Source organism: Microbacterium sp. Leaf288 (assembly GCF_001422925.1).
Taxonomy (GTDB): Bacteria; Actinomycetota; Actinomycetes; order Actinomycetales; family Microbacteriaceae; genus Microbacterium.
The window spans coordinates 569154-681161 of sequence record NZ_LMNI01000011.1; the positions used below are offsets into that span (position 1 = coordinate 569154).

A 112008-nucleotide genomic window follows, 5' to 3' on the forward strand; every position below is an offset into this window, starting at 1 on the left:
ACCAGATCGGCGACCTTCGAGGTCGTGCGGGCGCCGGCGACGATGTCGCCAGGGGCGACGCCGCGATCGAGGAGCGCGTCGATGACGAGGTGGCCGAGCTGTCCGCCGGCGGCGGTCACGAGGATGGTCATGGGTGTCCTTTCGGTGGGGAGGCGCCTTGCGCACTCACCCCACGGCAACGCCCGCGGCGACCAGTGACATTCCAGACGGAGGGTACCCACTTTGAGGTAAGGTACCCACGTGGTGGTGAGTTTTGCGGAAATCCGGACAGAGATTCCCGGCGTCTTCGACGAGGCGTGCCCGACGCGGGTCGTCCTCGACCACGTCATGAGCAAGTGGGGCGTGCTCGTGCTCATGGCCCTCACCGAGGGCACCATCCGGTGGGGCGAGCTGCGTCGCACCGTCGAGGGCATCAGCGAGAAGATGCTCGCCTCGACGCTGCGCACCCTCGAGAAGGACGGCTTCGTCGCGCGCACGTCGTATCCCGAGGTGCCGCCGCGCGTGGAGTACTCGCTGACGCCGCTCGGCGACGAGCTGATGGAGCGCATGATGCCGCTCATGGCGTGGATCGGCGTGCACGCGGGCGACATCGTCGAGCGCTGAGACGCCCTGGGCGGTCCGCCTGCCAGGATGACGGCATGGCGACCGTCCTCTTCTGCCCCGTGACGTTCAACCTCGCCGAGGTGACGCGCATGATCGAGGTGGCGCGGGCGCTCGATCCCGCACATCGGGCCGTGTTCCTGGGGTACGAGCCGGACTTCGCGCATCTGATCACCGACGCGGGCTTCGACTACCGCTCGACCGAGCCTTCGATGAGCGCCGCGCAGCGGGAGCAGCTGATGCGGTTCGACCAGGGCAAGACGCTGCGCAGTCCGCTCACCGACCAGCTGGTGTCCGCACGGGTGGACGCCGAGCGCGCGCTGATCCGGCGGACGGAAGCCGCAGCCGTCGTGATCGGGTCGAACGTGACGTCGATGATCTCGGCGCGGGCAGAGAAGGTGCCGTTGTTCTATGCGGTGCCGTTCGCGCTGACTCGCCCGCAGGTCGCCCAGACCGTGCGGCTCGGGATGGTGCGGGGGAGAGGCCGGATCGCCCACGCGCTCGACCGCGTGGCGACGAGCGCGCTGCGCCTGGCCTACAACCGGCTGCCGCTCGCGCCCCGGGCGTTCGGCCGGGTTGCGAAGGCGAACGGTGTTCCGCCTCTCACGACCGTGGTGTCGCTGCTCGAGGCCGACCACAACCTCCTCACCGTGATGCCCTGGGAGCTCGAGGGCTACACGCTTCCTGCCGCCTACCAGCGGGTCGGACCGATCTTCGCCCACATCGACGTGCCGATGCCGCCCATCGTGGCCGAGCTCGCGGAGCGCTCCGAGCCGCTCGTCTACCTCGGGCTCGGCTCGTCGGCGAACCGGGAGATGGTGCTCGCGGCCGCGTCGCAGCTCGGCACGCTTCCCGTGAATGTGATCGCGCCGGTGCAGCACTACCTGCGGGACGACGACGCTCTTCCTCCGAACGTCCACGTGACCGGGCTCCTGCCGGCGCACCGCCTCGGCGGGCTCGTCGACGCGGCGGTGCTCCACGGCGGGCAGGGAACGGTGCAGACGGCCTGCGCTGCCGGCATCCCGTTCGTGGGCATGGGGCTCCAGCCCGAGCAGGTCTGGAACGTCGACCAGTGCGTCCGGCAGGGCAACGCTCTCGCGCTGACGCCGAAGCAGGCGGGCACGCCCGCGCTCGCGGACGCCGTGCGGCGGCTGCTGGCGGACGAGGGGATGCGCACCGCGGCCGAGCGCGTGCGCGCCGCGTATGCCGGCGAGGACGGGGCCGCGGCATCGGCCCGCGTCATCGAGAAGAGCATCGCGACGCGGGCCTGACCGCCCGCCGGGGGCGACAAGGGGGCTGTCGGGCTGTCGGCGCCTCGGGCTAGCGTGGGGCGCGACCGTACGTCCCCCATCCGGAGGTTCGCTTGTCCGCCGTCGTCGCAACGATGTCGCTCTCGCTCGACGGGATCGGCCCGTATCGGCTCGAGCAGATCTCGGGCCGCACGACTTCGCTGGTCACGCATGTGCGGTACCGCGTGCTTCCCGAGGGAGCGGCGGACTCCGCGTGACGGCGCATCAGCTCACGCGGGATCAGGCGCGGCGCATCGTGGTGCGCGCGCAGCTGCTCGACGCCGAGCGCCCCGGTGACGTCGTCGAGGTGGCCGAGCAGCTCGGCTACATCAAGATCGACCCGACCGCGACGATCGCGCCGTGCGAGCACACCGTGCTGTGGTCGAGGATCGGCTGGTCGTACGAACCGGGTCAGCTGCGCAAGGTTGTCGAGGACGACCGGCTGCTCTTCGAGTTCGACGGCACGTTCCGGCCGATGAGCCTGTTGCCGCTGATGCTTCCGGCGATGCGCCGGTGGCCTCAGCGCGAGAGCAGCCGGCAGTGGCTGGAGGCGAACGCGGGGTTCCGCGCCGACGTGCTCGCACGGCTGCGCGCCGAGGGTCCACTCCTCGCGAGCGACATCCCCGACACGGCGCAGGTGAGCCGCGCGCCCGACGGCTGGTCGGGATCGAACCAGGTGCCCCACATGCTGGACTTCCTGCTGCGCCAGGGCGAGGTCGCGGTCACCGGCCGTGAGGGTCGGCACCGCGTCTGGGACCTCGCCGCGCGCGTGTACCCGCAGGACCTGCCCGAGTACGCGGACGACGAGGCCGCTGCACTGCTGGCGGCGCGCCGACTCCAGTCGGCGGGACTCACGAAACCCCACTGGTACTGGAGCGGCGTCGCGAAGGACACCGGCGAACCCGCCGTCGTCGAGGGGAGCACCACGAAGTATCGCGTCGACCCCGAAGCGCTCGCCGCGCTCGACGAGGAGGACTCCGGCGGTCGTGTGGCCTTCCTGAACCCGTACGACAGCCTGCTCTTCGACCGCAAGCGGCTCGAGGAGGTCTTCGAGTTCACCTACGTGCTGGAGCAGTTCAAGCCGAAGGCCCAGCGGCGATACGGCTTCTTCGCGCACCCGATCCTGATGGGCGACCGATTCGTCGGGATGCTCGACGCCGAGGTCGACCGCGAGCGCGAGGTGCTCAAGATCAACGCGCTGCACGAGTTCCTGCCGTTCGAGCCCGAGGAATCCGAGATGGTGCGTGCCGAGATCGCCGAACTCGCAGAATGGCTCGGCGTCTCGGTCACGGGACTGCCCTGAACGGGGCCAGGCGGCGGGGCACCGGAGGCCGAGTGTCAGGGCACGCGGTTCGAGACGGTCAGCAGCACGACCGAGTCCTCGAGCGCAGCAAGGCTGTGGCGCTGCGGCGGCACCGTGAGGTGATCGCCGGATGCTCCGTCCCACGCCTCGTCGCCGGCGAGGAGTCGCACCCGCCCGCGCAGCACCTGCAACGTGGCTTCGTGCGGGCTCTCGTGCTCGGCGAGCTCGTGACCGGCGCACAGCGCGATGACGGTCTCGCGCAGGGCGTGCTCATGGCCGCCGCGGATGGTGCGCGCGGCGCGCCCGCTCGACGCATCGCGCGCCTTCGCGGTCAGGTCGTCGATCAGATCGGCCAGATCCGTGCTGTCCATCCGCGTCGCCTCCATCGCCTCGACAGGCCGGAGTCTACCCGCGCGGCCGCCGACTGAGACAGGCCCTGCGGCCGCCGGCATCGGGAATCCCTTCGCCCCGTGCGCGGTTGCGTGGATCATTGCACTGAAGGGAGACCGCGCATGAACGGACTCGAAGTCACCGTGCTCGTCGGGATCACTGTGCTCACCGGCGCGATCCTCGCGCCCCGGCTCCGGGTGGCGGTTCCGCTGCTGTTGGTGGTCGCGGGGCTGGCGCTCGGATTCATCCCCGAGGTTCGCGAGATCGAACTGCCGCCTGAGACCGTGCTGCTGCTGTTCCTTCCCGTGCTGCTGTTCTGGGAGAGCCTCACCACCTCACTGCGGTCGATCCGCCGCGACTTCCGCGGCATCTTCTTGATGAGCACGGCGCTGGTGGTCGCCAGTGCGTTCGCCGTCGCCGGCATCGCGTACCTGCTCGGCCTGCCGTGGGACGCCGCCCTCATCCTGGGGGCGGCGGTCGCCCCGACGGATGCGACCGCGGTGGCGGCGCTCGGCCGCATGCTGCCGCGTCGCAACTTCATGAACCTCAAAGCCGAGAGCCTCACCAACGACGGCACGGCGCTCGTCATCTACGGGGTGGCCGTGGGAGTGGCGGTCGGCGGCACGTACACCCCGCTGGACGTCACCGGCCTCGTAGCGCTGTCGTACGTCGGCGGGGCGGCCGCGGGTATCGTCGTCGCGGGTCTCGCCTACCTGGTGATGCGACGCACCCGCAACACGCTGAACCTCAATATCGCTCTGCTGCTGGTGCCGTTCACGGCGTTTCTGGTGGCCGAGCTCATCCACGCGTCGGGCGTGCTCGCCGTTGTGGTCGCGGGCCTCATCATCGCCTACATCCAACCGCGCATCAGTACCGCCGCCTCGCGCCGGCAGGCCGCATGGACCTGGCCCCTCGGCTCCTTTCTGCTCAACGGCTCGCTGTTCGTGCTGATCGGGTTCGAGGTGCAAGCCGTCGCTCATGAGATCCCCGGCCGCGAGATCGGCTGGCTGGCGGTGATGACCGTCGCGGTGTGGCTCGTGCTGCTCGTCGCGCGGTTCGTCTTCCAGACGACGTCCGTCATGATCATCCGCCTGCTCGATCGCCGGCCCTCGCAGCGTCTGCGCCGCACGACCTATCGGGCGCGGATCGTGAGCGCCGTCGCCGGGTTCCGCGGTGCGGTGTCGCTCGCGATCGCCCTGTCGGTGCCGCTGACCACCGCCTCGGGGGAGGCACTGCCCGGCCGCGACGAGATCATCTTCGTGACGGCCGGCGTCATCCTCCTGACGCTGCTCGTGCAGGGACCTCTGCTGCCCACGGTCGTCCGGTGGGCGCGCCTGCCCGACGACATGGCGATGCAGAAGGAGCTCGAACTCGCCGAGCGCGCGATCACGGGTGCCGCTCTCACCGCGGTCAAGGAGATCGCGCTCGACCATGGCATCAGCGAGGAGACGCGAGATCGGCTGACTCGCGATTACTACGAGTTCCTCGAGCGCAACAACGAGCGCGCGCAAGCGCGAGAGCAGGCGGAGGTCGACCGCCAGATCGCCGACCTCGACCGCAGGATAGGGGAGACGGGTGACGCCGTGCCGGATCCGGCGACGGCTGCCGGCTTGTCCCGAGCGGGCGCAGAGCGGCCGGAGGCGGCGGCGGAAGAGGCATCCGCCACGGCCACGGCTCTCCTGGAGGCGCCCGCCCCGCTGCCCTCGCCCCGTGAGCGCGACGAGGAGTACTCGCGGCTGCGCATCGCGGTGCTCGATCGCAAGCGCGAGGTGCTCTATCGCCTGCGCCGCGAAGGCGCGGTGGATGATGCCGTCGTGACGCAGATCCAGACGCGTCTCGACGTCGAGGAGCTGCGGATCACCGGCATCGAGACGCTCGACTGACGCCCGTCGGCGGGTTCACACCGCAGTGTCGCGCAGGCCGGCCGAGATCAGGTCCGCGAGGGCGGGCAGGTCCGCCGACTCCGCGGAGTCGATGGGCATCTCCTCCTCACCCGTGATCGGCTCCTCCTCGCCGAGGCGGTCGAGGAGCGTCGGCGTCGTGATGATCGCCACCCAGGCCGCCGCCGCGGTGCGCACCCGGCGCGCGGCGATCGGGTGGAGGATGCTCGCGCCGAGCACACGCTCGACGAGCGCCTGCAGCTGACTGCGGTAGTCGTGGAGCTTCTCGCGCACCTCCGGGTGCGTGCGGTGTTCGCGCCAGACGATGACCCGCTGCACCGCCGACTCTGCCTGCAGTTCACGCAATCGGTCCGTCACGTTCAGCAGGGTCTGTGCCGGATCCCCGCGCGCGATGAGTCCGGAGGTGTCGATCGGATCCAGGTCCAGGCGCTCACCCACCAGGGCGCGGAGCAGATCGGTCTTGGTGGGGAAGTAGTAGAACAGCAGCCCTTTGGGCACACCGGCGAGGTCGGCGATCGCCGTCGTAGGGGTGGCATCGAAGCCGCGCTCTGCGAAGAGGCGCTCGGCGGCGTCGAGGATCAGCGTGCGGCTCTCGCGACTGCGGGTCATGTCGAGTCCTGGAAAAGGTCGGCGGGGGCGTCGGTCTGATCCGGCGCCCCCGTCTCGGCTCGCACCTCAGTGCGGGAGGGCCTGGTCGTGCATGTGCATGGCGGGTCTCACGGCGAGCGCGGCGACGATCACCGCGACCGCTCCACCGATCCAGCTGACCCAGGCGGCGCCGGACTGCATGTCGGCGTATCCGCCCAGCCAAGGAGCCACGAACAGCAGCGCGCCGAGCGCGAGCTGCACGTACTCCATCGCCACCATCCCCGGCATGGCGAGGTTGGCGACGCCTGCGGCGATCAGCAGGACGCCGACGATCAGCATCCACGGCATCGACGCGCCCATCTGCGGCAGGGCGAACGCGCACACCACGGCGATGAGGCCGACACCGGCTGCGACCCAGTCCTCCCAGCGAGTCCACTTCTTCATTCGGATCTCCTCCTTTCGAGATCAGATGGCTCCCGATCGGGGGTCGATTCGAACGGTACGCCTGACTGACCGACCGGTCAAGAACCCGCCCGCGCGACGATGAGGGGTTCCGCGGCGCCTCGAGGAGAGAGGAAATCCGGTCAGACGCGCGTGGACTGCCAGCCGAGCGCTGGTGCGACGTACTTGGCGAACGACTCGACGACGCGCAGGTTGAACTCGACGCCCAGCTGACTCGGGATCGTGAGCATCAGCGTGTCGGCCGATGCGATCGCGGCGTCCTCCTTGAGCTGCTCGACGAGCTCGTCGGGCTCCGCCGCGTAGGTCTTGCCGAAGGTCGAGCGGATGCCGTCGATCACGCCGATCTGGTCGCCGTCCTGACGACCGCCGAAGTACATCCGCTCCTCGGCGGTGGTGATGGGGAAGATCGACCGGCTCACCGACACCCGCGGCTCTCCGGCGTGCCCGGCTTCGCGCCACGCGGCGCGGAACGCGTCGATCTGCTGCGCCTGCAGCAGGTCGAACGGGGTGCCGTCGGCCTCGGTGAGGAGGGTCGACGACATGAGGTTCACGCCCGTCCGGCCGGCCCATTCCGCGGAGTCGCGGTTGCCGGCGCCCCACCACACGCGGGAGCGCAGGCCGGGGGAGTGCGGCTCGATGCGCTGCAGCCCGGTGGTGCCGGTGCCGAAGGGGGACGAGGCATCCCGTTCCGCCAGCCCTTCGCCGTCGATCGCTCGCAGGAAGAGGTCGAAGTGCTCGCGCGCGAGGTCCGCGCCCCGCGGGTCCTCCGAGCCGGTGTAGCCGAACGTCTCGTAGCCGCGGACGACGGTCTCGGGTGAGCCGCGGCTCACCCCGAGCGCCAGCCTGCCGCCCGAGATGAGATCGACGGATGCCGCCTCCTCAGCCAGGTAGAGGGGGTTCTCGTAGCGCATGTCGATGACGCCGGTGCCGACTTCGATGTTCTCGGTGCGTGCGGCGATGGCGGCCAGGAGCGGCATGGGGGAGGACTGCTGGCGCGCGAAGTGGTGCACGCGGAAGTACGCGCCGTTCACCCCCAGCTCGTCCATGCCCTGGGCGAGGTCGATCGCCTGCAGCATCGAGTCGGCGGCGGTGAGCTGTCGCCCGCCGCCGAGCGGGCCATAGTGTCCGAACGAGAGGGTTCCGAAACGCTGCATGTCGTCTGCAACCGTACGCGCGCAGCATCCATTCCGGTGAATGCACTCGCGCTGCGGCCGATGCCGCGGCCGGTCGCGAGGCGTCATGGCGCGTCATCGGGGAAGCGATCGGCGCACCCCGTGGTTGCCTCGAAGCATGACCTTCATCGGAACCAGCTCCCTCGACGTCCTTCCCCTCTCGCTCGGCGGCAACGTGTTCGGCTGGACGGCCGACCGCGACGCGTCGTTCGCGATCCTCGACGCGTTCCACGCCGGCGGCGGCAACTTCATCGACACCGCGGACTCGTACAGCGCGTGGGTCGACGGCAACTCCGGCGGCGAGAGCGAGACGATCATCGGCGAGTGGCTGGCGGCGCGGAGGCCCGAGAACGTCGTCGTCGCGACGAAGGTCAGCCAGCACCCAGGATTCAAGGGGCTGTCGGCGAAGAACGTGCGGGCTGCTGCCGAAGCGTCGCTGAAGCGCCTCGGCGTCGACGCGATCGATCTCTACTACGCCCACTTCGACGACGAGACGGTTCCCCTGGAGGAGACCGTCGCCGCCTTCGGCGAGCTCGTCACCGACGGACTTGTGCGCTACACCGCGGTCTCGAACTACAGCGCCGACCGCATCCGCGAGTGGGTCGGTCTCGCGCAGGCCGCCGGAAGTGCGCTGCCCGTGGCCGTCCAGCCGCACTACAACCTCGTGCACCGCAATGACGTCGAGGAGCACATCATCCCGCTCGCGCAGGAGTTCGACCTGAGCCTGGTGCCCTACTTCTCGCTCGCGAAGGGCTTCCTCACCGGGAAGTACCGGTCGACGGATGCTGCGGGCCAGTCCTCCCCGCGCGCCGGCGCCGCGTCGCAGTACGCCACCGCCCAGGGGCTCGAGATCCTCGACGCGCTCGAGGGCATCGGCCGCGCCCACGGCGTCTCGATCGCGGCAACGGCCCTGGCGTGGCTGCGCGCGCAGCCCACGGTGGCCGCCCCGATCGCGAGCGCATCGCGCGTGGAGCAGGTCGCCGATCTGCTCGACGGCGCCCGCGTGGAGCTCACGGCCGATGAGGTCGAGGCGCTCACCCGCGTGTCGGAGTGGACGCCCGCGGCCGTCTGATCACCCTGCAGTGCGGCGACGACGAGCACGGTGCACGTCATCGTCGTCCGACCCGGCCCTCGAGAACGCACCGCGCGCGCACCCCCTGTCCCGGGTGCGCGCGCGGTGCCTACGATGGCCGAGAGAAGACGGCGCCGACGGATGCCGCGAGCCGAGGGGGTGCGCAATGGTCCAGGTCCGGGTGGCCGGTGTGGCGCTCGACGCGTCGGGGCAGCACGTGCTGCTGCTCAAGCCCGTCGACCAGATCCCCGGCGACGGCTTCGTCCTGCCGATCTGGATCGGTCAGCTCGAAGCCACCTCGATCCTGGTCGCCGTCGAGAACGCCGAGGTGCCGCGACCGCTCGCGCACGATCTGATGGGGCTCATCCTCACCGCGCTGGATGCGGTGGCCGTCAAGGTCGAGGTGACCCGCATCGAGGACGGCACGTTCTACGCCGAGATCACACTGTCGACGGCGCTGGGCGAGCGGATCGTCGACGCGCGTCCGTCGGATGCCGTGGCCCTCGCGTGTCGCGTCGGTGCGCCGATCTGGGTTGCCGACGCGGTGCTGGCCGAGGCGGGCGTGCCCGACGTGCTGACCGAGACCGATGCGGCAGAGCGGCTGGACGAGTTCAAGCGGTTCCTCGACGAGGTCGAGCCGGAGGACTTCGAGAGCTGAGCCGGATTCGCGCCGCCGTGTATCTGGGGCGGCGGAGCCCGCTCTTTCGTGGGGTGGCCGCCGCGTGTGGCGCGGCCACACGGACGGAGCCCGTCGTGATGCTCCGTTGCGCTCCTTCACCGAAAGGCATCTCCATGTCCCTCAACGACCTCGCCCTCGACGTGCCCCACGCCGCCGTGGCCGCAGCCGCGGCCGAGCTGCGCGCCGCTCTCGGTGACCGCGCCCTGCTGCGCGGCGACGCCGGGTACGACGCCGCCCGGACGCCATGGAATCTCGCCGTGGCGCAGCATCCGTTCGCCGTCGTGATCCCGGAGTCCCCGCAGGACGTCGTCGACGTCGTGCGTGCAGCGACGCTCTCGGGGCTGCGCATCGCGCCGCAGTCGACCGGCCACGGTGCGGGCGCGCTCAGCGACACCGACCTCGCACATACCGTGCTGGTCTCGCTGCGGGCGCTGCGCGGCGTGACGGTCGACCCGAAGACGCGCACCGCGCGCGTGCTCGGCGGCTCCCTCTGGAACGACGTGCTCGAGGCGGCCGCCCCGCACGGACTGACGGCCCTCCACGGCAGCGCCGGCGACGTGTCGGTCGTCGGGTATTCGCTCAGCGGCGGGCTGTCGTTCTATGCCCGTGCGCACGGCCTCGCCGTGAACGCTGTGCGTGCCGTGGAGGTCGTGACGGCCGACGGCTCGCTGGTGCGCGCGACCGCCGACGAGCACCCGGAGCTGTTCTGGGCGCTGCGCGGCGGATCGGGCTCGTTCGGCGTCGTCGTCGCGATCGAGATCGAGCTGCTCCCGCTCGCGGAGGTCTTCGCAGGCATGCTGCTGTGGGACGCGTCGCGCGCTTCGGAGGTCTCGCACGCGTGGGCGCAGTGGACACAGTCCGCGCCCGAGACCGCGACCACCACCCTGCGCATCCTCCACATCCCGCCGATGCCCGAGCTGCCGCCGTTCCTGTCGGGTCGGTCGGTCGTCGTGATCGACGGGGCGATCGAAGAGACGGATGCCGCGGCATCCGCTCTGCTCGAACCGCTCCGTGCGCTGCAGCCCGAGGTCGACACGTTCGCCCGCATCCCCGCGCCCGCGCTCGTCGGCGTGCACATGGACCCGCCCGAGCCTTCGCCGTCGGTGACGTGGCACGCGGTGCTGAGGGAGCTGCCGGCACGTGCCGTCGACGCCTTCGTCGAGGCGGCTCAGACCCCGGGGATCTTCGTCCAGGAGCTGCGTCACCTCGGCGGCGCCGTGAATCGGCGGCCGGAGGGCGGCGGCGCGATCGCCTCGCTCGACGGGGAGTATCTCGTGCACTCGATCGCGATGGTGCCCGCGCCCGAGGCCGTGGCCCCTGCGACGGCTGCGGTGCGCGCGGGTGTCGCGGCCATGGTGGCGTGGCGGGTCGATGCGCTCGCCCTGACCTTCGTCGACGCTCCCGGCGCCGATCGCTCGGTGGCGTTCGGTGCGGCGTGGGCGCGGCTGCGTCAGCTCAAGCTCGACTACGACCCGGCGAACCTCTTCGCCGCCGCACGGCCGGTCTGAGTCGACGCGTCCACCGTCTCGGCGATCGGCGGTGGGTGTCGCGGTGGATGCGGCTCAGGCCGCACCCACCCGAACGGCTGCCGCGACGTCGGCGGGCGATCCCTTCCAGGGTGCGCCGTGACCGGGGAGCACCCACGAGGCCTGCAGCCCGGCGAGGTGTTCGAGCGATGCCAGAGCCTCGGCGGGGTCGTCGGTGAACGGCGCGGGCTGCATTCCCTCGCGGCCGGTGAGCACATGGCGCGTCGTGAGCGCGTCGCCCACGAACACGGCGTCGGCGACGGGGATGTGCACCGCGATGCTGCCCGGCGAGTGGCCGGGCATGCCGATGATCACGGGGGAGCCGGGCAGATCCAGCACATCGCCGTCGTGCACCTCGACGACCTCCGACACGTAGGTCGTCGGCATCGCGCGCTTGCGCAGCGCGTATGCGAAGAACCCGAGCGTCGGCCCGAGCTTCATCGGCCCCGTCGACACCTTCGGCTTCTCGCCGGTCCGGGCGCGCTCGGCATCGTCCTCGTGCACGTAGACGGGCACGCCATGGTCTCGGCGCAGGCGCTCGGCGAAGCCGATGTGGTCACTGTCTCCGTGGGTGAGCACGACGCCCTTGACGTCGGCGGGGGAGAGGCCGAGTCCCTCGAGCTCGCGCACGAGGTCTTTCCAGTGGCCGGGAAGGCCGGCGTCGACGACGGTGACGCCGTCGTCCGTCACGACGAGGTAGGCGGCGACGATGTCGTTGCCGATGCGGTGCAGGTGGGATGCGAGCTTCATGGGGGATCCTTCGCGGGAGCCGCCGGTGTTTCCGGGTTGGCATGGCTACGATACGTAGCTATCATGGCTACTGTCAATAGCCATCGAGGGAGGCTCGCATGCCGACGCCGGAACGCACGTCGTACGCCGAGATCGTCGCGGCGGGACGCGACATCCTGGAGGAGTCCGGCCCGACGGGCCTGACGATGCAGAGCGTCGCGCAGCGCGTGGGAGTGCGGGCGCCGTCGCTCTACAAGCGCGTGCGGGATCGCGATGCCCTGCTCGAGGCCGTCGCCGCCGCGACCGTCGACGACCTGACCGGCCGGCTCGAGGCATCCGATCGCTCTCTCGAAGGTCTCGCCCGTGCCTACCGGGCGCTCGCGCACGAGCGCCCGGAGGGATTCCGGCTGATGTTCGCGGCCGCCGCTCCTCAGGAGCTGCTCGATCGCGCGGGGATGACGATCGTCGACAGCGCCGCGGTCATCGCCGGTGAGAAGCACGCCCTCGACGCCGCGCGCCTCGTGACCGCGTGGGCGACGGGGTTCATCCACATGGAACTCGCCGGAGCCTTCCGGCTCGGCGGCGACGTCGACGGCGCGTTCGACTACGGTCTCGCCGCACTGCGCCGCGGCCTCGGCGCCTGAACCGGCTGCGTCACGCCGCGCGGCCGGGGATGCGGAGCATCGTGAGGCTCGCATGCCACGTCATCTCCGAGGACACGAGTTCGAGGGCGTGAGCGTGGGCGCCGGGTGAGGTGGATTCGATACAGCGATCGCTGTACTATTGCGGCCATGACATCGGCGACCGCCACTGTGTCCCACACCGCCGCCGTCGCGCGGCTCGGCTACGCGCTCGCCGACCCCACGCGCAGCGCCGTCCTGCTGGCGCTTCGAACGGGCCCCGCGTACCCGTCCGATCTCGCCGACGCCGTGGGCGTGTCGCGTCAGGTGATGTCGAACCAGCTCGCGTGCCTGCGCGGCTGCGGTCTGGTCGTGGCGACTCCCGAGGGCCGACGCGCGTCGTACCGGCTCGCGGATCCTCACCTCGCGCCGGCGCTCGACGAGCTGCTGCAGGTCGTCCTGTCGGTCGATCCCGCGTGCTGCACCGGCGAGACCTGCGGGTGCGTATGAGCGCCGGCATCCTCACCCGCGAGCGACGGAAGAGCCTCGAGCGTCGCATCCGCTGGATCGTCGCGGCAACGATCGCCTACAACGTGGTCGAGGCGATCGTCGCGATCACCGCCGGCACCATCGCGTCGTCGGGCGCGCTCATCGCCTTCGGGCTGGACTCGACGATCGAGGTGCTGTCGGCGGCGGCTGTCGCCTGGCAGTTCACACGTCGCGATCCCGAGCGCTGGGAGCGGCCCACGCTTCGGGTGATCGCGGTCGCGTTCTTCGCGCTCGCCGCGTACGTGACCGCGACGTCGGCACTCACTCTGATCCTGTGGGTCGACGTCGAGCACAGCCCGGCCGGCATCGTGATCACCGCGCTCAGCGTCGTGATCATGCCCTTCCTCTCGCTGGCAGAGCGGCGCGCAGGCCGCGAGCTCGGGTCGGCGACGGCGGTCGCCGATTCGAAGCAGACGCTGATCTGCACGTATCTGTCGGCGTCGGTTCTGCTCGGACTCGTGCTCAACAGCATGTTCGGCTGGTGGTGGGCCGATGCGGTGGCGGGACTCGTGATCGCGGTCTTCGCCGTCCGTGAGGGACGGGAGGCCTGGCGCGGCGACGCGTGCGCAACGTCTGTCGGCATGCTGCTCGAAGACGCCGACGACCACCATCGCGGGTGACAGGGTGGGGCCTCGTCGACCATCGAGCGTCGATAGAATCCCATCTATGAATGGCGCGGCCCAGCGCGGACTCACAGTCCTCGCCGACCCGACCCGTGCCCGCATCCTTCGCTTGATCCGTGACGCGGACGGCGGGCACGCGCTGGTCGGAAAGCTCGCCGACGCGCTGCGCCTCCGGCAGCCCACCGTGAGCCACCACATGAAGGCGCTGCTGTCCGAAGGCGTCGTCGTGAGGGAGCGCGACGGACGACGCGTCTGGTATTCGATCGCGCCGGATCAGATCGATCGGGTGAACGCGCTCGTCGGCGCCGATGACTCGGCGTCGTCGGAGCCCGATCTCGACCGGATCGTGGACGATCTCTCGCTGCGGTTCCGCGGTACGTTCAGTGCCGAGACCGTGAGGGCGAGCGTTCAGAACAGCTACGACCTCCTCGCCACCGGATCGACCTCGCCGCTCCTCGCGTCGAGGACCGCCGCCTTCGCGGCGACGCGACTCGAAGCGCTCAGCCGCGCCCAGGGTGATCTGCCCGCCCGACCCGAGGTGCTGTTCGTCTGCGTGCAGAACTCGGGGCGGTCCCAGCTCGCCGCGGGAATCCTCCGGCACCTCGCGGGCGATCGTGTGGGGGTGCGCAGCGCCGGCTCGGCGCCCGGGCCGGAACTGCGCACGTCGGTCGTCCAGGCGCTCGACGAGATCGGCGTGTCCGTCGGCGGGGAGTTCCCGAAGCCGCTCACCGACGACGTCGTCCGCGCGGCCGACGTCGTCGTGACGATGGGATGCGGCGATACCTGCCCGGTCTACCCGGGCCGGCGGTATCTCGACTGGCCGCTCGAAGACCCCGTGGGCAAGCCGATGGTCACGGTTCGCAGCATCCGTGACGACATCGAAGGCCGTGTGCGCGCGCTGCTGGACGAGATCCTCGCGTACTGACGCGGCGTGTCGTCAGCTCCGGGTGGTCCGGATGGTCGCCCCCGCGACCAGGAACAGCACGGCGGCGACGGGCTGCGCGGCGGTCCAGACGGGCCCGTCGAACGCGAAGGGGAAGATCGGGTTCCACAGGACGGCGATCGCCGCGAACACCGGGATCCACCACCAGTGCCGTGCCTGGAATGCGAACCACGCGACGATCACGGCCAGGATCGCGACGATGAACCGGATCAGCAGGAACCACTCGCCGCCGATCAGCAAGGGCGCCAGGAAGAGCGCGATCGCCGCGATCAGGCTGGGCGCGAAGGCGTTGCGCTGATACGTCGCGGCGGTCCGGTCCTTGTTCGCCATGCTCCGACTCTCTCACCGTTCCCGGCGCGGCGAGAATCCGCGCTCGCTGAGCGGCGACCTACTGGTCGTCGGACACCCGCGACGCCCGACGGCGCTCGAGTCGCCAGTGGATCTCGTGCGTCTCGGGGTGGCGCCACTCGTGCATCCGGTACTCGAATCCCGGCAGCAGCACGATCGGGATCGGATCCGGGGATGCGGGGGCCACGGCGCCGACCACGATCTTGGCGTCGGCCGGAATGAACGGCGACTGCGCAGGAACGGGAGCGGTGATGATCTCGACGGGGTCTCCGTAGGGGCGCGCCATGCGGGCACCTTAGCACGGCCAGGGAACATGCTGAGAGTCACCTTGAGGCTCCTATACGCCACGCATAGGGCAGTTATAGAGTCTCCATAGAAGACGGAGCGTTCGTGGCATCGAGGCCGACCCGAAGGCCTCGGTCCTTGCCGGTGTGTGGGGCTGGCGAGCCGACGGCGCTACCCGCCGTCTTCTAGCCGGTGCTGGTTTGGGGGCGTACTCGTTACGCGGGGGAACCCGGCCCACAGCACTGCGGCGGCTCGCCCCTGGATGCACGGCGTCCAGGGGCGGGTCGCCCCGGCCCTTGTACGACGAAAGGAATCCCCATGTGCGACTCGGCACCCGCAGCGGCGAAGGCCGGGTGGTATCCCACCCCCGTGCACGGGAGGGAGCGCTACTGGGACGGGGTCCGCTGGACCGAGATGTTCCGCCAGGCTCAGGCCGGTGCGCCGAGACCGATCGGTGAGGGCGTCACCTCCGCAGCCTCCACCTGGGCGTCGTCGCGGGGGCTCGGCAGCGGGCCGGTGAGCGACTAGCACGACCGGCGATCGGGCACAATCCCTGCGCGTGAGTCGGCGTCCGTCCGTACGGTCGGCCTCATGGCCACAACGACGAAGAACTCCACCACGTCCGCCACACGCAACAAGCGGCGCGCTCCCCGCGGCGCCCAGCTCACCAAGGAACAGAACGCCGAGAGCGGGTTCACCGCCTCGGCCGCGCTGAGCGACAACCTTCAGAAGGTGCTCGTCGATCTCATCGAGCTGGCCTCCCAGGGCAAGCAGGCCCACTGGAACGTCGTGGGCAAGAACTTCCGCGACACGCACCGACAGCTGGACGAGATCATCGAGTCGGCTCGCGAGTTCAGCGATGCCGTCGCCGAGCGGATGCGGGCGCTCCACGCCCTTCCCGACGGGCGCAGCGACACTGTCGCCGAAACCACCAGCCTTCCCGAGTTCCCGCAGGGCGAGATCGCCACCGCCGACGTGATCGACCTCATCACGGAACGACTCGAGAACACGGTCGCCACCTGCCGGGACGTGCACGACGCGGTCGACGAGGAGGATCCCACCAGCGCGGATCTGCTCCATCAGATCATCGAGAAGCTCGAGCAGTACGCATGGATGGTCAGCGCGGAGAACCGGGTGCCGAAGCAGGGCTGACCCTGAGCCCCGAGAAACGGGGTGCAGCCGTAAGGCTGCACCCCGTTTTGTCATAGCGGGAGGATGGCAGCTCTCCGATCAGCGATAGAAGCCGCCGTAGTAGGTGTCGAGCTGGCCACGGTACCCGTCATCCTGACCCGTCGTGGACTGATCCCACTCCGGAGAGTTCTTGATCTGGTCCTTGGTCAGGTCGACGTAGACCTTCTCGTTTTCGTCGTCGACACGCTCGACGGTCCCCGCCGGAAGGATCACCTTCCGCCCGAAGATCCAAGGCCCGGTATCCACGACCAGCCGGCTGCTGCCGGCGTCGTTGCTCGCCTCGTCGATCTTTCCGATGTCGCCATCCGTGGCGTGCACGTGGTAGCCCACCAGGTCGCGGGAACCGGCCCCGCGGTCGACCGACTGACGGTAGTCCCAGGCGTCCCAACTCGAGGACATGAGTGCTCCTTGTCTTCATGCGAGGGATGGATTCGGAAGTCGACCGGGGTGGTCGCTCCGGTTTCCACGTTAGGAAGTGGTCGGGAGATCGGGGACCCCCTGGCGCATCCGGCGCAGGAGGCGTAATGGCCCCGACCTGCGCGCGCGGACTCTGGAGGGATGTCGTCGGTCGGTGCCACCATGATCAGAACAAATGTTCGATCGAGGGGGCTGTATGCGAGGCGAGGCGACCGTGCTGCACGCGGATCTGGACGCCTTCTACGCCTCGGTCGAGCAGCGCGATGCCCCCGCGCTGCGTGGCCGGCCCGTCATCGTCGGCGGCGGCGTCGTGCTGGCGGCCAGCTACGAGGCGAAGGCTCGCGGGGTGCGTACGGCGATGGGCGGCCGACAGGCGCGTGACCTCTGCCCGGAAGCGGTGGTCGTGCCGCCGCGGATGGAGGCGTACTCGGCGGCCAGTAAGGCGGTCTTCGCGATCTTCCGGGATACGACGCCCCTCGTCGAGGGGCTCTCCATCGACGAGGCGTTCCTCGAGGTCGGAGGGCTCCGGCGCATCGTGGGCACCCCCGAGCAGGTCGCCATGCGCCTCCGGGAGCGGGTTCGTGCGGAGGTCGGGTTGCCCATCTCCGTCGGGATCGCCCGAACCAAGTTCCTCGCCAAGGTCGCCAGCGCCGTCAGCAAGCCCGACGGGCTGCTGGTGGTCGAGCCCGACAGGGAGCAGGAGTTCTTGCTCCCGCTGCCGGTGGAGCGTCTGTGGGGTGTGGGCGCCGTGACCGCCGGGAAGCTGCACGGGCTCGGCATCCATACCGTCGGTCAGCTTGCGGAGCTCGAGGCGGCGACCGCCGAGAGGCTGCTGGGGAAGGCGGCCGGCGCGCACCTGCACGCACTCGCCCGGCTGCGGGATCCGCGGCCGGTCGACACGACGCGTCGCCGCGGGTCCATCGGTTCGCAGCGTGCCCTCGGCGCCCGTCCCCGGACGCCCGAAGAGCTGGAGGTCATTCTCACGCAGATCGTCGATCGGCTCGCACGTCGGCTGCGCGACCGCGACCGCGTCTGCCGCACCGTCGTGCTGCGGCTCCGTTACGGCGACTACGCGAAGGCCACCCGGTCCCGCTCGTTCCGCTCACCGACCGACCGCACCGCACTGATCCTCGCCGTCGCGCAAGGACTGCTCGCCGCCGCGCAGCCGCAGATCGCAGAACGCGGCATCACCCTCATCGGCGTCTCGCTGTCGCAGCTCGGCCGTCTCGACAGCGTCCCGCCGGAGCTTCCGATCGATTGGGACGACGGCGTGCGCCTCGACACCGTGCTCGACGCGGTCCGCGATCGCTTCGGCGCGGCATCCGTCTCGCGGGCCGCTCAGCTCGGCCGCGATCCGGGCTGGTCGACGCCGCTGCTTCCGGAGCACGAATGAACCGGTCGCGTGCCGGGCGACCCCGCGAGACGGCGTGTCCGTCGTGCGACCTCAGAGGGGACGCGACTTGAGCAACGGCGAGTGCCGCCAGGCGCCTGTGGTTCGGAGTCTCCTTCAGCGTCGAGCGACCGTGTGCTCGGGTGCCACTTGCGGGAACAGCAGCAGGACCGCTGCATATCCCAGCGCCGCGCCGAGCAGCTGCGCTCCGATGAAGGGCAACACGGAGGCCGGAGCGATTCCGGCGAACGTGTCGCTGAACATTCGGCCGACGGTGATCGCCGGGTTCGCGAAGCTCGTCGACGACGTGAAGAAGTAGGCCGCACCGATGTACGCGCCGACGGCGGGCGCGGCAAGATGTGAACGGCCGGTCCGCACCAGGGCGAAGATCAGGAGGATGAGCCCGGCGGTCGCGACGACCTCGGACAGTAGCAGCGGCAACGCCGAGCGGTCGGTGGTGCTCCACGCGACCGGGGGAACGTCGAACATCACGTTGGCAAGCACCGCGCCGGCGATGCACCCGAGCACCTGGACGGGCAGGTACACCGCCGCGGTCGACCACCTCCGGCGGTGCAGAGTGATGTCGACCAGCGTGACGACGGGGTTGAAATGGGATCCCGAGACCGTCGCGAAGGCGAGGATCAGTACGGCGAGGCCGAGGGCGGTGGCGAAGGCGTTCTCGAACAGCTGCAGTCCGACATCACCGGGGGAGAGGCGCTGGGCGGCGATGCCGGACCCGATGACGACAGCGGCGAGTCCTGCACTGCCGAGGAACTCACCGGCGGCGGCGCGTGCGGCGTGCGTCACGAGGCGACGAGGAGCTGCGAAACGCGGTCCAGCGCACCCGGCACGAGCTTGAAGTAGGCCCAGGTGCCGCGTTTGCTGCGGGAGAGGAATCCCGCAGTGGTGAGAATCTTCAAGTGGTGGGAAACCGTGGGCTGACTGAGTCCGACGGGCTCGATCAGGTCGCAGACGCACGCCTCGGAGTCCTCTGACGCAGCGACGATGGACAGCAGTCGGAGCCGGGTCGGATCGGCGAGCGCTTTCATCGTGAGGGCGAGCTGCTCCGCCTCCTCGGCCGTCAGCGGCTCGCGAACGAGGGGTGTGCAGCACACGCCGGCCGTGACATCCGTCACGTCGAGCATCGTGGTCATATATCGAGGTTAGTCGATATTGACAGGTGTCGATAGATGGGTCCAGAATCGGGGTATCGAAGTTCATCAATATCTATGGGAGGACGTTGTGACCCTGCTCGACCTGAGCCCCCGAGTCGTTGAATCCAGCCCGCTGTCGACTCTGCCCGTCGCGATCATCGGTGCGGGGCCGATCGGGCTCGCCGCCGCTGCGAACCTCGTCGAACGCGGCATCGATTTCGTGGTCTTCGAGGCTGGCGGCGAGGTCGCCGCCAGTGTGCGCTCGTGGGGTCACACCCGTCTGTTCTCCCCGTGGAAGCACCTCGTGGATCCGGCGTCGCGCCGCCTTCTGGTGGACGGAGGGTGGGAGATGCCCGACCCCGAGCGGGCGCCGTCGGGGACGGAACTCGTCGAGAAGTACGTCGCGCCGCTGGCTGCTCTTGAGGAGATCGCACCGCGCATCCGTCTCGGTGTCGAGGTGATCGGCGTGACGCGCGAGGGGATGGACCGCACCCGCACGGCCCGCCGCGCTACGACGCCGTTCGCGTTACGGATCCGAACTGCGGACGGCGAGGTCGAAGACGTCGCCGCGCGCGCCGTGATCGACGCGTCGGGCACCTACCTCTCTCCGAACTCGCTTTCCTCCAGTGGACTCGAGCTGCTGGGGTTGGCCGATATCGCTGACCGTGTCACTCCCGCGCTTCCCGATGTGCTCGGCCGAGATCGTGCCGAGTTCGCGGGCCGGAGCGTGACAGTCGTCGGGGCCGGTCACTCTGCGGCCAATACGCTGCTCGCCCTCGTGCAGCTCGCCCGCGAGGAGGCCGGCACCACGGCTACCTGGCTGATCCGCAATGCCAGGGCCGCGCGGGTCTCGTCCTCGCCCGACGATGAGCTGATCGGTCGTGCGAGCCTCGGGAGTCGCGTCGACCGGGCCGTGGAGCGTGGCGACATCGCCCTCGTCGACAGCTTCGAGATCATCCGCGCCCGCCGCGCGGGCGATGCCGTCGAGCTGGTGGGGCACCGCGGCGGAGAGGTCGTGACCCACGAGGCCGACATCGTCGTGAATGCCACCGGCTTCCGGCCGAACCTCGACATCCTCCGCGAGATCCGCCTCGAGCTCGACGAGATCGTCGAAGCGCCCAAGCGCCTCGCGCCGCTCATCGACCCGAACGTTCACTCCTGCGGCAACGTCGAGCCGCACGGCTTCCGCGAGCTGACGCACCCGGAGCAGGGATTCTTCATCGTGGGGATGAAGTCCTACGGGCGGGCGCCGACCTTCCTTCTCGCCACCGGCTACGAGCAGGTGCGTTCGGTGGCGGCGTGGCTCGCTGGGGATGTCGCGTCGGCGTCGAACGTCGAACTCCAGCTTCCCGCGACGGGTGTCTGCTCGACCGATGCCGGCAACGGCGGTGGATGCTGCTGATGACGGAAGTGCGCGAGATGACGCCGGCCGATTGGCCGGCGGTCGAGGAGATCTACGCACAAGGGATCGAGGACGGGGAGGCGACCTTCGAGGTCGCCACTCCGACCTGGCAGACGTTCGACGCCGGCAAGCTGCCGGAGCTGCGTTTCGTTGCCGCCGACGAGCGTGGCGCTCTCGTCGGCTGGATCGCCGCCTCGCCCGTGTCCTCGCGTCCGGCCTATTGCGGTGTCGTCGAACACTCCGTCTACATCAGCCGAGACGCGCGCGGGCAAGGCATCGGCCGACGCCTGCTTGAAGTGTTCATCACCGCTGCCGAGGGTGCGGGAATCTGGACCATCCAATCGAGCATCTTCCCTGAGAACGCCGCGAGCCTCCGACTCCATGAGGCTGCGGGATTCCGTGTGGTGGGCCGGCGTGAGCGCATCGCCCGGGCAGGTGTCGGCCCCCACGCGGGCGCGTGGCGCGACACGCTCCTCATCGAGCGACGCAGCACGACGGTGCACGCCGTCTGAGCATGCACGACGCGATCGGCCGACCGCGGCTTCGAGAATATAGATAGACCACGGTCTATGCTTCCTAGAGAGTGAGAGAAAGCGAGCCCGCCATGAGTGACAAGCCCACCGTTCTGTTCGTCTGCGTGCACAACGCCGGCCGTTCGCAGATGGCTGCCGGGTACCTCCGTGCGCTCGCGGGCGACGATGTCGAGGTGCTCTCCGCGGGGTCGGCGCCCAAAGAGGTCATCAATCCGGTCGCAGTCGAGGCGATGGCAGAAGAAGGCATCGACATCGCGGGCCACACGCCGAAGGTGCTGACAGTCGATGCTGTCAAGGAGTCGGACGTCGTCATCACGATGGGCTGCGGCGACGCGTGCCCGATCTTCCCCGGCAAGCGTTATGAGGACTGGGAGCTCGACGACCCCGCCGGGCAGGGGATCGAGGCTGTGCGACCGATCCGTGACGAGATCCGCCGGCGCATCGAGGCGCTGATCCACGACCTGTTCCCTGAGCGGGTCGCGTAGCCAGAACGGGACACTCTTTCTCCCACGCTTCTGCTGTTGTCTTTTGGGCGTAGCCTCTGACTGGATCGGGACGTCGTCTCAGATCGTGAGGTGCGCCTATGGCTCGGTGGACCAGGAGTCGTCTTGTCCGCAGCAGTGCGCGCTCACCTGCCGGGCGATTCGTGTTGCGAGTCGCCCGCGATCTCGCTGATCTGGGCCTTATCGATCGCGGCATGACCCTCGCGGCGCATACATTCACGTCGGTGCTGCCCATATTGATCGTCGTGGGCGCTGTGCAGTCCAGACTCGACACTCGCACTGCCGCGATCTTCGCGGAGCACATGGGATTCGATGCGGCCACGGCCGAGACTCTGGAGAAGTCGCTGCCGGGCGGAGCTCAGGAGCTTCGCGCGACAGGTGTCATCGGGGTGATCCTCCTCGTCATCGCCGCAACCTCGTTCGCGCGGGCCCTGGAACGGAGCCTTCGCAGGATCTGGCGCACGCCCGCCGTCAGCCTGAAGTTCGCCTGGCGGTGGCTGGCGGCGGTTGCCGCTGTCGTCATCGGAATCGCGGTGGTCGTCGCGACGCGCGTCATCATTCGCGACGACGGACCGTTGCCGGTGATCGAGTTCATCGCCGAGGTTGCGCTGTGGGGTGCGCTCTGGTGGGTCGCTTCGTGGATCGTCGTCAATCGCGGGGTCAGCCTTCGAGAACTGCTGCCCGGCTCCGTCCTTGCGGGAATCGGATTCGCGGTGGCCGGAAGGTTTGGCAGAGTATTCCTGCCACCGCTGCTCGCGGACTCGGCGCTGCGATTCGGCGTCTTGGGCATGGCGTTCACCTATATCGGATGGCTGCTCGTGCTGGCCTGCGTCCTCCTCATCGCGGCGACCGCCGGTCGAGTCGTGTATCTCACCTACTCGGGCCGAGCATGGCGTCACTCCGTTTCGAGGTTCCGCGTCGGGGCTCGAGTTGGTGGGGTGTAGGAGAGGGAACCTTCGCCCTTCCCTGAAGCACGCCGCTGAAGATCCGGTGCAGCTACTGGCGCTCGTCCCGAGAGGTCAAAGCGAAATCGCCGAGCCCTCACGGCCAGCCATGTCACCGCACGCAGGCCGGTCTGCCCGCGGGCCTCGCGCAGCACAGTCGGATGCGCGGCCACCCACGGGACGGCCCTCCGGGCGAATGACACAGTCGTTGGCGGAACGCCATCAACCGCCGCTCGTGGTGGAGACACCTGGCTGGCCTTTGAGACGGTTGGTCTCAAAGGGATCCGCCGAATAGTGTGGTGACGCCGGGCCCGCGCTGCTAGAGCGTCACAACGATGTCCCCAGCGTCGAGCCTGTCCCCAGCGGGCGCGTGACGCACGCGGGCAAGGCAAAGGTCCCTCGGACGCCACAAGCTCTAGTTGCGGCGTCCGAGGGACCGTCTCATGCGCAGGTAGTTGCGCACAGGGAGTCAGTGGCCCCAGCCGCAGAGATCCCCAGATTGGTGTCGCACGGGGGCCAAATCCCAGGGTCCCCGCGAGCTCACGTCGCCCACCCTACCGTGTCCCCCGTTCGGGGGACAGCATCGATTCGCTTGACGGCGCTCGGAGGGGCGAACGCATACTCGATGGGCGGAACCCGGCCCCATCGACCCCTGCGCGGTCGACGTCGAAGATGACTCGCCCGAGACCATCCACCTCGTCGTCGCTGGGCGGCTGCGGGTCGGGAGCGAGGTCGTCGACGTCCCGGGCGCGCTGACCACTCGTTCGCCCACCGGGTCGGTGGGCGTGCGAATCAGGTCGATAAGCCGTCAGCAGCGCGAGGTACACCGCGAACGCGACGAGGACGATGCTGCGGCTGCGGTGCGAGGAATGGCTGGCAGAGGTGGTCACAGGGCATCTTCTCCCAGAACCCTCTGAGCCGCCGAGCCCAGTCGATCGATGATCCGGCGGCGGCGCTGCCACTTCGGGAACTCAATGGGGCAACGGGCCGTGCCCGCTACGGTTTGAATCCTTCCCGACGGCGCATGTGGGCCGGATCCATTCCGAAGCGAGTGATGCGGCCAGAGATCCTCGAGGCGGCGAACAACTCGTCCCGTGAACTCGAAGACGGCGAGTGGGTGCCGTGGACTCCTCGAACAAGTGCCGTCTGGGTGCGGCCGAGCACGTTCGTACGCCGGTCCGCGAACGGGCGACCTGAGACGGTCTGCTGAGCGCTCAGGAACCAGTAGCGCTCGTTCGATCGTGTCTTCGCGTCCGCGGGCACCATCGCCTGGCTCGCCGACTGATGTTAGCTCTCGAGCAGCGCTGCGAGCGCGGCCAGGTCGTGCTCAAGGCTGTGCTGAACTTCGTCGGACATTTCCCTTGCCAGTTGCGCTTCGCCTGGCCCGTCGAGCCATGCAGACAGTGTGACCTCGGTGCCGTCGAGCCCTTCGACGGCTTCGTGGTGCACGGTCAACTCCGCCCCATCGAGTTCGGTGGTGTCGGCATAGACGAAGCCCGGCCCCACCGTGGTGATGCGGAACGGCGACTCTTGACCACCGACCGCTTTCAGGACTCCGCGGGCGCCCACGCCGAAGGGCTCTGACAGCTTGAAGTACTCCATGCTCGGCGCCCACTCGGGGTGTGTTTCGATAGCGCACCAGCGCTCGAAGAACAGCGAGGCCGAGGCACTGGACGTGCGGCGGGTTCGGGCAATCTCGATCACGAATCGACGCTAGCGCCAATCCCCGACAGTGAAGAGGCCGAGCTCTTTGGCCGCTCTGATCCGGTCGTTGGTGTCGGTTGACGGTCGATCAGCGGGCGTTTTCGGGCACCAGGAGATCCCACCGCGTCGGCCATTGCATACCGCCGGCCGTGGCTTGCTCGCGTTTCAGTGAGGAGTGAGCATGAGCGCGACGAGCATTGCGACGATTGCCGAAATCACCGGTGCAACCCGAATGAGGAGCTGTCGCCCGTCGCTGTCTAGCGTCGAGAACCACCAACGACGGAATGGCCCGCGCCGAGCGCGCGCTTGTGCGCGCGGATCGTTGTCTCGCAGGGTCATTCGTCAAAAAAGGAGCGCAGCGCAGCCTCTACCGCGCGTTCAGTGGTCGCTCAGCGGGCGACCCGAGCGAGCAGTGGGCGGAGGCAGGGGCGTCAAGGTCGCCGGACGCTACGCGTCTGCTTCTCTTCCAAGGAGTCGCGACCCTTGAAAACACTGGGATCACAGTGGCGGAGGATGGGGGATTCGAACCCCCGAGGGCTTGCACCCAACACGCTTTCCAAGCGTGCGCCATAGGCCACTAGGCGAATCCTCCAGGAGGCCCCGGAGGGCCGCCGACCATCCTACCCTGCTCCGCTACCGTGCCCGAACCGGGGCCGTCCCGGCGTACACGCTGCCGGGCCTGATGACGAGCGAACGCGGCGCCAGCAGCGCGAGAATGCGGCGCGAAGGCGGCACGGATGCGAGTAGCGATGTGCGGACGGATGCTGCGGCATCGGCCGCCGCGTCGCCCATCCAGTACGAGCGGGTGCCGGCGCGCGAGTAGCTGGCGCGTTCGATCGCGAGCAGGACCGTGTTCATCTCGGATGCGGCGACCCCGTGCTCGGCGACGAGCCTGCCGGCGAACGCGCGCGGCGTCTCACTGGCGGGCACGGGGATGCCGACGTCGATCGCCGCCTCCTGGACCGACTGCCACGCGGCCGCCGCATCACCGCCCCGGGCGGCGGCATCCTGCTGTCGGCGGCGCAGCTCCCGGATGAGGAAGGGGAGTGCGAGGAGCACGATCATGGCCGCGACCACACCGAGGATCGGCAGCGGGTCGAGGGCGTCCTCCGACGTGCCGTCGGAGGCGTTCTGCCGCTGCTCCTCGAGGTCGATCTGCGCCTGGTCGCCCCGCGCCGTCGGGGTCGGGTTCGTCTCAGAAGTCGTGGCATTGGGGTCGGCGGGCTGGCCCGGAATCGTGAGCTCCGACGAGAAGGTCGTGGGAACCCCGAGTCCGGAGGTGGGCTCGAACGGGATCCAGCCGATGCCCTCGAAGTACACTTCCGGCCAGGCGTGAAGCTGCGAGCTCGACACCGAGAAGACCGGCTGATCGTCGATGGTGTCCGTGGTCGGAGTGCCCGGCAGGTAGCCGACCACGATGCGCGACGGCATGTGGAGCGTGCGTGCCATGAGCGCGAACGCCGATGCGAAGTGGATGCAGTAGCCCTCGCGAACCTCCAGGAACCGCGCCACCGCCTCTGCGCCGCTGCCATCGAACCCGTCCTCGACGGGCGACTCGAGCGAGTAGCGGAAGTCGGTGCCGCGGAACCATCGCTGCAGCGCTGTCAGTCGGTCGTAGTCGGTGGTGGCATCGGCCGTCATCTGCACCGCCAGTTCACCGATGATCGGCGGGACGTCGTCGGGCAGCTGCGTCGTCTCGTCGCGCACCTGCGAGCCCACTGACACCGCCGCCCGGACCTGCTCCAGCGACGGCCGGGGGACGTCGTACGCCACCTCGTACGACTGGCCCTGTGTCGAGCCGCCGGTCGTGGCCACCGTGTGGTTGTAGGGCACCGCGCCCCACGTGCCGCCGCCGAGACCGCTGATACCCACGGCCGGATATGGCACCGGCGCCCATGGGGAGTCGAGGTTCACGATGTCGATCTTCGCCGTGTACTCGCCGATGCGGATGTCGTCGCCGGAGTCCACGACACCGAACGCGCGCTCGCTCTGGAGCGACACGGTCTGCGAGCGATCGGGCTCCCAAAGCCCGCCGTCGAATCGAGAGAGCGTCGTCGCACGCAGATAGGGCACGGACGGCGCGTTCGTGCGAACCCGGATGACCTCCACCTCCTGGGGACGGCGCAGGTCGTCGCCGAGCTGCAGTGTCGCGTCGATCCCCGGTCCAGGGCCGAGACCCGAACCGGCCCGCGCTCCGGGCTGCGGCAGCACCGGCGTCGCGACGACGGCGACGACGATCGCGATCGCGCCGATGCCGAGTGCCGTCGCGGGGACGCCTGCGGTGCGCTCCGCCTCGCGCTCGACCGGCTTCTCGCGCGAGCGCGTCTCGGAGCGCAGGAGGAACAGGACCGTGACCGCGAGGAAGACGAATCCGATGACGTCGACCTTGCTCGGCGCGGCGATCGCCGGGATGAGCGACACCGCGACGACGCCGACGGACGCCAGCAGCGGCATCCGTGCGGTCACCACGACGTGATCGACGATGATCGTGAGGAGTCCCATCGACCCGACCACGACGAAGGCGAGCGACAGCGTCGGCTCGAGCGGCGCCGCGCCGACTGCGATCTCCTCCATCGCGGCCCGCACCAGCATCGGCGCGACGCGGAAGGTGTCGAGCGTCGGGATCACCCACAGCAGGGCGGTGTCACGCAGGAAGATCAACGTCATGAACACGACCCACACCGCGACCTCGATGAGGGTCACCGCGACCGCGGGGAGACGGTAGAGGCGGGCGGTGTAGCCGGCGGCGAGCACCAGGGCCGACAGCACGAGGGCCGCGACGAGCCACCACCCGGGCTCGATGACCCGGACGACAGGCAGCAGCGCCGCGAGCAGTGCCGCGAGGATCGCGAAAGTCAGCAGTCGTTCCCCGCCGTGCGCACGTACCTGGCGCCCCGTCTCAGCTGAAGACATGGTGCACCCCCCGTCCGATCGCGTTCGCCCACGCGTGACCCAGGTCGCGGTCGGGACCGATCGCCGCCACGTGCCAGCCGTGATCCGCGGCGATGTCGAGCGCGTCGCCGATCGGCGACGCGGACAGCAGCAGGGGGAGCGTGCTGTGGTGCGAGACCGGCCCGATGGCCACTGCATCGGCCGGGTCGAGCCGTCCCACGATGAGCACGATCGGACCCGTCGACGCCCCCGCGAACAGCCGCGACAGGCGCGGGAGGGCGTCGTCGCGATGGGCGGTGATGGTCGCGAAGTGGACCAGCATCGCGTCGACTTCGGTCATGTCGCCGCCGTCGATCCGGTCGGCCAGCACCGTTCCCTCCGTGTCGAGGACCTCGACGGCGTAGCCGTCGTGCACGAGGCGCGCGACCGCGGAGACGCACGCCGAGATGCCGGCTTCGAAGCCGGGGTCGGCGCCGGGCGCGCGCAGAGCCTCGGGAGACCAGCGCAGCGCGGCGCGGTCGATCACGACCGTGGCCTCGGGTGTGGACTCCTGCTCCTCCTGGCGCACCATGAGCGCATCGCGGTGGGCGGTCGCCCGCCAGTGGATGCGCCGCATGGAGTCGCCCGGGGCGTAGGGCCGCGCGACGAGGTTGTCGGCGCCCTGGCCGAGCTGGTCGGTCGTCGTGTGCAGCATCCCGCCGGTGGCGCCGGCGTAATCCACGAGCGGCGGCAGCTCGACGACCGGCGGCGCCACCGTGACCGGCGTGCGCTGGCTGAACACGACCGTGCGTCGTGCGAGCCCGAACGGATCCGACGATCGCACCGTGAGCGGTCCGAGCGAGTGGACTCCGCGCCGCACGCCGGTGACGATGTACACCAGGTCGATGCTGCGGGCACCGCCGCGCTCGCCGCCGCGCAGCCCCGAGCCGAGTGCGGGGAAGGCACCCTCCGATTTGCCGCGCAGCCCCTTGGGCAGGGCATCGCGCCAGGTTCCGGGCGCCGTGGGCAGCGCCGTGCGCACCTCGACGCGCACCGATACGCGTGCGTCGCCTCCGACCGAGACGACATCCGGGGCGAGTGCCCGGGTGACCGCGTCGGAGCGGCGCCCGACGTACAGCGAGGCGATGCTCGCGACGACGACCGCGAGCAGCAGGATGCCGAAGTACATCAGCTCGACGATGCTCGCCTCGTTCGCCACGATGAAGCACGCGATCGCGAGGACCAGCGCTCCGGTGCCCCGGACTGTCAGCGGCCACACGCTTCTCATCGCTCTGTCACTGACGTGCGGCGATCGGCACCCGCACGCTCGCGGCGATGCGCTCGAGGATCGTCGCGATCGCATCTGCGGCGCTCGACCCCCGGGCGCCGCCGGCGGCCCGGGTCGGGATGAGCCGGTGCGCGAACACCGGGGCGAGGAGCGCCGTGATGTCGTCTGGGATGACGAAGGCGCGACCGTCGAGCGCGGCCCACACCTTGGCCGCGCGCACCAGCTGCAGCGTCGCGCGGGGGCTGGCGCCCAGGCGCAGATCGCTGTGGGTGCGGGTCGCCTGCGCGAGGGCCACGGCGTAGTCCTCGATCGCGGGTGCGACATGCACCGCCCGCGCCCACGCGACGAGGCTCGCGACCTCCGCGGCCGAGACGACCGGCGTGAGCTCGTCGAGCGGGTTGACCGTGTCGCGCTGACGCAGCATGAGGGCCTCCGACCGCGCGTCGGGGTAGCCCATCGAGATGCGGATCATGAAACGGTCGCGCTGCGCCTCGGGGAGGGCGTAGGTGCCCTCCATCTCGAGCGGGTTCTGCGTCGCGACGACGAGGAACGGCTCGGGTACGAAGTGGGTGCGGCCGTCGACGGTGACCTGGCGCTCCTCCATGGCCTCCAGGAGCGCGGACTGCGTCTTGGGGGAGGAGCGGTTGATCTCGTCGGCGATGACGATGTTCGCGAAGATCGCGCCCGGCTTGAACTCGAACTCGCGCTCGACCGGGTTGAACACGCTCACGCCGGTGACGTCACCGGGCAGCAGATCGGGCGTGAACTGGATGCGGCGGACCGTGGCATCCACGCTGGTCGCGAGTGCCCGCGCGAGCATGGTCTTGCCGACGCCGGGCACGTCCTCGATGAGGAGGTGTCCCTCGGCGAGGAAGCACACCAAGGCGGTGCGCACCGCGTCCGGCTTGCCGTCGATGACGCTGCCGACCGCATCGAGGATCGCGTCGGTGACGCGGGCGAATCCCTCGGCCGTCGTGGCCCCGAGCGCACCCGAACCTTTCGATGCAGCATCCGTCATCGCGGTATCGACCATCGCCGGCTCCTGTTCCGCCCTCGAACGAGCGGGTCGCGGGTGGGGCGCGGGCTCCCTCGCCCACGGGACCGATCCTAATCGCGCCGTTATCGGATCGGTATCGATCGCGCTGGGAGAACCCTGGACGACCCCACGTGCGGCGCGAGCGGTCCGCCCGCGCCCGTCGGTCGGGTTAGACTTGACCCAGCTCTCCGCGAGGCGGCATCCAGGCCAACTCCCCCAGGACGGAAACGTAGCAAGGGTAACCAGGCTCTGCCGGGTTCGCGGAGAGTCTTAATTTTCCCGGGCGAAGGGGCCCTCCAGCACGGACCACTGCAGCAGCATGATGGTCTTCGCATCCTGGATCCGCCCGTCGCGGACCATCGCGAGCGCCTCCTCGATGCCGAGGTCGAGCAGCTCGATGTGCTCGCCCTCATCCTCGAGGCCACCGCGCTCGCCGACGCCGGCGGCACCGTCGTAGGGCGCCGCGAAGAAGTGCAGCCGCTCGGTGACCGATCCGGGACTCATGTAGACGTCCCACACGTGTTCGAGCTCGCCGATGTCGACGCCGGTCTCCTCCACGGCCTCTCGCCGGATCGCCGTCGAGGGGTCGTCCTGGTCGAGCAGTCCCGCGGCGGTCTCGATCAGCATCCCGTCGGGGTGGTCGTTGACGTACACCGGGTAGCGGAACTGGCGCGTGAGCAGCACCGTTCGCCGCGCCGCGTCGTACAGCAGCACCGTCGCGCCGTTGCCGCGGTCGTACGTCTCGCGCTGCTGCGTCTCCCACTGGCCGGACGGCCCGCGGTACTCGAGTGTCGTGCGTCGCAGCACGTGCCATGCCGACGCCAGCACCTCGACATCCGTCACCCGCACGCCGGGGTTGCGGTCCAGGTCGCGTCCGGTGAGATCGAGGCCGGTCCGGCCGCGGTGATCGGGGACGTCGATTCCGGGACGAGGTTCGTGCATGCCGTCGAGGCTATCCGCGGGCGGCCACCGACGTGGCCCCGGGCGGTCGTGCTGCTTTTGATCCGGTGGCACGCCTGGCCGCGGCATCCGTCCCGCCCATAGGCTGGTCGCGTGGCGCAGAGCATCTACATCACGTCGGCAGAGGGCCATTCGGGGAAGTCAACGGTCGCGCTCGGGGTGCTCGATGCGCTCAGCCACGCGACGCCGCGGGTGGGAGTGTTCCGTGCGATCGCCAGGTCGACCGTCGAGCGCGACTACGTGCTCGAGATGCTGCTCGATCACGACGGCGTCGATCTTCCCTACGACGACTGCATCGGCGTCACTTACGACGACGTGCGGCATGATCCGGATGCTGCGCTCGCGACGATCGTCGAGCGCTACAAGGCCGTCGAGGCCCAGTGCGACGCGGTCGTCATCGTCGGCAGCGACTACACGGATGTGGGGAGCCCCGCCGAACTCGCCTACAACGCCCGCATCGCGGCGAACCTCGGCGCTCCGGTGCTGCTGGTGCTCGGCGGCCGCTCGGCGCAGAACCAGACGCAGCCCGAGCAGCTCGGCTCGTCGCTCGCGCGCACGCCCGCCGAGATGGGGCAGATCGCCGACCTCGCGCTCGCCGAGCTCGCCCACGGCCGCGCGAAGCTGTTCGCCGTCGTCGCGAACCGCGCCGACGCGGAGGGGGCCGACGAGACCCTCGAGGCCATCCGCCGTTCGATTCACGCCCATCAAGGCGCCGGGCCCGCAGCGCCCGTGCCGGTCTGGGCGATCCCGGAGGACCGGTTCCTCGTGGCGCCGTCGATCCGCGGCATCATGCGTTCGGTCGACGGCGAGCTGCTCGCGGGCGACCCCGGCCGCCTCACGCGCGAGGCGCTCGCGGTGGTGGTCGCGGGCATGTCGATGGTGAACGTGCTGCCGCGCCTGCTGGAGGGCGCCGTCGTGATCATCCCCGCGGACCGCTCCGAGGTGCTGCTGGCGACGCTGCTCGCGAACGCCTCGGGCACGTTCCCCTCGATCTCGGGCATCGTGCTCAACGGCGGCTTCGAACTGCCCGAGCCGGTGACACGCCTCATCGACGGCCTCGGCTCGAGCGTGCCGATCATCACGACCGAGCTCGGAACCTACGAGACCGCGGTGCGCATCATGGGCACCCGGGGTCGCCTCGCCGCCGACTCGCAACGCCGGTACGACACGGCGCTCGCCCTCTTCGAGCAGAGCGTCGACACCGATGAGCTCCTCGTCGCCTTCGGCCTGGCGCGCGCCACCGTCGTCACGCCCCTCATGTTCGAGTTCCAGCTCATCGAGCGGGCGCGCGCGCAGCGCAAGCGCATCGTGCTCCCCGAGGGCGACGACGACCGCGTGCTGCGGGCCGCGGCGACGGTGCTCAAGCGCGGCATCGCGGACCTCGTGATCCTGGGCGAGCCCTTCGAGGTGCGCGCCCGCGCGATCGAGCTGGGCATCGACATCCAGGGTGCCGAGGTGCTCTCGCCGCTGGACGCCGTCCACGTGCACAAGTTCGCCGAGGAGTACGCGCGGCTGCGTGCCCACAAGGGCGTCACGATGGGGCAGGCGGCCGACACCGTCACGGATGTCTCGTACTTCGGCACGATGATGGTGCACCTGGGTCTCGCCGACGGCATGGTGTCGGGCGCCGCGCACACGACGGCGCACACGATCCGCCCCGCGTTCGAGATCATCAAGACCAAGCCGGGGGTCTCGGTCGTCTCCAGCGTCTTCCTGATGGCGCTCGCCGACCGCGTGCTCGTGTACGGCGACTGCGCTGTGATCCCCGACCCCACCAGCGAGCAGCTCGCCGACATCGCGATCTCGTCGGCCGCGACCGCCGCGCAGTTCGGCATCGAGCCGCGCGTGGCGATGCTGTCGTACTCGACGGGGGAGTCGGGGTCGGGTGCCGAGGTCGAGAAGGTGAGGGATGCCACGGCCCTCGTCCGCTCGCGAGCCCCCGAGCTTCTCGTGGAAGGGCCGATCCAGTACGACGCGGCGGCCGATGCCGCGGTCGCCGCCGCCAAGATGCCCGGCTCGGCGGTCGCGGGACGCGCGACGGTGTTCGTCTTCCCCGACCTCAACACCGGCAACAACACCTATAAAGCGGTGCAGCGCTCGGCCGGGGCCGTCGCGATCGGACCGGTGCTGCAGGGCCTCAACAAGCCGATCAACGACCTGTCGCGCGGTGCGCTGGTGGACGACATCGTCAACACGATCGCGATCACCGCGATCCAGGCGCAGGGAGAGTGACGCGATGACCCCGGTGCTCGTGATCAACAGCGGCTCGTCGTCGTTCAAGTACCAGCTCCTCGACATGGACTCCGAGCGCACGCTCGCCTCCGGACTCGTCGAGCGCATCGGCGACCCGATGGGCGTCGCCCGCCACACCGTGTACGCGACACCCACGGACGGACCTTCGGCGGCCTTCCTCGACGCCACGCGCACGCGGGAGCTCCCGATCCCCGACCACACCGCCGGGTTCGCGGTCATGCTCGAGGCTTTCGCGTCGGACGGCCCGTCGCTCGCCGAGACGCCGCCCGTGGCCGTGGGACACCGCGTCGTGCACGGCGGCGCGCGCTTCTTCGAGCCGACGCTGATCACGCCGCTCGTCGAGATCAACATCGACGAACTGTCGGTGCTCGCGCCTCTGCACAACCCCGCGAACCTGGCCGGAATCGTCGCCGCCCGCGCGGCCTTCCCCGACGTGCCGCACGTTGCCGTCTTCGACACCGCCTTCCACCAGACCCTGGCGCCCGCGGCCTACACCTACGCGATCGACGCCGAGGTCGCGGCATCCCATCGCATCCGCCGCTACGGATTCCACGGCACGTCGCACAAGTTCGTCAGCGAAGCGGCGGCGGCGTTCGTCGGGCGCCCGCTGGCCGAACTCACGCAGATCGTGTTCCACCTCGGCAACGGCGCGTCGGTCACCGCGATCGACGGCGGCCGCTCGGTCGACACCTCGATGGGGTTCACCCCGCTCGAGGGGCTCGTCATGGGCACGCGCTCGGGCGACCTCGACCCGGCCGTGCTGTTCCAGCTCGAACGGCGGGCGGGTATGACCGTCGACGACCTCGACGAGCTGCTCAACAAGCGCAGCGGTCTGCTCGGGCTCGCGGGCTCCAACGACCTGCGCGACATCCGCGCGGCCATCGAACGAGGAGAGGAACGCGCGATCCTGGCGTTCGAGGTCTACGTGCACCGGCTGCGCGCCTACGCCGGTGCCTACCTCGCGCAGCTCGGCGGCGCCGACGTCATCTCGTTCACCGCGGGAGTGGGCGAGAACGCCCCGCACGTGCGCGCCGGTGCCCTCGAGACCCTCGGTTTCGCGGGCGTCGAGATCGATCCCGAGCGCAACGACAGCCGTGAGCGCGGCATCCGGATCATCTCGACGGATGCCTCGGCCGTGACCGTCCTCGTCGTCCCGACCGACGAGGAGCTCGAGATCGCGCGCCAGACCCTGAGTGTCGCCCGCACGTAACCGTCACGGGGTGCGACCCGACACCCGCCCGCATTACGCTGGCTGGACGGCGCGATGCAGTGCCGAAGCACCCGCACCCGCTCTCGGAGGTTCTGTGGCTGACGACGCCCTGCCCGATCTGACCGCCTACGACGCCGTGCTGTTCGATCTGGACGGCGTCCTCACGCCCACAGCCGAAGTGCACATGCATGCGTGGCAGACGATGTTCGAGGAGCTCTTCGCGGCGTGGGACATCACCCCGCCGTACACCGAGCGCGACTACTTCGACCACCTCGACGGCAAGAAGCGCTACGACGGCGTCGCGAGCCTGCTGCGCTCGCGCGATGTCGAGGTGCCGTGGGGCCACCCGTCCGACGCGGTGACCGCCGACACGGTGTGCGGCATCGGCAACCGCAAGAACGCCGTCTTCGAGCGCGTCCTCCGCGCCGAGGGGATCGCCCCGTACCCGGGGTCGATGCGCCTCCTCGACGTGCTCGCGGAAGCGGGCACGCCCGTCGCCGTGGTGTCGAGCTCCAAGAACGCGGAGGAGGTGCTGGCGGCAGCCGGCATCCGTGATCGCTTCACCGTCGTGATGGACGGCGTCATCGCCGAACGCGACCACCTCGCCTCCAAGCCCGCACCGGACGTGTTCGTCGAAGCGGCACGGATGCTGGAGGTCGAGCCTGCGCGGAGCGCCGCGGTCGAAGACGCCATCAGCGGCGTGCGCTCCGCTGCCGCCGGCGGCTTCGGGCTTGTGGTGGGTGTCGACCGGGGCGTCGGCGTGCAGGACCTCGTCGACGCCGGTGCGCACGTCGTGGTGAAGGATCTGGAGGAGTTCGCACGATGATCGATCGCGATCGGTTCCCCGTCGACCCGTGGCGTCTGGTCGAGACGTCGTTCGAGCTCGACGACGCCGGCGTCACCGAGACGCTGTTCGCCGTGGGCAACGGATACCTGGGCCTGCGCGGCAATCAGCCCGAGGGGCGTCACGCGCACGAGCACGGCACGTTCATCAACGGGTTCCACGAGACGTTCCCGATCCGTCACGCCGAGCAGGCCTATGGATTCGCCGAGGTCGGTCAGACGATCATCAACGCCCCTGACGCGAAGGTCATGCGCGTCTACGTCGACGACGAGCCGCTGTCGCTCGATGTCGCCGACGTGCGCGAGTACGAGCGGACTCTCGACATGCGCGACGGCGTGCAGCGCCGGCACATCCTGTGGGTCACGCCGTCGGGCAAGGAAGTGCGGATCGACTACGAGCGGCTGGTGTCGTTCGAGGAGAAGCACCTCGCGGTCATGACGGTGGACGTCACCGTGCTGAACGCCGACGCGCCGGTCACCGTGAGCTGCCAGATCCTCAACCGGCAGGACGGCGAGGACGTCTACGGCGGCACGCCGCTGGCGCCGCGCAAGGCCGGGTTCGACCCGCGCAAGACCGAGAAGCTCGAGGAGCGCGTCCTGCAGCCGCAGGAGTACTGGCAGGACAAGCTGCGCTCCGCCCTGTCGTACCGCGTCACGGACTCGGGCATGACGATCGCCGTCGTCGCCGACCATCTGGTCGAGACGGCGAACGAGTACACCTCGCGCACGCTCATCGAGCCCGACATCGCGAAGAACGTGTTCCGCGTGAACGCGAAGGCCGCAGTGCCGATCCGCGTCACGAAGCTCGTGAGCTACCACACCTCCCGCGGCGTGCCCGCGCGCGAGCTCGTCGACCGCTGCCGCCGCACCCTCGACCGCGCCCTCGGCCAGAGCGTCGACGCGATCCGCGCGCAGCAGCGCGAGTGGCTCGACGCGTTCTGGGAGCGCTCGGACGTGCGCATCGGCGGCCACGACGACCTGCAGCAGGCGACCCGCTGGTGCCTGTTCCAGCTCGCGCAGGCCTCGGCGCGCGCCGACGGACAGGGCGTTCCGGCGAAGGGCATGACGGGCTCGGGGTACTCCGGACACTACTTCTGGGACACCGAGATCTACGTGCTCCCGTTCCTCGCGTACACGACGCCGCTGTGGGCCCGCAACGCGCTGCGCATGCGGTACCTGATGCTGCCCGCCGCGCGTAAGCGCGCGTTCCAGCTCAACGAGGCCGGCGCGCTCTTCCCGTGGCGCACGATCAACGGCGAGGAGGCTTCCGCCTACTACGCCGCCGGCACCGCGCAGTACCACATCAACGCCGACGTCAGCTTCGCGCTCGCGAAGTACGTGCGGGCGACCGGCGACAACGACTTCCTCTTCCGCGAGGGCGTCGACATCGCCGTCGAGACGGCGCGGCTGTGGGCGACCCTCGGCTTCTGGCGTTCGAACGACGGCGTGGTCGACGGCGAGGGCGACACGTTCCACATCCACGGCGTCACCGGGCCCGACGAGTACACCACCGTCGTCAACGACAACCTCTTCACGAACGTCATGGCGCGGTTCAACCTCCGCTTCGCCGCCCGCACCATCCGCGAGATGGCGGAGGCCGACGGCGAGGTCTACCGTCAGATGGTCGACCGCCTCGCCCTCGAGCCCGGTGAGCCCGAGGCGTGGGAGCGGGCCGCCGAAGCCATGCACATCCCGTTCAGCCCGAGCCTCGGCATCCATCCGCAGGATCATGTGTTCCTCGAGCGCGAGATCTGGGACCTCGAGAACACCCCGCCCGACAAGCGGCCCCTGCTGCTGCACTTCCACCCGCTGGTGATCTACCGGTACCAGGTGCTCAAGCAGGCCGACGTCGTGCTCGCGCTGTTCCTGCAGGGCAACCACTTCTCCGACGAGGACAAACTCGCCGACTTCGAGTACTACGACCCGCTGACCACGGGCGACTCGACGCTGTCGGCGGTCGTGCAGGCGATCCTCGCCGCGGAGGTCGGCTACCAGGACCTCGCGCTCGAGTACTTCCGGCAGTCGATCTTCGTCGACCTCGGCGACCTGCACCACAACGCCGCGGACGGCGTTCACGTGGCCTCGGCCGGTGGCGTGTGGACCGCACTCGTCGCAGGATTCGGCGGCATGCGCGACCACTTCGGTGAGCTGTCGTTCAATCCGCGGCTTCCCGTCTCGTGGCCGTCGCTCGAGTTCGTCCTGCACTGGCACGGCACGCGGCTGGTCGTCACGGTCACCCGTGAGGAGCTGCGTGTGCGCGCCACGGAGGGCGACCCCGTCGGCTTCAGCGTGCGAGGCGTGGGCTACGTGGTCGGTGCGGGCGAAGAGGTGGTGGCACCGCTCGACGGGCAGGGCCCGGTGATCCCGGGGCGTCCGTCGCTGCGCGAGCTCGGCGACGCGCGCCGCGAGGACGGTTCGCTGCTGTCCGCGTCGGTGCCCACCGTCACCTCGACGATCCCGATCATCGTCGGCGCCGCCGACGTCGAGCACGGCGCCGACGTCTAGCCCTGCTCCGGATCAGGAGATCCGGCGAGGACAGCACCGACTCTGCGGAATCGTCCTGTCGCCGCCGGATCTCCTGATCTCGACCACACCCTCGACGCCCTGGCCTCAACTCACGCCCGGGCGAAGAACTCCCGCTCGTGCTCCATCGAGCGCGCGAAAGCCGCGTCCATGCGCGCCCGTTCGATCGGGCCGGCCTCGAGCGCCGCCGCATCGGCGATCTCGGTCGCCCGCGCCGTCGCCGCGGTGAAGGCGGGGTCGCCGTACATCGCGAGCCAGTCGTCGTACGGGTGCTCGTCGTGTCGCCGGGTGGCGAGACGGATGCCGAGATCGGTGTAGAGCCAGAAGCAGGGGAGCAGCGCCGCGACCAGCTCGGCGTACGAGCGGGCCGACGCGTGGAGGTGGTTCGTGTACGCGAGGGTCTGCGGCGCCGGGGCTGCGACGGTCGCGCCGAGGTGGGACTCGTGCAGCCGCCGCTCCTCGACGATGGCGGATTCGGCTGACCGCGCCCAGAACGTCTGCTCCTCCGGGGTGGGTGCGAGCGCGCTCGCCTTCGCCAGCACGCGGGAGTACTCGCCGAGGTAGATCGCGTCCTGCGCGAGGTACCGCAGGAACGCCTCGCGCGGCAGCGTGCCCTCGCCGAGCCCGCGCACGAACTCCAGTTCGTCGACGTCGGCGCGCACGGCGGCCGCCTGCTCCCACGCCAGCGTCGACCACGATGCGGGGACCATGGATGCTGCGCCCCGCAGTTCGTGGAAGTGGTCGATCGGACCGTTGCCCTGGCCCACCCGCAGTGCGTCGGCGTGGGCGAGCGCGCCGGTCAGCCACGTCTTCGCGCGCCGAAGCGCCTCGGGCCAGGTCGCGCCGCCCGCGCGGAGCGTCGCCATCGCGGACGAGAGCGAGCAGCCGGTGCCGTGGGTGTGACGCGTCTCGACGCGTGCGCCGCCGACCTCGTGCACGGCGCCGTCGGCCGCCACGATCGCATCCGGGCAGTCGGCGCCGTCGAGGTGCCCGCCCTTCAGCAGCACCGTCGTGCCGGTGTCGCGGGCGAGGGTCTGCGCGTCGTCGACGGCCTGCGCCCACGAGGTCGCGCGGGCGCGGCCGGTGAGAACCGCGAGCTCCGCGAGGTTCGGGGTCACGAGATCGACGTCGCGGGCGAGCTCACGGAGCGCCTCCTCGGCCGCGGGGTCGAGCAGCCGGTCGCCGCTCGTCGCCACCATCACCGGGTCGAGCACCACGATCGGCGGGCGCACGCGTCCGAGCCACCGCCGAACCGTGCCGATGATCTCCGCCGACTGCAGCATGCCGATCTTGACCGCGTCGATCTCGACGTCGTCCGACACCGCATCCAGCTGCGCGGCGAGGAACGTCGTCGGCGGCACGTGCACCTCGCGCACTCCGCGGGTGTTCTGTGCCACGAGCGCGGTGACGACAGCCATGCCGTAGCCGCCGAGCGCGCCGATCGACTTGAGGTCCGCCTGCACACCGGCGCCGCCGGTCGGGTCGGTGCCGGCGATGCTCAGCACCCGCGGGATCGCCACCGCGCGAACCGGCGTCGGTGCGGCAGCGGCAAGCGACGTGCCGGTCACCGCGCGACCCCCTCGAGCGAGGGCGCATCGGCCGCGTCCCGCAGGGCACGGGCCGCCGCCGCCGGGTCGTCCGCGCCGCAGATCGCGGAAACGACCGCGATGCCCGCGGCTCCGGCATCGCGGAGCGCCGCGACATCCGACTCGACGACTCCTCCGATCGCGACGCACGGCAGGTCGGTGCCCGCGGCGAACGCGGCGAAGCCCTCGACGCCGAGCGCCGGCGGGTGGTCGGGCTTCGTCGACGTCGGCCGGATGACGCCGACGCCGAGGTAGTCGATCGTGCCGGAGCGGCGCAGATGTGCGGCGGCCCGGTGCTCCGCGGAGTTCGCGGTCCATCCGATCACGGCGTGCGCCCCGAGCAGCCGCCGTGCCGTCTCGGGCGGGAGGTCGCTCTGTCCCAGGTGGACGCCGTCGACGCGGGCACCGGCATCCCGAGCGGCGACGGCCACGTCGACGCGGTCGTTGACGAGGAGCAGGCAGCGGCGATCGATGACGTCCGAGAGGGCTCGCGCCTGGCGCATGAGCTCACGAGCCGTCACCGACTTCGCCCGCAGCTGCACGACGTCGACCCCCGCGCCCGCCGCAGCGTCGACCACGTCGAGCAGCCGGTCGAACGGCAGGCGGCCGTCGGTCACGAGGTGCAGCGCGAGGCGGGCGCCGAGCCCGCTCATCGCATCGCCAGCATGTCGGCGACGCGCGCGTCGAGCTCGGCCGGCGCCGCGGCCACGGCGTCGAGCGCGTCGAGGAACGCCACGGCGAACGTGCCCGGTCCCTCCGCGCGCGCGGCGGCCTGCTCCGACGCGGCCGCGTACAGGACGGATGCCGCCACCGCCGCTTCGAACGGAGCGCACACGCCGACGAGCGCGGCCATCACCGCGCCGAGCGAACAGCCGCCGCCGGTGACGCGCGTGAGCAGCGCATCCCCGCCATGGACGCGGACCACCCGCTCGCCGTCGGTCACGAGGTCGACCGGGCCCGAGACGGCCACCACGCCGCCGGTGCGCAGCGCGAGCGACCGCGCGGCGCCGGCCGCAGCATCCGTCCCGTCCGTCGCGTCGACGCCGCGACCGCCGCCGCCCTCGCCGGCCACGGCCAGGATCTCGGAGGCGTTGCCGCGGACGATGGCGGGACGGTGCTCGAGCAGTTCGGCGGCGAGAGCCGTGCGTACGGGCAGCACTCCCACCGCGACGGGGTCGAGCACCCACGGGGTTCCGGCGCGCACGGCCTCGCGGGCGGCGTCGCGCTGCTCGGCGGTGGGGGTGCCCAGGTTCACGAGCACGCCGTCGGCGACGCCGGCGAAGAGCCCGGCCTCGCCCGGGATGTCGCACATCGCGGGCGCGGCGCCCACCGCCAGGAGCGCGTTCGCGGTGTAGTTCGTCACCACCGCGTTGGTGATGCACTGCACCAGGGGCGAGGTCTCCCGCAGCGCCGTCAGCGCGGCGGCGGGGGAGAGGGCGGACAGGTGTGCTTCGGTGCGCGCGTTCATCGCGACATCCCTTCGCTCGCATGATCGAGATCAGGTTCGACGGGTGTGTTCTCAGCCCGCCGCGCGGGCACCCCGTGTCACTGCCGAGCAATCTAGCAGGGCATCCCGACGGGTCATCGCCGTGTGTCCCCGGCGTGCACCGTGCGCGTCCGGTCCCGGTCGCCGGGCCCGTCGAGCTGCGGTCGCGATGCGATGCGCCGAGCCTGCCGCAGTGTCGGCCCCACACCGTAGGCTGGGGGAGTGACCACCGCCCTCTACCGCCGCTACCGGCCCGAGTCGTTCGGCGAGATGATCGGGCAGTCGCAGGTCACCGAGCCGCTCATGACCGCGCTGCGCGGCGACCGGGTCGGTCATGCGTATCTGTTCTCGGGACCCCGCGGGTGCGGGAAGACCACGTCGGCGCGCATTCTCGCCCGCTGCCTCAACTGCGCGCAGGGTCCGACGGACACGCCGTGCGGCACGTGCGACAGCTGCGTCGAGCTCGGCCGTGGCGGCGGCGGTTCGCTCGACGTCGTCGAGATCGACGCGGCCAGCCACAACGGCGTCGACGACGCCCGAGACCTGCGCGAGCGCGCGGTGTTCGCGCCCGCCCGCGACCGCTTCAAGATCTTCATCCTCGACGAGGCGCACATGGTCACCCCGCAGGGCTTCAACGCACTGCTCAAGCTCGTCGAAGAGCCGCCCGACCACGTGAAGTTCATCTTCGCGACGACCGAGCCCGAGAAGGTCATCGGCACGATCCGGTCGCGCACCCACCACTACCCGTTCCGACTCGTGCCCCCGGCCGCGATGCTCGAGTACGTCGAGCAGCTGTGCGCCCAGGAGGGCGTGAACGTCGAGCAGGGGGTCCTGCCGCTCGTCGTGCGCGCGGGCGGCGGATCGCCCCGAGACACCCTGTCGCTGCTCGACCAGCTGATCGCCGGCTCGGAAGACGCCAGGGTCACCTACGCCCGCGCCGTCGCGCTGCTGGGCTACACCCACGCCGAACTCCTTGACGAGGTGATCGACGCGTTCGCCGCCTCCGACGCCTCGGCCGCCTTCGCCGCGGTCGACCGCGTGGTGCAGACCGGACAGGACCCGCGTCGCTTCGTCGACGACCTGCTCGAGCGCCTGCGCGACCTCATCGTCGTGTCCGCGACCGGTCAGGGCGCCGGGGCGGTGCTGCGGGGCATCTCGGCCGAAGACCTCGCGCGCATGCAGCGCCAGGCCGACGCATTCGGTCCGTCGCGGCTGTCGCATATCGCCGACCTCGTCATCGCGACCCTCGACGACATGACCGGCGCCACCTCGCCGCGCCTGCAGCTCGAGCTGATGGTCGCCCGCGTGCTGGCGCGCGGCGCCGGCGCCGCTCCCGTCGCCGCGCCGGCGATGGCGGCTGCACTGGCCCCCGCCGCGACAGCTCCCGCAGCGACAGCTCCCGCAGCGACAGCACCTGCACCTGCAGCGCCCGCGCCTGCAGCCGCTGCTGCCGCTGCTGCCGCGCCCGCGGCCGCTGCTGCTGCGCCCGCAGTGGCGGCGGCGCCGGCTCCGGCCGCGCAGCCTGCCGAGTCTGCGCCCGTGGCTGCGCCTCCCGTCCCTGCCGGCCCGGTCACGCTCGACCGCCTCCAGCAGGCCTGGCCGCAGGTTCTCGCGCAGCTCGAGAACGTGAGCCGCTCGTCGTGGATGCTCGCTTCGGGCGCCCGCACCGTGGCGCTCGACGACGACGTGCTCACCCTCGCGTTCTCGAGCCAGAGCGACGTCGCGAAGTTCAAGCAGCTCGCCGCGGGCAAGGGCCCCAGCGAAGACCTGCGTCAGGCGATTCTGGCCGTGCTCGGCATCCGCGTGAAGTACATCGCCCGTCACGACGCTGCCGGCGGTGGCGCGGGTGGCCCGGCGGCGCCGGCGCCTTCAGGTCCCGGTCGCGAGGCTCCGCGTCAGGCGGCAGCACCAGAGGCGCCGGCCGCCCGCTCCGCCGCTGCCCCGCCGAGCGGGTCGCGGCCTGCGCAGGCTGCGCCACCACGTGCGTCGGCACCTGCCGCACCTGCGTCGGCCCCGGTTGCGCCGCGCGCGACAGCTTCCGCCGCGCCGCGACCGACCGCGCCGGCTGCGGCGCCGGCGTCGGCTGCCCCGGTCACCGACTGGGCCGTCGCACCCATCCCGTCCGACGACGACGCCCCGCCGCCCGACCCTGGCCCCGCCGCCTTCCCGGCTGAGACGCCGGCCCAGTTCGCGGTCGACGACGAACCCGAAGACGCCGAGGCCGCGACCGCGCGGGTCGCGACGCTCGCACCCCCGCGCGAGGGTGAGGTCCTGCCGCGTGCCGAGATCGCACCGGCCCTCGAGCGTGATGACGATGACGAAGACGACACGGATGCCGTCGCCGACCTCCCGGTTCCGCCCACGGTCGTGCCGCCGCTGACCCCGGTGGTCACGACCCGCAACGGCGGCGTGCAGCGCTACGGCGAGGCGGTCGTGCGCCAGGTGCTCGGCGCCACGTTCGTTCGCGAGGAACCCTACGAGCCCCCGACGAGGTTCAGCTAGCCCATGTACGACGGCATCGTCCAAGACCTCATCGACGAATTCGGCCGCCTCCCCGGGATCGGGCCGAAGTCGGCTCAGCGCATCGCGTTCCACATCCTGCAGACGCCGAACTTCGACGTGTCGCACCTCGCTGAGCTGCTCAGCGACGTGCGCGAGCGGGTGCGCTTCTGCGAGGTGTGCGGAAACGTCTCCGAGCAGGAACGCTGCTCGATCTGCCGCGACCCCCGCCGCAACCAGACGCTGATCTGCGTCGTGGAGGACGCGAAGGACGTGGCGGCGATCGAGCGCACGCGCGAATTCCGCGGGCTTTACCACGTGCTGGGCGGCGCGATCAGCCCGATCGCCGGCATCGGTCCCGACGACCTGCGCATCACGCAGCTCATGCAGCGGCTCGCCGACGGCACCGTGCAAGAGGTCATCCTCGCGACCAACCCGAACCTCGAGGGCGAGGCGACGGCGACCTACCTGAGCCGTCTGCTGCACACCCTCGAGATCTCGGTCACCCGCCTCGCCTCGGGGCTCCCGGTCGGTGGCGACCTCGAGTACGCCGACGAGGTCACGCTGGGTCGCGCCTTCGAGGGCCGTCGCTCGGTCTGAACCCCACGCCGGTCCGGGTGTGCTTCACGATCGCCGAGGATGTCGGAAGTCCGCCGTAGATTGGCGGTCGGCCGTCTCGCGCGCAGCGCCGACGACCGCGGAACCTGAGTCGATGACGACGTCCGTCCGGCGACGTCTCGGCTGACTTCGCCACACCACGTTGGGAGACGCCCCGCATGAACTCCTCACAGCGGTTCGACACGCGCGCATGGCTGCTCTTCGCCGCGATGGCGCTGCTGTGGGGTGTCCCATACCTGTTCATCAGCGTCGCCGTCGAGTCCTACTCGCCCGCGGCGGTGGTCGCCGGCCGCACACTGCTCGGCGCGCTGCTCCTGCTGCCCTTCGCCGTGCACCAGAAGGCGCTGCGCCCCGCGTTCGCGAAGATCGGCTGGGTGCTGCTGTTCGGGGCCATCGAGATGGCGGGGCCCTTCCTGCTGCTCGGCCATGCAGAGCAGACGCTGCCCTCAGGACTCACGGGACTCCTGGTGGCGACCGTGCCGCTGTTCGCGGCGCTGATCGCCTTCGGCGGCGGCGACCGGTCGGTGCTCAGCCCGGCGCGCGCGATCGGCCTCTTCATCGGCTTCGCCGGCGTGTTCGTGATCGTCGCCGGCCCCGGGCTCGCCATCGAGGGCGGCGGCGGCCTCCTGGCGGTGGGGGAGGTGCTCCTCGTCGCGCTCCTGTACGCGATCGCGCCCTTCGTCATCGCGGCCAAGCTGCGCGACGTGCCGTCCCTGGGATCGATCACCCTCGCCCTCTTCGCGGTGGGCATCTTCTACACGCCCATCGCGTTCCTGACGCAGCATCAGGTGCCGACCGTCGAGAGCACCGTGTCGCTCGTGGCCCTCGCCGTGCTCTGCACGGCGCTCGCGTTCATCGCCTTCTTCGCGCTGATCGCGCGGGTCGGCCCGGTCAAGGCTCCGCTGTTCACCTACGTCAACCCGGTCGTGGCGATCGTCCTGGGCACGATCATCCTCGGGGAGCCGCTGACCCCCGGCCTCCTGATCGGCTTCCCGCTGGTGCTCCTCGGCTGCTGGCTCGCCGCCACCGGCGGCACACTGCGCGCCCGCAAGAGCGAGACGGCCGACCTGCCGCCGATCGCTTCGAAGTAGGTCAGCGAAGTACTTCGACCAGCACGATCCACGACACCAGCAGTGCGGCGCCGATCGCGACGATCGACCCGACGGCGAACCACGCCAGGCCGGCGGGCTGGCCGGCCGCCAGGAGTGCGCCGCCGATCAGATAGGCGAGCGGGGCGAGGAAGCCCACCGCCGACTTGAGCCAGCGCATCCGGTTGGCGGGATGCTGATTCTCGAAGATCCTCCGGGTCGCCTGCACCTGGAACACCCCGGCGCCGAGCGCGATGACGATCATCGCGACTCCGTACAGGACGGGCCCGACCTCCGGAATGAGCCCGATCGCGGAGCCGATGAGCGCGAGCACGAGGCCCGAGATGCCCGCGGCGAGACGGGCGGTGAGCGAGGCCTCCTTGATGATGTCGCCGATGTTGACGCTCGCGGCGACGATCACGAGACCCGCCAGCGCCGCCGTCGCGCCGACCATGGCCACATTGAAGTCCGACCACGTCTCGATCTGCTCCATCCTCGGATGCTACTGGCGCTCGCCCGCGGCGCACAGAATCGGATCCGCACCTGCGAAGTGGGACGGCGACGCGCCGCTTCGCACCATCTTGATCCGGCGTGTCGGGCCGCCGATCCGCAGGTGCGGATCCGATCTTGCGGCGAGGCCCGCAGAGCGAGCCGCTCGACACATGGCTGGGCGCGCATGAGCGCATCCGTAAGATGGACCCTTGGGTTGACAGGAGACCGCGGTGAGCGGCATCCGTTCTCGCCCGCCCTCAGACAAAACGCGTGGAGTTCGATGTGGCGCTGATCGTCCAGAAGTACGGCGGATCGTCGGTGGCTGATGCCGTGAGCATCAAGCGCGTCGCGAAGCGGATCGTCGACGCGCGTCGCGCCGGCCACGATGTCGTCGTGGCCGTCAGTGCGATGGGCGACACGACCGACGAGCTGCTCGATCTCGCCAGCCAGGTCGCGCCGATCCCGGCGCCGCGCGAGCTCGACATGCTCCTCTCGAGCGGCGAGCGCATCTCGATGGCGCTGCTCGCGATGGCGATCCACTCGATGGGCTTCGAGGCACGGTCGTTCACCGGCAGCCAGGCGGGCATGATCACGACCGCCGACCACGGCTCGGCCCGCATCGTCGACGTGACGCCGATCCGCCTGCGCGAGGCGCTCGACGAGGGCGCGATCGTCATCGTCGCCGGCTTCCAGGGCTTCAATCGCGACACCCGCGACATCACCACGCTCGGCCGGGGCGGCTCCGATACCACGGCCGTCGCCCTCGCGGCGGCGCTCGAGGCCGACGTGTGCGAGATCTACAGCGACGTCGACGGCATCTTCACCGCCGACCCGCGCGTCGTGCCGAAGGCGAAGAAGCTCAACGTCGTGTCGGCCGAGGAGATGCTCGAGCTCGCGGCGAACGGCGCGAAGGTGCTGTACATCCGTGCCGTCGAATACGCACGCCGCCACGGCGTGCTCATCCACGCCCGCTCCACGTTCAGCTCGGGCGTGGGGACCTACGTGCTCGGCCAGGGGATGAATCTTCCCGAGGGCACAGTTCCCGACACTTCAGGGGGAGAAGAGATGGAAGAGCCCATCGTCGCCGGCGTCGCCACCGACCTCGGCCAGGCCAAGATCACCGTGATCGGCGTTCCCGACGTGCCCGGCAAGGCCGCCGAGATCTTCAAGGTCGTCGCGAAGTCGGGCGCCAACGTCGACATGATCGTGCAGAACGTGTCGGCCGCGACGACCGGCCGCACCGACATCTCGTTCACGCTTCCCAAGACCGACGCCGCCACTGCGCTCAAGGCGCTCGCCGCCGACCAGTCGGAGATCGGGTTCGAGAATCTGGTGCACGACGACCAGATCGGCAAGCTCTCCGTCGTGGGCGCGGGCATGCGCACCCACTCGGGTGTCTCGGCCACGCTCTTCGAGGCGCTGAGCGTCGCGGGCATCAACATCGAGATGATCTCGACCTCCGAGATCCGCATCTCGGTCGTGGTGCGCGGAGACGACCTCGCCGAGGCCGCCCGCGTCGTCCACACCGCCTACGGCCTGGACGGCGACATCGAGGCGACCGTCCACGCCGGCACCGGCCGCTGACGACATCTCGGGTGAGATGGATGCCTCGGCCCGAGGCATCCGTTCATCCCCGGCGTTCGCCGTCGCCCGTGCGACCCCCCAGCAGCCCCTCCACGAACGCTTCGACGATCTCGTCCGTCGACACCTCGGGGTCGATCGGCACCGTGAGCCGGTCGAGGATCAGCCCTTCGATCGCATAGTGGAACAGCGCGATCTCGAACGCCCCGCCTGGGAGCCCGGCGTCCCGGTTGAAGGCGACATCCGCGGCGAACCCCGCCCGCATCCAGTCGCCGAGCGCTGAAGCGATCGCGGGCGAGCGCGCTGCTTCCAGCCGTAGCGTGAACAGCGCGAGGGTCACGTCCCGCTCGGCGCTGAGCCGGCGCACGATGTCCCGGGTGTAGTCCGCGAACAGAGCGGGCGTCGGGGTGCGGTCGCGCCACTGCGCATGGACCGCGGGATCGGGGGCGAGGCGTTCGCCGATCCGCTCCACGAGCGCTCCGACGAGTGCCTCCCGGCTGCGGAAGTAATTCGACGCGGTTCCTGTCGGCACTCCTGCGCGCGCGTCCACCGCCCGGTGCGTCAGCCCTCGCATGCCGTCCGCAGCGAGGACGTCGATCCCGGCATCCGTGAGCAGTCGGCGCCGTTCGTCGTTGCGTGCCATGCCCGTCACTCTAGCTAATCCACGACAGATGTCGTAGTCTCATCAATCACTACACATGTCGTGAAAGGACCCTCATGCGCGAGCTCATCTATTACGCCGCCGTCTCGCTCGACGGCCGCATCGCCGCACCGGACGGAGCCTTCGACGCCTTCCCCGTCGAGGGCGACCATGTCGACGCGATCAACGCGGAGTGGGCAGACACCGTGCCCGGCCTGCTCTACGACGCAATGGGGTCGACCGCCCCGCGCGGGCGCTTCGCGACCGTGCTCATGGGCTGGAACACGTTCGCTGCGGGACTGCCGCTCACCGACGATCCGTACCCGCACCTCGAGCAGATCGTCTTCTCGCGCTCGCGCACCTCTCGTGATGTCGGGGGCAGTGTCCGCATCACCGCCGACGATCCGCGCGGTGTGGTGGCCGACCTCAAAGGGCGGCCGGGTGCCGACATCTGGCTGTGCGGCGGCGGAGTGCTCGCGGCGCAGCTGCGCGACGACATCGACCGGCTCGTGCTCAAGGTCAATCCGATCGTATTCGGTGACGGCTTGCCGCTGTTCGCCGGCGGCTACGCCCCGGAATCGCTCGTACTCGAGCGGTCGCGCGCTTTCGGTTCGGGGGTCGTGATGAACGAGTATCGCCGCCGGTGACGGGGCGCGGCGAAGGGGTCCCTCGCGCCCCGACGGGCGGGCGAGGGGCTGGTCGTCCCTAGGAATGCGTCTCCTGCCTACCGCTCGCCGTAATCCGGCCTGTCCCGCTCTCGCCCGGCGGTAGAATCGCCGAAACCCCGCGCGATCGACGGCGCCCGCGCGTCCGCTCCACGCTTGTGCCCACGCTGAGGAACTCCCATGACCCGCATCTCCGATTCAGGACTCTCCGTCGCCGTCGTCGGCGCCACCGGCCAGGTCGGCGGCGCGATGATCGACATTCTCGAAGAGCGCGGGTTCCCGATTCGTGAGATCCGCGCCTTCGCCACCGCGCGCTCCGCCGGCTCGGACATCGTCTTCCAGGGGCAGGCCGTGACCGTGGAGGACGTCGCGACCGCCGAGCTCGGCGGCATCGACATCGCCCTGTTCTCGGCCGGCGCCACCGGCAGCCGCGCCCACGCCCCGCGCTTCGCCGAGGCCGGCGCCGTCGTGATCGACAACTCCAGCGCCTGGCGCATGGACCCCGACGTGCCGCTCGTCGTCAGCGAGGTCAACCCGCACGCGATCGCCGAGGCGCGCAAGGGCATCATCGCGAACCCCAACTGCACCACGATGGCCGCCATGCCCGTGCTCAAGGTGCTCGACACCGAGGCAGGCCTCGACCGTCTCATCGTCAGCACCTACCAGGCCGTCAGCGGCTCCGGTCTCGCGGGCGTGCAGGAGCTCCTCGGCCAGGTGGAGGGTGTGCTCGCTCAGGGCGATGTCGAGCGTCTCGCACGCGACGGCTCTGCGCTCGACTTCCCCCAGCCCGACAAGTACATCGCGCCGATCGCCTTCGACGTGATCCCGTTCGCCGGCAACCTCGTCGACGACGGCCTCAACGAGACGGACGAAGAGAAGAAGCTTCGCAACGAGAGCCGCAAGATCCTCGAGCTCCCCGACCTCCGCGTCGCGGGCACGTGCGTGCGCGTGCCCGTCTTCACCGGTCACTCGCTGTCGATCAACGTCGAGTTCTCGCGGGACATCACCCCTGAGCGCGCCACCGAACTGCTCTCGAGCGCACCGGGCGTGAAGTTCGAAGAGGTTCCGACGCCGCTCCAGGCCGCGGGCACGGATCCCAGCTACGTCGGCCGCATCCGCGCCGACCAGTCGGCGCCCGAGGGCAAGGGCCTCGTGCTCTTCATCTCGAACGACAACCTGCGCAAGGGCGCTGCTCTGAACGCGGTGCAGATCGCCGAGCTCGTCGCAGCCAACCTCGGCGTCAGCGCCTGACACCGCCGCCAAGACGCTTCGAAGCGAGCGGATGCTGCGACCCGCGGCATCCGCTCGCTTGTCGTTGCGGCAAGAACCGCCGGACTTTCGGTGTGAGAACCCGGCCAGGGCCGGGGGTGCTTTCGCACCGAACTAGAATCGTCTGGTGACCGCAACGCCCGCTGAGAACCACGCCGACACCAATCCCCACGTCGAGACCGTCGATGTGCTGCTGATCGGCGGCGGGATCATGAGCGCGACGCTCGGCACGCTCCTCCAGGAGCTGCAGCCCGACCTCAAGATCGCCGTGTTCGAGCGGCTGAGCGACGTCGCGCTGGAGAGCTCGAATGCGTGGAACAACGCCGGCACCGGCCACGCCGCCCTGTGCGAGCTGAACTACATGCCCGAGGGCAAGGACGGATCGGTCGATCCCGCCAAGGCGATCTCGATCAACGAGCAGTTCCAGCAGAGCCGTCAGCTGTGGTCGTCGCTCGTCGAGGCCGGCGTGCTCGACGCTCCGTCGACGTTCATCAACTCCGCCCCGCACATGACCTTCGTGCGCGGCGAGAAGGACGTCGCGTACCTCAAGAAGCGCTACGAGGCCCTCAAGGACGAGCCGCTCTTCGCCGGCATCGAGTACAGCGAGGACTCCCGCGTCATCAACACGTGGGCACCGCTGCTGATGCAGAAGCGACGCAAGGGCGAGCCGTTCGCGGCGACGCGCGTGCCCGCCGGCACGGATGTCGACTTCGGCGCCCTGACCCGCCAGCTGGTCGACCGGCTCGCCGAGAACGGCGCCGACGTGCGGACCAACACCGAGGTGCGCAAACTGAAGCGCCTCTCGGACGGAACCTGGAGCGTGAAGTACCGCCGCACGATCGGCCGCACGCCGGGCGAGATCCGCGCGAAGTTCGTCTTCGTCGGCGCCGGCGGCTGGGCGCTCAAGCTGCTGCAGCGCTCCGGCATCCCCGAGATCTCCGGCTACGGCGTGTTCCCGATCGGCGGGCAGTTCCTCAAGACCTCGAACCCCGCGGTCGTGGCACAGCACAAGGCGAAGGTGTACTCGCAGGCCTCGGTCGGCGCGCCGCCGATGTCGGTGCCGCATCTCGACACGCGCGTCGTCGACGGCGAGGCCTCGCTCCTGTTCGGCCCGTTCGCGACGTTCAGCCCGAAGTTCCTGAAGACCGGCTCCTGGTTCGACATCGTGGGCCAGGTGCGCCCCGGCAACCTCGGGCCGATGCTCAAGGTCGCGTGGGACAACCCCAGCCTCATCACCTACCTCGTCGGCGAGCTGCTGAAGAACCACAAGAAGAAGGTCGACAGCCTGCGCACCTTCATGCCCACCGCGAAGGACGAGGACTGGGAGATCATCCAGGCCGGCCAGCGCGCGCAGGTCATGAAGAAGGACCCGGAGAAGGGCGGCGTGCTGCAGTTCGGCACCGAGGTCGTGACCGGCGCAGACGGCACGATCGCCGGTCTGCTCGGCGCCTCCCCGGGCGCGTCGACCGCCGTCTCGATCATGCTGGGTCTCTTGAAGACCTGCTTCCCCGACCGCATCGAGGAGTGGGAGCCGCGACTGCGCGAGCTCATCCCGAGCTACGGCGACACGCTCAACGCGCGGCCCGAGGTCGCGCGCGAGTCGCTCGGCGAGACCGCCGAAGCGCTGGCGCTCACCGCCTGATCCGCAGCGCGCCCTCCTGGGCGAGAGGGCCCGCGCGCCCCTAGGGTGGGTGCATGTCGGTGTCACGACGCGGGTGGCGTCGCTGGGGGATCGCCGCCGGGGTGTTCGCCGCGCTCGTCGTCGCGGGCGCGATCACGCTCGGCGTCGCGACGGCCGCCGCGACGCCCGCGGCGATCGGCGCGCGGGGGAGCGAACGCCCTGCTGTCCTGAATGCGATGGCGGCAGCATCCGTCGACGATTTCACGTTCGATTCGTTCCAGGCCGACTACTGGCTCGTCCGCGGCACGGGCGAGCGCAGCCGCCTGCTCACCACCGAGACGATCGTGGCGCGCTTCCCGGACTTCGACCAGAACAAGGGCATGGTGCGGGCGCTGCCGGTCGTCGACAGCGGCATCGACCTCGGCACCGTCGTCTACACCGTGACCGGGGCCGACGGCGCGGCGATCCCGTGGTGGACCGAGCGCGACGGCGACTGGATCTACGTGCTCACCGGAGACGACTCGTACGTGCGCGGTGCGCAGACCTACGTCATCACGTACGAGATGAGCGACGTCGTGCTGCGCTACGACGACACCGCGGCCGACGAGTTCTACTGGGACACCGTCGGCACCGACCATGCGCAGCCGTTCGGCGTGGTGACCGCCGACGTGCATGTGGCGACGGATGCTGCCGCCGGCCTGATCGAGGGGCGCGCGTTCTGCTACACCGGCCCCTACGGATCGACCGAGCGGTGCGCGATCGAGCGCGCGGCGGAGGCGGAGCCGCTGCCGGACGCCGTGCAGGCGTGGGCGCAGGCCGTCGGCGCGCCGGCCACGACCGCCGTGGCGTTCACCGCCGGGGACGAGGGGCTCGGCCCGAACGAGAACGTGACCGTGGCGCTCGGCTTCGAGCAGGGGACTTTCGCGGCGCCGAGCCCGCCCCCGCCGCCGCCGTACCCGTGGTGGCTGTGGATCCTCCCCGGGTTCGCGCTGCTGTCGGGCATCGGCGGTCTGGTGTTCGTGCTCGTGGTGAAAGCCGCCGCGCGTCGGAACCCCGACCGGTCACCGGTGATCGTGCAGTACACGCCGCCCGACGACGAGTCGCTGACGCTGTCGGCCGGGGTGCTCGACGTCCCCGAGCGCGCGCTGGCGGCGAACGTGGTCGATCTCGCGGTGAAGGACGCGGTCGAGATCCGGGCGACGGGCGACCGCGAGGATGCCGACGACTTCGAAGTGGTGTTGCAGGGCAGCGCCGGTCTCGACAGTGACGAGCGGCGCATCGTCGACACGCTGTTCGGCCGCAAGGCCGAACCCGGCGCTGACGTGGATCTCGGCGCGTTCGCGCGCAAGCCCCCGGCGCGCGCTGTCACCTACGTGCGGCGGATCGACGAGTTCACCGTTCAGCGCGGGTACCGCAGCAAGCTGCCGGACTGGATCACGCTGCTGCGCGGCTTCCTCCAGCTGGCCGGGCTGCCGTTGGCGATGCTGCTCATCTTCTTCGCTGACGGCGCGTTCGTGGTGCTCGACCCCCTCGGACAGTGGGGGAACGTCATCTACTTCGCCGCGCTGGGCAGCGCCTTCTTCGCGTTCATCGGTCTGCCGTTCTTCTCGCTCCCGAAGTCGGTGCTCACGGTCGCGGGCGGCATGCACAAGACCTATCTCGAGGGGATCCGCGAGTATCTGCAGCTCGCGGAGGAGGACCGGTTGCGCGCGGCGCAGTCGCCGCGGACCGCCGATCTCGTGTCGTCGGGGCGTCGTCCCTACGGGGAGGTGCCAGACGCCGCTGGCGCATCCGTCGTGAACCTCTATGAACGCCTGCTGCCGTACGCGGTGCTGTTCGGCATGGAGCGCGAGTGGGTGAACGTCATCCGCGCGGCCGGAGCAGACGAGGTCGGCTCGCAGCTTGCGCTGTTCGACGCGGTGACCTCGCACTCGCTGTCCGACGCGTCGTCGTCGATCGGACGGCTCGCGGCCACCCCGGTGTCACGGCCGGGATCGTCGTCGAGCTCGTCCTCGAGCTCGAGCTGGTCGTTCTCGGGCGGATCGTCCGGAGGCGGGTTCTCGGGTGGTGGAGGCGGCGGGGGAGGCTTCGGCGGTCGCTGATCCTCGCCCGGCGCCGGCTCAGGTGCGGCGGGCGCCGGAGCGCCACCGACTACGCTCGATCCGTGGCCAAGCTCTACTTCCGCTACGGGGCGATGAACTCCGGCAAGTCGACGTCGCTCCTGCAGGCCGCGTACAACTACGAGGAGCGAGGGCAGCACGTGCTCCTCGCCAAGCCCGCCATCGACACCAAGGGTGCCGACCAGATCGACAGCCGCCTCGGGGTCAAGCGCACGGTCGACTTCCTGGTGCGTCCCCAGGACGACATCCGCACGCTGTTCGCGGAGCACCGCGCGCGCGTCAAGGCCGAGGCGGCCGACACCCTCGTTCCGGAGTCCGAGGAGCACGAGGTCGATGTCGCGTGCCTGCTCATCGACGAGGCGCAGTTCCTGACCCGGGAGCAGGTCGACGATCTGCTCCGCATCGTCGTCTTCGATGGCGTGCCGGTGCTGGCGTACGGCATCCGCACCGACTTCCAGACCCAGGCGTTCCCGGGGTCCGCGCGGCTGCTCGAGCTCGCCCACAGCCTCGAAGAGCTGAAGACCATCTGCCGCTGCGGTCGCAAGGCGCTGTTCAACGCCCGCCTCGTCGGCGGCCGATTCGTCTTCGACGGCGACCAGGTTGCGATCGACGAGCTCACGGCAGACCGCGTCACGTACGAATCGCTGTGCGCCGAGGACTACCTCCGCGCCTCGGGCGGCCGTCTGGAGTAGGCCGGGCTCAGGCCGTCTCGGGTGCGCGTCCGCGCCGGCGGGGGAGCGGGATCAGCATCGATGTCGTCCGCTGGTACTCGCGGTAGGCCGGGTACTTCGAGGTCGAGATCGATTCGGTGAACACGGTCGACCCGATGAACAGCACCGTCAGCAGGGCGGCGCCGGCGATCGTCCAGTTCAGCCAGCTGCCGCCGTCGGCGACGAGGGCGACGGCGCCGAGCGCGTAGAACGCCCACCACTGCGCCTGCTCGAAGAAGAAGTTCGGGTGGCGGCTGTAGCCGAAGAGCCCGGTCGTGACGAAGCCGGGCTCGAGCGTGCCGCCCGCCGCCTTCTTGGCCTGGTGGAACGCCCACTGCTGCTGATCCGCCACGGTCTCACCGACCAGGAACGCGGCGAACAGCACCGCGAACGCGGCATCCCATCCGGTGAACGGCACGGGATGCTGCCACGCGATGTACGCGGGAAGCGAGATGAGGACGAGCAGCGCGCTCTGGAAGAGCACGATGAAGAAGAAGTTGAACAGCTGGAACTGCCAGCGCGTCATGCGGCCGCGCAGGATCGCCCACCGGTAGTCCTCCATGCCGGTGTAGCCGCCCTTGCGCGCGAAGTTGAAGGTGAGCCGGGCGCCCCACGCCGTGACCAGGAGCGCCATCACGACGAGGCGCGCCGCGTCGACGCCCGCGATCAGCGCGGCGGCGGCGAAGATCCAGACGTAGATCACGGGGACGATCGACCACAGCCTGTCGATCCAGGACGTCTCGTTCGTGACGAGTGAGGTGATCCAGCAGAACGCGGCAGCCACGCCCGCGACGATGAGGACGAGGAGGAGGGGGTCCATGGGGTCAGCGTAGTGGTCCGCGCGGACACACGGCGTCATGCGGGTTGTATGTGGTCCGACCACACGCTATCTTGGTCAGACCACACCGTGCCCTTCAAAGACGGAGGGCGCCGGATCCGACATCGACGAGGAGATCCGTGGCAGGCACCCCGACTCCGCCCGCGCTCGCGCCCGCACGCGCGTGGCGCGTCGTGCTCGAGAAGATCGAGACCGACCTGCTCGACGGCACCCTCAAGCCCGGTGATCGCCTCGCCCCCGAGCGCGAGCTCGCCGCCACTCTCGGTGTGGGGCGCTCCAGCGTCCGCGAGGCGCTGCGCGTCCTCGAGGTGATGGGGCTCATCCGCACCGGCACCGGGTCGGGGCCGACCTCCGGGGCCATCATCATCGCGACGCCGCAGGGCGGCATGTCGGCGCTGCTGCGGCTGCAGGTCGCCGCGCAGGGCTTCCCGTTCGACGACGTCGTCGCCACGCGGCTCGTGCTCGAATCGGCCGTCGTCGACGCGCTCGCCGCCGACCCGACGCGCTCGACGGTGCAGGCGCGCGAGGTGCTCGTCGCGATGGACGCCGACGACCTCACCGCCCCCGAGTTCCTCGCGCTCGACGCCCAGCTACATCTCGCCCTCGCCGAGGCGTCCGGCAACCTCGTCATCGCGGCGATGATGGCGGGCCTGCGCACGGCGATCGAGTCGTACGTGCAAGCGGGCGCGGCGGGCATCGCGCAATGGGATGCCGCGGCCGAACGCCTGCGCCACGAGCATCACGCGATCCTCGACGCCGTCGACGCAGGCGATCCCGCGCTCGCCCGCACCCTCGTCCACGACCACATCGTCGGCTACTACGCAGCGGCGGGTCTCGCCCGCTCGACCGCCGCACGCACGCAGATCTGACCCATCGGAGAGGTATTCATGGTCACCCGGCAGTTCCCCAACCCCAAGGAGCTCCTCGAGCTCATGCAGTTCAAGAAGCCCGAGCTCGACGGCAAGAAGCGCCGCCTCGAGTCCGCGCTCACGATCTATGACCTGCGTGACATCGCCAAGCGCCGCACCCCCAAGGCCGCCTTCGACTACACCGACGGTGCGGCCGAAGGCGAGCTCTCGCTGTCGCGGGCGCGGCAGGCGTTCGAGGACATCGAGTTCCACCCCGACGTGCTGCGCCCCGCCGAGAACGTCGACATGTCGACCGAGATCCTCGGCGGCCCGTCGGCCATGCCTTTCGGTATCGCGCCGACCGGCTTCACACGCCTCATGCAGACCGAAGGCGAGATCGCCGGCGCCGGCGCGGCCGGTGCCGCCGGCATCCCGTTCACGCTGTCGACGCTCGGCACGACGTCGATCGAGGGCGTGAAGGCCGCGAACCCCAACGGGCGCAACTGGTTCCAGCTGTACGTCATGCGCGACCGCGAGATCTCGTACGCCCTGGCCCGCCGCGCCGCCGAAGCAGGCTTCGACACGCTGCAGTTCACGGTCGACACGCCGGTCGCCGGCGCCCGCCTGCGCGACAAGCGCAACGGCTTCTCGATCCCACCGCAGCTGACGCTCGGCACCATCGTCAACGCGATCCCGCGCCCGTGGTGGTGGTACGACTTCCTCACCACGCCCAAGCTCGAGTTCGCATCGCTCTCGACGACGGGCGGCACGGTCGGCGAGCTGCTCAACTCGGCCATGGACCCGACCATCAGCTACGACGACCTCGCGATCATCCGCGAGATCTGGCCGGGCAAGATCGTGATCAAGGGCGTGCAGAACGTCGCCGACTCGAAGCGCCTCATCGACGCCGGCGTCGACGGCATCATCCTGTCGAACCACGGCGGCCGTCAGCTCGACCGCGCGCCGATCCCGTTCCGCCTGCTGCCCGAGGTCATCCGCGAGGTCGGCAAGGACGCCACGGTCATGGTCGACACCGGCATCATGAACGGCGCCGACATCGTCGCCTCGATCGCACTCGGTGCGAAGTTCACGCTCATCGGCCGCGCGTACCTGTACGGCCTGATGGCCGGCGGACGACAGGGCGTAGACCGCACCATCGCGATCCTGCGCAGCGAGATCGAGCGCACGATGAAGCTCCTCGGCGTCTCGTCCATCGCGGAGCTCGAGCCGCGACACGTCACGCAGCTGCAGCGACTCGTCCCGGTCGCGGTGTCGGCCCCCGCCGCTGAGGCGGCCGTCGCCGCGGCACCGCGCCCGCGCGCGGCTCGTGCGACGACCGCGTCGAGCCGTGCGAAGTCGGTCCCCACGCCCCCTCCGGGCGACGCCGGCGCGTCGGCCGGAGCCTCCGGGCGGGTGGGCCCCGCTGCAGCATCCCGTCCCGTGAAGGCCCCGGCGGCGAAGAGCACCGGGCCCCGCGCCAAAGCTTGACCTTCTGACGGCTGCTCGCCTGTCACGATGTGCCGCTCACCGCGGCAGGTTGTGGCAGGCGAGCAGTCTTGTCAGCGGGGATGCTGCTCACTTGTCACGACGTGCCGGCACGAGCCGCAGGTCGTGACAGGCGAGCGGATGGCGCGTCAGACGCGGACGGGGAGCGTGGGGATCAGCTGCTCGAGGTAGACCACGGTGTCTTCCCAGCCGTCGACCGCGTGGCAGCGCACGCCCATCGCGAGCACGGGGTAGTCGTTGCCGTCGGGGTCGAGGCGGTCGCCCACGAAGAGCATGTCGTCGAGGGAGATGCCGGTCTGCTCGGCGAGCTGACGCATGCCGTAGGCCTTGTCGATGCCCTGCTCGGTGATGTCGACCGAGGTCGAGCCGCCGGAGCGCACCTCGAGATCGGGCAGCAGCGCCGCGACGGCGGCGCGCAGGCTGTTCTTCTTCTCGCCGGTGGGGTCCCACGCGGTCTTCGCGGGGACGGGGGCCTTCTGGCCGAGCGCCGAGAAGGTGATCTGAGACCCGCGGTCTTCGAGGATGTCGCCCCACGTCTCGGACTCCCAGAGCCCGAGGCGGCGAGCCTCGCCCTCGACGGCGGTGAGCGCGCGGGACTTCTGATCGTCCGTGAGCGAGCGCTTGTAGACCGTGACGACCTCGTCCTCGGTGAGGCGGTAGTACTGCGTGCCGCACGTCGGGAGCAGGTGCAGACGCGCCAGAGTGTCGGCGGAGGCGTCCGGAAGGCGGTCAACGACCTGCGTCGTGAACTGCAGGAGCTGGCCGCCGGAGATGATCGCCACCTCGACGCGCTCGGCCAGCGCGATCAGCAGTTCGCCGATGCGGGGGTCGATCTGGCTCTTCGAAGGAGCGAGCGTGTCGTCGAGATCGAAGGCGACGAGGAGGGGCGGGATGCTGTGGTCCATGACGTCCGTCCTTTCATGCAAGAGGCTCCGCCTTCCGGCGGAGCCTCTCCGTGGTCGGGGTGACAGGATTTGAACCTGCGGCCTCTTCGTCCCGAACGAAGCGCGCTACCAAGCTGCGCCACACCCCGTTTTGCAACCCTCCGAGTCTAACCGATCGTCAGGGGTGCTGCTGACCACGGCCGCCTCGAGCTGACGATCGCGGCGCCGAGGCTGAGGAGAGCGATGGCGATCGCGGCGGGCCCGCGGAGGGAGGCGGCCTCCGCGCCGGTGGCTGCCAGCTCCGGCAGAGGCGCATCGGCCGGGGCGGGAGGCGCTTCGGCGACAGGAGGGGGAGTGGGCGTCGGCGCCGGTGGCGGCGGGGCGATCACGGCGACCTGCGAGGGCTCGCCGAACCGTTCGGTCCAGGCGAAGTCTGCGCCGGTGTGGGCGACGACGGAGGGGATCTGGTCGGCCGCACGCAGGCTCCACACGGCGGTGTAGTACCCCGACTTGGTCATCTCCCACGAGGAGCTGACCGTGTACGGGGCGGCCGGGCCTGTCGCGGGGTCGGTCGTGAGCTGCAGCGTGCCGACGATGGCCTCGTCACCCGGCGCCGTCGACCCGGCGACGGGCTCGGTGTCGGTGCGGTAGACGATGGCGCTCGCGGTCACCGGCAGGTAGGAGCCGTCGTCGGCGCGCGGCCACGAGCCCTCGGTCGCGGTGAAAGTGACCTCATCCACGTACGGACCGCCTGCTGCGTCGCGCGTCGTGACCTGCGTCGAGATGGCCGGCGCGAACGGAGGGATGCGCGGGGCGGCGTCGGCCCCGGACACGTCGAACTGAACATGCCCCACGGGTCCGGCCGTCTCCTGGCCACCCGGCGTCGTGAAGTGTCGCACCGCGGCGGCAAGGCCGGCGTCGAAGCGACCTGCGCCGCTCACGGTGTAGGGACGACCTTCGGCCGGCGGCGAGGTGCGGATGGCGTGCGTCGACCCCGATGCCGCGTTCTCGAGCGTCGGCGAGCCCGACTCCGCGAAGACCGCGTTCGTCAGGGTGATCGTGCCCGTCGCTGCGGCGGTCGTGTCGACTCGGAGGGTCCCGCTGCGGTGGTCGGCGGCATCCGTCGTGAACACGAGGCTTCCGCTCGCGGTGGAAGGACCCGCCGCAGCACGTATGGCTTCGTCGTAGTACGCCACGGCACGCTCCTGGACGGCGCGGTCGTGCTGCGGGGACAGCGCGGACATCGTCCAGTGGATGGCGCCGGCGAGCGAGTCCCCACGGTAGCCGAAGGCATGCAGCGTCTCTTCGCGGTTCGCGATGGCCTTGACCGCCCACGCCACCGCGGCGGCCTGGACGGGGTCGCCGGTCTGCCCGTACCTCGTCACCAGGAGATTGATGCCGGCGAGCTGCTGCGGCGAGAGACCGGCGGCCGACCCGCTCGTTCCGTGGTCGGCCGTCTGGCCGGTCGGCGCGGGCGCTCCGGGGGTGATGCAGTACGTGTGCACGCCGTCGACCAGCATCGATCCGTGCCACCCGTAGGCGGAGATGGGAGCCCACGTTCCGAATCCGCTGCCGCGCTCGGCGGCGTCGGCGCGGGACGGCGCGAGGAAAGTGATCGCGATCACGATCGCGATGACGGCGAGGAACACGGCAGGCGTGCGCCGACGGACAGGAAGTCGGATCGGCGCTGCCGCGTCGTCGGTCGCAGAGCCGCTCATTCGGCGTCTCCGCTGACGGGCACGAACGGGAGGTGCCGGCCGAATCCACGGGTTCGTTGATCGTCGCCGTGATCGGCACCGTCCGTCGTGTCGGGGACGAAAGGAGCAGACACGACCCCGATGACCAGCGCGATGAGGAGCGCGAGCAGTCGCAGTCGCACGGGCAGCCCGATGCCGTGAACCATCGTCGCGGCGACGAGCGTGTTCCGGAAGGGGGGATCAGCGGGTCGTGTGGAACGCGGAGCAGCCATGCATCGAGGATCGGCGCCTCGGGCCGGCGGCGGCGGCCGCGGGCGGCGAACTGTGGATGGCCGATCCGCGAGCGCGGTTGGGGAGGAGGCCCGGGGGACGCCGCTACGCGCGCGGAACCAGGGTGAGGAGCGAGGCCTCGGGACGACAGGCGAAGCGCACCGGAGCATAGATCGAGTGGCCGAGTCCTGCGCTCACGTTGAGCGGCACCGAGTGACCGCCGTGCTTCCACGCGCTCAGCCCGCGGGCCTGACGAAGCGGGATGTCACAGTTGGCGACGAGTGCGCCGAAGCCGGGGACGCGGACCTGGCCACCGTGCGTGTGGCCGCCGAAGATCGCGTCGGCCCCCAGATCGACGAAGTCGTCGAGCACACGGCGATAGGGGGCGTGGGTCACGCCGATCGAGAGGTCGGCGGACTGCTCGGCGCGGAGTGTGGACAGCGGCTCGGGAAGCTCCCCGAGACGGTCCCAATGACGGTGCGCGTCGCTCACGCCGAAGGCGGCGATGCGCAGACCGCCGGCATCCAACGATCCGACCTTGTTGTTGAGATCCAGCCAGCCGAGCTCGCGGGTGAGGTAATCGTCCAGCGCGTCGGTATCGAGTGGCTCGGCGGTGTGCTTCACCTTCGACGGACCCGTGAAGTATCGGAACGGGTTGCGAGGAGACGGTGCGGCGTGGTCGTTCGAGCCGTGCACGAAGACGCCAGGGACGCCGCGCAGGGGGTCGTACGCGCGGCGGAGTCCGCGGAGACCGTCGAAGTGGCCCATGTTGTCGCCGGTGTTGACGATCAGGTCGGGCTGGAGGTCCGCGAGCCCCGCGATCCATTCCTGCTTGCGGTGCTGCCAGGGCGCCATGTGCGCGTCCGACAGGTGCAGCACGCGGATGGGCGTAGCTCCTGCGGGAAGCACGGGGACCTCATGGAAGCGGACCGTGAAGAGGTAGCGCTCGATGCCGACGCCCCAGACCACGGCGCCCGCGCCGACCGCCCCCACCGTGCCGAGCACGGTGAGGGCGGTGCGCGTTGCTGAGGACGGCACTAGCCGTTGCCGCCGCCGTTGTTGCCGCCGCGGCCGCCACCCCCGCCGCAGACCGCTGCGGCGTAGTCGACGGTGATCGACGCGTTGCGGTTCACGACCGAGCCCGCGCCCGGGTTCGTCGCGCCGGCTTTGGTCTGCGCACCGAGGCTGGCATCGGCGGTACAGGTGCCGTCTCCGACGTTGCCGAAGCCCGCGCTGCGCAGCGCCTTCTTCGCATCATCGAGCGAGCGGCCCGACACGTCGGGCACGGCGATGCCCTCCCCGTTGCTCGGGTTGATCGTGACGGTGCTGCCGCCTGCGACCTTGCCGGCGCCCGGGTTCTGGGCGGCGACGACGCCCGCCGGCTGATCGGAGTCGACCGGCCCGCCGACCTCGACGGTGAAGCCCGCGTCGGTCAGGATCTTGGTCGCCTCGTCGACCGACTTGCCGACGACGTTCGGGAGGTCGGTGAGGACCTGCTTCGTCAGATCCGCATCCGGCTTCGGGAACTGGTCGCCCCCGTACGCATCGTTGGCGGCGCCCTGCACCGATCGCGTGATGTTGTAGCGGATGTCAGACAGCTTGCGGCCGTTGTGCCACGTCTTGAAGATGTCGCCGCCACCGTTGACATTGCCGGCCCACGTTGCCGTGGCGACCTTGGTGCTCGAGGTCACGAGCCACGACTGGATCGACTCGTGGGTTCCCGTCTTGCCGATGAGCGGGACACCGTCGCGCGGATTTCCGCCCGCTCCGGTGCCGCCGTTCATGACTCCCTGCAGTGCGTACGCGGCAGTGGCAGCGACGCGCGGCTCGATCACCGGGTTGCAGGCGCGCTGCGGCTTGGGAAGCTCGTTGCCGTCCGCGTCGGTCACACGGTCGATCACCTGAGGCTGGCAGTACACGCCGTTGTTGGCGACGGTTGCGTAGGCCTCCGCCATGGCAAGGGGCGACACGGGCGTGACTCCGATTACTCCGGTGAGCGTCTTCAACTCGACCGGCGCGTTGGCGAACGTATCGATGACGCCCATCTTTGTCGCGACACTGCCGATGTCGCAGAGACTGAGCTTCTCTGCCATGGCGAAGTAGCCGGTGTTGAGCGAGTCCCGTGTGAACTGCATGGGGTTGCCGACGTACCCACGCTGCTTGTTGAAGTTGTTGACGACCGTGTTCGTCGTATTGACCCAGTCGGGTCCGCAGGTCTTCATCCGCTTGAACACACGCGTTCCACCGTTCAGCGTCTCGTTGACGGAGTGGCCCTTTTCGAGCCAGTCGAGGAGCGTGAAGAGCTTGAAGGTAGAACCGGCGTTGAAGCCTGACGAGTCGCCGAACGTCCTATCGCCGGCATAGACCTGGGCCGAGTAGTTCCAGTCCTCGGCGTTCGCGGCGTCCTCGCTGAAGATCGTGTTCTGCGCCATCGCGAGAACTCGCCCGGTTGTCGCCTCGACGCTCACCGTGGCCGATCCGAAGCGGCCCGGCGAATAGTCAGGGGAGGTCGGCATGGTGGCACTGGTCGGCGCGTTCTCGGCCATCGCCTGCTCGGCCGGGCCCTGCACGCGCGGGTCGAGAGTCGTGTAGACGTTGAGCCCGCCGCGCTGGAGCGTGTCGCGGCGCGCGTCGGGGGTTTCGCCGAAGGCGGCGTCGTTGAGGATCACGTACTTGACGTACTGGCAGAAGTACGCCGCGCCGCCCGCATTGGCACAGCCGGTCTTCGGCTCGACGACGTCGGGGCTGATCGGCCACACGGCGGCCTCGACGTACTGCTCGCGTGTGATCTTGCCGTCGTCCAGCATGCGGCTCAGCACGTAGAGCTGGCGCACCTTGGTCGAGGTGTAGCCGTCCGCCGCGGCGAGCTTCTGCTCTTCGGTGATCTCACCGGACGCCACGAGGCTGTCGAGTACACCGAGCTTCGCGCCCTCGTCGATCACGCCGTCGGGGGCCTTGTTGAACGACGTGCCGTCGGAGGCGAAGATCGATCCGCCTGGCCTGTCGATGCGGTAGTTGTTCGGGTTCTGCACCATGCCGGCGAGCGTCGCCGCCTGCGCGACGGTGAGGTTCGCCGCGGTGGTGTTGAAGTAGTGGCGCGCCGCGGCCTCGATGCCGTAGGTGATGCCGCCGAAGTTCGCGATGTTCATGTACCCGAGCAGAATGTCGTTCTTCGAGTACTTCTGCTCGAGCGCGATGGCGTAGCGCATCTCCTGCAGCTTGCGGCTGTAGCCCTCGCTGCCCTCGGCCGTGGTCGCGTCGACCCAGCACTGGCGAAGCGCCTGCTCGCTGGTGAGCTTGACCTTGTCCTGGCCGGTCGCCTCGTCGAGAACGCGATTGCCGTCCTTGTCGGTCTCGTAGACCGTCTCGGCGTTCTGCTCGCACTTCTGGATCAGCACGTTCTTGACGTACTGCTGACTGACTGACGAGCCGCCCTGGGTCTCGCCCCCGCCCTGGGCGTTCGACAGAAGTGCGCGCGTCGTGCCGATGAGGTCGATGCCGCCGTGCTGGTAGTAGCGCGGGTCCTCGCTGGAGAGGAGCGCGTCGTACATGACCGGGTTGATCTGGTCGAAGTTGACCGGAGTGCGGTCCTGCTCCAGGAACTGCGTCATCAACTGCGGCTGCCCTGTGGCGGGGTCGGTGTAGTAGAAGTTGCTCGGAAGCATGAGCTTGTCGATCTCGAGGACGCTCGGGAGATTGTCGAACATCGTGATCGCGCGCTCGGCCGCGGTGCTCGTGAGCGCGACCGCGGGGGTGACGGTCGCCGCAATGAGGACACCGGCTGCGGCACTGAGGCCGACGAGCCCGGCGAGTCCGCCGAGCACACCGGTGGCCGTGCGTTTGGTATCAGGCATAGGGTTGATCGTAAGGGAGATACCTGGGCGATCCATCAAGGACGCACAGCTGACCGGGGTGTTTCCCAGCCTTCACCAGCCGTCCCTTCCCCCTACTCGAGGAGTCGCGATGACGACGTGGGAGTACCTCACCACGCCCCTTCTGATCCACAACACCGCCGCGATCCTCAACAACTGGGGCAAGCAGGGCTGGGAGCTCGTGCAGGTCGTGCAGGGCCCCGAGGGCGGTCTGGTCGCCTACTTCAAGCGCCCGTCCGGCGGCGGTCAGCAGAACGCGGGACTGGATGCTGCGGCCCAGGCCGCGAAGCAGTTCGAGGAGGCGTGAGCATGAGTGTGAGCGCCCGCCTCGCCGAGCTCGGCATCGACCTTCCCGACGTCGTGCCGCCGGTCGCCGCCTACGTGCCGGCGAAGGCGCACGGCGACCTCGTCTACACCGCCGGCCAGCTGCCGATGATCGCAGGCTCCCTGCCGGCGACGGGCAAGGTCGGCGAGGGCCACGGTCTCGTGCCCGCGTCCGACGCGAAGGGCTACGCGCGCCAGAGCGCCCTCAACGCGATCGCCGCCGCAGCGGCGGCCGTCGGCGGGGTGGACCGCCTCACCGGCGTCCTCAAGGTCACCGGATTCGTGGCATCCGTCCCCGAGTTCACCGGCCAGCCCGGCGTCATCAACGGCGCGAGCGAGCTGCTGGGCGAGGTCTTCGGCGACGCCGGCAAGCACGCCCGTTCGGCCGTCGGCGTGCCGGTGCTGCCGCTGGACGCCCCCGTCGAGGTCGAGGTCGTCTTCTCGTACGCCTGACGCTCCATCCGCTCGTTGAGCGAGCGAAGCGAGTCGAAACGCCCCTGACCTTGCGCAAGGTCAGGGGCGTTTCGACTTCGGGCGCCAGAGCGCCCTTCGCTCAACGAGCGGGGACTTCGCTACTTGACCTGCGCGGAGATCACCGACATCACGGCCGTGTCGGCGAGGGTGGTCGTATCGCCGACCTCTCGGCCCTCGGCGACGTCGCGCAGCAGGCGACGCATGATCTTGCCGGAGCGGGTCTTGGGCAGCTCGCCCACGATGTAGACGTCGCGGGGACGCGCGATCGGGCCGATCTGCTCGCCGACCCACAGGCGCAGGTTCTGCGCCAGCCCGTCGGGGGAGTGCGCGTCGAGGTACGACTGCTTGATGATGACGAACGCGACGACCGCCTGGCCGGTGGTCTCGTCGGAGGCGCCGACGACGGCCGCCTCGGCCACGGCCTCGTTTCCGACCAGGGCCGACTCGATCTCGGTGGTCGACAGGCGATGACCCGATACGTTCATGACGTCGTCGACACGCCCCAGCAGCCACACGTCGCCGTCGTCGTCGAGGCGCGCGCCGTCGCCCGCGAAGTAGTAGCCCTGCTTCTGGAACTTCTCCCAGTAGGTCTCGACGAAGCGCTCCGGGTCGCCCCAGATGCCGCGGAGCATCGACGGCCACGGGTCCGTGACGACGAGGAGCCCGCCGTTGCCGTTGCCGACGTGCGTGCCGTCCTCGTCGACGACGTCGATCGAGATGCCGGGGAGGGGAACCTGCGCCGAGCCGGGCTTGGTCTCGGTGACGCCCGGCAGCGCCGACACCATGATCGAGCCGGTCTCGGTCTGCCACCACGTGTCGACGATCGGCGCGGTCTTGCCGCCGATGATCTTGCGGTACCACATCCATGCCTCGGGGTTGATGGGCTCGCCCACCGACCCGAGGAGGCGCAGCGATGACAGGTCGAACTGCTTCGGGATCGCACGGCCGAGCTTCATGAACGAGCGGATCGCTGTCGGCGCCGTGTAGAGCACTGTGACCCCGTACTTCTGCACGATCTCCCACCAGCGGCCGGGGTGGGGGGCATCCGGCGTGCCCTCGTAGAGCACCTGCGTCGCACCGTTCGCGAGCGGGCCGTACGTGACGTAGCTGTGCCCGGTGATCCACCCGATGTCGGCGGTGCACCAGTAGACGTCGGTCTCGGGGTGGAGGTCGTGCACGACCTTGTTGGTGAACGCGGACTGCGTGAGGTAGCCGCCGGAGGTGTGGAGGATGCCCTTGGGCTTGCCGGTCGTGCCCGACGTGTAGAGGATGAACAGCGGGTTCTCGGCGGGGAAGGCCTGCGCCTCGTGCTCGGCCGAGGCCTGCGGCACGACCTCGTGCCACCAGAGGTCGCGGCCGTCGTTCCAGTCCACCTCGTTCTCGCCGCGCTTGACGACGAGCACGTGCTCGACGGACTCCTGCACCCCTGCGCCGCGGTCGGCGAGGGCGAGATCGACGGCGGGCTTCAGCGGCGAGACCTTGCCCTTCCGGTAGCCGCCGTCGGCGGTGATCACGAGTTTCGCGCCGGCATCGTCGATGCGGGAGCGCAGGCTGTCGGCCGAGAACCCGCCGAACACGACGGAGTGGATGGCGCCGATGCGTGCGACCGCGAGCATCGAGGCGACGGCCTCGGGGATCATCGGCAGGTAGATCGCCACGCGGTCCCCCTGGCCGATGCCGAGTCCCTCGAGAACGTTGGCGAGGCGCTTGACCTCGTCGGTGAGCTCGGCGTAGGTGACACGGCGCTCGTCGCCAGGCTCACCCTCCCAGAGCAGCGCCACCCGGTCGCCGTTGCCGGCCTCGACGTGACGGTCGAGGCAGTTGTAGGCGACGTTCAGCTCGCCGTCGGCGAACCACTGTGCGAACGGCGGGTTCGACCAGTCGAGCACTTCGGTGAACGGCTTGTGCCAGTGGAGGTCGCGGGCCTGGTCGGCCCAGAAGCCGAGGCGGTCCGCCTTCGCCGCTTCATACAGCTCCGCCGTCGCGATGGCGTTGTCGGCGAACTCGGGGGTGGGCGCGAAGCGCCGATCCTCGTTCAGCAGGTGATCGATCTGGCTGCTGGCTTGCGTGACAGGGGTCTGTTCGCTCATGGGAGCGCGCTCCTTTGCGGGCTGGGTCGAGGCCGAGGGGTGTCGGCGAGTCTGCCAGGAAATGTACCCACCACCGCTGGAACCGACTACCCCCGATAGTAGGTGGCCCCGCATACATCGATCCCGACCGATATATCAGTGAGAATCCTCTCCTTTTCGTTTTGTCAGGACCCCTACCTCGCCTATGCTGACCGTTGGCCGAACATCGATTCTGGCATTGCGGCTCCCGACGTCACCCCCCGAATTCGGGGCCGCGCTTGGCGGCATCCCATTCCCCCCATGGGATGCCGCCTCTCCTCCTTGGGAGCGGTCTCTCGATTCGTCGGCTCCTCCCCAACCCGTGGCGTCGCGCGGCTCTCCACGGATGACCGGTTGTGTTCGCCGGGTGGGACACCGCCTTCGTAGCGTCGGAGCATGTCCGCACCGTTCGTCGTCCGTCCCCGTTCCAGGGCTGCGGGTGCACCCGCTGCGAAGGACCGATGGGATGCTGCGGCCCGGCCCGTGTCGTCCGCCCCGACGACGTTGGTGGCCACGGCTGAGACAGCGCCACGCGCCGCGGCGCCTGCGCGTTCACCGGCTCCGCCTGGCGCCGGCGGGGCATGGGTTCCGCGGCGTGCCGGTGCGGCCGAAGTTCCGCGTGGCGAACCGGTGCACGCCTCCAGGCCCCCGCGAGCGCCGGCCGAGCGGCATCCGGTCCTCGCACCCTTCACCGCCTACCTTGACGACCCGGGGGTCACGGACCTCTTCGTCAACGGAGCGGCAGGCCTGTTCGTCGATCGCGGAGCCGGGGTGGAGCCGGCACGCGAGTGGCGCGCCACGGAAGAAGAGGTGCGCGACCTCGCCGTCGCGCTCATCGGTCTGGGCGGGAGGCATATCGACGACGCGTCGCCGTGCGTCGATGTGCGCTTGGAGGACGGCATCCGCGTGCATGCCGTGCTGCCGCCGATCGCCCCCGAGGGCACGGTCCTGTCGATCCGCGTGCCGCGCCTGGGCGTCGCGACGCTCGACGAGCTCCAGCAGACCGGGATGTTCGACGAGGCAGTCCGCGACCGCCTGCGGGAGGCGATCGCCGGGCGCACGAATCTCCTGGTCTCGGGCGCCGCCGGCGCCGGCAAGACCACGCTGCTCGCGGCGCTTCTCGCGGAGGCGCCTGCGCACGAGCGCATCGTGACGATCGAGGATGTCGCGGAGCTGCGGATCGCGCACCCGCACCATGTGCGCCTCGAGGCGCGTCAGCCCAACATCGAGGGCACCGGCGGAGTCGGACTCGCTCGTCTGGTGCGTGAGGCCCTGCGGATGCGCCCCGACCGTCTCGTGGTCGGGGAGTGCCGCGGCGACGAGGTGCGGGAGCTGCTGTCGGCGCTGAACACCGGTCATGACGGCGGAGCCGGCACCGTGCACGCGAACGGACTCCACGACGTGCCGGCACGCCTCGAGGCTCTCGGTGCGCCCGCAGGGCTCGACGACCACGCGCTCGCGCGGCAGGCAGCCAGCGCGATCGGACTCGTCGTGCACGTGGAGCGAGACACGGACGGCTCGCGGCGCATCGCCGGAGTCGGTCGCCCCGTCGTCGGCGGCGACGGGCGTCTCGCCATCGAGGAGGAGCGATGGGGAGCGCGGTGATGCAGGTGACGGGTGCGAAGGGCGCACGGGCATCCGCCCCGGCAGCGGCGTCGCCTCGAGCCCTGGTGCTGTCCCGGGTTCGCTCGTCCCCCCGACCCCCCACGTCATCAGCCGACATCGCGGAGACCGTGCTGCGGTTGGCGGTGCTGCTGCAGGCCGGGGTCGCGCCTGCCCGCGCCTGGGATTATCTCGCCCGCGCCGGCGACCCGGCGGCTCGGCACGTCGCCTCGGCGATCGACCGAGGGCTGCCGCTGCCCGAGGCGATCGCCACCGCGGGCACCGGCGCGTGGCGGGAGGTCGGCGTCGCGTGCCAGGTCGCGCTCGTCGTGGGTTCACCGCTCGCCGAGTGCCTGCGCGGACTCGCTGCCGCGCTGCGCGACGCGCAGGAGGCGGCCGACGAGGTGCGGGTCACCCTCGCCGAGCCTGCGGGCACGGCCCGGCTCATGAGCTGGCTTCCGCTCGTCGCCGTGGGGTTGGGTGCGGCGCTCGGCTTCGACACCTTCGGCACCCTGTTCGCGAACCCTCTGGGGCTGGCATGCCTCGGCGCCGGTGCGGTGCTCATCCTCGCCGCGCACCGATGGACGAAGCGGCTCGTGCGCATTGCGGCGAGCCCGGACCGCGCGCCCGGTCTCGACGCCGAGCTGATGGCGATCGCGCTGAGCGGCGGGGTGTCGATCGACCGCGCGCGGGCGGTCGTGCGGGACGCACGTCGAGTCGGAACCATGGGGGAGAGCACCGATCCGGGCGGCGAGTCCGGGACCGCCGCGGCGGACCCGGGAGGAGACGCGCCGGGCGGATCCGATGACGTCGACGCCGTGCTCGCGCTCTCGCGGACAGCAGGCGTGCCCGCCGTCGAGCTGCTGCGGGCTTCCGCCGCGCACGCCCGGCATCGCGCCCGTGTCGAGGCCCGGCTTCGTGCCGCGCGGCTCTCCTCGCGGCTGCTCATCCCACTGGGCGTGTGCACACTGCCCGCATTCCTCCTCCTCGGGGTCGCGCCCATGCTGCTCAGCGTCATGTCGACGATGTCGGTCTCGCTGTGACGGCCCCTCCTCGAGACCGCGACGCCGTGCCGCGTCTTCGCGCCCAGACCGTGCCCGCACCCACGAATCCATCGAACGGAGAACCCATATGTCCCTGTCCCGAACCGACCTCGTCGTGCCCCGCCTCACGCGTCGCCGCGCCGAACGCCTGTTCGCACCGCGCGACGTCGACCGCACGGGGGAGGACGAGACCGGCGCCGCGACCGCCGAGTACGCCATCGCGACGATGGCAGCGGTCGCCTTCGCCGGCCTGCTCGTCGTCATCATGCGGTCGGATGAGGTGCGCACCATCCTCACCGACCTCGTGCGACGCGCGCTCACGGTGGCGTGATGCGGCCGCGGCTGGGCGACGATCGCGGTGCGGTCGTCGCCGAGTTCGCGGTCGCGCTCCCCGCCGTCGCGCTCGTCCTCCTCGTCGGGGTCGGGATCCTCGCAGGCGCGTCGCGGCAGGTGCGGCTTCAGGACGCGGTGGCGGATGCCGCGCGCCTGAGCGCCCGCGGCGAGTCCGAGCAGCGCGTGCGCGACGCCGTCGCGACGACCGTGGCGGAGGCATCCGTCGACATCACCGCTCAGGGGGATCTCGTGTGCGTGGCGGCATCCGCTCCGGCGCTGTTCGGAGTGCGGGTGACGGCGGCCGGATGTGCGTTGGCAGGCGGCCTGTGAACGCGCCGCACGGCGCCCTCGCGCCGCCGGCGCGCGGGCCGGGCTGATGGCGGGGACGACGGCCGCGGTCGGGATCGTCGGTGCGGCCGCCATCCTCGCGGCGGCGCTCGCCGGTGCCGGCGCTGCGGCGGTCGCGAGTCAGCGACTGGCTTCAGCGGCCGACGCCGGTGCGCTCGCCGCGGCGGACGCGGCCTCCGGCGCGGTGCCCGGCGTCCCCTGCGAGCGTGCGGCCGAGGTCGCGGGCACTTTCGGCGGCGCCATCGAGGCCTGCGAGCTCGACGAGCTGATCGCGACGGTGACCGTGTCGATGCGCCTCGGGCCGGTCACCGCGCAGGCCTCCGCACGGGCTGGGCCGCCTCCCTGATCACGTCTCACAGCCCCTGCACCGAGAAGTGGCGTGTATGGTTTGCGTCGAAGAAAGGACGCCCCCGTTGGCAGAAGGCAAGAAGCTCGTCATCGTCGAGTCACCGACGAAGATGAAGTCGATCCAGGGGTACCTCGGCGATGGCTACGAGGTGCTCAGCTCGGTCGGGCACATCCGCGACCTGGCGGACAAGAAGAGCATCCCCGCCGACAAGAAGGAGGCGTACGGGAAGTATTCGATCGACATCGACAACGGCTTCGACCCGTACTACGTCGAGAGCGAGCGCGGCAAGAAGACCGTCGCTGAGCTCAAGCGCGCGCTGAAGGGGGCGGACGAGCTCCTGCTCGCCACCGATGAAGACCGCGAGGGTGAAGCCATCGCGTGGCACCTGCTGCAGACGCTCAAGCCCAAGGTCCCCGTCAAGCGCATGGTCTTCCACGAGATCACCAAGGACGCCATCCAGGCCGCCGTCGGCAACACCCGCGAGCTCGACCTCGCGCTCGTCGACGCGCAGGAGACCCGCCGCATCCTCGACCGCCTCTACGGCTGGGACGTCAGCCCCGTGCTCTGGTACAAGGTGCAGCAGGGCACGTCCGCCGGCCGTGTCCAGTCGGCCGCGACGCGCCTGGTCGTCGACCGCGAGCGCGAGCGCATGGCGTTCGTGTCTGCTTCGTACTGGGACATCGAGGCGCTCGCCGCGCCGAACCGCCCGCAGGGCATCGACGAGTCCTTCTCGACGCGCCTCGCCCGCGTCGACGGTGCGGTGCTCGCCCGCGGCACCGACTTCGACGACCGCGGTGAGCTGAAGAAGGCCGTCCTCGTCCTCGACGAGGCACAGGTGCGCGAACTCGCCGCCGCGATCGAGGCGGCGGCCGAGGCATCCGTCACCGCCCTCGAGTCCAAGCCCGGAACCCGCAGCCCGAAGCCGCCCTTCACGACCTCGACCCTCCAGCAGGAGGCCGGTCGCAAGCTCTCGATGAGCGCCAAGCACGCCATGGGCGTCGCGCAGCGTCTCTACGAGAAGGGGTACATCACTTATATGCGCACCGACTCGACGGCGCTGTCGACGCAGGCCGTGCAGGCCGCGCGCGAGCAGGCGGTCAAGATGTACGGCGACAAGTCGGTGCCGCCGAACCCCCGCTCGTACCGCAACAACAGCAAGAACGCGCAGGAGGCGCACGAGGCGATCCGCCCGTCGGGCGAGACGTTCCGCACGCCGTCCGAGGTGTCCGGCCAGCTCGATCGCGACGAACTGCGCCTGTACGACCTCATCTGGAAGCGCACGATGGCCAGCCAGATGTCGGACGCGAAGTACGAGACCACCACCGTGACCCTCGAGGTCGCGGCGGCCGGCCGCCGCGCCGAGTTCACGGCATCCGGAACCGTGTACACCTTCAAGGGCTTCCTCGAGGCCTACGAGGAGGGCCGCGACGAGAAGCGCGGCGACAGCGACAAGTCCGACGACCAGTCGCTGCCGGCGATGGCGGTGGGCGACGTGCTCCGCATGCGCGACGTCGAGCCGAAGGGCCACGCCACCAGCCCGAAGCCGCGCTACACCGAGGCGAGCCTCGTCAAGGCGCTCGAGGAGAAGGGCATCGGCCGCCCCTCGACGTTCGCGAGCATCATCGACGTCATCCTCAACCGCGGCTACGTCACCAAGCGCGGCCAGGCGCTCATCCCGAGCTGGCTCGCGTTCAGTGTCGTGCGCCTGCTCGAGCAGCACTTCGCCGACCTCGTCGACTACGACTTCACGGCGGCGCTCGAGGACGACCTCGACGCGATCGCCCGCGGCGAGCAGAAGCGCCAGGACTGGCTGCAGGACTTCTACTTCGGGGGAACCGACCACGTCGGCCTCCGGAACATCGTCGACAACCTCGGAGAGATCGACGCGCGCGCCCTCAACTCGACGCCCATCGGCGACGTCGCGACGCTGCGGTTCGGCAAGTACGGCCCGTACCTGGAGGTGGCCGACGCCGAGAAGCCGGACGCCGAGCCCCGGCGGGTCAACATCCCCGAGGACCTCGCGCCCGACGAGCTCACGCCGGCGCGTGCGCAGGAGCTCATCGACGCCCCGGTCGCGGGTGACCGCGTGCTGGGAGAGAACCCCGCCAACGGCAAGCTCGTCGTCGTGAAGGACGGCCGCTTCGGCCCGTACGTGCAGGAGACCGATCCGCCGGCCGAGGAAGCTGTCGACGAAGAGACCGGCGAAGTCGTCGCCGTCGAGCCGGAACCCGCGCCGAAGAAGCGCGGGGCGAAGAAGGAGGCCGCGCCCAAGCCGCGCACGGCATCGCTCTTCAAGTCGATGTCGGTCGACACGATCGACCTCGACACCGCGCTGAAGCTGCTCGACCTCCCGCGCACCGTCGGCGTCGACCCCGAGACGGAAGCCCCGATCACCGCCCAGAACGGCCGGTACGGTCCGTACCTCAAGAAGGGCACCGACTCGCGCACCCTGCAGAGCGAGCAGCAGATCTTCGACATCACGCTCGAGGAGGCGCTCGCCGTCTACGCGCAGCCGAAGTACGGTGCGCGCGGCGCGTCGTCGGCCCTCAAGGAGTTCGAGGCCGACCCGACGAGCGGCAAGCCGATCAAGCTGAAGGACGGCCGCTTCGGCCCGTACGTCACCGACGGCGAGACGAACGCGACGATCCCGCGCGGCGAGGACGCGATGGAGGTCACGTTCGAGCGCGCGGTGCAGCTGCTCGCCGACAAGCGCGCGAAGGGACCGGCCAAGCGCCCCGCGCGCCGCACGACGACGACGCGCAAGCCCGCGGCGAAGAAGTGACGGGCGGCGGCGACACCCGTCCGGTCCGTGAGCCCGTCGAAGGGCTGTTCGTCACGTTCGAGGGCGGTGACGGCGTCGGCAAGACGACGCAGGCGGCGCTCCTCGACGCGTGGCTGACGAGTGTCGGACGCACGGTCGTGCGCACGCGGGAGCCCGGCGGCACCGAGGTGGGCGTTCTCATCCGCGACATCGTCCTGCACCACCGGGGAGAGGTCGCTCCGCGGGCGGAGGCGCTGCTGTACGCGGCGGACCGGGCGCATCACATCGAGACGCTGGTGCGGCCCGCACTCGAGCGAGGCGAGGTCGTGATCCAGGACCGCTACCTCGACTCCTCTGTCGCGTATCAAGGTGCGGGACGCGTCCTCGGGCGTGACGAGGTCCGAGAGCTCTCCCTGTGGGCGACCGGCGGCCTCCTTCCCGACGTCACGGTGCTGCTCGACCTCGACCCCGCATCGGCGCGCGAGCGCCTCGACGCCGATGACAAGCCCTTCGACCGACTCGAGTCCGAGAAGGAGCACTTCCACGCCCGCGTGCGAGAGGAGTTCCTCTCCCTCGCCGCCGCCGAGCCGGACCGCTTCCTCGTGCTCGACGCCGCGCTCCCGCCGGACGAACTCGCCGCCGCCGTGCGCGCACGCGTGGAGCCGCTCCTCGCATGAGGCGAACGCTCGGCGTACGCACAGCCGGTGTCCGGCGGGATGGTTAGGCTGGTCGGCATGGAGCCGGTCGCCGCTGTCGCTGGGGCGTCTTCCGCGACGGACGACCAGGCGTTCCCGTGGGGCGACGTGTGGGGGCAGCCCGATGCCGTCGCGGCGCTGCGGGAAGCAGCATCCGATCCCGCATCGATGACCCACGCATGGCTCATCACCGGTCCTCCCGGCTCCGGCCGGTCCACGCTCGCCCACGCCTTCGCGGCCGCGCTCATCGCCGAGCCCGGTGACGAACGCACGATGCACCAGGTGCTCGCCGGCACCCACCCCGATCTCACCGCGCTGCGCACCGAGGGCGTCATCATCTCCATCAAGGACGCGCGCGCCCTCGTCGAGCGGTCGTACTTCGCGCCCTCGCTCGGGCGGTACCGCGTCATCGTCATGGAAGACGCCGATCGCATGGCCGAGCGCACCTCGAACGTGCTGCTCAAGGCGCTCGAAGAGCCACCCGAGCGCACGGTCTGGGTGCTGTGCGCGCCGAGCGACGCCGACCTGCTGCCGACGATCCGCTCGCGCGTGCGCACGCTGCGTCTGCGCGAGCCCGACGTCGCCGACGTCGCCGACCTCATCGTGCGGCGCAGCGGCGTCGACCCTGCGATCGCCGAGCAGTCCGCCCGGCACGCGCAGCGCCACATCGGCATGGCGCAGCGGCTCGCGACGGATGCCGCGGCCCGCGCACGACGCGACGCCACGCTGCGCGGCGTGCTCGCGGTGCGGGGCGTGGGCGACGCGGTCGAGGTCGCCGGCGCGATCGTCGCCGCCGCGACCGACGACGCCAAGGCCCTCACCGCGGAGCGCGACGAGGCGGAGCGCGCAGGGCTGCTGCGCACCCTCGGCATCGCGGAAGGGGCCGCGGTCCCGCCCGCCGTGCGGTCGCAGCTGTCGGCGCTCGAGGACGAGCAGAAGCGCCGCGCCACGCGCAGCCTGCGCGACGGCATCGATCGTGTGCTCACCGACCTCGAGTCGATGTTCCGCGATGTGCTGCTGCTGCAGTTCGGCCGCGACACCGACCTCATCAACCGCGAGCTCGAGCCCGACCTGCGGGCCCTCGCCGCCGCGTGGACGCCCGAGCGCACGCTCACGGTCGTCGACCGCATCGGCGTCACCCGCGAGAACCTCGAACTGAACGCCGCGCCCGCCCTGGCGCTCGAGAGCATGCTCGTCACCGTCGCGAGCGGAAGGATCCCGTGAACCCGACCCGCCCCCGCCGACTTCGTCGCGCGCTTGCCGTCGTCGCCGGCCTGGTCGCAGCATCCGTCATCCTCAGCGGCTGCCTGTCGGCGATGATCCCCGACGCGTCGCCGCGTCCGAGCTCGAGCAAGGCGGCCGACACCGACGGCGTCGCCGAGAACCTGCTGCCGTACTACGAGCAGCCGCTCGACTGGTCCAGCTGCAACGAGACGTTCGACTGCGCCACGGTCACGGCGCCCCTCGACTGGTCCGACCCGACGAAGGGCGACATCGAGCTGTCGGTCATCCGCAGCCGTGCCGAAGGCACCGACGACCCGATCGGGTCCCTGCTCACCAATCCCGGCGGACCCGGCGCCAGCGGTGTCGACCTGATCCGCGACTCGGTGTCTTTCGCGGTGAGCGAGCCGGTGCGCCGGCAGTTCGACGTCATCGGCTTCGACCCGCGCGGTGTCGGCGAGTCGACCGCGGTGACCTGCTACGACGCGGCCGACATGGACGCGTACCTGTTCGACATCCCCGAGGGTGCCCGCGGGACGGATGCCTGGGCCGACGAGCTCCTCGCACGGCACAAGAGCTTCGGCGAGGCCTGCGACGAGAACAGCGACGGCATCCTCCCGTACATCACCACCGAGAACTCCGCCCGCGACATGGACCTGCTGCGCGCGGTGCTCGGCGACACGGAGCTGAACTACCTCGGCTACTCGTACGGCACGTTCCTCGGCGCGACGTACGCGAAGCTGTTCCCCGAGAAGGTGGGACGACTCGTGCTCGATGGCGCCGTCGACCCGTCGGTGTCGAACCTCGACGTCAACGTGACCCAGGGCACGGGGTTCGAATCGGCCTTGCGCGCGTACATGGCGGACTGCCTGACCGATAAGGAGTGCCCGTTCCGCGGCACCGTCGACGAGGCGATGGCCGATCTCGGAACGCTGCTCGCGAGCGTCGACCGCGACCCGATCCCGAACGCCGACGGCCGCCTGCTCGGCTCCGATTCACTGATGACCGCGATCGTCGCCGCACTCTACTCGCAGGACAGCTGGGGGTACCTCACGATGGCGCTGACCGACGTGCTCCAGGGCAACGCCGACATCGCGTTCCAGCTGGCGGACTTCTACTACGACCGCCAGGGTGGCACGTACACCGGCAACCAGACCGAGGCGTTCCGCGCGTACAACTGCATGGATTACCCCACGGGTGCCACCGATGAGGACCTGGCGGCGGCCGAGGCGACCCTCGCCGAGAAGGCGCCCACGATCGCGCCCTACTGGTTCGGACCCGACCCCTGCGAGGTGTGGCCGTACCCGCCCACCGGCGTGCGCGAGCGCATCACCGCCGACGGTGCCGCGCCGATCGTCGTGGTCGGCACCACGAACGACCCGGCGACCCCGTACGAGTGGTCGGTGTCGCTGGCCGATCAGCTCTCGTCGGGTGTGCTGGTGACGCGCGTCGGCGAGGGCCACACCGGGTACAACAAGGGAAACTCGTGCGTCGACTCGGCGATCGAGACGTACCTGCTCGAGGGGACGCCCCCGCAGGACGGGCTGCGCTGCGAGTGAACTGACGAACGACAGAAGCGGATGCCGCGACCTCAGGGTCGCGGCATCCGCTTGCTGCTTGCGAGGTCGTGGTCGTCAGCGGCGCAGCACGCGGCGGGCGAGCGCGTTGCCGAGGAACTGCACGAGCTGCACGATCACGATGATCACGAGCACCGCGGCCCAGGTGACCGCCGGGTTGAACTGCTTGAAGCCGTAGACGATCGCGAATTCACCGAGTCCGCCCGCCGCGACGGCGCCCGCGATCGCCGTCATGTCGACGAGGGCGACGACGATGAACGTGTAGCCGAGGATGAGGGGGCCGAGCGCCTCGCGGGGGAGGAGGCGCAGGAGGATCCGCGAGCGGCTCGCCCCCGTGGCACGGGCGGCCTCGATCACGCCGGGACGCACCGTCAGCAGGTTCTGCTCGACGATGCGGCTGATCGCGAAGAGCGACGCGATGGTGATCGCGAAGATGCCGAACTCGGGACCGATGCCCGGGATGCCGAGGCTGCGCGCGATCGGCTGCACGGCCGCGAGCAGGATCACGAACGGGATCGGCCGGAAGAAGTTCACGATGACGTTGATCGTGCCGAACAGGAACCGGTTGGGGAACAGGCTGCCCGGCCTCGTCGCGTACAGCGCGAGTCCGACGAAGAGTCCCGCGATGCCGCCGAAGACGAGGCTCAGCGACACCACGTACAGCGTCTCGGCCGTCGCGGCCCAGAGCTCGGGAAGAAGGTCGATGAGCCTATCCACGAACGTCCTCCTCGATGAGCGGCGCGAACGCCGAGGCCGCGTCGATGGCCTGCTGCACGGCATCCGCCTCTCCGGTCAGTGCCAGAGTCAGATGCCCGAAGACGCGCCCGCCGATGTCGTTGATCCCGCCGTGCACGAGTTCGAAGCGCACGCCGCGCGACGACAGTGCGGCGAAGACGTCGGCCTGCGTGACGTCGCCGTCGCGGATCGTGAACGTCACGATGCGCCCCGGGTGGCGGTCGTGCAGCGTGCGCAGCTGGTCGCCGACCGGGACGTCCTCGATGATGCTCGCGACGAAGCGGCGCGTCGCCGCGTGCTGCGGCGACGAGAGCACGTCGAACACGGCGCCGCTCTCGATGATTGCGCCGTCCTCCATCACGACGACGCGATCGGCGAGGGTGCGGATGACGTCCATCTCGTGGGTGATCACGAGGACGGTCACACCGAGGTCCCGGTTGATGCGCTTCAGGAGCGCGAGCACCTCCTGCGTGGTGTCCGGGTCGAGGGCGCTCGTCGCCTCGTCGGCGAGCAGGATGCGCGGGTTCGTCGCGAGGGCGCGGGCGATGCCGACGCGCTGCTTCTGCCCGCCAGAGAGCTGCTCGGGGTAGTTCTTCGCCTTGTCGGCGAGGCCGACGAAGCGCAGCAGCTCGTCGACGCGCGCCGCGATCTCGGCGCGCGGGCGGCGCGCGACCTCGAGCGGGTAGGCGATGTTCTTCGCGACCGTGCGGGAGTCGAAGAGGTTGAACTGCTGGAAGATCATGCCGATGTCGCCGCGCAGCTCGCGCAGTTCGCGCTCGCGCAGGTGCGTGATGTCACGGCCGTCGATCTCGACGGTGCCGGAGGTCGGCGTCTCGAGCGCGTTCACGAGCCGCAGCACGGTGCTCTTGCCGGCACCGGAGTAGCCGATGATGCCGCACACCTCGCCGGCCGCGATGTCGAGCGAGATGTCGTCGACGGCGACGACAGTCGCGCCGTCTGTGGATGCCGGCGGGAAGGTCTTGGTCACGCCGGTCAGGCGGATCAGGGTCATGAATGCTCCTCGGCGGAACGCGCGTGTGCGGCCCGCGCGCACGAGGTGCACGCGGACCGCACAGGCGAGTGCCGCGAAATGGCGGCTGTTACGAGTTGGCGCGGATGTCGTCCTCGACGTCGGTGAGCGACGTCACGAGCTCGTCCACCGGGGTCTTCACGAGGACGGCGGTGCCGCCCGACGCCTCGACGACGCCATCGAGGACGTCCTGCGTGTTCTGGTAGATCTCGACGAGCTTGAGGTACGTCGGGTTGTCGGCGTCCTCGGCCTTCGCCGCGAAGATGTTGATGTACGGGAACGCGCTCGGGTCGGTCGGGTCGTCCGTGGCGATGGCGTCCTCGGCGGCGAGGTCGGCGTCCGCGAGGAAGTCGTTGTTCACGATCGCCGCCGCCACGTCGGGAAGCGACGTCGCGGTGAAGGCGGCGTCGAGCGCTTCGACCTTGACCTTCGACTCCGGCAGCACGTCGGCGACGGTCGAGAAGACCGAGCCGCCGTCCTTCAGCTCGATGAGGCCGGCCGACTGGAGAACGAGGAGGCCGCGCGCCTGGTTCGACTCGTCGTTGGGAACGGCGACCGTCGATCCCTCGGGGATGTCGTCGGTCGACTCGTACTGCGACGAGTACAGACCGAGCGGGTAGATCGCCGTGGCGCCGATCGGCTGGAGGTCGTCGTCGCTCTGCACGTTGTAGGTCGCGAGGTAGATGATGTGCTGGAACTGGTTCAGGTCCAGCTCGCCCGCCGAGAGGGCGGGGTTCGGCTGCGTGTACTCGCTGAAGTTGACGAGCTCCACCTCGATGCCCTCGTCCGCGGCGGCCTCCTTGTAGGTCTCCCAGTACGGGTCGCCGGAGTCGACGACGCCGATGCGGACGACCTCGTTCTCTTCGGAGGCGCCGGCGGCGGCATCCGTTCCGGTACCGGCGCAGCCGGCGAGGAGAAGGGCGAGAGGAAGCGCGAGTGCTGCTGCGGCGGTGAGCTTCTTGGACGTGGACATGTGAGTGCTCCTGTGGATCGAGGCCCGTCTCGGGCTTGTGACCGCGCGCACGATCCACGGACCGCGCACGCTTCGTCGCGGACCGCCTTCGAACCTACGTGGGGGTGATGCGCCATCTCGAACCGGGGCGTAACACGTCGACACCGAGTCCGTCCGGAAGTGGGATCGAGTCCGGAACGGATGCCTCGGCCGCCGTGATTCGCGAGCGCCCGCGAGACCCTGTAAGATCGTTGCTTGTGCGTCGCGCAAGCGAGGCCCGCCACCTTAGCTCAGTCGGCAGAGCGAATCACTCGTAATGATTAGGTCAAGGGTTCGATTCCCTTAGGTGGCTCCACAGATCCCCTTCGACGGGAATCCCTCCTCGCGGCATGCGAAGCGCGACGTCGGACGACTCGATCGTACGGAGACTTCGTCGCCGCGTATCAGCCTCTGACGCCCCGACCGATGCAGAGGGGGCTGCCGCCCCCATGCGGCAGCATCACGCGATGCGCGCGAGGTCGGGCGAGGTCACCTCGTCGGCGAGGTCGCCCGTGCGCACGAAGCGCTCGACTTCCGCGACGACATGATGGCCGAGCCGACGCAGCTCGTTGCCGATCGAGCCCGCGATGTGAGGCGTCAGCGTGGCGCCCGGCAGAGAGAACAGCGGATGCCCCGGCGGCAGCGGCTCGGGGTCCGTGACGTCGAGCACCGCCCGCAGGCGATCGGTCGCGAGCTCGGCGACGAGGGCATCGGTGTCGACGAGCGACCCTCGCGCGGTGTTGATCAGTGTCGCGCCGTCGGCCATGAGCGCGAGTTCGTCGCGGCCGATCATGCGGAAGGTCTCCGGGAGCGCCGGCGCGTGGATGGTGACCACCTGCGAGCGCGTGAGCAGCTCGGGAAGGCTCACGAGCTCCGCGCCGAGGGCGGATGCACTCGCGGCGTCGAGCGAGGGATCGAAGACGACGCACCGGATGTCGAAGGGCTGCAGCAGCTCGATCACGCGCCGGCCGATACGGGACGCGCCCACCACGCCCACTGTGATGCCGAAGGCACCCACCCCGCCGCGCGGGCGGGCCGCGATCATGTCGTGGGTCCGGGTGAAGTCGCGCGCCGAGCGGAGCACATCTCCGGCGCTCAGCAGGATCGTCGCGAGGGTGTACTCCGCGACCGGGACCGCGTTCGCACCGGCGGCACTGGAGACACGGATGCCTCGTTCCCAGACCGCGGGGGTCACGAGGCGCTTGACCGACCCGGCGGCGTGCACGACGGCGCGCAGGCGCGGCCAGTGGGCGAGCGTCGGCCCGTCGAGCGCGGGAGCGCCCCACCCGGTGATGAGGATCTCGGTGTCGGCCGTCGACGGCGGCACGCTCAGCAGGTCAGGGGTCAGCACGAGATCGTCGAGGCGGACGAACCGCTCGAGGTCGGCACGAGCCGCGGCACCGAACAGCTCCGACGCGAGCTGCGGGGATTCCATCGCGAAGAGCGCCTTGGGGCGCGCGAGGGCGCTCACGCGCGGTCCTCGCCGGTCGGAACGATGTCGACGACGCCGTCGCTCCAGCGCACGACGACACGGCCGGCCTCGACCTCGACGGCGGGCACCGCGTCGAGATCGAGCGTCTCCTGCGCACCGATCGCGACGAGCGCGGCCACGACGTCGCCCTCGCCGGCAGGGGTAGCGCCCGCGGCCCAGGGTGTCGCCGAACCGGAGGCGAACGAATCCCCGCCGGATCGGTGGGCGATCCCGGGGACCGGCAGGCCGCGCACGCCGACCACGGCGGTCGTCACGCCGTCGTCGCGGGTCGCGGTGGTCGCTGCGGTCGCTCGCCACCGGCCGTGCTCGACGGGCAGCGCCCATCCGCCGATGCGGAAGCGCCAGGGTCCGCCGTCTTCGGGCCACACCGCGTCGAGGTCGTCGGCGGCCGACGGCTGTGCGACGCGCGGCGCTGCATCCCACCATGCGAGCCGGAGCTCGTGCACCCCGTGCACGACCGACGCCACGGTCACCCGCGGGCCGCGCCGCAGCGCTGCCCATCCCGCGACGTCGGTCGTGTTCCCCGTTTCGGGGGTGTCGAGCCAGTGGACCCGCGACCGCGACACCGCGACGCGGTCGTCCAGGTGCACGCGCTCGATGCGGTCGCGGTGGGACGGGGTACCAGTACCGTCCAGCAGCGCGACATGGGACTCCAGGGGCTTGGCGATCCCGCCGGCCGAGAGGTCGGGGGAGGAGATCGTCGAATAGCCGACCCGGTGGTAGAAGGGATTGTCGGCGCGCACGCCGCCCGCGGGGCCGCGGAAGCCGTCCGAGCCGTGGTTCAGAACGCGCACGATGCCATCGGCCTCGGAGCGCACCACGAGCCAGCCCGGTGCGACCATGAGGCGTGTGCGGACGGGCTCGGCCTGGACGTCGTCCGGCTGCACCGACCACTCCGGGTGGTCCTCGGGCAGCAGCAGGCCCATCAGGCCCTTGCTCGCCCAGTACGTCGACGACGAGCCGGTGTACGCCTGCCGGATCGGGCGGTGCTCACGGTGCCAGCCGATCGACAGCAGGCCTCGCTCGTCGACGGCCCCGGCGTCGAGGAAGTGGTCGAGCACGCCGTCGGCGAGCGCCCGCGTACCGCCCGCTGCCAGCGGGGTCTCGCCGGCGATGGCCCCCGCCCAGAACGGGGCGAGCGTCGCGAAGCGGTACGTGAGCGAGCGGCCCTGGAAGAGCGGAGCGCCCTCGGAGCCGACGAGGTCGCGCGCCTGACCGAGGAAATCCCGGAGGCGGTTGCGATGCACCTGCTCGAGGTCGGTGCCGAGGATCCGCGCGTGCAGCAGGGGGTAGACGTGCCACGCCCAGCCCGCGTAGTGGTCGAAGTTCTGGCGCGACCCGTCGGGTCCTGCGCCGTCGGAGTACCAGCCGTCGCCGAGGTACAGGCCCTCCTGGATCTCGAGGTTGCGGTCGAGGTCGCCCTGACTCCAGGGGCCGTCGACCGACTGCAGGAAGCCTTCGATCACCGTCTGGAACCACGTCCAGTTGTTGGTGTAGCCGCCCGTGCCCACCACGCCGGCGAGCCAGGCGACCGTGCGCTCCTGCACGGCGGGGTCGAGACGGTCCCAGAGCCAAGGCCGGGTCTCCGACAGGAGGATCGCGACGGATGCCGCCTCGGGCACAGCCTGTCTGCGCTCGCTGATCGTGGGCCACCGCTCCGGGTGGGCGGGGTCGGTTCCGGCGGCGAGCCCGCGGGCGAATCGCTCCAGCAGCCCTGCCGGGTCGTCGCCGCCGGCGCCGGCCACGCGGAACGCCGCGAGCAGGCCGGTGCGGGCGAAGCCCTCGAGCCCGTCGCTCCATCGTCCCGACGCGCTCGCCGGGCCTGGAAGCACGACGAGCGAACCGCTCGGAGACGCGTACGGCGCCGTCGCCTCCAGCAGCCGGTCGGCGAGCCCCTGCCAGCGGTCCCGTGCTGTCGTCTTCGCCACTTCGGCTTCCCCGTACGTCATCGTCACGCGTCGATCGTGCATTACGATCCTGTAGCCATCGGCCCTTTCGGACAATTCCGATCATTGATCGGTCAAACCGGATCAGACTGCGACGAACGGACTTCGCACCCATGACTGGACAGCACTCACTGCCGAGGACACGTCACGAGCACCTGCTGCGCCAGGTCGAACTCCACGGCAGCGTCAGCGCGGCGGACGTCGCGACGCAGCTCGGCGTCTCGCAGGTGACGGTGCGCCGCGACATCGTGGAGCTCGAGAAGGCCGGCAAGCTCGCCCGCGTCCACGGCGGCGCGATCGCCGTCGGCGCCCCCGCCGTCCCGCAGGCGGCGCGCACGAACGTCGGCGTGGTCGTCCCCGGATCGGTCAGCCACTACCCGCAGATCGTGCGGGGGATGGATGCCGCGTCCCACGGCGTGCGCACCCGTGTCGTGCTCGCGACCTCGCAGTACCGCGAAGACCTCGAGCAGCGGCAGGTCGAGCGGCTGATCGAGATCGGCGTCGCGGGCATCGTGTTCGCCCCGACCATGCGCAGCCGCACCGAGGCGGAGCTGGCCGAGTGGGTGCGGACGATCCCGGTGCCGGTCGTGTTCCTCGAGCGAAGACTGGAATCCACGGCGCTCGCCGTCTACGACAGCGCCCGCACCGATCACGAGCGCGGCGCCGAACTTGCGGTCGAGCATCTGTCCCTGCTCGGGCACGGCTCGGTCGGCCTCGCGCTGTTCGACCGCACGCCGACGGCGCCGCTCATCCGCGACGGCCACCGCGCCGCCGTGGCCCGGCTCGGCCTCGCCGACGCGCCGTCCGTCGCGCTCCCGAAGGGCGGTGACGGCGAGAGCGATCCGCTGGACGACTCCCTCATCGCGTTCCTCGAAGCCTGCCGCGACACCGGCACCGACGCGGCACTCGTGCACACCGATGTGCACGCCGCACGGCTCGTCGAGCTCGCCATGGACCGCGGCATCCGTGTTCCCGATGATCTCGCGGTCGTCGCGTTCGATGACGACACCGCGGGGCTTGCCATGGTTCCGCTCACGAGTGTGACCCCGCCTGGACGCGACCTCGGGCAGGAGGCGATGCGCATCCTCACGGAGCGCATCGCGGCGCCCGACAGCGCCGCGCGGCACATCACGATGCTGCCGCGTCTGACGGTGCGCGAGTCGTGCGGGGCGGTGTCGTGATCGCTTTTGTCCGCTTGCTCACGACCGGTCGAACCCCGACCTACATTGTCTCTGCACGGCCCCCGGCGCGATCGCCGGGTGAGCGACGAGAGGCAACGAGCAAGGAGGCTCCGATGACATCCCGAGCATTCACCAGTGCCACGGCACGGCGAGGCGCACTCACCGCGGGGACCATTCTCGCGGTCGGCGCCCTCACGCTCCTGACCGGCTGCGCCGGCGGCGCCGAACCCGCTGCGAGCGCGGACCCCGACGAAGAGGTCACGCTGAACTTCGCGTGGTGGGGTGACGCCAGTCGCGCCGAGCGCTACGAGGCGGCGATCGACCTGTTCGAGGAGCAGAACCCGAACATCACGATCCAGACGAGCTACGCGAGCTTCGGCGACTACTGGACCTCGCGCAACACCGAGGCCGCGAGCCGGACGCTCCCCGACGTGTTCCAGATGGACCTCGCCTACCTCGCTGAGTACGGCGGCTTCGGGCACGTGCTGCCGCTGGACGACTACATCGGCGAGGCCATCGACACCGACGGCATCGACCCGTCGCTCGTGCAGGCGGGCGCCGTCGACGACAAGATCGTCGGCCTCGCATCGTCGAGCAGCACGCTCGCGACGCTCTACAACGGCCCCCTGCTCGAGCAGCTGGGAGTCGAAGTGCCCGACGGCCCGCTGACCTGGGACGAGTACGACGACTTCCTCGCGGAGGTCTCGAAGGCCGGCGCGGCGAACAGCCCGGTCGTCTACGGCTCGCTCGACTACACGCAGTACTTCTGGCTGTTCCAGATCTGGCTCGGCCAGCAGGGTCTGTCTCTCATCGACGGCGACGAGCTCGGCTTCGACAAGAGCGACCTCGCCGACTGGTGGTCGCGCAGCGCGACGCTGCAGGAGTCGGGTGGGGTCATGCCGGCCGCGCGCCAGGCGCAGCTCGAGGGCGTGGATGCCCTCGGTGCCGGTGAGATCGCCAGCGACGTCAGCTGGGCGAACTTCCTCGCCCGCTTCAGCGAAGGCCCCGCGAAGCCCGAGCTGTCGCTCGCGATCCCGCCCTACGACGACGAGGACGACACGGGCATGTTCCTCAAGCCCGGCCTGATGCTCTCGATCGGCGCCAACAGCGAACATCCCGCACAGGCGGCGAAGTTCATCGACTTCCTCGTGAACGACCCCGAGGTGGGTGCGATCTTCGGCATGTCGCGTGGAGTGCCCGCCTCGTCGAGCGCCGCCGAGGGCATCGAGGCGAACGAGCTCGACGAGAAGATCCTCGCCTACCAGGAGTCCGTCGCGGACCAGCTGGACGGCCAGGCGCCGCCGGCCGTGAAGGGCCTCGGAACGCTCGAGCAGACCTTCGTGGCGATCAGCCAGGACGTCGCCTACGGTGCGGCCACACCCGACGAGGCGGCCGACCGCTGGTTCGCCGAGGCCGAGAACGCACTGAAGTGACCACCCTGCGGGCGGCGTGCACCGCTGCACGCCGCCCGCGACTTCCGGGAGAGCAACCGTCATGACCGCCGATACACTCGCACCCCCCGCGCCGCCGGAGGTGCGGACGCCGCAGCCGGCGCCGCGCCGCCGGCGCCGCTGGGAGGACATCCGCGCCGGATACGTCTTCCTCGCACCCTGGCTGCTCGGCTTCCTGCTGCTGACCGCAGGGCCGATGGTCGCCTCCCTCTACCTCTCCTTCACCGACTACAACCTGTTCAGCCCGCCTGAGTGGATCGGTTTCGACAACTACGTCCGGCTGTGGAGCGACCCCGACTATCTGCAGGCGTGGAAGGTCACCGCCGTCTACGTGCTGGTCGGCACGCCGCTCAAGCTCGCGGCCGCGCTCGGTGTGGCGCTCATCCTCAACGCGGCGTTCCGCGGCAGCGGCTTCTACCGGTCCGCCTTCTACCTGCCGTCGCTCGTCGGGGCGTCGGTCTCGATCGCCGTCGTGTGGAAGGCCATGTTCATCGACGACGGACCGGTCGACAGCATCCAGCAGTTCTTCGGCTTCCCGGCAGGCGGCTGGGTCGGCGACCCCGACAAGACCATGCCGATGCTGATCCTCCTCGCCGTGTGGCAGTTCGGCGCTCCGATGGTGATCTTCCTCGCCGGACTCAAGCAGGTGCCGCACGAGCTCTACGAAGCGGCATCCGTCGACGGCGCCGGCCCGATCCGCAAGTTCCGTGCCATCACGATCCCGATGCTCTCGCCGGTGATCTTCTTCAACCTGCTGCTCGAGACCATCAACGCGTTCCAGGTGTTCGCCTCCGCGTTCATCATCTCGGGCGGCACTGGCGGCCCCGCGCGGTCGACCCTCTTCTACACGCTGTACCTCTACTTCCGCGGCTTCCGCGACTTCCAGATGGGGTACGCCTCGGCCATGGCCTGGGTCCTCGTGCTCGTGATCGCCTTCATCACGGTGATCTTCTTCCGCAGCTCGAAGTTCTGGGTCCACTACGCAGGAGACGAAGGACGATGAGCGCAACGCAGCTGCTCGTGACCGCCGAGGAGGGCAAGGCCGCACGCCGTGCCCGCACGCGGCGCCGCTGGACGGGCAAGGAGATCGTGTTCCACGTCGTCGTGCTCGCGCTCCTCGTCGTGATCCTCTACCCCGTGGCCTGGATGCTGCTGTCGACGTTCAAGCCGTCGTCGCAGATCGTCGGCAACGCCCAGCTGCTGCCGCGCGAGGTGACGTTCGAGAACTACGAGACCGCGCTGAGCGGGATCGGAGGAGTGTCGTTCTGGACGTTCTTCCAGAACTCGACGATCCTCGCGGTGCTGTCGGTCATCGGCGTGGTGATCTCGTCGGCGCTCGCCGCCTACGCGTTCGCCCGGATCGACTTCCCCGGCCGCTCGGTGTACTTCGGCATCATGATCGCGACGCTGCTGCTGCCGTTCCACGTCGTGATCATCCCGCAGTACATCATGTTCAACGCGCTCGGCATGGTGAACACCTTCACCCCGCTGCTCCTCGGAAAGTTCCTCGCGACCGAAGCGTTCTTCGTCTTCCTCATGGTGCAGTTCATGCGGGGACTGCCGCGCGAGCTCGACGAGGCCGCGCGCATCGACGGCGCGGGCCATTACCGCACCTTCGGATCGATCATGCTGCCGCTGCTCAAGCCGGCGCTGGTCACGAGCGCGATCTTCACGTTCATCTGGACCTGGAACGACTTCTTCGGCCCGCTGCTGTACCTCAAGGACCCCGACCTGTACACGCTGCCGATCGCGCTGCGCCTGTTCGTCGACCAGAGCTCGTCGGCCGATTACGGCGGGCAGATGGCGATGGCGGTGCTCGCGCTCATCCCGGTGTTCCTCTTCTTCCTCATCTTCCAGCGGTACCTCGTGGACGGGGTCGCCACCCAGGGACTGAAGGGCTGAGGCGATGACAGCCACTGGCACGACCCCGCGCCACGGCGCTCCCGCCCGGGCGGGAGTCCGGGCGGCCGGACGGCCCCCGCGGGGTGCCCAGCGCATCGCCCGCGTACTGTCGAGCCGCGGGCTCGGGCTGTTCTCCGAGACGATCGTGGTCAGCCTGGCGGTGGCGGTGCTCGCCCTCCCTGCCGTGACGGCACTGCCGGCCTTCGCGGCAGGCGCCGCCCACTTCCGACGACACGTCGAGGGGGAGTCGGACTCGCTGCTCGAACTCGGCCGGGACTTCCTGCGGGCGCTGCGGCGCGGCTGGCTGTGGGGAGTGCTCGCCGCCGCCGCAGTCTGGGCGATCGCCGCGACGCTCACCAGCCCGGTGATCCTCGAGATGCCTGGCGGCGCGGCCTACCGCTGGGCGTCGGGACTGATCGGTCTCGGCATCGGCGTGGTGCTGCTCCGCGCGATCGCGAAGTGGCGGCCGACCGCCTCGTGGAGCGTGCTGATCCGCAGCGCGGCGGAAGAGTCCGTGCGCGACGTCCCCGGCTCGTTCCTCCTGCTGCTCGCCCTGGGCATGAGCGGGCTCGTCGTGTGGATGTTCGCGCCGTTGGTGGTGCTCGTCCCCGGAATGCTCGTGCTCGCCGCCCGAGCAGTGGTCGCGCGCGCGGGCTGAACGGTCCCGCACGAACCCGGGCGTGTCGAAACGCCGGGGGCTTCGTCGCGCCCGCGATCTGGTCCGCCCGGGGCCTCGCCGCGCCCATGCTCATCCGACGAAGCCCGGGTCATGACCGGTTTTGTCCGCTTGTCCGTGCAGGGCGGGGTGTCGTCCATAAAGTCGGTGCCTGTCGGGGCCGAGGCGGCTCCGAAGGATTCGATGAGGAGTCACACACATGGACATCAGCCGTCGCGGACTGCTGCAGACGTCTCTCGCCGCCGGCGTCGCCACCGCGTTCACCTTCGCGTCGACGAGCACCGCGAACGCCGCCCCGGCCGCGCGCGACGCCTTCGGGCGGATCGTGCCCGCCCGGCTCACAGGCCACGATCCGGTCTCGCTGCGCTGGCTCGAGGACGGGGTGCCGTCCCAGCTGACCGCGGGCACCACGTGGGGCGTGCCGTGGCCGAAGGGCGCGCTGGCGCCCGATCAGTCCTTCGCGCTCGTCGCCGAGAGCGGCGCGAGCGTCCCGGTCCAGACGTGGCCGACAGGCTGGTGGCCTGACGGATCGGTGAAATGGACCGCCCACGCCGTGGCCGCCTCCGTCGAGCGGTCGACGACGTACTCCCTGCAGCCCGGCACCGCCGCCGCGCCGGCGGCGCCCGTCAAAGTCACCGAGAACCCCGGCAAGGTCGTCGTCGACACCGGCGTCGTCACCGTCGAGTTCCCCCGCAACGGCAAGAGCATCGTCTCCCTCATCCGCCGCGGCAACACGATCATCGCCGAGGAGGGCCGCCTCGTCGCCGGGCGCCAGAATGTGCCCGACACCGACGCCGGCGACAAGATCGACAACGAGTGGTTCCAGGGCGACGTGGGCGAGGTCATCGTCGAGCAGTCCGGTCCGGTCCGCGCCGTCATCCGCGTGAAGGGCACGCATAAGAAAGGCAAGCGCTCGTGGCTGCCGTTCGACCTTCGCTTCTACCTGTACGCAGGCTCCGACGGCATCCGTGTCGTGCACACCTTCGTCTTCGACGGCGACGAGAACAAGGACTTCATCAACGGGCTCGGCATCCGCTTCACCGTCCCGCTCGCCGCGCAGTTGCATGACCGCCACGTGCGCTTCGCGGGTGCGGGGCAGGGCGTGCTCGGCGAGGCCGTCCGTGGGATCACCGGTCAGCGTCGCGACCCCGGGGCGGCCGCGCGCAACGCGCAGATCGCCGGCACGTGGACGCCCGACCCTGCCACGTGGGACCAGCGGGTCACCTCACGGCTGCAGTGGATCCCCGCGTTCGGCGACTACAGCCTCAGCCAGCTGACGGCCCACGGGTTCGAGATCCGCAAGCGCACGTCCGCCGGCCACTCGTGGATCCGTGCCGATGGCGGGACGCGCTCGCGCGGTCTCGCGTACGTCGGCACGCCGGGCGGCGGACTCGCCTTCGGCATGCGCAACTTCTGGCAGCTGCACCCGACCGAGCTCGAGATCACCGGCGCCTCGACCGACAAGGCGACTGCGACGGTGTGGATGTGGTCGCCGCGCGCCGAGGCGATGGACCTGCGGTTCTACCACGACGGCCTGGGCCAGGACACGTACGAGAAGCAGCTCGACGCGCTCGAGATCACGTACGAGGACTACGAGCCCGGATTCGGCACCCCGTACGGTGTCGCACGCACGACGGAGCTGAGCTTCTGGGCGCTCGGGGCGACGCCGTCCGCCGCAGATTTCAGTGCGATGGCGGATGCTGCGGCCACGCCTCCGCTCCTGGTGAGCAGTCCGCAGCACAATCACTCGGCGGGCGTGTTCGGATCCTGGGCGCCGGTCGACCGCTCCAACTTCGCCAAGACCACGATCGAGGACAAGCTGGCCTTCATGCACTCCTGGTACGTCCAGCAGGTGGACCAGCGTTCCTGGTACGGGTTCTGGGACTATGGCGACGTCATGCACGACTTCGACCGCGACCGGCACGTGTGGCGGTACGACGTGGGCGGCTACGCGTGGGACAACTCCGAGCTCAGCACCGACATGTGGCTGTGGTACCACTACCTGCGCACCGGCGATGCCGCCGCGTTCCGCTTCGCCGAGGCGATGACGCGGCACACCGGCGAGGTCGACGTCTACCACCTCGGCAAATGGGCCGACCTGGGCACGCGGCACGGCATCATGCATTGGGGTGACAGCGCGAAGCAGCAGCGCATCAGCAATGCGGGCTACCGCCGGTTCTACTACTTCCTCACCGCCGACGAACGTGTGGGCGACCTCATGCGCGACCTCGTCGACGCCGACAAGACCTTCCTCGTGCTCGACCCCTCCCGCAAGATCCGCACGGATGCGTACGACCCGCAGCCCGACGCGCTGAGCGTCTCGACCACGACCGACTGGGGTGCGCTCGCGCTGGCGTGGCTCGCCGAATGGGAGCGCAACGGCGATCCGATCGCACAGGCGAAGCTCGTGAACGGCGCCAAGACGATCGCCGCGCTGCCGAACGGATGGGCGCAGGGAGGCACGCCGCGCTACAACCTGGCTGACGGCACGTTCGGGGAGGAGACCGAGAAGACGGTGTCGGTCGGCTCGCTCGACTCGGTGTTCGGGCTCATCGAGCTCATGACCGAGCTCATCGATCTGATCGACGACCCCCAGGTGACCGAGCAGTGGGTCAACTACTGCCGCCTCTACAACGGCACGTCGGCCGAGCAGGCGGCGGTGACCGGCGTCTCGTGGGGGAGCCAGAACCTCCGTCAGGCGTACTCGCGGGCCACCGCGTACGCGGCGCACCAGCTCGGCGACACCACACTCGCCAAGCGCGCATGGAAGGAGTTCCGCACCGGCCACGCCGGGTATGCCGAGGGCCTCGCCTTCACCTCGACGCGGATCGATGGGCCGACGGTGCTCAATCCGGTCGACGACGCCCCGTTCGGCACCAACGCGAGCGCGCAGTACGGGCTCGCCGCCATCCAGTGTCTCGCGCTCGTCGGCGACCAGATCTGACGGGGAGGACGACGTGTTGCTCGCGAACATCGGCGGCTGGCACCTCATCCTCCTTCTCGTCGTGATCCTTCTCCTGTTCGGCGCGGCGCGCCTGCCCGCTCTGGCGAAGGGCGTCGGACAGTCGGTGAGGATCCTCAAGACCGAGACGCGCACCGAGACCGCTCTCTCGGAGGAAGGCGGCAAGGAGTCGTCATGGCGGTGAGACGTGGTGCCGAAGCCGGCCGGGTGATCCGTTAGGCTGGGCTCAGAACCGGAGACGGCCGCGCACAGCGGCCGTTTTCCGTATCCGAAGGACGGTGATGCGGTGTCTCAGGCGATCGACGCCCTCGCCGAGATCTTCTCGTGGATCGGGTTCGGCGTCGGCGCACTCCTCGCAGGTGTCGCACTCATCATGTATCTCCTCGACGGCACGTGGCTGCCGGTGCGCGCGGTCGTCGAGACCGGTCCGAACGGCCGGCTCGTACGCTGGTTCGACGAGGACGGCGGCGTCGGCGAGGCACACCTCACCCACGAGCAGGACCACCACATCGGCGACGCCGACATGGCCGACATCTTCGTGCGCCGCGGATCGCGGAACCGCATGCGGCTGACCCACGGTTCCCCCGCGGTGCGGGCGGTCACCCGACTCGCGATCGGGATGCTGGCGCTCGGCGTGGTGGCCCTGGTGACGTCGCTCGTCATGCTGTTCGTGCGCGGCTGATCCGCCGATCCCGTCTGCGGCCGGGGTTCACGCGACGGCGAGCATGCCCCCGGCGGTCAGCGCGAGGCCGAGGCCGATCCACTGCACCGCGGCGACGCGCTCGCGCAGCACGATGGCCGCGAGCAGGATCGTGCCGGCGGGATACAGCGCGGTGAGCGCCGACACGACGGCCAGGTCGCCCGTGCGCAGCGCGAACAGGGCCAGGGCGTTGGCCGCGGCATCCGCGATCCCGCACGCGATCGCCAGCCACCACGCCTGACGCGTCGAGGCGACGATGCGCCCGACGCCCGCGGCCGCGTGCTCGAGGTCGGCGTGCCCACTCGGCGTCGCGCCCAGGGGGAGACCGGCGACGGGGAGGACCGAGCGGGCACGCTCGCCGCGGCGCAGGGCGGCGAGGGCCAGCACGCCGACGATGGCACCCGTCACGACGGCGCTCGTCGCGCGGCTCGTCACGAGCGGCACAAGGCCGCTGTCGTCCGAGGTCTGATCGAGCACGATGAGGAATGCGCCGATGGCGAGGCCGGCGCCGACCGCCATCGCCAGGCCGCGGGCGCTCGGCCGGACGATCCTCTCGCCGGGGATGAAACCCACCAGCACGACGGCGACGAGTGCCACGCCGAGCCCGGCGTACCCGATGGGTGCGAGCGCGTCGCCGTTCACGAGCAGCCCCCACAGCATCGGGGCGATGGCCGACACGACCGCGGTCAGCGGCGACAGGATGCTCATCGGCCCGATCGCGAGACACGCGTACAGCAACGCGATCGCGGCCACGCTGAAGATGCCGCCGAGCACCCCCCACGCCACGTCGGGTGCCGACCACACGCCACCGAACAGTGGCTGGGCGACGAGCAGGGCCACGAGACCGGAGAGTGCGGCGACCGCCGTCACCACGATCGAGCGCAGGCGCCGGGCCGCGAGGCCCCCCAGGAAGTCCGCTGAGCCGTAGACGACGGCGCCCACGAGGGCGATGGCGGCGGAGATCATCGCGACCCAGCATAGAAGCGCGGCGAACGACATCGATCCGGCGACTGATGTCAAGTGTCGAACCGATGCCAATTCGCTAGATAAGCTAGCGATATGACTTCGGCTCACCACGCGAACCGTCGCCCCTCGGGCTGGCTGCGGATCGGGATCCCCGCTCTCCTCGTGCTCATCTGGCTGACCGTGGGATCCATCGGCGGCCCGTACTTCGGCAAGGTCGACGAGGTGTCGAGCAACGACCGCTCGTCGTTCCTCCCCGAGAGCGCGGACGCGACGCAGGTGAACGAGCGGCTTGCCGGGTTCCTCGGCGGCGAGAGCATCCCCGCGGTGGTCGTTGTCACGGGCGACGGTGAGCTCTCGGACGACGACATCGCCGACGTGCAGGCGCTCGCCGACGACATCGCCGAGGTCGAGGGGGTGCAGGAGGACGTGTCGCCGCCGATCCCGTCGGAGGACGGCGAGGCGGTGCAGATCTTCGTTCCCATCGACGCCTCGGGTGAAGTGGGGCCGACCGTCGAAGAGATCCGCTCGCTCGTCGCCGAGGACCTGCCGGCCGGGCTCGAGGGCTGGGTCACCGGTCCTGCCGGCTTCACCGCCGATCTCGTCGAGGGCTTCCTGGGGATCGACGGGCTCTTGCTCGGCGTCGCGCTGATCGCGGTGTTCCTGATCCTCGTGATCGTCTACCGCTCGCCGCTGCTGCCGGTGCTGGTGCTCCTGACGTCGGTGTTCGCGCTGTGCGTGGCGTTGCTGACGGTGTGGTGGCTCGCGTACGCCGGCATCGTCGTGCTCAACGGGCAGGTGCAGGGTATCCTGTTCATCCTCGTGATCGGCGCGGCGACCGACTACGCCCTCCTGTACGTCGCCCGGTTCCGCGAATCCATCGCGACCGGCATGTCGAAATGGGATGCCACGCTCTCGGCGTGGCGCGGAGCCTTCGAGCCGATCCTCGCCTCGGGCGGCACGGTGATCGCCGGCCTGCTGTGCCTGCTGCTCTCGGACCTCGCGACCAACCGTGCGCTCGGACCGATCGCGTCCATCGGGATCGCGTTCTCGATGCTGTCGGCGCTGACCTTCCTGCCGGCGCTCCTGGCGCTGTTCGGGCGATCGGCCTTCTGGCCCTTCATCCCGAAGAAGCCGATCGCGATGATCCCCGACGACCTCACGCAGCCGGTCAAGGGCCTCTGGCCGCGCCAGGCGCGGTTCGTCGCCCGTCACGCGCGCGTCGTGTGGATCGCCTGCACGATCGTGCTGCTCGCGGGCGCCGTCGGCATCACGCAGCTCAAGGCCGACGGTGTGCCGACGAGCGATCTCGTGCTCGGCTCCTCCGAGGCGCGCGACGGCCAGGAGGTTCTCGCCGAGCACTTCCCTGCAGGCTCCGGCTCGCCGGTGTACGTGATCGTGCCCGAAGAGGACCTCGCCGACGCGGTCGGCGTCGTCGAGGCATCGGACGGGATCGAGTCCGTGTCGGTCGCCTCGGACGACTCCCCGACGGGGCAGGCAGAGGTCACGGTCGAGGACGGCGAGCCGGTGTTCACCGCAGTGGGCCCGCCCGGCACACCCGCGCCCACGCCGACGGTGTCCGAGGGCGACGTGCTCGTGATCGGAACGCTGACGGATGCTGCCGACTCCGTCGCCGCGGAGGACACCGTCCGTGACCTCCGCGCCGACCTCGACGAGACGCTCGGCGCCGGCACCGCGGTCGTCGGCGGCGAGACGGCCACCGACATCGACACCAACGACACATCGACGCGCGACCGCACGGTGATCATCCCGGTGATCCTCGCGGTGATCCTCGTCATCCTGATGCTGCTGCTGCGCTCGATCCTGGCGCCCGTGCTGCTCATCGGCACCGTCATCCTCTCGTTCGCGACGGCGCTCGGCGTCAGCGCGCTGGTCTTCAACGAGGTGTTCGGCTTCCCGGGGGCGGATCCCGCCGTGCCGCTGTACGGCTTCGTGTTCCTCGTGGCGCTCGGCGTGGACTACAACATCTTCCTGATGTCGCGAGTGCGTGAGGAGTCGCTCGTCCACGGGACGAGACCCGGCATCCTCCGCGGCCTCGTCGCCACCGGCGGGGTGATCACCTCGGCGGGTCTGGTCCTCGCGGCGACCTTCGCGGCGCTCGGTGTGATCCCGATCCTGTTCCTCGCGCAGATCGCGTTCATCGTCGCGTTCGGAGTGCTGCTCGACACGTTCATCGTGCGGTCGCTCCTGGTGCCGGCGCTCTCGTACGACATCGGCAAGGCGATCTGGTGGCCGTCGAAGCTGTGGCGGCGGGACATCGGCGGTTCGACAGGCTCAGGGACCGGCGCGAGCGTCGCCGAGCCCGTGAAGCCGGTCGCTGGGTCTGCCGACGCGCTGCCCGCCGAGATCGACCCCGAGCTCGTGGCGGGCGACGGGCACCCGCTCACGCGCGAGGAGTACAGGCGTACGCTCGAACCATGAGCAAGGCGCTGTTCATCGTCGACGTCCAGAACGACTTCACCGAGGGTGGTGCGCTGGGCGTGGAGGGCGGGGACGCTGTGGCGCAGCGCATCTCGGAGTTCCTCGTCACCCATGCCGAGGAGTACGCCGTGATCGTCGCCTCGCGCGATTGGCACCACGCCGAAGGTGACAACGGCGGGCACTTCCACCCGGAGCCGGACTTCGTCGACACGTGGCCGGTCCATTGCGTCAGCGGTACCGAGGGCGCGGAGTACGACCCCGGCCTCGACACGTCGGCGGTGACCCACCACGTCAAGAAGGGGCAGGGCAAGCCCGCGTACTCACTGTTCGAGGGCACGACCGATGACGGCGTGACCGTCGCGTACCTCCTCGAGGAGCACGGCGTGGTCGACGTCGACGTCACCGGCATCGCCACCGACTACTGCGTGCGGGCCTCGGCGCTCGACGCCATCGATCATGGCCGTCACGTCCGCGTCCTCACCGACCTCATCGCCGGCGTCGCGGCGGAATCCAGCGATGCGGCGCTCGCCGAGCTCGCGCACGCCGGCGCCGAACTGCGGCCGTCAGGGCTCGAGGGCGGTGACTGAGCCCGGGGCGCCGACCGCCGAGGGCGTCCGCGCGGCGCTCGAGGACGCAGCATCCGCCGACGAACGCGCCAAGATCGAGCGGCGCATGACAGACGCGCGCACCGAGGTGATCGGCGTGCGCATGGGGACCGTGTTCGACATCGCGAAGGCGAACTCGCGGATGCCGCTCACCGAGGTCGACCGGCTGCTCGACTCCGACGCATATGAGATGCGCATGGTGGCGGTGTCGATCCTCGACTTCCAGGCGCGAATGAAGGGCGTCGACCGCGCGGCACTCTACGAACTGTGGATGCGGCGTCTCGATCGCATCGACACCTGGGACTACATCGACCGGTCCGCGCCGCGCGTCGTGGGGCTCTACCTGCTCGACCACCCGCGCGACGTGCTGTTCGAGCTCGCCCGCTCCGACGACCGCTGGCATCGGCGCACGGCGATCACCGCCGCCTTCTCGATCATCCGCGCCCGGGACCTCGACGACCCGCTCGCGCTGTGCGAGATCCTCGCGGACGATCCGGAGCACCTGGTGCAGACGAACGTGGGCGTCGCTCTGCGCGAGATCGGCCGGGTCGACCCCGGCCGGCTGGAGGAGTTCCTCGCGCGGCGAGGCGACGACCTCAGCGCGCACGCGCGACGCACCGCCCGCACCGCGCTCATCTGAGGCGGGCGACCCGCTACTCTCGGGCTCGTGACCGAGATCCGCCCCCTCGCCCCTGCCGACCGCGACGCCTGGCTCCCGCTCTGGCGCGGCTACATCGAGTTCTACGAGTCCGAGGTGTCGGACGAGCAGACCGCGCTGACGTGGAACCGCCTCCTCGACCCGCAGTTCCCGATCCACGGGGCGGTCGCGACCGACGACGGGCGCGCCATCGGCTTCGTCCACTGGCTCACGCACGCGGCCACGTGGTCGGCGGCGCCCTACGTGTACCTCGAGGATCTCTTCGTCGCCCCCGGCACGCGCGGCAGCGGCGTGGGTCGCGCCCTCATCGCCCACGTCACCGAGTGGGCGCGCGCGCACGACGCGGCGAAGGTGTACTGGCTCACGCAGGAGACCAACACCACCGCGCGGGCCCTCTACGACCGTGTCGCGACGCACACCGGCTTCGTGCACTACGAGATCGGGCTCGGCCGATGAGCGCCTCGGCCCCGACGGAGCGGAGCATCGGCGACCTCGTCGCGACACTGCTCCTGATCGGGTTCTCGGTCGGCGCCGCGGTGGTGCTCTTCTTCGTCTCGCTCGTGTGGGCCATCGGCAACCACGACAACACGGTGGCGATCGTGCTGGGCGGCTACCTGCCGCTGGCCCTCGCCGTGATCGGCGCCGTCGCGGGCATCGTCGCGCTGTCGCGGAAGCATCGCGCGTTCTGGTACCCGTTGATCGCCCTCGTGCTCAGCATCGCCGCCTGGGTCGTCGCCGCCTCGATCGCCCGCTGACCAGGCGCCACCACCCCGTCGCTCATCTCGCCGCGCGCCGCTCCCGCCGGGCCAGGAAGATCACGAAGCCCAGCGCGACCAGGGCGGTGAGGCAGAGCAGGCTGAGCCCGATCGTGTAGCTGTGGGCCTCGGCGTTGTAGGTCGCGCCCATCACGAGCGGCGGGAAGTAGCCGCCGAGCCCGCCCGCGGCACCGACGATTCCGGTGACGGTGCCGACTCGTTCGGCCGGTGCGCGCTGCGCCACCCACGTGAACACCGCGCCGGTGCCGAGTCCGAGGAAGAGCGCCATCAGGACGAACGAGGCTCCCGCAGCGAGCTCGGGCGGCGGCTGCAGCGCGATCACCACCGCCATCACGGCCGCGCCGCTGAGCGAGATGCTGAGCACGGTCGCCGGCCCGATGCGGTCCGACAGCCAGCCGCCGACCGGTCGTGCGATGACCGCGGCGATCGCGAAGCCCGCGGTGCGGGCGCCGGCGTCGGCGAGGTCGTACCCGTAGACCTCCTTGAGGTAGGTCGGGAGGTACGTCGAGAAGGCGACGAAGCCGCCGAAGGTCACGGCGTACAGGAACGCCATCTGCCACGTGACGGCGAGCTTCGACGCCGCCTTGAGCTTGGGCATGACGGGGGCGGTGTTCGGCTTCCACAGCGGCGAATCCCGCATGAAGAGCCAGACGATGACCGCGACCACGAGCAGCGCGCCCGCGATGATGAGGTGCGTGGCGACGTAGCCGAACCACGCCACCATGCGGGGCGTGAAGAACGACGACAGCGCGGTGCCGCCCATGCCGGCACCGAAGAGGCCGGTGGCGAAGCCGCGCTTGGCGGGCTCGTACCAGGCGTTCACGAAGGGGATGCCGATCGCGAAGGTCGTGCCGGCGATGCCGAGCAGGAACCCGAAGGCGATCATGAGCGCGTAGGAGCCCCACACGCCGGCGAGGGCCACCAGTACCACGGGCACGGCAGACGCCGCCGTCAGGACCGTGAACATCAGGCGCCCGCCGAAGCGATCGGTGAACGCACCGGTGAGGATGCGGCCGAGCGATCCGACCAGCACCGGCGTCGCGATGAGCAGCGACGCCTCCGTCGAGGTCAGCCCCATCTCAGCCGTGTACTGCACCGCGAGCGGTGCGACCAGGTTCCACGCCCAGAACGTGATGGTGAAGGCCAGCAGTGCCAGCAGGAGGTTCTTCGTGCGGCCGGGCAGTTCCTGGGTCCCGGTCGCGGCCGTGGCCGCAGCATCCGTCGTCATCGTCGTGTGCCTCCCGTCTTGCCTGTGGTGGTCGCCTTGCGGTCGGGGGTGCGGTCGGTGGTGCCCACGGGCGCCCAGCCGCGGCGGATCCCGCGCGCCGTCGTCGGCCGCCCGTCGCGCGAGCGGTAGATGATGTACGGGCGGAACAGGTAGTGCACCGGCGCCGTGAACGCATGCACGAGCCGGGTGAACGGCCAGATCATGAACAGCACCATGCCGATCACGGTGTGGATCTGGTAGTCGAGCGACGCCTCGCTCATCGCGGCGATGTTCGGCTGGAAGACGAACAGCGACCGGAACCACGGTGAGACCGTGTCGCGGTAGGTGAGCTCCTGGTGCGGCCCGATGACCCCCAGCACCGTGGTCGCGAGGCCCGCGACGATGGCGGCCACCAGCACGACGTACATGGTCTTGTCGTTCTTCGTCGTGGCCATGAACACCGGTCCGGTGGTGCGGCGGCGGTAGATCAGGATGCCGACGCCGACGAGCGTCGCGATCCCCGCCACGGTGCCGAGACCCAGCGCGGCGAGGTGGTACATCTCATCCGAGATGCCGAAGAAGTCGGTCCACGCCTTGGGGATCACGAGGCCGATGACGTGGCCGATGATCACGACGAGGATGCCGAAGTGGAACAGCGGCGAGCCGATGCGCAGCAGCCGCGACTCGTAGAGCTGCGACGAGCGCGTGGTCCAGCCGAACTGGTCGTAGCGGTAGCGCCAGATCGTGCCGCCGACGAGCACCGCGACCATGATGTAGGGGAGGATTCCCCACAGGAACAGGTCCATCAGCGCCTCCCGACCGGCTCGAGCGGCAGCAGCCGTGGGTCGTGGGCGTCGAGGCCGACGGACTCGCGCGGCGGTCCGGCGGCTGCCATCGCCATCGCCTGCTGGCGGTCGGCGGGGGAGCGGCCGGGAAGCGTGTCGCACACCGCCGCGACGACGCCGGCGTACGGCGAGCCGCGCTCGGCGAGGGCGAGGCGGATGAGCTCGAGACTGGGCCGGTACTCCTGCAGCAGCGCCGCGCCCTCGCCCGGCGCGTGCCGTGCGAACTCGAGCACGAGCGGCAGGAAATCGGGCAGCTCGCCCGTGCCGTCGATCGTGAGCCCAGACTCGCGGTACCGCCGCTTCAGATCGGCGAGCACCGCGCCGCGCCGGCGCGTGTCGCCATCGGTCCAATAGCTCAGGTACAGCGCGTGGCGCCGTGACATGTCGAACGTGTCGACGTACACGGTCTGCACCTCGGAGGCCGGCGTCTTCTCCCACCACTCGAGGAGAGGGGCGAAGGATGCTGCCGCCCGAGGCGCCGCCTCCGACAGGGCGCGGCCGATCAGGGCGGCAGAGCCGAGCACGCCGTCATCCGGGTAGCTCAGGCACAGCGACGCTGCCTGGTAGACCACCCGGACGTTCACGACGAGCCCCCTGCCGAGGCATCCGGAGCCGCATCCTTCGGCGGGAAGAGACCGGGCGGTGCGCCGTTGCCGTCCCAGTTGAGGAGGTTGACGCGGCCGCGCAGCGACTCCCCGCCGGCGGCGGCGTCGGAGGTCTGGCGCTCCTTGAGGGCGTGGAAGGTCTCGACCGCGACGGGGACGGGCCGGCCGCTGGCCTCGCCGAACATGCCCGACTCGTTGCCGTACGGGCCGCCGTCGAAGTCGAGCGAGCAGCCGAGTTCTTCGAGTTCGTGCGCGCGCTCGTAGTGGGCGGTCGGGATGACGTAGCGGTCCTCGTACTTGGCGATCGCGAGCAGCCGGTACATCGCGTAGATGGACTCGCCGGTCATGCCGACGGCCTCGGGGATCGACTCGTCGCGCTCGCGCTCGAGCGTGATGTCGCGCAGGTACGAGCGCATCGCGGCGAGGCGCCACAGCACGCCGGTGATGATGTCGGTGTCGCCCGCGGTGAAGAGCTCGGCGAGGTACTCGACGGGGATCCGCAGCGCCTCGATCGCGCCGAAGAGGGTGCCGGCGGCCTCCGAGTCGTGTCCCTGGTCGCGCAGCAGGTCGACGATCGGCGACAGCGGCGGGATGTACCAGACCATCGGCATGGTGCGGTACTCGGGGTGCAGCGGCAGCGCCACCCGGTAGGTCTTCGCCAGGGCGTAGACGGGCGAGCGGCGCGCGGCATCCATCCAGTCGTCGGGGATGTCGCCCTGTGCGCGGACCGCCGCGATCACCTCGGGGTCGTTCGGGTCGAGCATGAGGTCGAGCTGCGCCTCGTACAGGTCCTTCTCATCGGGCGTCGATGCCGCCTCGGTGACGCGGTCGGCGTCGTAGAGGAAGAGGCCGAGGTAGCGCAGGCGCCCGACGCACGTCTCGGAGCAGACGGTGGGGATGCCGACCTCGAGGCGCGGATAGCACAGCGTGCACTTCTCGGCCTTGCCGGTCTTGTGGTTGAAGTAGATCTTCTTGTAGGGGCAGCCGGTGATGCACTGGCGCCAGCCGCGGCAGCGGTCCTGGTCGACGAGCACGATGCCGTCCTCGGCCCGCTTGTAGATCGCGCCCGACGGGCACGACGCCATGCACGACGGGTTGAGGCAGTGCTCGCAGATCCGCGGCAGGTAGAACATGAACGTCTTCTCGAACTGCAGCTTGATCTTGTCTTCCGACTCGCGCCGCACGCGCTCGACGATCGGGTCGAGATGGCCCATCTCGCTCGCGCCGCCGAGGTCGTCGTCCCAGTTCGCCGACCACGTGATCTTCGTGTCCTCGCCGGTGATGAGCGACTTTGGCCGGGCGACCGGGAAGTCGTCGCCGAGGGGCGCGTCGATGAGCGTCTCGTAGTCGTAGGTCCAGGGCTCGTAGTAGTCCTCGAGCTTCGGCTGCACCGGCGACGAGAAGATCGAGAACAGGCGCTTCGCGCGGCTGCCCGTGCGCAGCGACAGTCGCCCGCGCTTGTTGAGCGTCCACCCGCCGCGCCACTGCTCCTGGTCCTCGTAGCGGCGCGGGTAGCCCTGGCCGGGCCGGGTCTCGACGTTGTTGAACCAGACGTATTCGGTGCCGGCCCGGTTCGTCCACGCCTGCTTGCACGTGACCGAGCAGGTGTGGCACCCGATGCACTTGTCGAGGTTCATGACCATGCCCATCTGGGCCATCACGCGCATCAGAACACCACCTCCTGCGAGCGACGGCGCACCGTCGCCACCATGTCGCGTTGATTGCCGGTCGGCCCCAGATAGTTGAACGTGTACGACAGCTGCGCGTACCCGCCGATGAGGTGCGTCGGTTTGACGAGCAGCCTCGTGACGGAGTTGTGGATGCCTCCGCGCCGGCCGGTCGCCTCGGACTTCGGCACGTCGATCGTGCGCTCCTGCGCGTGGTGCACGTAGACGACGCCGGTGGGCATGCGATGCGACACGATCGCCCGCGCCACGAGCACGCCGTTCGAGTTCACGCACTCGACCCAGTCGTTGTCGGCGGCGCCGATGGCCGCGGCGTCCGCCGGACTCATCCAGACCGTGGGGCCGCCGCGCGACAGCGACAGCATGAAGAGGTTGTCCTGGTACTCGGAGTGGATCGACCACTTCGAGTGGGGCGTGAGGTAGCGCACCACGACCTGCTGCTCGCCGTTCGGGCCGAGCTTCGGCTCGCCGAACAGGCGGTGCATGTCGAGCGGCGGGCGGTAGATCGGCAGGGCCTCGCCGAGGTCGCGCATCCACGCGTGGTCGAGGTAGAAGTGCATGCGCCCGGTGAGGGTGTGGAAGGGCTTGAGCCGCTCGATGTTGACGGTGAACGGCGCGTACCGGCGCCCGCCCGTCTCGGAGCCGGACCACTCCGGCGACGTGATCACCGGCACCGGCGCCGCCTGCGTCATCGCGAACGTGATGCGCTTCTCCTCGGAACCCTCGGCGAGATCGGCGAGCGGCTTGCCCACGCGCTTCTCGAGGGTGCGGAAGCCCTGCGACGCGAGTTCGCCGTTCGTCGTGCCCGAGAACGCCAGGATCGCCTCGGCCATCTTGACGTCGGTGTCCATCGCGGGCCTGCCATCGGCTGCGCCCCCGAGCATGACGCCGTTCTTCTGGGCGAGCCGCTCGACCTCGTGCGCCACGTCGTAGGTCACGTTCTTGATCGTGAACCCGAGCTGGTCGGCGAGAGGCCCGACGGCGGCGAGCTTGTCGGCGATCGCGGTGTAGTCGCGCTCCACGACCGTGAACTGCGGCATGGTCTTGCCCGGGATGCCGGCGGTGTCGCCGCGCGCCCAGTCCCGCACCTCGCCGCCGGGCTGCGACGTCTCGCCCGGGGTGTCGTGCTGCATCGGCACGGAGACGAGGTCTTTCCGCGTCCCCAGGTGGGTGCGCGCCTGCGCCGAGAATTCGACGGCGATCGCATGGAACAGGTCGAAGTCGCTCTTCGCCTCCCACGGCGGGTCGATCGCCGGGGTGAAGGCGTGCACGAACGGGTGCATGTCGGTCGACGACAGGTCGTGCTTCTCGTACCAGGTCGCGGCCGGGAAGACGACGTCCGACAGCAGCGTCGTCGAGGTCATGCGGAAGTCGGCCGACACGAGCAGGTCGAGCTTGCCCTCGGGGATCTCGTCGTGCCACTTCACATCGTTCGGGCGCACGCTCGCCTCGTCCGTCGCCATCACGTTGTTGTGCGTGCCGAGCAGGTACTTGAGGAAGTACTCGTTGCCCTTCGCGCTCGATCCCATGAGGTTCGACCGCCACAGCGTGAGCAGGCGCGGCCAGTTCTCCGGCGCGTCGACGTCGGCGATCGCGGGCTGGAGCTCGCCGGAGGAGAGCTGCGAGGCGACGAAGGATGCGGCATCCGCCGCCTCTCCGTTCGCCACCGCCGCGTCGGCCCGGTCGGCGAGGTCGAGCGGGTTGACGTCGAACTGCGGGTAGAACGGCATCCAGCCGAGGCGCGCGGACTGGGCGATCGTGTCAGCGGTGTGCATGCCGGCGAGGTTTCCCTCGGCCAGCGGCGACGCCAGCGCGTCGGCGGAGTAACCGTCGAAGCGCCACTGGTCGGTGTGCATGTACCAGTACGCGGTGCCGATCATCGTCCGCGGGGGGCGGCTCCAGTCGAGGGCGTTCGCCAGCGACAGCCAGCCGGTGATCGGGCGGCACTTCTCCTGCCCGACGTAGTGCGCCCAGCCGCCGCCGTTGCGCCCCATCGACCCGGTGAGGATCAGGAGCGCCAGGATCGCCCGGTACGTCGCATCGCCGTGGAACCACTGACAGATGCCGGCGCCCATGATGATCATCGAGCGGCCGTTCGACTCGATGGCGTTGGCCGCGAACTCGCGTGCGATGCGCGTGCACGCCTGCGCCGGCACGCCGGTGATCTCCTCCTGCCACGCGGGCGTGTACGGAGACTCGGCGTCGTCGAGCCCGGTCGGCCAGTCGCCGGGCAGCCCGTCACGGGGGACGCCGTACTGGGCGAGCATCAGGTCGAGGACGGTCGTCACCAGGATGCCGCCCACCCGCGTCGCCGGGACGCCTCGGTGCAGCACGGCTCCCTCGCCGTCGGCGGAGTCGAAGCGGGGGAGCAGAACTTCCACGGCCTCAGGAGTTCCCGCTGCGGCGGGGAGGTCAGCGATGGACAGCGCCGGTTCCACGCCCTCGAGGTCGAGGTTCCAGCGACCCTCGCCGGAGGCGGCGTACCGGAAGCCCATCGAGCCGTTGGGCACGCGCGCAGTGCCGGTCGCGGCATCCAGCACCACCGTCTTCCACTCGTCTTCGGGGGTGCCGCCGCCGAGGTCTTTCGAAGTGACGAACGTGCCGGGAACATACGCGCCGTCGCGCTCGGTGAGCCGCACGAGGTGGGGGAGATCGGTGTACTGGCGCGCGAAGTCGGCGAAGAACGGCACGCGGCGGTCGACGTAGTTCTCCTTGAGCACCACGTGGCCCATCGCCATCGCGAGTGCCGCGTCGGTGCCGGCCTGGCAAGGCAGCCATTCGTCGGCGAACTTCGTGTTGTCGGCGTAGTCAGGGCTGACCGTGACCACCTTCGTGCCGCGGTAGCGCACCTCGGCCATCCAATGCGCGTCGGGCGTGCGGGTGACCGGCACGTTCGAGCCCCACATCATCAGGTACGTGGCGTCCCACCAGTCACCGGACTCGGGAACATCGGTCTGATCGCCGAACACCTGCGGGCTCGCGACCGGGAGGTCGGCGTACCAATCGTAGAACGACGTCATCACGCCGCCGACGAGCTGCGTGAAGCGCGTGCCGATGCAGTGCGACACCATCGACATCGCCGGGATCGGCGAGAAGCCCGCCACCCGGTCGGGGCCGTACTCCTTGATCGTGTGCACGTACCCGGCGGCGACGAGCTCGACCGCCTCGCGCCATGACGCGCGCACGAGACCCCCCTTGCCGCGCGCCTGCTGGTAGCGGCGGCGCGTCTCGGGGTTCTTCGTGATCTCGCCGAAAGCGAGCACCGGGTCACCGGTGCGGGCCTTCGCCGCGCGGTATTCCTCGAGCAGCACGCCCCGGATGTACGGGTAGCGCACGCGGGTGGGGGAGTAGGTGTACCACGAAAAAGCAGCCCCGCGGGGACACCCGCGGGGCTCGTACTCGGGACGGTCGGGGCCGACGCTCGGATAGTCGGTCTCCTGGGCCTCCCACGTGATGATGCCGTCCTTGACGTACACCTTCCACGAACAGGAGCCCGTACAGTTCACGCCGTGCGTCGACCGGACGACCTTGTCGTGGCTCCACCGATCGCGGTAGAACGCGTCGCCCTCGCGCCCGCCTTCGAGGAAGGCGGCACGATGATCGGCGGTTTCGTCCCACCTCGTGAAGAACCGCCCTGCGCGCAGCAAGGCGTCGGAAGCCGGACCGTCCACACCGATCTGGGGCGTCATGACTCGGACCCTAGCGAAACGTCCGGATGTTGCACCAGGGGGGCGCGCCGGAAACCGACGGCTGGACGGCCGCTCGATCGAGTGGAAGTGGTGCCCCCACAGGGACTCGAACCCTGGACCCACGGATTAACCTGCTGCACTGGGCTTTCCCCAGCCACCGTCTCCGGCTTGCAGTCTGGACTATATCTTCACCTTCGGCCGGACCGGTCAGGTGCGCCGCGTGTAGTCTCTGAGGTTCCCTTGCGGTTACCTGCTGATTACCCAATCCCTCGGATTGTCACTGCCGTCTCCGGCGAGTACCTCGGGCTCTCAGGGCGTCCCAGCATATAGCGGCGGTCATCCGACGCATTTCTGCGCCGGCGCTCCATTTTGTTCTGTTGAAGTCCGTTGCTCTAACCAACTGAGCTATAGGGGCCTGTCCACCCTAGCAATCCGAGAGCGATGCTCGGAGCGTCGGTGCCCGGCTCTACGATCGGCGCTACTGATGTTCGATCCAGGCGAGGAGGCCGACCAACGTGCTGAAACGCTGCGGGACGTGCCGTGAGTTCAAGCCCCTCACCGAGTTCAACCGGAAGTCCGCGCGTGCCGATGGTCTGCAGGAGGTCTGCCGACACTGCAATCGCGAGTCTGCCCGCGCCTTACTACGCCCGCAATCGCGAGCGGCATGTGCAGGTCATCGTGGAACGCACGGCGATGCGTCGCGCGGCGGCGAAAGCCTTCCTCGCCGTATATCTCCGCGAGCACCCGTGCGTCGACTGCGGGATCGGTGACTTGCGCGTGCTCGATTTCGATCATCGACCCGGCGACGGGAAACGCAAGGACGTCATGGCAATGGTGCGGGAAGGCTTCAGCATCGCCAAGCTCGAAGAGGAGATCGCCAAGTGCGATGTTCGGTGTCGCAACTGCCACGCGATCGTGACGCTCGAGCGGGGCGGCGTGAACTGGCGGTCTGAGGCGATGCGCCGAGCGATGGACCGATAGCTCGGTCAGCGGTTCCCGTTGCCGTTTCCGTTCCCGCTGTTGCTGCCGGGGCCGCTGCCGTTCCCGTTCCCATTGCCGTTGCCGTTGTTGTTGCCGGGTCCGCTGTTGTCGCTCCCGCCTCCACCGGTGTCCGCCGGCGGCGCCTCGTCGGGAGTGACCTCCTCGGCGGGCGCGTTCGCCGGTGCTTCCTCGACCGGAGCGTCCTCCGTCGGTGCCGGGGAAACCTGCTCGACGGGGGAAGTCGGCGCGGGCTCGGGTTCCGCAGCCCAGCTGTTCGCCAGCCAGAGCGTGCCGAGAGCGATCCCGATCGCAAGGAGCGCCGCGAGCACTGCGCCGATCAGCAGCGTCCGACGCGAGGGACGACGCTCGTCGTCCGGGACAGTGGGGAGGACCGGTGCCGGTGCGGCAGCATCCGTCCCCTCGGCAATGCCCAGCCCGGCCACCGACATACGGGCATCGCGGCGCAGCGCTCCGGGCGCGACGGGAGGCGATGCGGGTGCCGGCGGGGGAAAGACCTGCGTGGGGCCCGTGGCGATCGTGGCGATCGGCGCGGTCGACGGGTCGGCGTTCTCGCGGGCGATGGTGTTCTCCATCGCTGCCAGGCGCGACGCCGTGGCGACGATCTCGAGCGCCGTCGGCCGGTCGTCGGGGCGGATCGCGGTCATCCCGCGCAGCAGACCCTGCCATGCCGGATGGAGGGACTCCGGGATCCTCGGCGCCGCTGACAGTCGCGCCATGACCGTGCCGATGCCCTCGGCCTCCCCGAACGGGCGTTCGCCCGTCAGCGCCTCGATGAGCAGCAGACCGAAGGCATAGATGTCGGCGGGTGGCGCCGGCGCGACACCTCGAGCCTGCTCCGGCGCGACGTACGCCATCGTGCCCACGATGACGCCGGGGGTGGTCACCCGGGCCGAGTCCATCAGGTAGGCGATGCCGAAATCGGCGAGCTTCGCGCGCCACTCCCACCCGGGCCGCGGCGAGGACCACAGGAGCACGTTGGAAGGCTTGATGTCGCGGTGCACGACCCCGTGGTCGTGTGCCACGTGGAGCCCTTCCGCGATGTCGATCGCGATCGAGGCGACCACGCGGGGATCGACGGGTCCTCGTGCGATCAGGTCGCGCAGCGTGATGCCGTCGACGAGTTCCATGACCAGATAGCTGCTCTCATCCGTGCCGACCCGGGCATCGAACACGGTGACGAGCGAATGATGGCTGAGGGAGGCGAGGAGCGTCGTCTCGGACAGGGCGCGCTCGACGGAGCCGATGGCGTCGGTCGGCTCACGGAACACCTTCACGGCGACGGCACGCTGCAGATGGGTGTCGTCGGCGCGATACACGCGCGCCATGCCGCCTTCTCCGATGCGTTCCCGCAGCAGGTAGCGCCCGTCCAAGAGCTCGCCGGTGGCGATCTCTCCGGACGCGAGCAGGTCAGTCACATGTCCTCCCACCCGTTGCGCGCACCCCTCCGGCGCCGCATCGGGCCTTGTTCCACGGTACGGACTGCCCTCCTCGCCGACTGAGGGGTTGACGAGCCTCCCCCGACGTGCAAGCGCGTGCAGCGCGGCCGCCGGCGCACCTCGCAGCGCCGGCGGCCGCGCCGCCCCCACATGGCCGGCGTGACGCCGGCGTTCGGTCACTGAGCCGGAGGCATCAGGACCGCGTCGATGAGGTACACGGTGGCGTTGGCGGTCTGCACGCCGCCGCAGATCACGTTGGCGTCATTGACCTTCCACATGTCGCCCTCGCCCGTGACCTCGAGGTCGGCCCCCTGCACCGTGGTGTGGGTGCCCGCGATGTCGGCCGGCTCGATCCGGCCCGGAACCACGTGGTAGGTGAGGATCGACGTCAGCGTCGCGCTGTCGGTCTTCAGCGACTCGATGGTGGCGGGGTCGATCATCGCGAAGGCGTCGTCCACCGGCGCGAACACCGTGAACTCGTCACCGTTCAGCGTGTCGACGAGGTTCACGTCGGGATTGAGCTGCCCGCTCACGGCGGCGGTCAGCGTCGTCAGCATCGGATTGTTGGATGCCGCGACCGCGACCGGATCCGCCGACATGCCTTCGATCGATCCGTCTCCGTCCGGCACGGCTTCGGCGTACGCCGCGCAGCCGGGGCCGACGAGGCCGGCGGCGGGATCGGCCGTCATCGGCTCCTCGCTGGCCTCCATCGAGGGTGTCGACGTCGAAGGTTCGGTCGTGGATTCTGCGGTCGATCCGCCCATCGAACAGGCGGACAGCGCGAAGGTCGCGGCGACGGCGAGCATCAGTCCTGCCGACACGCGCTTCCGGGTGATGCGAGACATCTCTTCCTCCTCTGTGCGGTCCTCGGACCGCGGTCTGCGTGTCCCCGGTGCGGGGAGTGTGCCGCGAAAGCGGCTACACGGACTGTTCGGAGGGGTCGTCGCATCGGATTGCAGATCGGGTGAAACGGATGCTGCCGCCCGGGGTCGCAGCATCCGTCTCGGGTCCCCGCAATCCGAACGCGGGGCCGGCGCGAACAACCCATGACGCATGACGTATCGCCCGATACCAGGGCGGAGAGCGGGGCGGTCGCCGCCGCGCTCTCGACGTCGGGGTGCCGCCGGGCGTGGAAGTGTACTCGTTCACCTCCGGGCGAGGCCACGGCGGGTCGGAGGGAAGCGCGTAAGGCATGCTGGAACACATGGTGATCGACGGGATCGACGTGCCGGAGGACGGCACGGAGCCCGTCGATCGCGTCGCACAGCTCCTCGTACGCGCCGCGGGCGGCGACCAGGCGGCGTTCGCCCGCCTCTACGATCTGCTGTCTCCCCGGGTGTTCGGTCTGATCCTTCGCGTGCTGGTCGACCGTGCACAGAGCGAGGAGGTGCTGCAGGAGGTCTTCCTCGAGGTGTGGCAATCCGCTGCGCGATTCGCTCCGAACAGAGGTCAGGGAAGATCGTGGGTGCTGACGATCGCGCATCGCCGAGCCGTCGACCGAGTGAGGTCGTCGCAGGCGAGCACGGATCGCGACGTGCGCGCGGGATTCCGAGACCTCGACGTCGCCCACGACGGGGTCGCGGAGCAGGTCGAGCTCCGCATCGAGGGGCAGAAGGTGGCGGTGGCGCTGTCGGGGCTTCCCGATGCCCAGCGGGAGGCGCTGACCCTCGCGTATTACGGGGGTTACAGTCAGAGCGAGATCGCGGCCCTGGTGGGGGCGCCACTGGGGACGATCAAGACGAGGATGCGGGACGGCCTGTCGCGCCTCCGGGCCGAGATGGGGGTGACGGCGTGATGGACGAGCAGGAGTTCGCCGAGCTCGCCGCAGGCGCTGCGCTGAACGCGCTGTCGCCCGCCGACCGCGCGGCCTTCGAGGCGGCGCGCCGCGAGCACCCCGAATGGGAGCACTGGATCGAGACGGATGCCGCCACCGCCGTGGCGCTCGCCGATACCGTCTCGGACGCCGTGCCTCCGCTGACGCTGCGCTCTACGCTGCTCTCGCGGATCGCGACGACTCCGCAGCTGCCCGCGATGGACGCGGCGGTGGCCGCGACTGCCGAGCCCGTGGATCGGTGGACGCCCGCCCCGCCACCCGCACCGGAACGGCACCGAGACGAACCGCCGGTCGAGCCGCCCCCGCCGACGGCGGTGATCCAGGCGGTCTCGCGACGTCGCTGGACGCGGGGCATCCTGGCGCTCGCCGCCTCCATGGTGCTGCTCGTCGCGCTCGGCCTCGGGGCCGTGCAGATCAACGAGTACATGAACCGGCCGCCGGAGGTCGTGGCGCTGCAGCAGATCGAGGACGCCCCTGACGCCCGGTCGGCGACGGTCGAGGTCGCGGACGGCGGGACGTCCACGGCGCACTGGTCGGAGTCGGTGGGCAAAGTCGTCCTGGTGTCGCAGGGACTGCCGCAGATCGCGGACGACGAGAGCTTCGAGCTCTGGTTCGTGCGCGACGGCGGCGCGGTGCCCGCGGGGGTGTTCGAGCCGACCGACGGGACGACGACCGCGCTGCTCGAGGGGGCGATGGAACCCGGCGACGTCATCGCGGTGACGATCGAGCCCCAGGGCGGCTCGCCGACGGGGGAGCCGTCGTCCGATCCGATCGTGACGATCCCGACGGCCTGACGCCGGTCACGTACGCCCGGTCGCCGAGCACGTCGAAGCGCACCGGGACGCCCTCGATCCGGGTAGCGTGAGGCCGTGGCATCCGTCCCCCAGAGAACACAGACGGCACAGTCGACCCAGACCCTTGCGCACCTGCGCCGCGCGCGCGACCTCATGGATCGCGACTACGCGCAGCCGCTCGATGTGCCGACGATGGCGACGAAGGCGCTCATGTCGCCCGCGCACTTCTCGCGCGAGTTCAAGGCCGCGTACGGCGAGACGCCTTATGCGTACCTGATGACCCGGCGCATCGAGCGCGCCATGGCCCTGCTCCGCGAAGGCATGTCGGTGACGGATGCCTGCACCGCCGTCGGCGCGACATCGCTCGGCTCGTTCAGTTCGACGTTCACCGAGATCGTGGGCGAGACGCCGAGCTCGTACCGGTCACGCCCGCACGACGCCGCCGAGGCGATGCCGCTCTGCGTCGCGAAGATCCTCACGCGCCCGACCCGCTACGCCTGAATCGGAACCGAGCAGGATCGGAGAAGCGCGCGGGGCGCCGCCGCCGTAGCGTGGCAGCCATGACGAACATCGCCCTGGCGTACAGCCCCATCACCGTCGACGACGTCGACGCCGCCATCCCCTTCTACCGCGACGGACTCGGCCTCGAGGTCGTGAACGACGTCGCCTACGACGGCCACCGCTGGGTGAGCTTCGGGTTCCCCGGCCAGCCCGGCCTGTCGCTCGTGGTCTCCGACCCGACCGCGGGCCGCTCGCCCGAAGACGGCGACGCGCTGCAGCGCCTCGTCGTGAAGGGCTCCGGCCCCGGACCCTACGTGTTCACCACGTCCGACCTCGACGCCACCTTCGAGAAGCTGCGCGCCTTCGGCGCCGAGGTGCTCCAGGAGCCCAAGGAGCAGGGCTGGGGTCCGCGCGACGCCGCCTTCCGCGACCCGGCGGGCAACCACATCCGCCTCAACCAGGTCTGAGACGGGCGCGCGACGTGTGCCTGCCCTGGGTCGCCGCGATGCAGCGCGAGCCCGTGCTCGCGGCGGCGAGTAGCCTGGACGGAATGAGCGACTCGTCCAGGGAGTTCCACAAGCCCGTCCGCCGACCGGCCGAACTCTTCGACCGGGTGTTTCCCGCCGAGGACCCGGCCGAGGTCTCCCGCGTCGCGCACACGACCGCCCATGCCCTGCTCGCACGCGTGAGGGCCGACCCCGACGGCACCGTCGTCGACCGGCTCGTCGCCTTCACCGACGAGCACGGCATCGACGACCTCGCCGAGCTGTGGTCTCGGTCGCCCGCGAAGACGCTTCCCGGCGCCCTGTGGCGGCTGTACCTCGTGCAGCTCATGATCCACGACGACCCGCGCACGGCCGCGCTCCTCTACGAGCGCGGCCGTGCCGAGCTCCGCTCTGCCGACGACGTGGTGGCCGGCGCTCCGTCCCCGGCAGGGCCGGAGGAACTCGTCTCCCTCGTCGACACCATCCTGCGAGGGCTCTTCGAGGGGGACTTCGCCGTGGCGCTCGACAGGGCGGCCGCGTTCTGCCGGGTGCAGGCCGCCGGCGCGACCCACGTCGCCGATGATTACGAAGCGACCGAGCCCGGACGCGCGTCGGCGTTCACCACCCGCGCCCTGCGTCTGTCGGACTACGCCGCCGACCTCACGGCCTGCGCGGCCCTCTCGCGCCGTGACGCCCTGACCTGACCCGGCTCGGCCCGCCCACCGCCTGGCTGCGCATGGGCCCCTGCGCGCATCGTCGGATCCGCAGGTACGGACGCGCTGGATGAAACGCCGGCCGAGAGTCACCGCGAAGCGGCGTGTTTCGGGTCATGTCCGCATGTGCGGATCCGATTCTGGGCCGGGGTTCGGGCTGGCGCCGTGTCGTTCCGCGCGCCGGGCTTCCTCCCCAGACCGGATGACGATCGGCACATCCACAGATTGAAGGTGAGCAGCGCGCAGCCGAATGCCGATGGGCTGAGCATCAGGGGA

106 protein-coding genes, 3 tRNA genes, 1 other RNA gene and 1 riboswitch (2 of these 111 running past the window's edge) are annotated in these 112008 nt (G+C 70.2%); of the genes, 67 read left to right on the forward strand and 43 right to left on the reverse strand.

Annotated features, from left to right (window positions below; all coding sequences use genetic code 11):
* On the reverse strand, positions 1-131 hold the beginning of the coding sequence (locus ASF40_RS11920) for an SDR family oxidoreductase (RefSeq protein WP_056369282.1). The gene continues 745 nt to the left of window position 1, outside the view; 131 of the gene's 876 nt are visible here — the first part of the coding sequence; it begins with the start codon at positions 129-131; its stop codon lies off the left edge, out of view.
* 109 nt (positions 132-240) lie between these two features.
* Between ASF40_RS11920 and ASF40_RS11925 the strand changes: the two genes are divergently transcribed.
* The 4 genes from ASF40_RS11925 to ASF40_RS11935 all read left to right on the forward strand — a co-directional run bounded on the left by ASF40_RS11925 (position 241) and on the right by ASF40_RS11935 (position 3192).
* On the forward strand, positions 241-603 hold the full coding sequence (locus ASF40_RS11925; protein WP_056369284.1) for a winged helix-turn-helix transcriptional regulator: 363 nt from the start codon (positions 241-243) through the stop codon (positions 601-603).
* Positions 604-638: 35 nt separating this feature from the next.
* A complete protein-coding gene (locus ASF40_RS11930; RefSeq protein ID WP_056369286.1) occupies positions 639-1871 on the forward strand; it encodes a glycosyltransferase in 1233 nt (410 codons plus the stop codon).
* 92 nt (positions 1872-1963) lie between these two features.
* Complete coding sequence (locus ASF40_RS21130) at positions 1964-2107, forward strand: hypothetical protein (RefSeq protein WP_157549646.1); 144 nt, start codon at positions 1964-1966, stop codon at positions 2105-2107.
* Entirely contained in the window at positions 2104-3192 is a 1089-nt protein-coding gene (locus ASF40_RS11935) for a DNA glycosylase AlkZ-like family protein (RefSeq protein ID WP_056369287.1), read from the forward strand. The genes ASF40_RS21130 and ASF40_RS11935 overlap by 4 nt, the downstream gene beginning before the upstream one ends.
* Positions 3193-3227: 35 nt before the next feature.
* On the opposite strand, the gene ASF40_RS11940 is transcribed toward ASF40_RS11935, so the two are convergent.
* Positions 3228-3563, reverse strand: a complete 336-nt coding sequence (locus ASF40_RS11940; protein ID WP_056369289.1) for a cupin domain-containing protein — start codon at positions 3561-3563, stop codon at positions 3228-3230.
* Between the two features lie 141 nt (positions 3564-3704).
* Between ASF40_RS11940 and ASF40_RS11945 the strand changes: the two genes are divergently transcribed.
* The gene (locus tag ASF40_RS11945) at positions 3705-5465 is read left to right on the forward strand and encodes a Na+/H+ antiporter (RefSeq protein WP_056369290.1); all 1761 of its coding nucleotides are present in this window, start codon (positions 3705-3707) and stop codon (positions 5463-5465) included.
* A gap of 15 nt (positions 5466-5480) precedes the next feature.
* Here ASF40_RS11945 and ASF40_RS11950 read toward each other — a convergent pair whose 3' ends face one another.
* The 3 genes from ASF40_RS11950 to ASF40_RS11960 all read right to left on the reverse strand — a co-directional run bounded on the left by ASF40_RS11950 (position 5481) and on the right by ASF40_RS11960 (position 7687).
* On the reverse strand, positions 5481-6092 hold the full coding sequence (locus ASF40_RS11950; protein ID WP_056369292.1) for a TetR/AcrR family transcriptional regulator: 612 nt from the start codon (positions 6090-6092) through the stop codon (positions 5481-5483).
* 66 nt (positions 6093-6158) lie between these two features.
* Positions 6159-6515, reverse strand: coding sequence for an SPW repeat domain-containing protein (locus ASF40_RS11955; RefSeq protein WP_056369293.1), 357 nt, complete (start codon positions 6513-6515; stop codon positions 6159-6161).
* Positions 6516-6655: 140 nt separating this feature from the next.
* Positions 6656-7687 (reverse strand): LLM class flavin-dependent oxidoreductase, encoded by a 1032-nt coding sequence (locus tag ASF40_RS11960; RefSeq protein WP_056369296.1) that lies wholly within the window; start codon positions 7685-7687, stop codon positions 6656-6658.
* A gap of 136 nt (positions 7688-7823) precedes the next feature.
* Here ASF40_RS11960 and ASF40_RS11965 point away from each other — a divergent pair, with 136 nt between their 5' ends.
* The 3 genes from ASF40_RS11965 to ASF40_RS11975 all read left to right on the forward strand — a co-directional run bounded on the left by ASF40_RS11965 (position 7824) and on the right by ASF40_RS11975 (position 10964).
* Positions 7824-8777 carry an aldo/keto reductase gene (locus tag ASF40_RS11965; protein ID WP_056369297.1) on the forward strand — a complete coding sequence of 318 codons (954 nt, stop codon included), beginning with the start codon at positions 7824-7826 and terminating at the stop codon, positions 8775-8777.
* A 166-nt stretch (positions 8778-8943) separates the two neighbouring features.
* Positions 8944-9435, forward strand: coding sequence for a bifunctional nuclease family protein (locus ASF40_RS11970; RefSeq protein WP_056369299.1), 492 nt, complete (start codon positions 8944-8946; stop codon positions 9433-9435).
* A gap of 134 nt (positions 9436-9569) precedes the next feature.
* Positions 9570-10964: an FAD-binding oxidoreductase gene (locus ASF40_RS11975; RefSeq protein WP_056369301.1), complete on the forward strand. Its 1395-nt coding sequence runs from the start codon at positions 9570-9572 to the stop codon at positions 10962-10964.
* A 54-nt stretch (positions 10965-11018) separates the two neighbouring features.
* Here the strand turns inward: ASF40_RS11975 and ASF40_RS11980 are convergent, their stop codons facing one another.
* The gene (locus ASF40_RS11980) at positions 11019-11732 is read right to left on the reverse strand and encodes an MBL fold metallo-hydrolase (protein WP_056369303.1); all 714 of its coding nucleotides are present in this window, start codon (positions 11730-11732) and stop codon (positions 11019-11021) included.
* Positions 11733-11830: 98 nt separating this feature from the next.
* Between ASF40_RS11980 and ASF40_RS11985 the strand changes: the two genes are divergently transcribed.
* The 4 genes from ASF40_RS11985 (at position 11831) to ASF40_RS12000 (ending at position 14428) form a co-directional block, all read left to right on the forward strand.
* Positions 11831-12355, forward strand: coding sequence for a TetR/AcrR family transcriptional regulator (locus ASF40_RS11985; RefSeq protein WP_056369304.1), 525 nt, complete (start codon positions 11831-11833; stop codon positions 12353-12355).
* Between the two features lie 147 nt (positions 12356-12502).
* The gene (locus ASF40_RS11990) at positions 12503-12841 is read left to right on the forward strand and encodes an ArsR/SmtB family transcription factor (protein WP_056369306.1); all 339 of its coding nucleotides are present in this window, start codon (positions 12503-12505) and stop codon (positions 12839-12841) included.
* Positions 12838-13500, forward strand: a complete 663-nt coding sequence (locus tag ASF40_RS11995) for a cation diffusion facilitator family transporter (RefSeq protein WP_056369923.1) — start codon at positions 12838-12840, stop codon at positions 13498-13500. The genes ASF40_RS11990 and ASF40_RS11995 overlap by 4 nt, the downstream gene beginning before the upstream one ends.
* Before the next feature lie 46 nt (positions 13501-13546).
* Positions 13547-14428, forward strand: coding sequence for a metalloregulator ArsR/SmtB family transcription factor (locus ASF40_RS12000; protein ID WP_082497023.1), 882 nt, complete (start codon positions 13547-13549; stop codon positions 14426-14428).
* Positions 14429-14440: 12 nt separating this feature from the next.
* Here ASF40_RS12000 and ASF40_RS12005 read toward each other — a convergent pair whose 3' ends face one another.
* Complete coding sequence (locus ASF40_RS12005) at positions 14441-14776, reverse strand: DUF6804 family protein (RefSeq protein WP_056369308.1); 336 nt, start codon at positions 14774-14776, stop codon at positions 14441-14443.
* Between the two features lie 58 nt (positions 14777-14834).
* Positions 14835-15080 (reverse strand): hypothetical protein, encoded by a 246-nt coding sequence (locus ASF40_RS12010; RefSeq protein WP_056369309.1) that lies wholly within the window; start codon positions 15078-15080, stop codon positions 14835-14837.
* 317 nt (positions 15081-15397) lie between these two features.
* On the opposite strand from ASF40_RS12010, the gene ASF40_RS12015 reads away from it, so the two are divergent.
* Together ASF40_RS12015 and ASF40_RS12020 are read left to right on the forward strand one after the other, a co-directional pair.
* Positions 15398-15607 carry a DUF2510 domain-containing protein gene (locus ASF40_RS12015; protein ID WP_056369312.1) on the forward strand — a complete coding sequence of 70 codons (210 nt, stop codon included), beginning with the start codon at positions 15398-15400 and terminating at the stop codon, positions 15605-15607.
* Between the two features lie 63 nt (positions 15608-15670).
* Positions 15671-16231, forward strand: coding sequence for a Dps family protein (locus tag ASF40_RS12020; RefSeq protein ID WP_056369314.1), 561 nt, complete (start codon positions 15671-15673; stop codon positions 16229-16231).
* A gap of 78 nt (positions 16232-16309) precedes the next feature.
* Here the strand turns inward: ASF40_RS12020 and ASF40_RS12025 are convergent, their stop codons facing one another.
* A complete protein-coding gene (locus ASF40_RS12025; RefSeq protein ID WP_056369315.1) occupies positions 16310-16669 on the reverse strand; it encodes a PRC-barrel domain-containing protein in 360 nt (119 codons plus the stop codon).
* Between the two features lie 214 nt (positions 16670-16883).
* On the opposite strand from ASF40_RS12025, the gene dinB reads away from it, so the two are divergent.
* Complete coding sequence (gene dinB, locus ASF40_RS12030) at positions 16884-18080, forward strand: DNA polymerase IV (RefSeq protein WP_056369317.1); 1197 nt, start codon at positions 16884-16886, stop codon at positions 18078-18080.
* Positions 18081-18194: 114 nt separating this feature from the next.
* Here the strand turns inward: dinB and ASF40_RS12035 are convergent, their stop codons facing one another.
* Entirely contained in the window at positions 18195-18884 is a 690-nt protein-coding gene (locus ASF40_RS12035; protein ID WP_056369319.1) for an aquaporin, read from the reverse strand.
* Positions 18881-19231 (reverse strand): ArsR/SmtB family transcription factor, encoded by a 351-nt coding sequence (locus ASF40_RS12040; protein WP_056369322.1) that lies wholly within the window; start codon positions 19229-19231, stop codon positions 18881-18883. The genes ASF40_RS12035 and ASF40_RS12040 overlap by 4 nt, the downstream gene beginning before the upstream one ends.
* Positions 19232-19319: 88 nt before the next feature.
* Between ASF40_RS12040 and ASF40_RS12045 the strand changes: the two genes are divergently transcribed.
* The 4 genes from ASF40_RS12045 to ASF40_RS12060 all read left to right on the forward strand — a co-directional run bounded on the left by ASF40_RS12045 (position 19320) and on the right by ASF40_RS12060 (position 22613).
* The gene (locus tag ASF40_RS12045) at positions 19320-20633 is read left to right on the forward strand and encodes an FAD-dependent oxidoreductase (protein ID WP_056369324.1); all 1314 of its coding nucleotides are present in this window, start codon (positions 19320-19322) and stop codon (positions 20631-20633) included.
* Positions 20633-21145, forward strand: a complete 513-nt coding sequence (locus tag ASF40_RS12050; RefSeq protein ID WP_056369326.1) for a GNAT family N-acetyltransferase — start codon at positions 20633-20635, stop codon at positions 21143-21145. The genes ASF40_RS12045 and ASF40_RS12050 overlap by 1 nt, the downstream gene beginning before the upstream one ends.
* A gap of 92 nt (positions 21146-21237) precedes the next feature.
* Positions 21238-21651 (forward strand): arsenate reductase ArsC, encoded by a 414-nt coding sequence (locus tag ASF40_RS12055; protein ID WP_056369328.1) that lies wholly within the window; start codon positions 21238-21240, stop codon positions 21649-21651.
* Positions 21652-21749: 98 nt separating this feature from the next.
* Positions 21750-22613 carry a YhjD/YihY/BrkB family envelope integrity protein gene (locus ASF40_RS12060; protein WP_082497024.1) on the forward strand — a complete coding sequence of 288 codons (864 nt, stop codon included), beginning with the start codon at positions 21750-21752 and terminating at the stop codon, positions 22611-22613.
* Positions 22614-23900: 1287 nt separating this feature from the next.
* Here the strand turns inward: ASF40_RS12060 and ASF40_RS12065 are convergent.
* The 5 genes from ASF40_RS12065 to ASF40_RS12085 form a co-directional block, all read right to left on the reverse strand.
* Positions 23901-24317, reverse strand: a complete 417-nt coding sequence (locus ASF40_RS12065) for a hypothetical protein (RefSeq protein WP_056369332.1) — start codon at positions 24315-24317, stop codon at positions 23901-23903.
* A 504-nt stretch (positions 24318-24821) separates the two neighbouring features.
* Positions 24822-24909, reverse strand: a tRNA-Ser gene (locus ASF40_RS12070).
* 41 nt (positions 24910-24950) lie between these two features.
* Positions 24951-27230, reverse strand: a complete 2280-nt coding sequence (locus ASF40_RS12075) for a transglutaminase TgpA family protein (RefSeq protein WP_056369334.1) — start codon at positions 27228-27230, stop codon at positions 24951-24953.
* Positions 27217-28476 (reverse strand): DUF58 domain-containing protein, encoded by a 1260-nt coding sequence (locus ASF40_RS12080; protein ID WP_056369336.1) that lies wholly within the window; start codon positions 28474-28476, stop codon positions 27217-27219. The genes ASF40_RS12075 and ASF40_RS12080 overlap by 14 nt, the downstream gene beginning before the upstream one ends.
* Positions 28477-28483: 7 nt before the next feature.
* Entirely contained in the window at positions 28484-29509 is a 1026-nt protein-coding gene (locus ASF40_RS12085) for an AAA family ATPase (RefSeq protein WP_235560217.1), read from the reverse strand.
* A 182-nt stretch (positions 29510-29691) separates the two neighbouring features.
* Here ASF40_RS12085 and ffs point away from each other — a divergent pair.
* Positions 29692-29788, forward strand: an RNA gene (gene ffs / locus ASF40_RS20880) — signal recognition particle sRNA small type.
* Here ffs and ASF40_RS12090 read toward each other — a convergent pair.
* Entirely contained in the window at positions 29783-30454 is a 672-nt protein-coding gene (locus ASF40_RS12090; protein ID WP_056369337.1) for an NUDIX domain-containing protein, read from the reverse strand. The genes ffs and ASF40_RS12090 overlap by 6 nt on opposite strands.
* A 111-nt stretch (positions 30455-30565) precedes the next feature.
* Here ASF40_RS12090 and pta point away from each other — a divergent pair, with 111 nt between their 5' ends.
* The 4 genes from pta (at position 30566) to ASF40_RS12110 (ending at position 37283) form a co-directional block, all read left to right on the forward strand.
* Positions 30566-32704, forward strand: coding sequence for a phosphate acetyltransferase (gene pta / locus ASF40_RS12095; protein ID WP_056369339.1), 2139 nt, complete (start codon positions 30566-30568; stop codon positions 32702-32704).
* A gap of 4 nt (positions 32705-32708) precedes the next feature.
* Entirely contained in the window at positions 32709-33935 is a 1227-nt protein-coding gene (locus ASF40_RS12100) for an acetate/propionate family kinase (protein WP_056369341.1), read from the forward strand.
* A 94-nt stretch (positions 33936-34029) separates the two neighbouring features.
* Positions 34030-34761, forward strand: coding sequence for an HAD family hydrolase (locus ASF40_RS12105; RefSeq protein WP_056369343.1), 732 nt, complete (start codon positions 34030-34032; stop codon positions 34759-34761).
* Positions 34758-37283 carry a glycoside hydrolase family 65 protein gene (locus tag ASF40_RS12110; RefSeq protein WP_056369344.1) on the forward strand — a complete coding sequence of 842 codons (2526 nt, stop codon included), beginning with the start codon at positions 34758-34760 and terminating at the stop codon, positions 37281-37283. The genes ASF40_RS12105 and ASF40_RS12110 overlap by 4 nt, the downstream gene beginning before the upstream one ends.
* A 110-nt stretch (positions 37284-37393) precedes the next feature.
* Here the strand turns inward: ASF40_RS12110 and thiD are convergent, their stop codons facing one another.
* The 3 genes from thiD to thiM form a co-directional block, all read right to left on the reverse strand.
* Positions 37394-38869, reverse strand: coding sequence for a bifunctional hydroxymethylpyrimidine kinase/phosphomethylpyrimidine kinase (gene thiD / locus ASF40_RS12115; RefSeq protein WP_056369346.1), 1476 nt, complete (start codon positions 38867-38869; stop codon positions 37394-37396).
* Positions 38866-39540, reverse strand: coding sequence for a thiamine phosphate synthase (gene thiE / locus ASF40_RS21490; RefSeq protein ID WP_056369348.1), 675 nt, complete (start codon positions 39538-39540; stop codon positions 38866-38868). The genes thiD and thiE overlap by 4 nt, the downstream gene beginning before the upstream one ends.
* A complete protein-coding gene (thiM, locus tag ASF40_RS12125; RefSeq protein WP_056369350.1) occupies positions 39537-40355 on the reverse strand; it encodes a hydroxyethylthiazole kinase in 819 nt (272 codons plus the stop codon). The genes thiE and thiM overlap by 4 nt, the downstream gene beginning before the upstream one ends.
* Positions 40346-40440: riboswitch (TPP riboswitch) on the reverse strand. It overlaps the preceding gene by 10 nt.
* A gap of 155 nt (positions 40441-40595) precedes the next feature.
* On the opposite strand from thiM, the gene ASF40_RS12130 reads away from it, so the two are divergent.
* The 3 genes from ASF40_RS12130 to ASF40_RS12140 all read left to right on the forward strand — a co-directional run bounded on the left by ASF40_RS12130 (position 40596) and on the right by ASF40_RS12140 (position 44581).
* The gene (locus tag ASF40_RS12130) at positions 40596-42875 is read left to right on the forward strand and encodes a DNA polymerase III subunit gamma and tau (RefSeq protein WP_056369352.1); all 2280 of its coding nucleotides are present in this window, start codon (positions 40596-40598) and stop codon (positions 42873-42875) included.
* Positions 42876-42878: 3 nt separating this feature from the next.
* Entirely contained in the window at positions 42879-43472 is a 594-nt protein-coding gene (gene recR, locus ASF40_RS12135) for a recombination mediator RecR (RefSeq protein ID WP_056369354.1), read from the forward strand.
* Between the two features lie 176 nt (positions 43473-43648).
* Positions 43649-44581 carry a DMT family transporter gene (locus ASF40_RS12140; protein ID WP_056369356.1) on the forward strand — a complete coding sequence of 311 codons (933 nt, stop codon included), beginning with the start codon at positions 43649-43651 and terminating at the stop codon, positions 44579-44581.
* Between the two features lies 1 nt (position 44582).
* Here the strand turns inward: ASF40_RS12140 and ASF40_RS12145 are convergent, their stop codons facing one another.
* Positions 44583-45071: a hypothetical protein gene (locus ASF40_RS12145; RefSeq protein WP_056369358.1), complete on the reverse strand. Its 489-nt coding sequence runs from the start codon at positions 45069-45071 to the stop codon at positions 44583-44585.
* Between the two features lie 281 nt (positions 45072-45352).
* On the opposite strand from ASF40_RS12145, the gene ASF40_RS12150 reads away from it, so the two are divergent.
* Positions 45353-46654, forward strand: coding sequence for an aspartate kinase (locus ASF40_RS12150; protein ID WP_056369929.1), 1302 nt, complete (start codon positions 45353-45355; stop codon positions 46652-46654).
* 43 nt (positions 46655-46697) lie between these two features.
* Here ASF40_RS12150 and ASF40_RS12155 read toward each other — a convergent pair whose 3' ends face one another.
* Positions 46698-47294 carry a TetR/AcrR family transcriptional regulator gene (locus ASF40_RS12155; RefSeq protein ID WP_056369359.1) on the reverse strand — a complete coding sequence of 199 codons (597 nt, stop codon included), beginning with the start codon at positions 47292-47294 and terminating at the stop codon, positions 46698-46700.
* A 74-nt stretch (positions 47295-47368) separates the two neighbouring features.
* On the opposite strand from ASF40_RS12155, the gene ASF40_RS12160 reads away from it, so the two are divergent.
* The 5 genes from ASF40_RS12160 to ASF40_RS12180 all read left to right on the forward strand — a co-directional run bounded on the left by ASF40_RS12160 (position 47369) and on the right by ASF40_RS12180 (position 53658).
* On the forward strand, positions 47369-47938 hold the full coding sequence (locus ASF40_RS12160) for a dihydrofolate reductase family protein (protein WP_056369361.1): 570 nt from the start codon (positions 47369-47371) through the stop codon (positions 47936-47938).
* 198 nt (positions 47939-48136) lie between these two features.
* Complete coding sequence (locus ASF40_RS12165) at positions 48137-49207, forward strand: aspartate-semialdehyde dehydrogenase (protein WP_056369363.1); 1071 nt, start codon at positions 48137-48139, stop codon at positions 49205-49207.
* Positions 49208-49352: 145 nt separating this feature from the next.
* Positions 49353-50867, forward strand: coding sequence for a malate:quinone oxidoreductase (locus ASF40_RS12170; RefSeq protein WP_082497026.1), 1515 nt, complete (start codon positions 49353-49355; stop codon positions 50865-50867).
* Between the two features lie 53 nt (positions 50868-50920).
* A complete protein-coding gene (locus ASF40_RS12175) occupies positions 50921-52948 on the forward strand; it encodes a DUF2207 domain-containing protein (RefSeq protein ID WP_056369365.1) in 2028 nt (675 codons plus the stop codon).
* A 62-nt stretch (positions 52949-53010) separates the two neighbouring features.
* Positions 53011-53658: a thymidine kinase gene (locus tag ASF40_RS12180; protein ID WP_056369367.1), complete on the forward strand. Its 648-nt coding sequence runs from the start codon at positions 53011-53013 to the stop codon at positions 53656-53658.
* Positions 53659-53665: 7 nt separating this feature from the next.
* Here the strand turns inward: ASF40_RS12180 and ASF40_RS12185 are convergent, their stop codons facing one another.
* On the reverse strand, positions 53666-54496 hold the full coding sequence (locus ASF40_RS12185; protein ID WP_056369368.1) for a DUF1295 domain-containing protein: 831 nt from the start codon (positions 54494-54496) through the stop codon (positions 53666-53668).
* Between the two features lie 137 nt (positions 54497-54633).
* Between ASF40_RS12185 and ASF40_RS12190 the strand changes: the two genes are divergently transcribed.
* Entirely contained in the window at positions 54634-55383 is a 750-nt protein-coding gene (locus tag ASF40_RS12190) for a FadR/GntR family transcriptional regulator (protein ID WP_056369370.1), read from the forward strand.
* Between the two features lie 18 nt (positions 55384-55401).
* Positions 55402-56850, forward strand: a complete 1449-nt coding sequence (locus tag ASF40_RS12195; RefSeq protein ID WP_056369372.1) for an alpha-hydroxy acid oxidase — start codon at positions 55402-55404, stop codon at positions 56848-56850.
* Between the two features lie 146 nt (positions 56851-56996).
* Here the strand turns inward: ASF40_RS12195 and ASF40_RS12200 are convergent, their stop codons facing one another.
* The 6 genes from ASF40_RS12200 to ASF40_RS12225 form a co-directional block, all read right to left on the reverse strand.
* Positions 56997-57773, reverse strand: a complete 777-nt coding sequence (locus ASF40_RS12200) for an HAD-IIB family hydrolase (RefSeq protein WP_056369374.1) — start codon at positions 57771-57773, stop codon at positions 56997-56999.
* Positions 57774-57824: 51 nt separating this feature from the next.
* A tRNA-Pro gene (locus tag ASF40_RS12205) sits at positions 57825-57901 on the reverse strand.
* Positions 57902-57919: 18 nt separating this feature from the next.
* The gene (locus ASF40_RS12210; RefSeq protein ID WP_056369376.1) at positions 57920-59470 is read right to left on the reverse strand and encodes a hypothetical protein; all 1551 of its coding nucleotides are present in this window, start codon (positions 59468-59470) and stop codon (positions 57920-57922) included.
* Entirely contained in the window at positions 59467-59721 is a 255-nt protein-coding gene (locus ASF40_RS12215; RefSeq protein WP_056369378.1) for a hypothetical protein, read from the reverse strand. Before ASF40_RS12215 ends, ASF40_RS12210 begins: the two co-directional genes overlap by 4 nt.
* 103 nt (positions 59722-59824) lie before the next feature.
* Entirely contained in the window at positions 59825-60757 is a 933-nt protein-coding gene (locus ASF40_RS12220; RefSeq protein WP_056369380.1) for a metallophosphoesterase, read from the reverse strand.
* Positions 60757-63573, reverse strand: coding sequence for a transglycosylase domain-containing protein (locus ASF40_RS12225; RefSeq protein WP_056369382.1), 2817 nt, complete (start codon positions 63571-63573; stop codon positions 60757-60759). The genes ASF40_RS12220 and ASF40_RS12225 overlap by 1 nt, the downstream gene beginning before the upstream one ends.
* Positions 63574-63682: 109 nt before the next feature.
* Between ASF40_RS12225 and ASF40_RS12230 the strand changes: the two genes are divergently transcribed.
* A complete protein-coding gene (locus ASF40_RS12230) occupies positions 63683-63898 on the forward strand; it encodes a hypothetical protein (protein WP_045298026.1) in 216 nt (71 codons plus the stop codon).
* A 2-nt stretch (positions 63899-63900) separates the two neighbouring features.
* Positions 63901-64368, forward strand: a complete 468-nt coding sequence (locus ASF40_RS12235; RefSeq protein ID WP_056369384.1) for a RidA family protein — start codon at positions 63901-63903, stop codon at positions 64366-64368.
* A gap of 119 nt (positions 64369-64487) precedes the next feature.
* Here ASF40_RS12235 and acs read toward each other — a convergent pair whose 3' ends face one another.
* Positions 64488-66479 carry an acetate--CoA ligase gene (gene acs, locus ASF40_RS12240; RefSeq protein WP_056369386.1) on the reverse strand — a complete coding sequence of 664 codons (1992 nt, stop codon included), beginning with the start codon at positions 66477-66479 and terminating at the stop codon, positions 64488-64490.
* A gap of 648 nt (positions 66480-67127) precedes the next feature.
* On the opposite strand from acs, the gene ASF40_RS12245 reads away from it, so the two are divergent.
* The 9 genes from ASF40_RS12245 to ASF40_RS12285 all read left to right on the forward strand — a co-directional run bounded on the left by ASF40_RS12245 (position 67128) and on the right by ASF40_RS12285 (position 76408).
* Positions 67128-68102 (forward strand): TadA family conjugal transfer-associated ATPase, encoded by a 975-nt coding sequence (locus tag ASF40_RS12245; RefSeq protein WP_056369388.1) that lies wholly within the window; start codon positions 67128-67130, stop codon positions 68100-68102.
* Between the two features lie 65 nt (positions 68103-68167).
* The gene (locus tag ASF40_RS12250) at positions 68168-69142 is read left to right on the forward strand and encodes a type II secretion system F family protein (RefSeq protein WP_056369933.1); all 975 of its coding nucleotides are present in this window, start codon (positions 68168-68170) and stop codon (positions 69140-69142) included.
* Positions 69143-69230: 88 nt separating this feature from the next.
* Positions 69231-69473, forward strand: a complete 243-nt coding sequence (locus ASF40_RS12255; protein ID WP_056369391.1) for a DUF4244 domain-containing protein — start codon at positions 69231-69233, stop codon at positions 69471-69473.
* Positions 69473-69805 (forward strand): TadE family type IV pilus minor pilin, encoded by a 333-nt coding sequence (locus ASF40_RS12260; RefSeq protein ID WP_056369393.1) that lies wholly within the window; start codon positions 69473-69475, stop codon positions 69803-69805. The genes ASF40_RS12255 and ASF40_RS12260 overlap by 1 nt, the downstream gene beginning before the upstream one ends.
* A 46-nt stretch (positions 69806-69851) precedes the next feature.
* Positions 69852-70169, forward strand: a complete 318-nt coding sequence (locus ASF40_RS12265; protein WP_056369395.1) for a hypothetical protein — start codon at positions 69852-69854, stop codon at positions 70167-70169.
* Between the two features lie 67 nt (positions 70170-70236).
* Positions 70237-72954, forward strand: a complete 2718-nt coding sequence (gene topA / locus ASF40_RS12270; protein WP_056369397.1) for a type I DNA topoisomerase — start codon at positions 70237-70239, stop codon at positions 72952-72954.
* Positions 72951-73610: a dTMP kinase gene (gene tmk, locus ASF40_RS12275; RefSeq protein WP_056369399.1), complete on the forward strand. Its 660-nt coding sequence runs from the start codon at positions 72951-72953 to the stop codon at positions 73608-73610. The genes topA and tmk overlap by 4 nt, the downstream gene beginning before the upstream one ends.
* Before the next feature lie 57 nt (positions 73611-73667).
* On the forward strand, positions 73668-74852 hold the full coding sequence (locus ASF40_RS12280) for a DNA polymerase III subunit delta' (protein WP_056369401.1): 1185 nt from the start codon (positions 73668-73670) through the stop codon (positions 74850-74852).
* Positions 74849-76408 (forward strand): alpha/beta hydrolase, encoded by a 1560-nt coding sequence (locus tag ASF40_RS12285; RefSeq protein WP_056369402.1) that lies wholly within the window; start codon positions 74849-74851, stop codon positions 76406-76408. The genes ASF40_RS12280 and ASF40_RS12285 overlap by 4 nt, the downstream gene beginning before the upstream one ends.
* Before the next feature lie 75 nt (positions 76409-76483).
* Here ASF40_RS12285 and ASF40_RS12290 read toward each other — a convergent pair whose 3' ends face one another.
* The 3 genes from ASF40_RS12290 to ASF40_RS12300 all read right to left on the reverse strand — a co-directional run bounded on the left by ASF40_RS12290 (position 76484) and on the right by ASF40_RS12300 (position 79164).
* The gene (locus ASF40_RS12290; RefSeq protein ID WP_082497028.1) at positions 76484-77143 is read right to left on the reverse strand and encodes a methionine ABC transporter permease; all 660 of its coding nucleotides are present in this window, start codon (positions 77141-77143) and stop codon (positions 76484-76486) included.
* Positions 77136-78173, reverse strand: a complete 1038-nt coding sequence (locus tag ASF40_RS12295) for a methionine ABC transporter ATP-binding protein (protein WP_056369404.1) — start codon at positions 78171-78173, stop codon at positions 77136-77138. Before ASF40_RS12295 ends, ASF40_RS12290 begins: the two co-directional genes overlap by 8 nt.
* Positions 78174-78261: 88 nt before the next feature.
* Positions 78262-79164, reverse strand: a complete 903-nt coding sequence (locus tag ASF40_RS12300) for a MetQ/NlpA family ABC transporter substrate-binding protein (RefSeq protein ID WP_056369406.1) — start codon at positions 79162-79164, stop codon at positions 78262-78264.
* Positions 79165-79422: 258 nt separating this feature from the next.
* Between ASF40_RS12300 and ASF40_RS12305 the strand changes: the two genes are divergently transcribed.
* Positions 79423-79498: transfer RNA gene (locus ASF40_RS12305), tRNA-Thr, on the forward strand.
* Positions 79499-79642: 144 nt separating this feature from the next.
* On the opposite strand, the gene ASF40_RS12310 is transcribed toward ASF40_RS12305, so the two are convergent.
* Positions 79643-80653 carry a hydroxyacid dehydrogenase gene (locus ASF40_RS12310; protein ID WP_056369408.1) on the reverse strand — a complete coding sequence of 337 codons (1011 nt, stop codon included), beginning with the start codon at positions 80651-80653 and terminating at the stop codon, positions 79643-79645.
* Positions 80650-82623: a DUF2264 domain-containing protein gene (locus tag ASF40_RS12315; RefSeq protein WP_056369938.1), complete on the reverse strand. Its 1974-nt coding sequence runs from the start codon at positions 82621-82623 to the stop codon at positions 80650-80652. The genes ASF40_RS12310 and ASF40_RS12315 overlap by 4 nt, the downstream gene beginning before the upstream one ends.
* A 110-nt stretch (positions 82624-82733) precedes the next feature.
* On the opposite strand from ASF40_RS12315, the gene ASF40_RS12320 reads away from it, so the two are divergent.
* The 8 genes from ASF40_RS12320 to ASF40_RS12355 all read left to right on the forward strand — a co-directional run bounded on the left by ASF40_RS12320 (position 82734) and on the right by ASF40_RS12355 (position 91474).
* Complete coding sequence (locus ASF40_RS12320) at positions 82734-83801, forward strand: LacI family DNA-binding transcriptional regulator (RefSeq protein ID WP_056369410.1); 1068 nt, start codon at positions 82734-82736, stop codon at positions 83799-83801.
* A 113-nt stretch (positions 83802-83914) separates the two neighbouring features.
* Positions 83915-85234, forward strand: coding sequence for an ABC transporter substrate-binding protein (locus tag ASF40_RS12325; RefSeq protein WP_056369412.1), 1320 nt, complete (start codon positions 83915-83917; stop codon positions 85232-85234).
* Between the two features lie 61 nt (positions 85235-85295).
* Positions 85296-86255, forward strand: a complete 960-nt coding sequence (locus ASF40_RS12330; RefSeq protein ID WP_056369415.1) for a carbohydrate ABC transporter permease — start codon at positions 85296-85298, stop codon at positions 86253-86255.
* Positions 86252-87154: a carbohydrate ABC transporter permease gene (locus ASF40_RS12335; protein WP_056369416.1), complete on the forward strand. Its 903-nt coding sequence runs from the start codon at positions 86252-86254 to the stop codon at positions 87152-87154. Before ASF40_RS12330 ends, ASF40_RS12335 begins: the two co-directional genes overlap by 4 nt.
* 4 nt (positions 87155-87158) lie before the next feature.
* Complete coding sequence (locus ASF40_RS12340; protein WP_235560219.1) at positions 87159-87812, forward strand: hypothetical protein; 654 nt, start codon at positions 87159-87161, stop codon at positions 87810-87812.
* A gap of 217 nt (positions 87813-88029) precedes the next feature.
* Positions 88030-90774, forward strand: coding sequence for an exo-rhamnogalacturonan lyase family protein (locus ASF40_RS12345; protein WP_056369420.1), 2745 nt, complete (start codon positions 88030-88032; stop codon positions 90772-90774).
* Positions 90775-90787: 13 nt separating this feature from the next.
* Positions 90788-90976 carry a twin-arginine translocase TatA/TatE family subunit gene (locus ASF40_RS12350; protein WP_235560220.1) on the forward strand — a complete coding sequence of 63 codons (189 nt, stop codon included), beginning with the start codon at positions 90788-90790 and terminating at the stop codon, positions 90974-90976.
* Positions 90977-91078: 102 nt separating this feature from the next.
* Positions 91079-91474, forward strand: a complete 396-nt coding sequence (locus ASF40_RS12355) for a hypothetical protein (protein ID WP_056369423.1) — start codon at positions 91079-91081, stop codon at positions 91472-91474.
* Positions 91475-91501: 27 nt separating this feature from the next.
* On the opposite strand, the gene ASF40_RS12360 is transcribed toward ASF40_RS12355, so the two are convergent.
* Complete coding sequence (locus tag ASF40_RS12360) at positions 91502-92458, reverse strand: EamA family transporter (RefSeq protein WP_056369426.1); 957 nt, start codon at positions 92456-92458, stop codon at positions 91502-91504.
* 93 nt (positions 92459-92551) lie between these two features.
* Here ASF40_RS12360 and ASF40_RS12365 point away from each other — a divergent pair, with 93 nt between their 5' ends.
* From ASF40_RS12365 to ASF40_RS12385, 5 genes are read left to right on the forward strand one after another with little or no spacing between them, the layout of a single operon-like run.
* The gene (locus ASF40_RS12365) at positions 92552-94897 is read left to right on the forward strand and encodes an MMPL family transporter (RefSeq protein ID WP_056369428.1); all 2346 of its coding nucleotides are present in this window, start codon (positions 92552-92554) and stop codon (positions 94895-94897) included.
* On the forward strand, positions 94894-95484 hold the full coding sequence (locus ASF40_RS12370) for an isochorismatase family protein (protein ID WP_056369430.1): 591 nt from the start codon (positions 94894-94896) through the stop codon (positions 95482-95484). Before ASF40_RS12365 ends, ASF40_RS12370 begins: the two co-directional genes overlap by 4 nt.
* A complete protein-coding gene (locus ASF40_RS12375; RefSeq protein ID WP_200919485.1) occupies positions 95477-96142 on the forward strand; it encodes a DNA alkylation repair protein in 666 nt (221 codons plus the stop codon). Before ASF40_RS12370 ends, ASF40_RS12375 begins: the two co-directional genes overlap by 8 nt.
* 27 nt (positions 96143-96169) lie before the next feature.
* Positions 96170-96616, forward strand: coding sequence for a GNAT family N-acetyltransferase (locus tag ASF40_RS12380; RefSeq protein ID WP_056369435.1), 447 nt, complete (start codon positions 96170-96172; stop codon positions 96614-96616).
* Complete coding sequence (locus tag ASF40_RS12385; protein ID WP_056369437.1) at positions 96613-96915, forward strand: hypothetical protein; 303 nt, start codon at positions 96613-96615, stop codon at positions 96913-96915. The genes ASF40_RS12380 and ASF40_RS12385 overlap by 4 nt, the downstream gene beginning before the upstream one ends.
* A gap of 22 nt (positions 96916-96937) precedes the next feature.
* Here the strand turns inward: ASF40_RS12385 and ASF40_RS12390 are convergent, their stop codons facing one another.
* From ASF40_RS12390 to ASF40_RS12410, 5 genes are read right to left on the reverse strand one after another with little or no spacing between them, the layout of a single operon-like run.
* Complete coding sequence (locus ASF40_RS12390) at positions 96938-98164, reverse strand: nitrate/nitrite transporter (protein WP_045298044.1); 1227 nt, start codon at positions 98162-98164, stop codon at positions 96938-96940.
* Complete coding sequence (gene narI, locus ASF40_RS12395; protein WP_056369439.1) at positions 98161-98949, reverse strand: respiratory nitrate reductase subunit gamma; 789 nt, start codon at positions 98947-98949, stop codon at positions 98161-98163. Before narI ends, ASF40_RS12390 begins: the two co-directional genes overlap by 4 nt.
* Entirely contained in the window at positions 98949-99572 is a 624-nt protein-coding gene (narJ, locus tag ASF40_RS12400) for a nitrate reductase molybdenum cofactor assembly chaperone (RefSeq protein ID WP_056369441.1), read from the reverse strand. The genes narI and narJ overlap by 1 nt, the downstream gene beginning before the upstream one ends.
* Entirely contained in the window at positions 99569-101260 is a 1692-nt protein-coding gene (gene narH, locus ASF40_RS12405; protein ID WP_056369443.1) for a nitrate reductase subunit beta, read from the reverse strand. The genes narJ and narH overlap by 4 nt, the downstream gene beginning before the upstream one ends.
* Positions 101260-104967, reverse strand: a complete 3708-nt coding sequence (locus tag ASF40_RS12410; RefSeq protein WP_056369445.1) for a nitrate reductase subunit alpha — start codon at positions 104965-104967, stop codon at positions 101260-101262. The genes narH and ASF40_RS12410 overlap by 1 nt, the downstream gene beginning before the upstream one ends.
* A 582-nt stretch (positions 104968-105549) precedes the next feature.
* Here ASF40_RS12410 and ASF40_RS12415 point away from each other — a divergent pair.
* Complete coding sequence (locus tag ASF40_RS12415) at positions 105550-105948, forward strand: hypothetical protein (RefSeq protein WP_157549648.1); 399 nt, start codon at positions 105550-105552, stop codon at positions 105946-105948.
* Between the two features lie 5 nt (positions 105949-105953).
* Here ASF40_RS12415 and ASF40_RS12420 read toward each other — a convergent pair whose 3' ends face one another.
* Entirely contained in the window at positions 105954-107384 is a 1431-nt protein-coding gene (locus tag ASF40_RS12420) for a serine/threonine-protein kinase (protein ID WP_056369449.1), read from the reverse strand.
* A 197-nt stretch (positions 107385-107581) separates the two neighbouring features.
* A complete protein-coding gene (locus tag ASF40_RS12425) occupies positions 107582-108250 on the reverse strand; it encodes a fasciclin domain-containing protein (RefSeq protein ID WP_056369451.1) in 669 nt (222 codons plus the stop codon).
* A gap of 347 nt (positions 108251-108597) precedes the next feature.
* Here ASF40_RS12425 and sigK point away from each other — a divergent pair, with 347 nt between their 5' ends.
* The 6 genes from sigK to ASF40_RS12455 form a co-directional block, all read left to right on the forward strand.
* Complete coding sequence (sigK, locus tag ASF40_RS12430) at positions 108598-109200, forward strand: ECF RNA polymerase sigma factor SigK (RefSeq protein WP_200919486.1); 603 nt, start codon at positions 108598-108600, stop codon at positions 109198-109200.
* Positions 109200-110033, forward strand: a complete 834-nt coding sequence (locus ASF40_RS12435) for an anti-sigma factor (RefSeq protein WP_056369455.1) — start codon at positions 109200-109202, stop codon at positions 110031-110033. Before sigK ends, ASF40_RS12435 begins: the two co-directional genes overlap by 1 nt.
* 153 nt (positions 110034-110186) lie before the next feature.
* Complete coding sequence (locus ASF40_RS12440; RefSeq protein ID WP_045298308.1) at positions 110187-110534, forward strand: helix-turn-helix transcriptional regulator; 348 nt, start codon at positions 110187-110189, stop codon at positions 110532-110534.
* Between the two features lie 59 nt (positions 110535-110593).
* Positions 110594-111001: a VOC family protein gene (locus tag ASF40_RS12445; RefSeq protein ID WP_056369457.1), complete on the forward strand. Its 408-nt coding sequence runs from the start codon at positions 110594-110596 to the stop codon at positions 110999-111001.
* Between the two features lie 83 nt (positions 111002-111084).
* A complete protein-coding gene (locus ASF40_RS12450) occupies positions 111085-111723 on the forward strand; it encodes a hypothetical protein (protein ID WP_056369940.1) in 639 nt (212 codons plus the stop codon).
* 284 nt (positions 111724-112007) lie between these two features.
* Position 112008 carries a 1-nt sliver of an endonuclease domain-containing protein gene (locus tag ASF40_RS12455; RefSeq protein WP_056369458.1) on the forward strand. 827 nt of this gene lie beyond the right edge of the window, so a 1-nt sliver of its 828-nt coding sequence is all that appears in the window; the start codon is cut by the window's right edge — 1 of its three bases falls inside, at position 112008; the stop codon falls past the right edge of the window.

Excerpts from the sequence above, each read along its gene's own strand:
- ASF40_RS11960 (WP_056369296.1), bottom strand. The coding sequence starts at position 7,687 with ATGCAGCGTTTCGGAACCCTCTCGTTCGGACACTATGGCCCGCTCGGC.
- ASF40_RS12295 (WP_056369404.1), bottom strand. The coding sequence starts at position 78,173 with ATGACCCTGATCCGCCTGACCGGCGTGACCAAGACCTTCCCGCCGGCA.
- ASF40_RS12440 (WP_045298308.1), top strand. The coding sequence starts at position 110,187 with ATGGATCGCGACTACGCGCAGCCGCTCGATGTGCCGACGATGGCGACG.
- ASF40_RS12165 (WP_056369363.1), top strand. The coding sequence starts at position 48,137 with ATGACCCGCATCTCCGATTCAGGACTCTCCGTCGCCGTCGTCGGCGCC.
- ASF40_RS11965 (WP_056369297.1), top strand. The coding sequence starts at position 7,824 with ATGACCTTCATCGGAACCAGCTCCCTCGACGTCCTTCCCCTCTCGCTC.
- ASF40_RS12185 (WP_056369368.1), bottom strand. The coding sequence starts at position 54,496 with ATGGACCCCCTCCTCCTCGTCCTCATCGTCGCGGGCGTGGCTGCCGCG.
- ASF40_RS12060 (WP_082497024.1), top strand. The coding sequence starts at position 21,750 with ATGGCTCGGTGGACCAGGAGTCGTCTTGTCCGCAGCAGTGCGCGCTCA.
- ASF40_RS12020 (WP_056369314.1), top strand. The coding sequence starts at position 15,671 with ATGGCCACAACGACGAAGAACTCCACCACGTCCGCCACACGCAACAAG.
- ASF40_RS12260 (WP_056369393.1), top strand. The coding sequence starts at position 69,473 with ATGCGGCCGCGGCTGGGCGACGATCGCGGTGCGGTCGTCGCCGAGTTC.
- ASF40_RS12450 (WP_056369940.1), top strand. The coding sequence starts at position 111,085 with ATGAGCGACTCGTCCAGGGAGTTCCACAAGCCCGTCCGCCGACCGGCC.
- ASF40_RS12230 (WP_045298026.1), top strand. The coding sequence starts at position 63,683 with ATGACGACGTGGGAGTACCTCACCACGCCCCTTCTGATCCACAACACC.
- ASF40_RS12445 (WP_056369457.1), top strand. The coding sequence starts at position 110,594 with ATGACGAACATCGCCCTGGCGTACAGCCCCATCACCGTCGACGACGTC.
- ASF40_RS11970 (WP_056369299.1), top strand. The coding sequence starts at position 8,944 with ATGGTCCAGGTCCGGGTGGCCGGTGTGGCGCTCGACGCGTCGGGGCAG.
- ASF40_RS12050 (WP_056369326.1), top strand. The coding sequence starts at position 20,633 with ATGACGGAAGTGCGCGAGATGACGCCGGCCGATTGGCCGGCGGTCGAG.
- ASF40_RS12340 (WP_235560219.1), top strand. The coding sequence starts at position 87,159 with ATGACAGCCACTGGCACGACCCCGCGCCACGGCGCTCCCGCCCGGGCG.
- ASF40_RS12325 (WP_056369412.1), top strand. The coding sequence starts at position 83,915 with ATGACATCCCGAGCATTCACCAGTGCCACGGCACGGCGAGGCGCACTC.
- ASF40_RS11930 (WP_056369286.1), top strand. The coding sequence starts at position 639 with ATGGCGACCGTCCTCTTCTGCCCCGTGACGTTCAACCTCGCCGAGGTG.
- ASF40_RS12015 (WP_056369312.1), top strand. The coding sequence starts at position 15,398 with ATGTGCGACTCGGCACCCGCAGCGGCGAAGGCCGGGTGGTATCCCACC.
- ASF40_RS12390 (WP_045298044.1), bottom strand. The coding sequence starts at position 98,164 with ATGACGACGGATGCTGCGGCCACGGCCGCGACCGGGACCCAGGAACTG.
- ASF40_RS12425 (WP_056369451.1), bottom strand. The coding sequence starts at position 108,250 with ATGTCTCGCATCACCCGGAAGCGCGTGTCGGCAGGACTGATGCTCGCC.
- ASF40_RS12085 (WP_235560217.1), bottom strand. The coding sequence starts at position 29,509 with ATGGTCGATACCGCGATGACGGATGCTGCATCGAAAGGTTCGGGTGCG.
- ASF40_RS12175 (WP_056369365.1), top strand. The coding sequence starts at position 50,921 with ATGTCGGTGTCACGACGCGGGTGGCGTCGCTGGGGGATCGCCGCCGGG.
- ASF40_RS12225 (WP_056369382.1), bottom strand. The coding sequence starts at position 63,573 with ATGCCTGATACCAAACGCACGGCCACCGGTGTGCTCGGCGGACTCGCC.
- ASF40_RS12145 (WP_056369358.1), bottom strand. The coding sequence starts at position 45,071 with ATGGAGCAGATCGAGACGTGGTCGGACTTCAATGTGGCCATGGTCGGC.
- ASF40_RS12360 (WP_056369426.1), bottom strand. The coding sequence starts at position 92,458 with ATGATCTCCGCCGCCATCGCCCTCGTGGGCGCCGTCGTCTACGGCTCA.
- ASF40_RS12235 (WP_056369384.1), top strand. The coding sequence starts at position 63,901 with ATGAGTGTGAGCGCCCGCCTCGCCGAGCTCGGCATCGACCTTCCCGAC.
- ASF40_RS12140 (WP_056369356.1), top strand. The coding sequence starts at position 43,649 with ATGAACTCCTCACAGCGGTTCGACACGCGCGCATGGCTGCTCTTCGCC.
- ASF40_RS12335 (WP_056369416.1), top strand. The coding sequence starts at position 86,252 with ATGAGCGCAACGCAGCTGCTCGTGACCGCCGAGGAGGGCAAGGCCGCA.
- ASF40_RS12385 (WP_056369437.1), top strand. The coding sequence starts at position 96,613 with ATGAGCGCCTCGGCCCCGACGGAGCGGAGCATCGGCGACCTCGTCGCG.
- recR (WP_056369354.1), top strand. The coding sequence starts at position 42,879 with ATGTACGACGGCATCGTCCAAGACCTCATCGACGAATTCGGCCGCCTC.
- ASF40_RS12370 (WP_056369430.1), top strand. The coding sequence starts at position 94,894 with ATGAGCAAGGCGCTGTTCATCGTCGACGTCCAGAACGACTTCACCGAG.
- ASF40_RS12075 (WP_056369334.1), bottom strand. The coding sequence starts at position 27,230 with ATGTCTTCAGCTGAGACGGGGCGCCAGGTACGTGCGCACGGCGGGGAA.
- ASF40_RS12410 (WP_056369445.1), bottom strand. The coding sequence starts at position 104,967 with ATGACGCCCCAGATCGGTGTGGACGGTCCGGCTTCCGACGCCTTGCTG.
- ASF40_RS12345 (WP_056369420.1), top strand. The coding sequence starts at position 88,030 with ATGGACATCAGCCGTCGCGGACTGCTGCAGACGTCTCTCGCCGCCGGC.
- ASF40_RS12000 (WP_082497023.1), top strand. The coding sequence starts at position 13,547 with ATGAATGGCGCGGCCCAGCGCGGACTCACAGTCCTCGCCGACCCGACC.
- ASF40_RS12055 (WP_056369328.1), top strand. The coding sequence starts at position 21,238 with ATGAGTGACAAGCCCACCGTTCTGTTCGTCTGCGTGCACAACGCCGGC.
- ASF40_RS12005 (WP_056369308.1), bottom strand. The coding sequence starts at position 14,776 with ATGGCGAACAAGGACCGGACCGCCGCGACGTATCAGCGCAACGCCTTC.
- ASF40_RS12080 (WP_056369336.1), bottom strand. The coding sequence starts at position 28,476 with ATGAGAAGCGTGTGGCCGCTGACAGTCCGGGGCACCGGAGCGCTGGTC.
- ASF40_RS11940 (WP_056369289.1), bottom strand. The coding sequence starts at position 3,563 with ATGGACAGCACGGATCTGGCCGATCTGATCGACGACCTGACCGCGAAG.
- ASF40_RS12265 (WP_056369395.1), top strand. The coding sequence starts at position 69,852 with ATGGCGGGGACGACGGCCGCGGTCGGGATCGTCGGTGCGGCCGCCATC.
- ASF40_RS12200 (WP_056369374.1), bottom strand. The coding sequence starts at position 57,773 with ATGGACCACAGCATCCCGCCCCTCCTCGTCGCCTTCGATCTCGACGAC.
- ASF40_RS12320 (WP_056369410.1), top strand. The coding sequence starts at position 82,734 with ATGACTGGACAGCACTCACTGCCGAGGACACGTCACGAGCACCTGCTG.
- ASF40_RS11945 (WP_056369290.1), top strand. The coding sequence starts at position 3,705 with ATGAACGGACTCGAAGTCACCGTGCTCGTCGGGATCACTGTGCTCACC.
- ASF40_RS12025 (WP_056369315.1), bottom strand. The coding sequence starts at position 16,669 with ATGTCCTCGAGTTGGGACGCCTGGGACTACCGTCAGTCGGTCGACCGC.
- ASF40_RS12215 (WP_056369378.1), bottom strand. The coding sequence starts at position 59,721 with ATGGCTGCTCCGCGTTCCACACGACCCGCTGATCCCCCCTTCCGGAAC.
- ASF40_RS12330 (WP_056369415.1), top strand. The coding sequence starts at position 85,296 with ATGACCGCCGATACACTCGCACCCCCCGCGCCGCCGGAGGTGCGGACG.
- ASF40_RS12210 (WP_056369376.1), bottom strand. The coding sequence starts at position 59,470 with ATGAGCGGCTCTGCGACCGACGACGCGGCAGCGCCGATCCGACTTCCT.
- ASF40_RS12195 (WP_056369372.1), top strand. The coding sequence starts at position 55,402 with ATGGTCACCCGGCAGTTCCCCAACCCCAAGGAGCTCCTCGAGCTCATG.
- ASF40_RS12435 (WP_056369455.1), top strand. The coding sequence starts at position 109,200 with ATGGACGAGCAGGAGTTCGCCGAGCTCGCCGCAGGCGCTGCGCTGAAC.
- ASF40_RS12155 (WP_056369359.1), bottom strand. The coding sequence starts at position 47,294 with ATGGCACGCAACGACGAACGGCGCCGACTGCTCACGGATGCCGGGATC.
- ASF40_RS11950 (WP_056369292.1), bottom strand. The coding sequence starts at position 6,092 with ATGACCCGCAGTCGCGAGAGCCGCACGCTGATCCTCGACGCCGCCGAG.
- thiM (WP_056369350.1), bottom strand. The coding sequence starts at position 40,355 with ATGAACGCGCGCACCGAAGCACACCTGTCCGCCCTCTCCCCCGCCGCC.
- ASF40_RS12280 (WP_056369401.1), top strand. The coding sequence starts at position 73,668 with ATGGAGCCGGTCGCCGCTGTCGCTGGGGCGTCTTCCGCGACGGACGAC.
- ASF40_RS12315 (WP_056369938.1), bottom strand. The coding sequence starts at position 82,623 with ATGACGTACGGGGAAGCCGAAGTGGCGAAGACGACAGCACGGGACCGC.
- narI (WP_056369439.1), bottom strand. The coding sequence starts at position 98,949 with ATGGACCTGTTCCTGTGGGGAATCCTCCCCTACATCATGGTCGCGGTG.
- sigK (WP_200919486.1), top strand. The coding sequence starts at position 108,598 with ATGCTGGAACACATGGTGATCGACGGGATCGACGTGCCGGAGGACGGC.
- ASF40_RS12100 (WP_056369341.1), top strand. The coding sequence starts at position 32,709 with ATGACCCCGGTGCTCGTGATCAACAGCGGCTCGTCGTCGTTCAAGTAC.
- narH (WP_056369443.1), bottom strand. The coding sequence starts at position 101,260 with ATGCGCGTGATGGCCCAGATGGGCATGGTCATGAACCTCGACAAGTGC.
- ASF40_RS12040 (WP_056369322.1), bottom strand. The coding sequence starts at position 19,231 with ATGACCACGATGCTCGACGTGACGGATGTCACGGCCGGCGTGTGCTGC.
- ASF40_RS12255 (WP_056369391.1), top strand. The coding sequence starts at position 69,231 with ATGTCCCTGTCCCGAACCGACCTCGTCGTGCCCCGCCTCACGCGTCGC.
- ASF40_RS12365 (WP_056369428.1), top strand. The coding sequence starts at position 92,552 with ATGACTTCGGCTCACCACGCGAACCGTCGCCCCTCGGGCTGGCTGCGG.
- ASF40_RS11995 (WP_056369923.1), top strand. The coding sequence starts at position 12,838 with ATGAGCGCCGGCATCCTCACCCGCGAGCGACGGAAGAGCCTCGAGCGT.
- acs (WP_056369386.1), bottom strand. The coding sequence starts at position 66,479 with ATGAGCGAACAGACCCCTGTCACGCAAGCCAGCAGCCAGATCGATCAC.
- ASF40_RS11955 (WP_056369293.1), bottom strand. The coding sequence starts at position 6,515 with ATGAAGAAGTGGACTCGCTGGGAGGACTGGGTCGCAGCCGGTGTCGGC.
- ASF40_RS12090 (WP_056369337.1), bottom strand. The coding sequence starts at position 30,454 with ATGCACGAACCTCGTCCCGGAATCGACGTCCCCGATCACCGCGGCCGG.
- ASF40_RS12300 (WP_056369406.1), bottom strand. The coding sequence starts at position 79,164 with ATGTCCACGTCCAAGAAGCTCACCGCCGCAGCAGCACTCGCGCTTCCT.
- ASF40_RS11980 (WP_056369303.1), bottom strand. The coding sequence starts at position 11,732 with ATGAAGCTCGCATCCCACCTGCACCGCATCGGCAACGACATCGTCGCC.
- dinB (WP_056369317.1), top strand. The coding sequence starts at position 16,884 with ATGCGAGGCGAGGCGACCGTGCTGCACGCGGATCTGGACGCCTTCTAC.
- ASF40_RS11985 (WP_056369304.1), top strand. The coding sequence starts at position 11,831 with ATGCCGACGCCGGAACGCACGTCGTACGCCGAGATCGTCGCGGCGGGA.
- ASF40_RS12010 (WP_056369309.1), bottom strand. The coding sequence starts at position 15,080 with ATGGCGCGCCCCTACGGAGACCCCGTCGAGATCATCACCGCTCCCGTT.
- ASF40_RS12110 (WP_056369344.1), top strand. The coding sequence starts at position 34,758 with ATGATCGATCGCGATCGGTTCCCCGTCGACCCGTGGCGTCTGGTCGAG.
- thiE (WP_056369348.1), bottom strand. The coding sequence starts at position 39,540 with ATGAGCGGGCTCGGCGCCCGCCTCGCGCTGCACCTCGTGACCGACGGC.
- ASF40_RS11975 (WP_056369301.1), top strand. The coding sequence starts at position 9,570 with ATGTCCCTCAACGACCTCGCCCTCGACGTGCCCCACGCCGCCGTGGCC.
- ASF40_RS11990 (WP_056369306.1), top strand. The coding sequence starts at position 12,503 with ATGACATCGGCGACCGCCACTGTGTCCCACACCGCCGCCGTCGCGCGG.
- ASF40_RS12160 (WP_056369361.1), top strand. The coding sequence starts at position 47,369 with ATGCGCGAGCTCATCTATTACGCCGCCGTCTCGCTCGACGGCCGCATC.